Origin of the sequence: Agromyces sp. NPDC052230 (genome assembly GCF_040679595.1) — a bacterium.
Taxonomy (GTDB): Bacteria; Actinomycetota; Actinomycetes; order Actinomycetales; family Microbacteriaceae; genus Agromyces.
On the sequence record NZ_JBFAVC010000001.1, the window covers coordinates 614,772 to 726,443 of the forward strand.

The following is a 111,672-nucleotide window of genomic DNA, read 5'->3' on the forward strand; positions in this document are numbered from 1 at the left end:
CCAGTTGCGCCGACGCATCTCCACCGGGAGCGAGGCATGAGCGCACCTGCGAATGACCTGCTGCTCGAGGTCGCCGGGGCGCGATGCGAGATCCCCACCACGCACGGCGACGTGATCGCGCTCGGCGGGGTCGACCTCGCCCTGCGACGGGGCGAGATCCTCGGCCTGGTCGGCGAGTCCGGTTCCGGCAAGTCGACGCTCGCCAAGCTCATCGTGGGCGCGAAGGCGCCGGGTGCCCGGGTGTCGGGGCGGGTTGTGCTCGACGGCGAGGACCTCGAATCGATGCGCCCCGAGGCGGCTCGACGCATCCGGGGCCGACGTCTGGGGATCGTGTTCCAGGACCCGATGATGGCGCTCAACCCGGTGGTGCCCATCGGCCGGCAGATCACCGAGGCGGCGATCCACAATCGCGGCATCTCCCGCGAGGAGGCGGCGGCCGAGGCGATCGCACTGCTCGGGCAGGTCGGGATTCCGGATGCCGCGACGAGGCTCCGCCACTACCCGCACCAGTTCTCGGGCGGTCTGCGGCAGCGCATCACCATCGCGATGGCGCTCGCCTGCGAGCCCGACCTGCTCATCGCCGACGAGGCGACGACCGCGCTCGACGTCACCGTGCAGCGGCAGATCCTCGACCTGCTGAGTCGGCTCGCACGCGAGCGCTCGCTCGCCATGATCATGGTGAGCCACGATCTCTCGGTCATCGCCGGACGCACCCACACCACGGCCGTGATGTACGGCGGGCTCATCGTCGAGTCGGGACCGACGGCGCAGGTGTTCGACGCGCCGCGGCATCCGTATACGAAGGCGCTCCTCGAGGCGATCCCGCGCATCGATGCACCGACGCACCACCGCCTCGTCGCGATTCCGGGCCATCCGCCCGACCTGTCACGGCTCGGTGACGGATGCCCCTTCGCGCCGCGGTGTGCGTACGCGCGCACCGACTGCCGGTCGGCGACCCCGCCGGTCGAGATCGACGCGTCCGGCCGGACCTTGCGTTGCCACCATCCGGTGAGAGAGGCGGTGTGACATGGCGTTGCTCGAGGTGACCGACCTGGTGAAGCGGTTCAAGGTGGCCGGGGGGACGATCGAGGCGTCGTCGGGCGTGAGCTTCACGCTCGAACGGGGTGAGACGCTCGCGCTGGTAGGCGAGTCGGGCTGCGGCAAGTCGACGACGGGCCGTGCGCTGCTGCAGGTGCCCGCGCCCGATTCCGGCTCGATCCGCCTCCGCGGCGAGGAGCTCGCGGGCCGCCCCCTTCGCGAGACGCGAGCCCAGCGGCGGGCGATGCAGATGATCTTCCAGGACGCGCGCTCGTCGCTCAACCCGCGACGACGCGTGCGAGACCTCGTCGCCGAGGGGCTCCGCATCGCGGGCGTCTCGCCGACCGACGCCGCGACGCGCGTCGACGAGATGCTGTCGAGCGTCGGCCTCGATCCCGATCGGGTCGGAGGTCGCCGCGCCTCGGAGTTCTCGGGCGGGCAGTGCCAGCGCATCGCGATCGCGCGCGCCATGGTGCTTCGGCCCGAGATCCTCGTGTGCGACGAGCCCGTCGCATCGCTCGACGTCTCGGTGCAGGCGCAGGTCATCAACCTGCTCGAGGACATGAAGGCGCAGCACGGCCTGTCGATGCTCTTCATCTCGCACGACCTGTCGGTGGTGCGGAACATCGCCGATCGCGTCGCCGTGATGTACCTCGGCCGCATCGTCGAGATCGGCGGCGTCGACGAGCTCTACGCGCGGCCGCGGCATCCGTACACCCGCGCGTTGCTCGACTCGGTGCCCGTCGCCGACCCGCACCAGCCGTCGCGGGGCGCGGCACTCGCCGGCGACCTGCCCTCGCCGATGAATCCCCCGAGCGGATGCCGCTTCCGCACGCGCTGCCCGATGGCGCGAGACGTCTGCGCGACGACCGTGCCGACCCTTCGCCTCATGCCCGAAGGGCAGCTCGCCGCGTGCCACTTCGCGGAGGAGGTGCCCGCATGACCGGCGCGACCGCCGCGCTCTCGGGCTGGGCGGTCGGGCTGCGCTTCGACGACCTGCCCGACGACGTGGTCGACCGGATGCTGCGCCACACCCTCGACGCGATCGGGGCGATCGCCGTGGGCGCCGAACGTTCGTGGACCGCGGGCGTACGCGCATACGCCGCCGACGAGTCGCCCGACGGTCGGTCGAGCGTGCCGCGGCTCGCGCGGCGCCTGCGACCCGAGTGGGCGGCACTCGCGAACGGCACCGCCGCGCACGGCTTCGAGATCGACGACTACGCGCTCCCCGGCCTCTCGCATCCCGGCAGCGTCGTCGTGCCCGTGGCCCTCGCGCTCGGCGAACACGTCGACAGCGACGGCCGGGAGCTCATCGCTGCGCTGGCGGCGGGCTTCGAAACGACCGTGCGGTTCGGGGAGGCGTGCACGCCGTCGCTCACGAGCGACCGGGGATTCCACGTCACGAGCGCCCTCGGCGTCTTCGGCGCGGTCGCGGCGGCGGTACGGCTCATGGGGCTCGACGCCCGGCAGGCGGCGGCCGCCTACGGCATCGCCGCGTCGCACGCCGGCGGTACCGCTGAGTTCACGCGCACCGGTGGGGATGTCAAACGCCTGCACGCGGGGATGGCGGCGGCCGGCGGCATCCGTTCCGCCGCGATCGCCGCACGGGGTGTCACCGCACCGACGGCGGCCATCGAGGGTGCGCGGGGATTCCTGCACACCTTCGTCGAGCGGGCCAGGCCCGAAGCCCTGACCCACGGGTTGGGCCGAGAGTGGGCGCTGCGCGGCCTGGCGATGAAGCGCTGGTGCGTCTGCGCCGGGCTGCAGGCGCCGTTGGCGGCACTCGACGCCGCGCTGGCCGCGGGTGTGCCGGACGCATCGCGCATCGACGACCTCATCGAGATCACGGTGCGCTGCGACCGGGCGACGCTCGCGCACGTCGGCCACATCGGCGGGCGCCCACGGGACCTCACCGAGGCGCAGATGAGCGTGCACCATGCCATCGCGATGCGGCTGGCGGCCGGCGGCAACGACCCCGCGCACTATCGCCGCTTCGAGGATGGCCTCGCTGTGGCGCACCTCGCCGACCTCGTACGACTCGAGGTCGACGAGGAGGCCGAGCGCGTCTTCCCCCGCCGGCTGCTCGCCGAGGTCTCGCTCGTCACGGCGCACGGCACCGTGACGCGTCGGGCCGAGGCGCCCGGTTCGCCCGGGAATCCGATGTCGCGCGAGCAGACGACGGAGAAGTTCCGGGCGCTGTGCGATCCGATCATCGGCGAGCGCGCCGCCCGTGCCGTCATCGATGCGGTGGAGGCGATGCGGTCGGGCGGCGGCGCCCGGGCCGTCTTCGCCGCGATGCAGGAGGATGCATGACCGACACGATCCGATTCACGGCGGTGGGCGACGTCGGACCCGAACGCGCCGACGTCGACTCGCTCTTCGAGTACGTCGCCGACCACCTCCGCTCGGCCGACCTCGCGTTCATGCAACTCGAGATGACCCTCACCGACCGCGGGCAGCGCGTGCCGCAGACCAAGCACACGTCGCGAACGGATGCCGCCGCAGCCCACGCCTTCCGGCGCGCGGGGTTCCACGTGGCGTCGTGGGCGAGCAACCACGCGCTCGACTGGGGATACGAGGGGTTCATCGACACCATCGACGCGCTCGAGGCGGCCGGCATCGTGCCGCTCGGCGTCGGACGCGACCTCGATGAGGCACGCCGCATCCGCGTCATCGAGGCCCGGGGCATCCGCGTCGCCGTCCTGGCGTACTGCAGCATCCTGCCGGCGGAGTACCACGCGACGCCGAATCGCGCGGGGGTCGCCCCGCTTCGCGCGTTCACGGTGCACGAGCCTGCCGAGCCCGACCAGCCGGGCACGCCCGCCCGACTGTTCACGTTCCCGCATCCCGACGACCAGCGCGGCATGATCGACGACATCGCGCGCGCCAGGGAACTCGCCGACGCCGTGATCGTCTCGGCGCACTGGGGCATCCACTTCACGCACGCGGACCTCGCCGACTACCAGCGCACGCTCGGCCGCGCGGCGATCGACGCGGGCGCCGACCTCGTGATCGGGCACCACGCGCACATCCTCAAGGGCGTGGAGATGTACCGCGGCAGGGCGATCTTCCACAGCCTCGGCAACTTCGCGATCGAACTGCCGATGGACGAGGAGCACGCGAACCGCCCCTCGTTCCGGCACCTGCTGAGCCTGCACCCGGGTTGGGAGCCCGACATCGGCGGCATGTTCAACTTCCCACCCGACGCTCGGAAGTCGATGGTCGTGAGCTGCGATATCGGTCGCGAGGGCGTTGGCCGGGTGCGGTTCCGCCCCGTGATGATCGACCGGATGGCGGTGCCCGAACTGCTCTCGGCCGGGGACTCGCGGTTCGACGAGGTGGTCGACTACGTACGCCGCATCACTGCCGACGCCGGCCTCGACACGACGTTCACCGTCGACGGCGACGACGTCGTCGTGGGCTGAGCGGAATCGCGAGCCGCCGATCAGGATCGCCACCGGGCGAGCAACTCCTGCAGGCCGCGAGTGAGCTCGAGCGTCGACAGCTCATCAGGAGTGGCCCAGCGCACCCCTCCGGCATCGTCGGCCGCGACCGGCTCGCCGCCGAGGTACTGGGCGGCGAAGCTGTGGATCTCGAAGACGCCGCCGTCGGGCGTGGACCGCTCGATCATGCCGGCCTCCGAGACGATCCGCACCCGCAGGCCGGTCTCCTCGAGCACCTCCCGGGCGGCGGCATCCTCCAGGCGCTCGCCGGGCTCGACGCGGCCGCCGGGCAGAGACCAGCGGCCCGCCTCGGGCGGCTTGGAGCGCTGCACCAGCAGGAGGCGGCCCGCGGCATCCGCCACCATCGTGCTCACCGCCATGACCCGGCTCGTCGGCCGAGGCTGACCGGCACCCTCCGGTGCGGAACCCGTCATCGCACGACCCGTTCCCGGCATCGGGCGTTCGCCGCGAGCGTGCCGTCTCCGAAGGCGGCGAGGACGCCGACCGGATGCTCGTCGGTCACCGCGTCGAGGGTCGCTCGTCCGCCGGCCACGATGGCCGTCGCCAGCACGTCGGCCGTGACGATGTCCCCGGCGAGCACGGTCGCCTGTGCGATCGTGTCGCGGAGGCTGGCTTCGGCGTGCACCGGAGTGCTCCAGATGTGCTCGCCCCGCTCGCTCGTTCCCGAGGTGGCCACCGCCGGCAGGTCGTCATCCGAGCGCACGGTCGTGAGCAGCTGTGATCGGTCGGCCGGGTCGACGACGCCGGTCGTCCAGAAGCCCCGCTCCGGCGCACCCGCCGTGAGCACGTCCCCACCCGCATTCACGGTGAACGCGTCGAACCCGGCCTGGCGCAGCACGTCGCCGGCGGCCGCGATCGCCTCGGCCTTCACCAAGCCCGAGAGGTCCACGATGCCGTCGGGCCGGTGCGGCGTGAAGGCGCCCCCGGTGCGGGCACGCCAGCCCACCGCCGCCGCATACATGTCACGCACCTCGGGACTCGCGTCGGCGAGTCGCACCTCGCCCCGCGCGATGCGCGTGAGCTCCGAGTCGTGCCGATAGAGGCTGAAGGTGCGCTCGAACGCGACGAAGGCGTGGCGAACGCCGGCGAGTGCGTCCTCGAGGCGTGCACTGGAGACATCCGCCCCTTCCACGACCCGGACGCTCACGGTCGTCCCCATGGCGTCGAAGATGTGCACGCCCATCGCCGGCTACCCCGTGAATCCCGCCGCGTCGAGGGCGGACTGCACCGACGTACGGTAGGCCTCGGATGTGAACGTGGCGCCCGAGACGTTGTCGACCGCCGTCGACTGCGCGGCGAGGATCTCCTCTCGCAGGATCGGCGCGGCACGCGCGCTCACCTCGATCGACGTCTCGCCCGAGTCGGTGAGCTTCAGGGCGATGACGTCGGTGATGACGTCGCCTTCGATGACGACCTGCACCTGGACCGTGCCGTACTTCGTGTCGATGATCGCGCCGTCGACCGTCACGGGGACCGGAGCCGCCGGCGCTTGGGTCGCGGCACCCGTCCCTTCCGGGGCATCCGTCACCGCGTTCGAGTCAGGCACGGTCGGCGGGGCCGCAGTCGGTGCAACCTCTGCAGGAGCCAGGTACCCCGAGCCGACCAGCCACCCGGCACCCAGGGTCACCGTCGACGCGGAGACCAGGATCACGGCACTCGATCGTCGCATCACCAGTTGAACCTCTCGGTGTGGATCTGTCGCCGGCGCAGGCCGGCCGATCTCGCGTCGGCGATGACGAGATCCGCCCACACCGCCGGACCGCAGACGTACACGTCGGCATCGGAGAGGTCGGGCACGAGGGTCGCCAGCGACTCGTCGGCCATCGACTCGGGAAGCCACGTGCGCACGCGCCTCGTCGGTGGACCCACGATCTCGAGCAGCCGCACCGACGCGTGTTCGCGCAGCGCCTCGAACTCGCGCCGGAGGTAGAGCTGGCTGTCGTCATTCGCGCGGAGGATGATCGTCACGGTGCGCGCCCTCTTCACCATGCCGTCGGCGATCGCCCGGATGGGGGTGATGCCGATGCCGGCCCCCAGGAGCACGGCGTCGGGGCTCGTGCGGGCCGCGGTGGTGAAGAGCCCGTACGGCCCCTCGAAGTAGACCGGGGTTCCCGGCTTCACGCCGAGCACGCGACGACTGTCGTCCCCGAGATCGCGCACGGTGATCCTGAGACCGCGCCCGTCGGGAGCGGCGGACAGCGAGTACGGATGACCCTCCCATCGGAGGCCTGACGACCAGAACCGCCAGATGAAGTACTGGCCGCCGAGCCCATGCAGGTGGTCGAGGTCGCGACCGGTCATGACGACCGATGCCACGCCCGGCGCCTCCTCCACCACCTCCGCCACCCGCAATCGATACCGCGCATTGCGGGCCAGCGGGATCATCACGCGGAAGACGAGGATCGCGCCGAGCACGCCGAACGTCAGCGCCAGCCAGTACCACCGGGCCCACGTTCCCTCGGCGAAGAGCCCGCCCTGAGAGAACTGGTGCGGCAGGGCGAGGAGCACCGCCGCATACGTCACCAGGTGCACCAGGTACCAGAACTCATGGGACACCACTTGGCGCACGATCGCGAGCGAGGTGACCACGACGAGGATGAACCCGGCGAGCGCCGCGAACGCCTGCGGCATGTCCCTCATGGTCGTCAGCATGGACACGCCCTGCGCGATCGGGTCGCGGCCCAAAGCGAGTCCGTAGCCCCACATCAGCAGCAGCGCGTGCGCGATGAGGAGGTACAGGGCGGGCTTGCCCAGCCAGCGGTGCGCCGCCAGTGTGCGATCGGTGCCGAAGGCCCGGTCGATCAGCGGGATCCGCGCGACGAGGAGCAGCATGAGGAACACGACGTTGCTGCCGACGAGGCCGGCGACGATCCCGAGGCCGGTCGGAACATCGCGCAGGTTGGTGAAGTACGACGCCCCGCCGTCGGCGAGGAAGAGCGCCAGCACGACGACGGTCGAGAACCAGGCGAGGCCTTCGAGGAGGTCGGCGAGGCGCAGGCGATTCCGGTGACGGCGCTGCAGCAGCACGAGCGGGGGCACGGTCGGTTCGCGTGACTCGGAGGCCAAGCCGGACATCTCGCCTCCCCCAAGTGGTCGAGCGGACTTGGCGCTCATCCTACGACGAACACCGACAGAAATACCCCTGGGGTATTTCTGTTATCGTGGATGGGTCGTCTCGACCAACGCACGCAAGGAATCTCCTCACATGAAGCTCTTGTCCCGTCTGCTCGCCCCGCTCGCCGTCATCTTCGCCGTGGTTCTCGGCGTCACGGCCTGCGCCCCGACCACCGAGGGGATCGACGTGGCATCCGACACCGTCATCATCGACGTGCGCACGCCCGCCGAGTACGCCGAGGGCCACCTCGATGGCGCCGTGAACATCGACGTGCAGTCGCCCGAGTTCGACGCGCTCGTCTCCGAGCTGCCCAGCGACGGCGAGTACGTCGTCTACTGCCGGACGGGCAACCGATCCGCCGCCGCGATCGACCGCATGGAGACCCTCGGGTTCACGTCGCTCGTGAACGCCGGCGGGGTCGACGCCGCCTCGAGCGCGACCGGCATCCCGATCGTCAAGTGATCCGCGTGCCGCTCGCCGAACTGCGCTCCTGGCCCGCTTCGCGCGGGTGGATCGCGCTCGCCGCGGGCATCGGGTCGGGTGCGCTGCTCGTCGTGACCGGCAACCTCGCGACCACCACGGCAATGGCGCCGTGGTGGTCGTGGGCCGCAGTCGCCGCCGGCGCGGTGGCGTTCGGACTCGTCGTCGCCACCTTCCGGAGCGCGCCGGTCGGCGCCGAACCCGTCGTCTGCGACCTGCGCTGGCCCGTGCTCGGCTTCGTGGGGCTCTCCCTCGCGACCGAACAGGCCGCCGCCGTGCCGATGATCGAACCGTTCGTGCGGCCGGTCGTCGCACTCGCCGCCCTCGCCGTACTGGTCTACGGCCTCGTCGACCGGATTTCCCGCGAGCGTCGCATGATCGCCGAGCGCCGTCGACTCGAAGCCGGTGGCGAGTCGGTCGAGGGCCTCACCTGCACCACGTGCCGCACCCTGTTTCCGGCGCGCCCGAGCACCACCCCTGCCGCCGACGACCTCAGGCGTCGCTGACCGCGAACTCCCCGAGCGCCTGCACGCCACCGGCACGGTAGCTCTGCCACTCGCGGCTCTCACCCGCGCCCGGCATGGGCCGTTGCTCCCAGTCCACACGCAGTCCGGCTGCGGCATCCGCGATCTGCACCGCGCTCGAGTCGGCGTCGATCCGGCGCAGCAGCTCGCCGAGGGCGGCGACCCGCCCCTCGTGGAACTTGCCGGCCGGGTACGAGCGGCCGTCCTTGGCGATCGCGCATGCAGTGGTGTCGCCGAGGAGCACCGACCACTCCTCGGCGGCCGCGAGGCGCCGCCGCTTCACCTCCGCGCGATCGACCACGTCGCCAACCCTACGGCGTGATGATGTCGAACGATGGGTCTCGCAAGGGCGTCGTCAGGCCTCGTGCGCGCGCGGGTGGCGCTCGACCTTCTGCCAGACCGGCGAATGCGGGAGGCGGTTCTCCCGGTAGAGCTTCTCGGCGAACAGGGCCGCCCACACGATCAGCGCGGCGCCCGCCCCGACGAGCATGCCGCCGACGACGTCGGAGACCCAGTGCGCGCCGAGGTACATCCGGCTCCCCATCATCAGCAGCGCGTACACCGCGCCGGTGACCCACACCCAGGTGCGGAGGAAGATCAGGCCGAGCGCCGTCGCGATCACCGCCGCGTTCGACGCGTGGCCCGACGGGAACGAGCCGAAGTCGGGGTGGACGAGGATGTCCTCGGGACGCACCCGGCCGACGAGCACCTTGAAGACCTGCGTGAGCAACCCGCTCGCCGCGACTGCGGCGACGAAGAAGCCCGCGGCCCACGGCCGACGCCAGAGCAGCAGTCCGATCACGATGATCGCCGGCACGACGAAGCTCGAGATGAGGCCGCTGCCGAGCCAGTCGAACGCCAGCGCCACCGAGGTGACGGCGGGGGTGCGGGCGGCCGCGACCGCGCTCATCAGCGCCGATTCGAACTCGAAGGGCTCGCGCGCCAGGTTGATGACGATCACGACGCCGACCGCGACGACCGCGGTGAGTGCGATGACGCCCGTCCACAGCCAGGGGTGACGGCTGACCCGCACGGGCGCAGGCGCATGATGCGTGGGCGTCACTGGCGTCTCCTGGCGCGACTCCGACTGCTCTGCGCTCATCGCGCCCGCTCCTCAGCGCTCATCGCGCCCGCTCCTCTGTGCTCATCGCGCCCGCTCCTCTGATCCGATGGTCTCGTCGCCCGACTCGGCCGCTGCCGCCTCTTCGGGCGTGCCGACCCTGACCGTGCGCCACGTGTCGACCGCGATCACGATGCCGAGCACGACGAGCGACAGGAAGATCGACCCGACCGCGTCGGTCGCGAAGTGGTAGCCGAGATAGATGCGGCAGGCGGCGGTGAGGAGCACGATCGCGGACGCGGCGGCGAAGGCGAACACCGTGATCAGGGGCCGTCGGTGCCGCGAGAACACGAGGTACGTGCCGATGAAGAGGAAGTCGGCGACGCCCATCACGTGCCCCGACGGGAAGGATGACGTCGGGTCGTAGCCGATCATCATCTCCTCGGCGGGCGGCCGATCGCGGGCGATGATCGGGGCGAGCGCCTGCACGATGATGACGCCGAGGATCATGCCGCCCGCCAGAAGCAGCGGACGCCACGCGTGCTTCGCGAAGACGCCCCAGGCCACCGTGGTGACGAGGATGATAATGGGCATCGCGATGGGGCCGAACACGATCGCCAGCACGATCATGAACGTCGTCAGCCATTCGTCACGACCCGACTCGAGCCACGCCTCGACGGGAGCGTCGATGAACGACAGGTCATCGGCTTCGAGGATCGAGTCGAGCGTGATGAAGAAGCCCGTGAGGCCGAGGACGAACAGGACGCCGGCCACGATGTAGAGGTTCCGCTTGCCGGACCCGACGACCACGCGCTCCTCGACCATGAACTTCTCATGGAACCGGCGCATGCGGCCTTCCCGTTTCGCCGTCTCGGTCACGTCAGCCTCCTCGTCCGGCCCGAGGCAGGACGCTCGGCCGGGGATAGCCATGATGCCATGTGGGACCACCCGCCTGGAGGGGGTTGCGGCGGGGGCCGCCGTCGTTGCAGCGCCCTGTCTGCGCCCCCCGGTACCCTGACGGCATGACGAGGCAAGCGGATGCCCCGCACCTCCACCTCGAAACGGTCGAAGCGTGGCGCGCGTGGCTGGCCGAGCACCACGACACGTCGTCGGGAGCCTGGCTGGTCAGCTGGCGGACGCACACCGGCAAGGCCCGGATCGCCTACGACGACGCGGTGCTCGAGGCGCTCGCGGTCGGCTGGATCGACGGGCAGGCGAAGACCATCGACGAGGAGCGCGGCGCCCAGTGGTACGCGCCACGCCGTCCGTCGAGCGGGTGGGCGGCGAGCAACAAGGCTCGCGTCGAGCGCCTCGAGGCCGAGGGCCGGATGCAGCCGGCCGGCCGAGCCGCGGTCGAGGCGGCGAAGGCCAACGGCATGTGGAGTCGCTACGACGACGCCGAGCAGTTGGTCGAACCGCCCGAGCTGACGGCCCTCCTCGACGCGGATCCGGTCGCGCGCGCCAACTGGGAGGCCTTCCCGCCGTCGGCGCGCCGCATGGCACTCGGCTGGATCGCGATCGCGAAACGCCCCGAGACACGGCAGCGACGCATCGACGAGACGGCACGCCGGGCCGCGGCGAACGTGCGCCCCGACGCGTGACGACGGTCAGTCCACCAGGAACGGCTGGTGGCGGAACCCGTCGGGCTCGAGGATCGCCGCCGTCGACTCCGGCACCTCGAGGAACACCCCCGGCACGTCGGTGAGCGGCTCCGACACGATGAGGCGTGCGCGATCGCCGAACTCGTGGAGGCGTTCCGCCTCGGGGTACATCTGCTTGAGCGTGGCCATGTCGGCCGAGTGGAACAGCGAACGCGTGCTCCCCTCCGACGAGTAGCGGAACGCCCACACCCGCACGCCGTCCGTCACCGCGACGGTGCCCTGCCAGGGATACCGCACGCCATGCTCGTGTCCGACCGACTCGACCAGTCGGATGGCCCGGCCCACCGCGCCGACCGGGTCATCCGAAAGGCCGAGCGTCATCGCGAGGTGGAAGAACACCTCTGAGTCGGTCGTGCCCAGCACGTTCGGGTAGAGGGAGGGGTCGATCGCCATGGTCAGATCGCGCTTGACCTTGCGCCAGGCCGCGATCGAGCCGTTGTGCATGAACATCCAGTTCTCGTAGCGGAACGGATGGCAGTTCGTCTGCTGGATCGGCGGCAGTGTCGCTGCGCGCACGTGCGTGAAGAACAGGGGCGACTCGATCGCCCGCGTGAGCTCGCGCAGGTTCTGGTCGTTCCAGGCGGGCTCGGTGCTGTGGAAGAGCGCGGGCGGCATGCCGGCCGTGGCGTCGGTCGGATACCAGCCGAAGCCGAACCCGTCGCCGTTCACCGCCTCCGCGCCGAGCGAGGAGCCGAGCGACTGCGCAACGATCGAGTTCGTCGAGTCGAGCACGATCGTGGACGGACGCATCGGCTCCCCGAGGTATGCCAGCCACCTGCACATCGATCCTCCCCCTCCCCCGCGTCACGTCACCCGGTACCGCAGAAATACCACGCCGCTGTCGAACCGTCGCTCCTCGAGGAGCTCGAGCGACATCCGCACGTCGTCGGGCAGGAACCGCGTGCCCCCGCCCACCACCACGGGATACAGGAACAGTCGCACCTCGTCGACCAGACCCGCGCGGAACGCGTGGGCCGCGAGGCCGGGCCCCGAGATCGAGACATCCCGCGTCGAACTCTGCACCAGGTCACGCACCGCCTCGGCATCGAAGCTCCGCTCGAGGCGGGTGCGCTTCGTGCCGATCCCGTCGAGCGTGGTGGAGAACACGACCTTGTCGGCCGACTGCCATACCGAGGTGTACTCCCGCTCCACAGGCAGTCGGTCAGGCTCCTCGTGGGCGCCCTCCCAGAAGCGCATCACCTCGAACATGCGGCGCCCGTAGAGATAGGTGCCGATGGAGCGTTCCAGCTCGTTGACGAACGCGTGCACCGCAGCATCCGGAGCAGCCCAGGTGAAATCGCCGCGCGAGTCGGCGATGTACCCGTCGAGCGACATCAGGCCGCTCGTGATCAACCTGCCCACGCGAACCTCCTCAGACCTCGCGCGCCGGGCCGCTCAGCCGGAGGGAACCGGCTCGGGCGCGGCCTCGGGCGTGCTCGGACACTTCGCCAGTTCCTGCATCCTCGTAGAGGCCTGCTCGACCGACCACGGCAGTTCGACCAGGGGACGCTCCCGCTCGGGTGCGGGCGCGGCCTTCGAGCCGATCGAGGCGAGGGCGAACGCGACCTCGCGCACGAACTCGGCGCCGGAAGTGGAGTTGTTGAGGGCGACCACCACCGTGAGGCCGCTCTCGGGGTCGGTGAACGCCGCCGTGAGCGCCCCGGTGCTCTCGCCGGCCACCCCTCGCATGGGACCGTACTGGAAGCCGCCGATGCCCGCGCCCTGCCAGGCCGGCGCGGCACCACCGAGTGGGAGCGTGGTCCACTGCGCGCGGGCCGTCTTCTCGGTGTGCAGCGCACCCGTGGCGAACGCCTGCGCGAATCGGCGTGTGTCGTCGAGGTTCGACAGCGCGCCCGCGGCGGCGCCGCCCATGGAGCTCGACTGCGCCGAGTCGTCGACCAGCACGGCGCAGTCGATGGAGCCGTCCTGCCCGAGTCGGGCCGAGTACGCGCCGAGCGCTCCCTCGAACTCGGTCGCCTTCGCCTCGGGCAGCGAGGTGGCCGTCATGCCGAGCCGATCGAAGACGTACTCAGAAGCGAGCTCCGACCAGGTGCGGCCCGTGCGCCGCTCGAGTGCCATCGCCAGCAGCAGGATTCCGGTGCGCGACTCCCGCACCTGCTCCCCGGGCGGGCTGGTGCGCGAGATCGCGAGCCCGTTGGAGAGCAGCTCGGCGGGTGGCCACGGGCGTTCGGGATTCGCGACGAAATGGCTCCGGAGCCCCGGGTAGAAGTCGGCGATGCCGGAGGTGTGACGGCAGAGCTGCTCGAGCGTGATGCCGTCGAGGCGCGGGATCCAGTCGACGTACTGTTCCACGTCGTCGTCGAGCGAGACCTCGCCCTCGTCGACGAGGGACAGCAGCACCGAGCAGGTGATCTCGGTCGTGACGGTCGCGAGGTGGAACGCGTCGTCGGGCTGCACCTCGGGTGCGCCCTCGTCGTGTGCTGCGGTTCCGGATGTCCCGATCCACTCGCCCGCCCACGGAGCCCACACGCCGGCGAGGCCGCCGCTCGATCCGCTGAGTTGAACGGCCTGGTCGAGCACCGTCTGCAGGCCGGTCGTCGTGTCGTCGGCGAACGCCGTGTCGGCCTGCTCGAAATCGGCGGCCGGATCGACGACGCCCATCGTGCACCCCGAAACGGTCAGGGACGCGGCCATCACGGCGACGAGCCCTGCCCGCCTCCGTGGCCTCCCCTGACGATCAGCCACCGTGCCCCCCTAGCCGTGTGTCCGCTGAGATTCTAACCTGCACAGGGGGTGACGCCGTACGCGACGGTCAGGCGGTCGCGCCGGGCTGCACGGTGTCGGCGCCGATCTCGCGCACGGCTCCGGCCATGAACCTCTCGACGTCGCGGTCGACCATGATGTCGCTCGGGCGCAATGGCCGGGCGAGGTACAGGCCCTCGAGCGACGTGAGCCGGCTGAGCGCAACGTAGGTCTGGCCGGGGCTGAACACGCGTGAGCCGAGGTCGACGATCGCGGCGTCGTAGCTCCCCCCCTGCGACTTGTGGATGGTGACCGCCCACGCCAGCCGCAACGGGAACTGCGTGAACTCGGCCACGATCTGCCGCTCGAGCTTCTTGCGGGCAGGATCCCAGGTGTACTTGTACTTCTCCCAGGTGACGGGTTCGACCTCGTGCTCCTCGCCGTCGATCTCGACGCGAACCTCCCGGTTGAGCGAGGTGACGGTGCCGATCGTGCCGTTCACCCACCTCGGGCCGTCGCCGCGCACCGCCGTGTCGTTGCGGAGGAACATCACCTGCGCCCCGAGCTTCAGTTCGAGGCGCTCATCGGCCGGGAACGCCCGCCCGCCGAAATCGCCGTTGACCTCGGCCTCGTTCGCGAGCGATTGGCCGGGCAGCCGATGCAGCTGGGTGCGGTTGATGCGGTTCACGGTCTCGTTGGTCGTGGCGAGCGTGATCGCGCCCTGCTCGGGCAGCGGGCGACGTGCTCCCGCATCGTTGAGCATCCCGGCGATCTCGGCGGTCACCCACCCGTGGCGTACGGCGTTGAGCATGTGCTTGAACGTGTCATCGTGCTGGCGGTGCACCTCGCCGAGCTCGTAGATGCGCAGGTCGGCCTCCCGCCAGACCTCGGCGTCGAAGAACCACATCGATCGGTACGTGTCGGCGAAGAAGCGACGCTCGTCGCCCGACCCGGGCACGGGCGCCAGCTGGTAGGGGTCGCCGAAGAGCACGACCTGCACGCCGCCGAACGGCTCGTGCGGCCGCTGCCGGGCCTGCCGCAGCGATCGGTCCATCGCGTCCATGAGGTCGGCGTTCACCATCGAAACCTCGTCGATGACGAGCGTGTCCATCGCGTTCAGGAGCTTGCGCACCGCGTCGTTCTGCTCGATCGCCTGGTCGGCGATGACGCCGATCGGCAGGCGGAACAGGGAGTGGATGGTCTGCCCGCCGACATTGAGGGCGGCCACGCCCGTGGGCGCGCAGATGACGATCTGCTTCTGCGTGTGCCAGTTCAGGTGGTTCAGGAGCGTCGATTTGCCCGTACCCGCACGGCCGGTGACGAAGACGTGCTCGCGCGTGCCTTCGATGGCCTGGAACACCGCGGACTGTTCGCGGGTGAGGGTCACGTTCTGCACGAGAGGCTTTCGAGCGGCGGGCGGATGCCGCGACCTGGCGTCGCGGCCACGACGCCCATGCGGGCGTGCTCCCACTGTAACCTCGCAGGCTGTGACATCCGCCGAGCTTCGCAGTGCCTGTGGGCTGGGCTCAGGCGGGCTGTGGAGGCCACGCGGGAGGCCGGTCGGCCCCGCTTAGACTGTCGGGGTGGGGAGCCCAGGCGTGCGCGACGGTCGGCTGTCGCTCATGTCGGTCGCCGGCTGGGCGCTGCTCGCACTGCTCCTCGTCGCCGCGTTCCTCGCGGCTCTCGGCGGGCTGAACCAGACCATCTACGGGTCATCGAGCTTCGTCGAGCGCTACCTCACCGCGATCGCCGACGACGACATCGCGACCGCCTCCACCACCCCCGGCGTCGCGCTCGACATCGAGGAGCTCGCGGCGCTCGGACTGCCTGCGGATGTCTCGACGGCGATGTTCCGCTCCGACGTCATCGAGTCGGGCCCCGAGGACGTCCGCATCCTGCGTGACGTCGCGAATCCCGACGGCGGCCATTCCGTCACCGCCAGCTATCGTCTCGACGCCACCATCGTCGAGACCACGTTCGACGTGCGCCCCCTTGCTCCGCTCTACGGGCTGCTCAGCCGGTGGGAGTTCGCGGTCAGCCCCATCGCGGTCGTCGACGTCACCGCGGCGCACCACCCCCTCTTCACCGTCGGCTCCCTCGAACTCGACACCCGAGCGAAGAAGACGGGCGACGAGCTCACGGCCTTCACCCAGGTCACGCCGTACCTCGCGATCGCCCCGGCGGTCTACGAGTTCGGCTACCGGTCGACGCTCCTCGAGGCCGTGCCGACCGCACTGCCGGTCGAGCCGTCGGCGCGCACGGCGGTCACCGTCGATTCCATGCCGACCGCGACCTTCATCGAACGCGTCCAGGCCAAGGTCGACGACTACCTGCTGCAGTGCACCAACCAGCCGGTGCTGCAGCCCGCCGGATGCCCCTTCGGCATCGAGATCGACGATCGCGTCGTGAGCGAGCCCGCCTGGAATCTGGTGTCGACCCCGGCCGTCACGCTCGTCCCCGGAGAGACCGCCTTCGAGATGCCGCAGACCGAGGGCGTCGCGCACATCTCGGTCGAGGTGCAGTCGCTCTTCGATGGCGAGTTCTCGACCCTCGAGATCGACGAGCCGTTCCTGCTCTCCCTCTCGGCGAGCATTCGGCCCGATGGCAGCATCGCCATCCAGCTGAAGTGACCCCGGTGGTCGAGTAGCGCCGCGCGGATCGCGACGCGTATCGAGACCTACGACCCCTGGCGGTCGTGATCGGCGATCGCGGCGAGCCTCGCGTTGTACTCCTCGAGTTCCGCATCGTTCGTGCGGTCGGCGTGGCGGTCGAGACGCTTCGAATCCTTCTCGTCGCTGCGGGCCCACTGCATCGCGACGGTGATCGCCAACGCGACCGTCGGGATCTCGCCGACCGACCACGCGATGCCGCCCCCGACCTGCTGGTCGGCGAGCGCGTCGGTGCCCCAGCCCATGGCGCCGTACCAGTCGGCGAGCAGGAGGCCCGTGCCCGACATGATCGCAAGCCCGAAGAAGGCGTGCAGCGCCATGGTGCCGAGCAGCACCACCAGCCGGAATGGATACGGCAGCCGGTACGGCACCGGGTCGATGCCGACGAGCGACTGGACGAAGAGGTACCCCGTGATGAGGAAGTGCACGATCATCCACTCGTGTCCGATGTGATCGAACATCGTCCAGCGGAAGAGCGGGGAGTAGTAGAAGATCCAGAGCGAACTGGCGAACAGCACTGCCGCGAAGATCGGGTTCGCGATGAACGCGCCGTACTTGGAGTGCACGGCGAGCAGGATCCACTCCCGACCGCCCCGGGAGCCGTCCTTCCGGGGGTGGATGGCCCGCGCCGCGAGCGTCACCGGCGCGCCCGGCACGAGCAGCACGGGCACCGCCATCGTGAGCGCCATGTGCGCGCCCATGTGCGCCGAGAACAGGTAGCCCTCGTAGACGTTGACGCCGCCATTGGTGATGTACGCGAGCACCAGGAGGCCCGCGATCCACAGCACCGTGCGGTAGATCGGCCACGCGTCGCCCCGCCGACGCAGCCGCAGCACACCCGCGACGTAGAAGAAGATGCCGAAGCCGCAGAGCAGCAGCCAGATGAGGTCGGGCTTCCACTCGGTGAAGTAGCGCCACCAGTCGGGCCACGGCGGCAGGGGCTCGCCCGTGAGGAACTCGGCGGGCGTGCGGGCGAGTGAGCCTGGATCCTCGGGCACCGGCGTCGCCGTGCGGGCGAGGGCCGTGGCGACCCCCGAGGCGATGCCCATGAAGGCGAGCTCCGCCACGACGAGGATCCAGAACGTGGCCTGACCCGCGCCCCGGAGCATCCGCCCGATCAGGAACCGACGCTGCACCGCACCGAACAGGCCGAGCGCGATCAGTGCCGCCACCTTCACGACCACGAGCCCGCCGTACGGGGTGCCGAGCTCCTCCCACGTGCCGATGCGAAGCGCAGCACTCGTGTACCCCGAGAGCGCCACGACGATGAACGAGATGAGCGCGACGGTCGAGTATCGGGCGAGCACGACCGGCAGGCGATCGCCCTCGAGTTCGCGTCGAAGGAGCACGATGGTCACGAGCCCACCGAGCCAGGCGGAGACGAACACGAGGTGCAGGCCGAGGGCCGTGATCGCGGCGTCGTGCCCGGCGGCGCCGGCCGAGTGACCCTGCTGCGCCAAGGGTACGAGCGCGACGACGGCGAGCACCGTGACGAACACGAGTGCGCTGTGGTTGCGCACCGCGAAGCACAGCACCGTGACGGCAGCGGCCACGAGCGTCGTGATGAGCCACGCCCGCCCGAGCTCGATCTCGGTGACGAACTGGCCGAGGCCCTGTCCGAAGGCATCGCTCAGCTCGAGGGGGGCACCCGTGACGACGAGGAACGTGAAGATCGCGGTGGCCGCGCTGGCGACCGTGAGCACGGCAGCGGATGCCGCAGCCACGTCGAGGGCGAGGTCGAACTCGCGCCGCTTCGGGCTGAGCGCCCAGACCGCGAGCACGAGCGCGCCGATCATGCCGGCCGCGCCGAGGTTCACGAAGAGCTTCGCGACGGGGAGTCCCCAGCGGGCGACCGGACCGGGGTCCTGGAAGGGGAACGGCGCGGCGCCACCGCCGATCGCGAGACCTGTGAGCGTGGCGACGAGCGCGACGACGAGGAGCACGGCGGGGCCGAGCACGCGAACGGAGCGGGGCACCGAACCAGCCTAGACGGCTCGCCCGTACGCTCGCGTGCTCCCGAGCGTACGGGCGACAAGCAGCGAGCGGCGACGACGGAGGGGCGCACGACGTGGGTCGTGCGCCCCTCCGAGCGTCGGTTGCTACTTGGCGGCGGCCTTGAGCTTCGAACCCGCCGAGACCTTCACCGAGTGGCCGGCCGGGATGTCGATCGTCGCGCCGGTCTGCGGGTTGCGGCCCGTACGCGCGGCACGCGAGGTGCGCTCGACAGCGAGCCAGCCCGGAATGGAGACCTTGGTGCCCGACTTTACGGACTCGGCGAGCGCGTCGAAGAGACCGCCGAGCACGGCGTCGACGGTGGCCTGGCTCTGGCCGGTCGACGCAGCGATCTTCGCGACGAGCTCGGTCTTGTTCAGCGACTTGTCAGCCATTGAATGTCCTCCTCGGACTTCCGCTGTTCGGTACAGCTATCTATGAGTTCTCGGGAACGATCGTTCAACCGCCCCCGTGGCCGATCGGGCCGCCTCGAATGTAGCAGAGAACCGCGGAAACACGCGGATTTCCGACCTATTCGGGCATTCTCGACTCGGCGTGTCGTTCAAGGGGCGGCCCAGCTCCGCCCAGGGAACGCCATGCGGACGACGAGAGGGGCGCCCCATACGGGACGCCCCTCTCGGGAAGGCGGTACTGGCTTACCAGCTCGACTTGGTGATGCCGGGCAACTCGCCACGGTGCGCCATGTCACGGAAGCGGACGCGCGAGACGCCGAACTTCGTGAGCACGCCGCGGGGGCGGCCGTCGATGGCGTCACGCGAGCGCACGCGCACCGGCGAGGCGTTGCGCGGCAGCTTCTGCAGGCCGACGCGGGCGGCCTCACGGGTCTCGTCGGTGCCGTTCGGGTCGACGAGGGCCTTCTTCAGCTCGGCGCGCTTCGCGGCGTAGCGGTCGACGATCACCTTGCGCTGGTCGTTGCGCGCGATCTTGCTCTTCTTCGCCATGTCTTAGCGCTCCTCTCGGAAGTCGACGTGCTTGCGCACTACGGGGTCGTACTTCTTGAGCACGAGACGGTCGGGGTTGTTGCGACGGTTCTTGCGGGTCACGTAGGTGTACCCGGTGCCGGCCGTCGACCGGAGCTTGATGATGGGACGGATGTCCTGCTGCTTCGCCACTAGAGCTTCACCCCACGAGCCTGGATGTCCTTGATGACGGCCTCGATGCCACGAGCGTCGATCACCTTGATGCCCTTGGCGGACACGTTCAGGGTGACGTTACGACGAAGCGACGGCACGTAATACGTCTTCTTCTGCACGTTCGGGTCGAAGCGGCGCTTCGTCCGGCGGTGCGAGTGCGAGATGTTGTGTCCGAAGCCGGGAACGGCTCCGGTCACCTGGCACACTGCTGCCATTGGTCTTTCCTCCAATACCGAGGGGCGGATGCCCCTCCCAAGGTCTCTTGTCTGCTGACGTTCGCCACGCCGAATCCCGCGATTTCTCGCGGTCTCGAGGAGGGATTGTCGCGGTCTGGGCAGTGGAAGTACCCAGCCAAAGATTCAGAATACCAGACCGGGTGCCCGCAGGCCGAACCGAGCGGATGCCGCGGGCCAGCGCCCAGTGGAAGGTGAACGGCAAGGGCTTCGTCTGGGAACGCCCGCTCCGTCGCACCGACCTCGAGTTCCTCGGCATCGAGATGCAGGCGGGGCCGGTACTCGGCGCCGCCTGCGAAGACGAGGCGGTGAAGCGCGCTCTCGTCGCCGAGGACCCGGCGGTGTTCTTCACGACGCCGCACTTCGACGGGTACGCGGCCGTGCTCGTGCACCTCGACGCGATCTCGCGTCGCCGCCTCGGCGAACTCGTGGCCGAGGCGTGGGTGGCGAAGGCGCCCGCGGCGCTCGTGCGCGAGCACCTCCGGCACGAACCCGACTGAGCGGCGACGAAGCGCGGCGCCTCAGGCACGCTCGGCGGCGGTCACCTCGTCTCGGGCCAGTCGCGTGCAGTTCGCGCACAGCCCGAACACGTCGACGACGTGCGCGGCGCCCGTGAAGCCGTGCTCGGCGGCCACCCTCTTCGCCCACGACTCCACCTCGCGCGCCTCGATCTCGACCGTGAGCCCGCAATTGCGGCAGATCAGGTGGTGGTGGTGACCGGTCGTGGTGCAGGCGCGGTACAGCGCCTCTCCGTCGGGCGACTGCAACGAGTCGGCCTCGCCGGTGGCCGCGAGGTCGCCGAGGGCGCGATACACGGTCGCGAGCCCGATGGGCGAGCCCGACGCGTGCAGCGTCGAGTGCAGCGCCTGCGCGCTGATGAAGCCCTCGGTGTCGTCGAGTGCCTCGCGTACGGCTTCGCGTTGCCAGGTGTTGCGTTTCATGCGGTGCGTGCGTCCTCTGCGGTCTCCACGGGTATGGCGACTCGGTTCCACGGTAGTCCGCGCAGCTTGGAGATCCCCAAGGCGACCACGAAGAAGCCGGTCGCGGCGAGCGCGATGCTGGGACCCGCGGCGACCGCGAGCCCGCGCGAGGCCAGCAGTCCGATGACGCCGGATGCCGCACCGATGACGGGTGCGGCGAGGAGGATGCCGCGGTAGGTCGGCACGACCAGCCGTGCGGCGGCGGCCGGTGCCGCGACGAGGGCGATCGCGAGGATCGCGCCGACGGCGGGCAGCGCGCTGACCACGGTGGCGGCGGTGAGTCCGAGCACGAGGAGCTCGACGGGCCACTCCCGGTGCCCCGCCGCCCGGAAGCCCGCCGTGTCGAACGTCGAGAACATGATCTGCCGGCCGAAGGCCACGACGACGAGCACGGAGACGACGGCGACGGATGCCGCGAGCACGATGTCCCCATCGGTCACGGTGAGGATCGACCCCACGAGCAGCGACTCCGCCCGCACCGGGAGGCCCGGGAGCAGCGCCTGCAGGATGGCACCCGCCGCGAACCCGCCGGTGAGCACGATGCCCGCGGCAACCTGCGCGCCCTGGTGGCGCAGTCGCGCGATGCCGGCCATGACCCCGACGAGCACGACGGAGGCCACGGCCGCACCGATCGGAACGCTCACGCCGAGGGCGGCGGCCGCGACCGCGCCCGGGTACGTGCCATGCGTGAGCGCCTGAGCGAAGAACGTGCGTCGCCGCAGCACGACCAGCGCGCCGACGAACCCGGTGCCGGCCCCGATCAGGATGGCCGCGACGAGCGCGCGTTCGAAGAACCCCATCAGCGCACCGCTCCGGATGCCGCGGTCACGCGGTCTCGGATCCACCGCGCGAGCAGGGCCACGGCGTACCCGACGATGAACACCGCCACGATCGTGCTGCCCGCCGGCAGGTCGACACCGGCGCCGACGGATGCCGCGAACCCGGCGGCGAGCCCGAGCCAGGCCGCGACGGCGGCGAACAATGCGGCGGCGGGGAAGAGCCACCACATGCGCTGGGTCATGAGGCGGGCGGCGGCGCCCGGCACGATGAGGAGGGCGAGCACGAGGAGCGTTCCGATGGTGCTCGCCGCAGCGACCACCACGAGTGCGACCGCGGCGTTGAGCACGAGGTCGAGCACGAGTCCGGATTCCCCGGCGGCTCGACTGCCCGCGCGGTCGAAGGCGCGGAACAGCTGCTGCTTGACCGTCACGAGCACGGCGGCGGCCGCGACGAGCGTGACGACGACGAGCGGCAGCACCTCGCCCGGCGGGATCGTGAGGACCCGTCCGAACAGGAGCGCCTCGAGTTCGCCCGCGTAGTCGTCGCGCCTCGACACCACGATCACGCCCACGCTGAACGTCGCGGTGAGCACGATGGCGATGGCGGCGTCGGAGGTCACGCCCGCGCGATCGAGCCAGGTCAGGATGACGGCGGCGGCCAACGCCGCGACGGCGGCGCCGGGCAGGAGCCCGGGCGTGCCGCCCACGGCGAGGCCGATCGCCAGGCCGGGGAACACCGCGTGCGTCAGCCCGTCGCTGATGAACTCGAGCCCTCGGAGATTGACGAGCACGCCCACGATGCCGGCGACGATGGCCAGCAGCAGCATGACGAGGAGCGCCCGCGCCATGAACGGGATGGCGAACGCGCCGAAGAGCGCGTCGATGAGACTCATCCGACGCCACTCCCCCAGCGGCCGGCAGCACATGCCGCTCGGGGCATCAGTGTTCCTCGTGTCCGGGCACGACCAGGGTGTGCTCGTCGATCTCGACTCCGACGCCCTCGAAGCACTCCTGCACGTTGTCGAGCGTGAGCACGGAATCGACGGGCCCGAACGCGAGCTGGCTGCCGTTGACGAGCACCACGTGGTCGCACACGAGCCGTGCGAGATCGAGGTCGTGCGTCGACACGAGGACGGCCACGCCCTGTCGCTTCAGGGAGTGGAGGGTGTCGATCAGCGCGTCGCGATTCGTCTGGTCGAGCCCATTGAACGGCTCGTCGAGCAACAGTAACCGCGGCTCCCCCGCCAGTGCTCGCGCGAGCAGGCCCCGCTGACGCTGCCCGCCCGACAGCTCACCGAAGCGCCGCTTCGCGTGGTCGGAGAGCCCGACGGTCTGGAGGGCGTGACGCACCGCGGCACGATCCTCTCGCCCGGGCCACCGGAGCAGGCCGAGCCGGCGGTACCTGCCCTGCATGACGACCTGCTCGAGGCTGATCGGGAACTCGGGGTCGACGTGGATCGACTGCGGGAGGAATCCGATCATGCGGTCTCGGGCATGTGCTTCGCGCGATGGGTCGGCTGCGGCATCCGTCACGGCGTCCGGCGCGGCCGCCCTGGCCCCGCCGACCTCGATGACGCCGGCGGTCAGGGGCACCAGTCCCAGCACGCCGTGGAGCAGCGTGGACTTGCCCGCGCCGTTGGGTCCGATGAGCGCGACCGCCTCGCCCGGCGCGATGCTGAGCTCGAGTCCGGTGACGCCGCCACCGCCCCGGTGGGTGAAGGCCGCACCCTCGAGTCGCAGCACCGGGGAGTCGCTCATGCCGTCATCCTTGCAGCACGGCCGGGAGCGGGGAAGGCTCGACACCCCACGACTCCAGGATCAGTCGTGCGTTGTGGAGCTGGCTGCCGAGGTACGTCTCGCCCTCCGAGCCCGGCGCGCCCAGTGCATCGCCGTACAGCGCATCGTCGCCCGAGTAGACCGTGACGCCCGCTTCGCGGGCGATCGTCTCCGCAGCCTTGGATGAGATGGATGCCTCGGAGAAGACGGCGAGCACGCCCGTCGAGCGGATGTCGGCGACGAGCCGGTCGATCTCGGCGGCGCTCGGCTCGGCGTTGTCGTCGAAGCTCGGGATGATGCTCCCCACGAACGTGATGTCGTAGGCGTCGACGAGATACGTGAAGGCGTCGTGGTTCGTCACGAGGAGCCGCTGCTCGACGGGCACCTGCGCGACGTTCTCCTCGATCCAGTCGTCGAGCGCCCCGAGTCGGTCGAGGTACGCCGCCTCGTTGGCGTCGAGCGCGTCGGTGTCGGTGCCGGAGACGTCGGCCAGCCCTGCGGCGATGTTCTCGACCATGTGCTCGGCGAGCTCGGGGTCGGTCCAGATGTGCGGGTTGCCGTCGGCGTGGTCGTGCTCGTCGGCCTCGTCGGCGTGGTCGTCGGCCTCGGCGACGTGTTCGTCATCGGCGTGATCGTCGGTGCCGAACAGCTCGATGCCCGTACTCGCGTCGACGAGCACCCCGTCGAAGCCCGACGCGCTGACGGCGTCGTCAAGCCAGCTCTCGAGGCCCCCGCCGTTGATCACGAGCGCGTCGGCCTCGGCGAGTGCGAGAAGTTGGCCCGCCGACGGGTCGAAGCCGTGCGCGCTCTGCCCCGCCGCGAGGAGCTGGGTGACCTCGGCCGAATCGCCGACGAGTTCTCGGGTGAAGTCCCCGACCTGGGTGGTCGTCGCCACGATGTTCGGACCGCCGGCCGCTCCCCCGCCGGCACCGGGGGTGGCGCAGGCCGAGAGACCGAGTGCCGCGGCCGTGATGACGGCGCCTGCTCCGAGCACGGTACGGGCACGGCGGACGGACGGCGCAGCAGGTCGGGTCATGGAACTACGGTAAACCTTATTGATAATGATTGTCAAAACCATTTGCAGGCGTCATCGTGGTCAAGACCTGTGGAGCATTCTGGCGACTGTCGCACGGACGTGCGAGCATGAGGCACGTGGATACGACGACGACCCCCCTCACGTTGCATCCGTTCACCCTCGCAGATGCCGAGCGCGTGCTCGCCGGAGAGGTCGACCCGCATGACGGCTGGGAGGGCGGCTACGCGTTCACCGACGAACCCGAGCTGCTCCGCGAGTTCGTGCAGGCGGTTCGAGAGACGGGCGACCCCGCGCCATTCGGTCCCTACCTGGTGCGACGTGGCAGCAATGGCGCGGCCATCGGGGGAGTGAACCTCTTCGGCCCGCCCGACGCCGACGGCGCGGTCGAGTTCGCCTTCGGCCTGGTGCCGGCGGTGCGCGGCCAGGGCTTCGCGCTGCCCGCCGTGCTCGAGACGATCGGCCTCGCCCGTTCGACCGGTGCGGCGATCGCCCGAGCCGCATGCGAGATCGCGAACCTGCCAGCCCGACGGGTGCTCGAGAACGCCGGGCTCGTCGAAGTCGGTCGCGCGGCCGACACCGTCACCTACGAGATCCGCCTCTGACCACTGCCCGCCGCGGGCCGGCGGGCCGCCGCACGCCACCGCCTCACTCGAGGAGCAGCGCGGGTTCCTCCATGATCGACGCCACGTCGGCGAGAAAGCGGCTGGCGACGTCGCCGTCGACCACGCGGTGATCGAATGACGCACCGACCGTGGTGACGAACCGCGGACGCACCTCGCCGTCGACGACCCACGGCTTCTGCTTGATCGTGCCGAGCGCGACGATGCCCACCTCACCCGGATTCAGGATGGGCGTGCCCGTGTCCATGCCGAAGACGCCGATATTCGTGATCGTGATCGTGCCGTTCTGCATCTCGGCGGGCTGGGTGCGCCCCTCTCGTGCGGTGAGCGTGAGTTGCTCGATCGCGGTGGCGAGCTCGGCCATGCTCATGGCCTGCGCCTCCTTGATGTTCGGCACGATGAGGCCACGCGGGGTCGCCGCCGCGATGCCGAGGTTCACGTAGTGCTTGACGATGATCTCGTCGTCGGTCCACTGCGCGTTGACCGTGGGGTTGCGCCGCACCGCCCAAACCATCGCCTTCGCCATGATGAGCAGGGGTGAGACCCGGACACCCGCGTAATCGGGCGACGACTTGAGCCGCTTCACGTATTCCATCGTGCGGGTGGCATCGACATCGACGAAGACACTCACATGCGGCGCCGAGTATGCGCTCAGCACCATGGCCTGCGCGATGGCCTTGCGCACGCCCTTGACCGGGATGCGGTCCTCGCGATCGGTGGGCCATTCCGGCGTCTGGATATTGCGGAAGACGCTGACCTGGCTCGCTTCCCGAATCACGTCGTCTCGCGTGATGTCGCCGATCGGGCCGGTCGGGCTCACGCGCGACAGGTCGACCCCGAGATCCTTCGCAAGCTTGCGGATCGGCGGCTTCGCGATGACGGGCATGCCGGATTCCGATCGCGGCATGCTCGGGGTCGATGTCCCGCCGGTGGGCTGAGCAGGGGAGTCGGCCGGCGGAGTCGAGGGCACCACCGGCGCCGGACGCGGAGCCGCCAGGTGCTCGTGGGCACCGCCGGGCGACGGATGCCGCTTCCGACGTGTGGCGGTGTGCCCCGAGGATCCGTGGCCGACGAGCACCGCTCCGCCTCCCTCGCTCGCGACCGGGGCGTGCGAGGCCACGGTGCCAGCCGGGGGAGTCGCCGAGGTCGCGGGGGCGGGCGCAACAGACGGCGCGGCGGCGGCTGGCGGCGCGGCGGCAGAGGAGCCGGCGGGCGCCGAGGGCGCCGAGGCATCCGGTGTCGCATCATCGGTGCGGATGACGAGGATCGGCGTGCCGACATCGACCGTGCGGCCCTCCTCGACGAGCAGTTCGGCGACGATGCCCTCGAACGCGCTGGGCAGCTCGACCAGGGACTTGGCCGTCTCGATCTCGACGAAGACCTGGTCGAGCTCGATGCGGTCGCCGGGGGCGACCCGCCACTGCACGATCTCGGCCTCGGTGAGTCCTTCGCCGACATCGGGCAGCGGGAACCGGATCTCGTTCATGTCTCTACCCTCGCAGTCGATCTATGCCGTCGCCGTCATGCAGGTGCACCGGTTCGTCGCGTGTCAGTACGCCAGTGCCCGGTCGACGGCCTCGAGCACCCGGTCGGGGCTCGGCAGGTATTCGCTCTCGAGTGCGGCCGGAGGGAACGGCGTGTCGAATCCCGACACGCGCAGCACCGGCGCCTCGAGCGAGTAGAAGGCGCGCTCGGCCACGGTCGCGGCGATCTCGGAGCCCACGCTCACGAATCCGTATGCCTCCTGGGCCACGATGAGGCGCCCGGTACGTTGCACCGAGTCGAGCAGGGGGCCGTAGTCGATGGGGGAGAGGGAGCGCAGGTCCACGACCTCGAGGCTCGTGCCCTCCTCGGCGGCGATGTCGGCCGCCTGGAGGAGGGTCGAGATCATCGCGCCATGGCCGACGACCGTGACATCCGTGCCCTGACGGATGACCCGGCTGGCGTGCAGCGGCACACCCGAGTGATCCTGGTCGACGGGGCCCTTCGGCCAGTAGCGGCTCTTCGGCTCGAAGAACAGCACGGGATCGTTCGAGGCGATCGCCTCCTGGATCATCCAGTACGCGTCATGCGGGCTCGACGGGCTCACCACGCGCAGGCCCGGAGTGTGGGCGAAGTAGGCCTCGGGGCTCTCCTGGTGATGCTCGATCGAACCGATGTGCCCGCCGTACGGCACGCGGATCACGATCGGCATCGAGATGGTGCCGTCGTGGCGCACCGTGAGGCGTGAGAGTTGCGTGGTGATCTGGTCGAACGCCGGGAAGATGAAGCCGTCGAACTGGATCTCGATGACAGGGCGATACCCGCGCATGGCGAGTCCGATCGCGGTGCCGACGATGCCCGACTCCGCGAGCGGCGTGTCGAGTACGCGACGATCGCCGAACTCCGCCGAGAGCCCCTCGGTCACCCGGAAGACACCCCCGAGCGGCCCGATGTCCTCGCCCATGAGGAGCACCTTCTCGTCGGCCAGCATCGCCTCGCGGAGCCCTGCGGTGATGGCCTTCGCCATCGACAGGGTCTGCACGCCGCGCATGCCCGGTTCGGCATACTCGGCCTGTCCAGCGGTTTCACCGGCCTCGATCGGATCGACCGCGGATGCCGCGGCGGCCTGCTCGATCGGATCGGCCACGATCTGCTCCTCAGAGCGCGCGGTCATGCCGTTCCTCCCTCGAAGCCCGTCTCGTAGGACTCGAGCCATGCGTGCTCCTCGACCATGAGCGGATGCGGCTCGCTGTACACGTGCTCGAAGATCTGCTCGCGCGTGGGAGCGGTGAGCGTGAGCGCCCGGCGACGGAGGTCGGCCGCGACATCCGCCGCCTCGCGGTCGACCTCGTCGAAGAACGCGGCGGATGCCCCGCGCCCCTCGAGCCAGGTGCGGTAACGCGTGATGGGGTCGCGCTCCGACCAGTAGGCGACCTCGGCGTCGGTGCGGTACTTCGTGGGATCGTCGGCGGTGGTGTGCGCGCCCATGCGGTAGGTGAGCGCCTCGATGAGGCTCGGACCTGCGCCTGAACGGGCCTCCTCGAGCGACTGGCGCGTGACGGCGTAGCTCACGAGCACGTCGTTGCCGTCGATGCGCACCCCGGGCATGCCGAAACCGCCGCCGCGCAGCGACAGCGGACTGCGCGACTGGCGCGACACGGGGACGGAGATGGCCCACTGGTTGTTCTGGATGAAGAAGACCTGCGGCGTCTGGTAGCTCGAGGCGAACACGAGCGCCTCACTCGCGTCGCCCTGCGAGGTCGCGCCGTCGCCGTAGTACACGAGCACCGCGGCATCCGCTTCGGGGTCGCCCGTGCCGACGAGCCCGTCGAACTGGATGCCCATGGCGTAGCCGGTGGCGTGCAGCGTCTGCGACGCGAGCACGAGCGTGTAGAGGTGGAAGTTGCCGGTCTCGGCGGGGTTCCAGCCGCCGAGGGTGGCGCCGCGCAGGAGCGACAGGATGTTCACGGGGTCGAGCCCGCGGATGATACCGACGATGTGCTCGCGGTACGACGGGAAGATGTGGTCCTGCGGGCGGGCAGCGCGCGCGGATCCGACCTGTGCGGCCTCCTGGCCGTGGCTCGGCACCCAGAGGGCGAGCTGCCCCTGCCGCTGCAGGTTCGCGCCCGCGACATCGATGCGGCGGGAGATCGCCATGTCGCGATAGAACTGCTCGAGCATGGAGTCGGGCAGAGCCTCGACGAGGGGGAGGTACGGCTCGGCCTCGGGGGTCGGGCGCAGCTCTCCGGCTGGGTTCAGGAGCTGGACCGTCGGCGCGGTGAAGTCTCTCTCGCGGGCTGCCACCGTTCCACGCTACCCGCTACGCGGGGTGCCCTTCTTGTGAGGCCGGTACAAGCTCGCTCAGGATCCGGAGGAGGGTATCGACAGACTCCGGCTCGCCCACCGAGATGCGGATGCCCTCGGGCGGGAACGCCCGGGTGACGAGCCCGGCATCGAAGAGGCGCTCCGCAACCGCGGTCGTCGCCTCGCCGGCGGGCAGCCAGACGAAGTTGCCCTGCGCCTGCGGAACGGGCCATCCTTGCGCGACCAGCGCGGCCCGGAGTTCATCGCGGCGCCCGGCGATGATGCTCACGCGTTCGAGCAGCTCGGCCTCGGCGGCCGGCTCGAGCGAGGCGAGGGCCGCGGCGCTCGCGGTGCCCGTCACCCCGAGCGGAATGGCCGTCGCGCGCGCAGCGTCGAGGATCGGCACCGGTCCGATCGCATAGCCGACCCGAAGCCCGGCGAGCCCGTACGCCTTCGAGAAGGTGCGCAGGATCACGAGGTTGGGGTACCGGCCGATGAGGGAGCGGCCGTCGACGGATGCCCCGTCGGCGACGAACTCGATGTACGCCTCGTCGAGCAGCACGAGCAGGTCGCTCGGCACCCGGGCCATGAACCCCTCGAACTCGGCGGCCGTCACGATGACGCCCGTCGGGTTGTTGGGGGAGCAGACGATGACCACCCTGGTGCGGTCGGTGATGGCGGCCGCCATGGCGTCGAGGTCGTGCCCATGGTCGGGGCGGTTCGGCACGGTCACGCTCGTGGCGCCCGTGACCGTGACGAGTCCGGGGTAGGCCTCGAACGAGCGCCACGAGTACACCACCTCGTCGCCGGGCTGCGCGGCCGCCGCGATGAACTGCGCGAGGAGCGACACGGAGCCCGCGCCGACGAGCACCTCGTCGGCCGTGACGCCGTACCGAGCGGCGAGACGCTCGCGAAGCGCGAGGGCCGTGGCGTCGGGGTATCGGTTGATCTCGTCGGCGGCCGCGGCCACCGCGGCGACGACGCCGGGAAGCGGCGGGAACGGGTTCTCATTGCTCGAGAGCTTGAACCCGTCGGCGGGGGCCGGCCGGCCCTGACGGTACGGCGGAAGGGCGGCGATCTCGGGGCGAAGGCGGACACTCGCCCCCGTGGGCTCCGGTGCGGTCACGGATTCCACCGTACCCCTTCGATCGCACGCGCCTCTCTGCCAGAGTTGGAGCATGCGGTTCATCGTCAAGGTCATCGTCGTCGCGCTCGCCCTGTGGCTCACGACCTTCATCGTCTCGGGCGTGAAGGTGGTGCCCTACGAGGACACGACCGTCGCGGCGGTGCTCACGTACCTGCTCATCGCCCTCATCTTCGGCCTCGTGAACGCGGTCGTCGGCACGTTCGTGCGCATCGTCGCGTTCCCGTTGTACGTGCTCACGCTGGGACTCATCTCGTTCATCGTGAACGGCCTGCTACTCCTCCTCGTCGCGTGGATCAGCGACCTGATGGGCTTCGGCCTGGTGGTCGACGGGTTCTGGTGGGGTGTGCTCGGCGCTCTCGTGCTGGGCCTCATCAGCTGGCTGATCGGGCTCATCGTTCGTCCGGCGAAGGACTGAGGTCGCGGCTCGCCCGCCAGTCGCTGCGTTCGCCCGGCGCTCCTCCGGTGATGTCGGCGACGAGCTCGCGGAAGCCGGCCAACCGCGCCTCGTCGGAGTCGTCGGCCAGCACGGCCGTCTCGCGATAGCGCGCGAGCTCGTGAGCCGGCAGGAGCGCGTCGTACGATCGGCCCGGCTCGAGCACGCTCCGCGACACGGTGACCCGCTCGTCGGCCGGACGTCCCGATCCTCCGGTTGCGGGAACCAGGTCCTCGTCGTGCTCGAACGAGAGCAGGCCGACGCCCTCGCGTGTGGGAGCTGAGGCGACCGGGCCACCGAGGTTCACGGCACCGACCGCGTTGAGCTCGGGGTCGGCGGCGAGCCCCGCTGCGACGATCCCGCCGCCGGAATAGCCCACCGGAAGGATCGGGTCGTTCGGCCGCACGCCCGCCTCGGCCATGGCCTCGCGCACCGCCCGCTCGGTGGCGCCGGTGTCGGCGCCGAGCGGCCGCAGCGCGTCTGCCCAGCTATCGTCGGCGACACCGTGCGCGTTCGAGGTGTGGTCGAACGGCTCCGCGCCGGCGACGACGGTGGCCTCGACGGTGCCCCCGATGTACACGATGAACCGCGGCTCGTCGGGCTCGCCATAGCGCTCGATGCGGATCTGCGGCTGATTCGAGCCGGGCGCCGGTACCCGGTCGGCGAGGTCGCCGAGGCCCTTGGGCGGCTCGACCCGCGCGGTCGAAGGCCCGGCACCGCCCGGAGCCGAACCGTCAGCGCGGTCGACCCGCTCGACGCGCACCGGACCGTCGACGAGCACGCGGCTGCCGGCCAGACCGGCGAGGCCGGTGAGCCCCAGCAGAACCGTCGCCGATTCGGGCGCGCCAACGCCGTCGCCCAGCGCCCGCACGACCGCGGGCGGCAGGGGCGCGTGGACGGCGCCCGCCGCGAACTCGTCGGCGTGATCGCCGGCGAGTGCCACGAGCCGCACGAACGCAGGATCGGAGAGCAGGCCGCGGTGCTCCTCCAGCCAGGTCGCAAGCGGGGTGGGTCCCCACCCGATACTGCGGAAGGCGGCCGAACCCGCCCATTGCCCGCCCGCGACCAGCAGGGCGCCGGCGATCGCCGCGGGTGACATGAGGAGGGCGCCGATCCACGGGGCGGCGAGGGCGGCGCCGAACGCCCACAGCCCGTCGATCATCCGCTCGGTCGCCCCGTATCGCTCCGCGGACTCGAGCAGCGATCGGTGCAGTACACGCGCCCGCTCGGTGGCGCGGTCGAACCCGAGGCCGGCGGCGTGCAGGAGCGACGTCGGCGAAAACATGGCATTCATGCCGACGGGCGGCTCCTCGAGCCTGAGCTCGCCGAGCCCGCGCTCGATGACGCCCACGCGCGCGATCCAGTCGGCGATGGTCGCATCGGCCGCCGCGAGCCTGGCGGCGTCGACGAACAACCCTTCGACGGCGACGGTCGTCGCACCGCCGCTCGAGATGGTGAGGTCATCGCTCATCGCCAACCCGTCCCCACGACGGGCTGCGCGTCGAGATCGGACTGCAGACGGCGGGTCCGCTCCTCGAGGGCGATCTCGGCCTCCGCGAGGCATGCGAGCGCCCGGATGAGCAGCGAGCGCAGTTCCTCGAGTCGCTCGAGGTACCGGTCGGCCGCCGTCGAGCGCCACGCGCCGGTGCCCGGTGGACAGAGCGTGGGCACGGTGAGCCGCACGTCCTCGTGCAGCGATCGCAGCATCATGAGATGACGGCGCGCGCTGTCGACGAGCTGGGGTGTGACCGGACGGGCGAGAAACGCGAGGGGATCGTCGGAGTCGGGCATGCACCCGAGCGTCGCGGACGGGCACGCGGGGCACTCGTGCGGCCGCGTCATACGTACACGGCCGACATCCGGAAGCGCCTGTGGAGGACGACCCACGACCCACCCAGCCGTCGCTCCGCTCAGTCGGTGAGTACCTGCTCGAGCCCGTGCACGCCCATGCGGCCGAACGGGCTCGACATGCCGGCCTGCCCCACGGTGGCGGAGGCGAGCACGAGCGCCCACCCGCGCGCCCGGTCCCAGGTCGCCTCGTCCACCTCCCGACGCCGCTCGAGGTCCGCGCGGAAGCTCCGCCGCGACGGCGGGTCGAACGTCAGCCACGCGGTCGCGAGATCGGTCGACGGGTCGCCCGCGGTCAGGTCGCCGAAGTCGACGACGGCGGCGAGGGCTCCGGATGCCGCGAGCACCAGGTTCCCGGGATGCAGGTCGCCGTGCAGCCACACGGGCGGCGCCGACCAGACGGGTGCGGCGAGCGCGCGCTCCCACACGTCGGTGAGGCGCCCGTGCTCGGGGAGCCGGCCGCTCGCCAACCGTGCGCGCACGGACTCGTCGCGGTGCGCGAGCGGAACGCCGCGATACGGGTTCGCCGGGGCATCCGGTGGAGCGGGCGTACCGAGTTCGGCGACGAAGGCCGCGAGCCCCGCGACCGCCGCACCACGCGCCGCCGCGTCGAACGCGACCCCGTCGGTGCCCTCGTACCACGGCACGATGCTCCACGGTGCGTCGTAGCCGAGCTCGGGCGCCGGCTCGCCGACGCGCACAGGGGAGGGGACGGACACCGGCAGCCGGGGAGCGAGCGCGGGAAGCCAGCGCTGCTCGTTCCGCATGAGCCCGATGGCAAGGCGACGTCGCGGCATCCGGACGGCGTAGCGGTCGCCGAGGCGGAACATCACGTTGTCCCAGCCGTTCGCCACGAGCTCGACCGGACCAGCGAGGTCGGGGTGCTGGGTCGCCACGAGCCGCGCTGCGAGCGCCGCATCGACGTGCAGCTCGGGCGGAGGGGCATCCGTCATCGTGATCCCTCCTCCGATCGCGGCGACCAGCGTACCCGAGTGCCCGATTTGCCTGCTGTGGGATCGGGCGTCGTCGTCCAGAATGGGAGCATGACGCGAGCGGAACCCGCGGGGGACGCCGCGCAGCTCTTCCGGGTCTCCTTCGTGTGCACCGGCAACATCTGCCGCTCTCCGATGGCCGAGGTGGTGCTGCGCTCCCTCGCCGAGGGTGCCGGACTCGGCGAACGCCTCGCGATCGAGTCGGCCGCAACGGGGGACTGGCACGTGGGAGAGCGGGCAGACCAGCGCACGCTCGACGCCCTCGAACGCGCCGGGTACGACGGGTCCCACCACCGGGCCCGCCAGTTCGACGCCGCGGACTTCCGCTCGCTCGACCTCATCGTCGCCTTCGACCGGGGGCAGGCGCGGGTGCTGCGCAACTGGGCGCCGTCGCAGATCGACCAGGACAAGGTGCGGCTGCTCCTCGAGTTCCACCCCGAGCTCGCCGCGTTGCAGGACGTGCCCGACCCCTACTACTCCGACTCGGCGACCTTCGATCGAGTTCTTGGGATGATAGAGCGGTCGACTCAGGCGCTCTTCCGGCAACTCGCCCCCGCACTCAGACAAGGAATCCGATGACTTCGCTGCCTCCCCAGCCGCTCAGCCCGCTCGACGGACGGTACCGCTCGGCGGTCGGCGAGCTCGGTGAGCACCTCTCGGAGGCCGGACTCAACCGGGCGCGCGTGCAGGTCGAGGTCGAGTGGCTCATCGCGCAGACCGACCGGCGCTTCTTCGGCTCGTCGCCGCTCTCGAGCGAGCAGACGGCGCAGCTGCGCAGTGTCGTGACCGAGTTCGGGCAGGCCGACATCGACGAGCTCGCAACCCTCGAGGCCACGACGCGGCACGACGTGAAGGCCGTCGAGTACTACGTGCGCCGCCGACTGGAGTTGCTCGGGCTCGACGCCATCGGCGAGCTCACGCACTTCGCGTGCACGAGCGAGGACATCAACAACCTCTCCTACGCCATCACCGTGCGCGACGCCGTGCAGCAGGTGTGGCTGCCGAAGTTCCGCGGCGTGATCGACGCCGTTGCCGCCCTCGCCGTCGAACACCGCGATGCCGCCATGCTCTCGCGTACGCACGGCCAGCCCGCCACGCCGACCACCATGGGCAAGGAGCTGGCCGTCTTCGCGCACCGTCTCGCACGCATCGCGAAGCAGATCGAGGGCACCGAGTACCTCGGCAAGTTCTCGGGGGCCACCGGCACGTTCTCGGCGCATGTGGTCGCTGCTCCGGATGTCGCGTGGCCCGAGGTCTCGCGCGAGTTCGTCGAGTCGCTCGGCCTCACCTGGAACCCCCTCACCACCCAGATCGAGTCGCACGACTGGCAGGCCGAGCTCTACGGCAAGGTCTCGCACGCGAACCGCGTGCTGCACAACCTCGCCACCGACATCTGGACGTACATCTCGCTCGGCTACTTCCGGCAGATCCCCGCCGCCGGCGCGACGGGGTCGTCGACCATGCCGCACAAGGTGAACCCGATCCGCTTCGAGAACGCCGAGGCGAACCTCGAACTGTCGAGCGCCGTGCTCGACTCGCTCGCCGCCACCCTCGTGACGAGCCGCCTGCAGCGCGACCTCACCGACTCGAGCGCACAGCGCAACATCGGCGTGGGCTTCGGCCACTCGCTGCTCGCGCTCGACAACATCCAGCGCGGTCTCGGCGAGATCGACCTCGACGCGGGGGCGCTCGCCGCCGACCTCGACGGCAACTGGGAGGTGCTCGGCGAGGCCATCCAGACGGTCATCCGCGCCGAGGTGGTCGCCGGGCGCTCGACGATCACCGACCCGTATGCGCTCCTCAAGGAACTCACCCGGGGCAAGCGCGTCGGCGCGGCCGATCTCGCGACATTCGTCGAGGGCCTCGAGATCGGGGATGCCGCGAAGCAGCGCCTGCTGGCGCTGACCCCGGGCAGCTATACAGGCATCGCGTCGGAGCTCGTCGACCGCCTGCACTGAGCCCGGCGGCGGGCCCCCGGGCCCGCGCGGCGCCACGCGAGAGGTGTCAGCCGTGCGAGGACGGCGGTGGTGGGGGCATGTCGTCGGGGTCGTCGAACCCCGAGTCATCCCGCTTCACGGCCATCGCGAACAGGGCCATCGTCACGAGCACGACGATGAACACGCCGCCCGCCGTGATGAGGGTGAGCGTCCAGTCGCGCGTCACCATGAGCACGATGGCGCTCGTGAAGATCGCGGCGATGGCGGCACCGCCCACATACTCGATCGGACGCAACACCTCGCGTCGGCTGGGCCGGTATTCGCCGGGGGACTGGCTCACGACTGCTGCTCCGTTCCGGCGGCGGCTCGATCTGGTGCCGCAGCCCACTTCGACGACAATCCGCCGATGATGAGGTAGACCCCGAGGATCACGAGGTACGCGCCGAGCAGGCCGACCGCGGTCACGGCGTCGGGCGGCAGCAGCAGGAACACGATCGCCAGCACCGCGGTGAACGCGCCGGTGGCGATCCAGTCGCGGGCGGCCGACGTGCGACCGCGCGAGCGCAGGCCGGCGTAGAGCTCCACGAAACCGGTGACGGCGGCCCAGACGCTCACGAGGTAGAGCAGGAACGCGAGTCCGCCGGGAACCGTGAGCGCGATGATGCCCGCCGCGGCGGTCACGACCGCGTTGACGGCGAACAGCGATCGGGTGCCCGGCACCGTGACCGTGCGCAGGGCGAGCGCGCCGACCACGAGACCCGAGACGAGCGCCCAGATGCCGAACACCAGGAGCCCGAACGCCGGCGAGTGATCCTGCGAGAACGCGATGGCCACGCCGGGGACGACGGCGAGCGCGCCGCGCACGACCGGAACGACCCAGAAGTGGGCTGCGTGCTCCGGGGCGGCATCGCGGGCGGTGGCCACGGCGACCTCTTTCACATCGGAGGGGGGTACCGATCCATCCTACGCGTCGCCTTCCTGCGCGGATGCCGCGAGCCGAGCGGATGCCGCAAGCCCGTCAGCGACGAGACGACGGATGCCGCGGCGCGAGGCCGCGGCATCCGTCGTCATCTCCGGACCGTTCAGAGCGCCTTGAGGATGTCCTCGACCCGGTCCTTGGCGTCGCCGAACAACATCTGGGCGTTGTCGCGGTAGAACAGCGGATTCGCCACGCCCGCGTAGCCCGACGCCATGGAGCGCTTGAACACGATGACGTTCTCGGCCTCCCAGACGCGGAGCACCGGCATGCCCGCGATGGGGCTGCTCGGGTCCTCGGCCGCGGCCGGGTTCACCGTGTCGTTCGCGCCGATGACGAGCACGACCGACGTGGACGCCAGGTCGTCGTTGATCTCGTCCATCTCCTCGACGATGTCGTACGGCACCTTCGCCTCGGCGAGCAGCACGTTCATGTGCCCCGGCAGGCGACCGGCGACCGGGTGGATGCCGAAGCGCACGTCGATGCCGCGCTCGCGCAGCTTGTGCGTCAGGTCGGCGACCGGGTATTGCGCCTGCGCGACCGCCATGCCGTACCCGGGCGTGATGACCACGCTCGACGCGTTCTTCAGCATGTCCGCGGCATCCTCGGCGTTGATCTCGCGGTGCTCGCCGACCTCCTCGTCGCCCTTCTTCGGCGCCTCGATGCCGAACCCTCCCGCGATGACCGAGATGAATGAGCGGTTCATGGCCCGGCACATGATGTACGACAGGTACGCACCCGAGGAGCCCACGAGCGCGCCGGTGACGATGAGCAGGTCGTTGTTCAGCAGGAAGCCCGCGGCGGCCGCCGCCCAGCCCGAATAGCTGTTCAGCATCGACACGACGACGGGCATGTCACCACCGCCGATCGAGGCGACGAGGTGCCAGCCGAGGGCGAGGGCGAGCGCCGTCACGACGACGAGCAGCCACAGCTGCGGGTCGATGACGTACCAGACCGTGAGGGCCACGAACACGACCAGCGCGCCGAGGTTGAGCACGTTCTTGCCCGGCAGCACGAGCGGCGCCGACTTCATGCGCGCCGACAGCTTGAGGAACGCGACGATCGATCCGGTGAAGGTCACGGCGCCGATGAAGACCCCGATGAAGACCTCGGCGTGGTGGATGTCGCGCAGCGCGCCCTCGAGGCCCGGGTCCTCGAGGTGGCCGTTCCAGCCGACGAGCACGGCGGCGAGACCGACGAAGCTGTGCAGCAGGGCGATGAGCTCGGGCATGCCGGTCATCTGCACCACGCGGGCCCGCCAGAGGCCGATGGCGGCGCCGATGATCACGGCTGCGACGAGCAGGCCGAGGCCGACCATGACGGATGGCTCGCCCCAGCCGTCGCTGAACGTCAGCCAGACGGTGGCGATGAGCGCGATGGCCATGCCGATCATGCCGTAGGTCACACCGGCGCGGGAACTCTCGTGGCGGCTCAGGCCGGCGAGGCTCATGATGAAGAGCAGGGCCGCGACGATGTACGCGGCGCCCGCGATGGACTCGGGGGTCAACAGGGTTTCAGGCACAGGGGGCTCCTAGGGGACGTCGTCGTCGTTCGCGCGGTCAGCTGCTTGCCCGGTCGCCCTTGGCGAACATTCCGAGCATGCGCCTGGTCACCGCGAATCCACCGAAGACGTTGATGCTGGCGATGAGGATGGCGATCGTCGAGAGCACCTGCACGACGAGCACGTCGCTCGTGACCTGCACGATCGCGCCGACGATGATGATGCCCGAGATGGCGTTCGTCACGCTCATCAGCGGGGTGTGCAGGGCGTGCGCGACCTTGCCGATGACGTAGAAGCCGACCACGACCGAGAGCACGAGCACCGTGAAGTGCTGCGGCAGCGGGTCGGGCGCGAAGGCGTTCACCAGGAACAGCGCGGCGATGCCCGCCGCGATGAGCGCGAGACGGCCGCCCTTCGAGAGGGTGCGCTTGGGCTTGGGGGCAACGGCGGTCGCCGCATCCGTCGCCGGAGCCTTCGCGGCGGGAGCCGCCGAGACCTGCACGGGAGGGGGCGGCCAGGTGGTCTCGCCCTCCCGCACGACCGTGACCGAACGCTGCACGATGTCGTCGAAGTCGAGGACGAGCTGCCCGTCCTTGCCGGGCGTCAGCAGCTTGATGAGGTTCACGAGGTTCGTGCCGTACAGCTGCGACGCCTGCGTCGGGAGGCGGGAGGCGAGGTCGGTGTAGCCGAGGATGACGACGCCGTTGGGCGTGACGATCCGTTCGCCGGCGACCGAGCCCTCGACGTTGCCGCCCATGCCCGCCGCCATGTCGACGATGACGCTGCCCGACTTCATGCCCGCGACATCCGCCGCCGTGATCAGCTTCGGCGCCGGGCGACCCGGGATGAGGGCCGTGGTGATGACGATGTCGACGTCGCGGGCCTGCTCGGTGTAGATCTCGGCGGCGCGGCGGTCGTAGGCCTCGCTGGTGGCCTTGGCGTATCCGTCGGAGGACTCCATGACCTCGTCGACCTCGACCTTGAGGTACTCGCCGCCGATCGACTTCACCTGGTCGGCGACCTCGGGGCGGGGGTCGGTGGCGCGCACGATCGCGCCGAGGCTCGAGGCCGCGCCGATCGCGGCGAGCCCGGCGACGCCGGCGCCCGCGACGAGCACCTTCGCCGGCGGAACCTTGCCCGCGGCAGTGACCTGGCCGGTGAAGAACCGGCCGAATTCGTGCGCCGCCTCGATGACGGCGCGATACCCGGCGATGTTCGCCATCGAGCTCAGCACGTCCATCGACTGCGCGCGCGAGATGCGCGGCACCGCGTCGAGAGCGAGCGCGGTGACGCCGCGAGCCGACAGCGCCGCGAGGAGCTCGGGCCGCAGCGCCGGGCTCAGCAGGCCGATGAGCGTCGTACCCGGCTGGAGCTGGGCGATCTCGTCGTCGGTCGGAGGGTTCACCTTGAGCACGATGCCGCTCGCGAACGCCTCCGCATGCGAGACGACGGATGCCCCGGCGTCGACGTATGCGGCATCCGGGAACGACGACTCGGAACCCGCGCCCGACTCGACCACGACCTCGTAGCCCAGCCCGATCAACTGCTTCACGGTCGCCGGCGTCGCCGCCACCCGGGTCTCCGAGCCCTGCTCGGTGACCACCCCGATACGCGTCATGTGGTTCTCCTCCTCGTCGAAGCGACCGCCTTCGGCCGCGCGACCTGTCGCTGTGTGCGTGTGTGGGCTTGGCCGGAAACGATACGCCCCTCGAGCGCGCGAATGCGCCCTGGAGCGAGGCATCTTCGAGTGCACCTCTCACACGGAGTGCAGCGGCGCCGCCGGTTCGGGGGTCCCGCGCCGGGGGTGCAGCTGCACGTCGTTCAGAGTATGTCGCAGATTTCGAGGTTCATGCCGAATCGGCCTCTGCAGCTTGGAAAGATATGAAGATCTTTCAGCTGGCAGAAAATTCGCGTTGGTCGCGACCACGGAACGGAACGGATGCCGCGAGCGCGAACGTGAGCACGGAACCGGTGCCGAGCAGGGCCGTCAGCATGCCCGCGGGCCTCGTGAGCGCCAGTCGTTCGCCACCCACCGACGGACCGGTCGCACCGACGCCCGCGGCGACCGCGCCGCTTAGCACGCCCGCGACAACCCGCGTCCACTTCCGCCCCCGACCGGCGAGCGCGTATCCGCCGGCCAGTGCGCCGAGCGCCACTCCGCCAGCCGCGCTGCCCTCACCGGTCGTCCTGAGCGTGGCGATGGCACCGCGCTTCGTGAGCGGGACGACGCCGACGATGATGGGCGCCGCGGCGATCGCCCGGCGCCACGGCAGCTCTCCGCCGCTGCGTCGACGATGTTCGGCCCAGCCGTAGAGTCCACCGACGAGCGTGGCGGGCAACAGCACGCCCACGAATGTGCCGTACCAGCTGACCTCGGTCTTCGGTCCCGCGAGAGCCGTCATGTAGCTGCGGAATCCGGCAGCCCAGGTGAGGCCGGCGAGGGCTCCCGTCGCCACCGCGAGCGACACGCGGCACCGGCCGATCATGGACGCGCTCCCGCGGCGGCAGGCTCGGCGGGCACTGGAATGCGAACGTTCCCGGTGCGCCGGAACGGAATCGATGCGGCGAGGCAGAATACGACCACCGCCACCCCGCCGAGCAGCGCAGCCCACGCCCCCCTCGGCTCGTCGAGGCCAAGGCGCGTGCCGCCGATCGATCCGGTGGTCACCACCATCGCGACGACGATCAGCGCCGCGAGCGCTCCGCAGGGGATCCGCGCCCACACAGGGCCGCGCCCGGATACCGCGAATCCGCCCGCGACGGCGGTGAGGGCGATTGCGATCGCCCCGCCGCCAAGACCTTGGGTGACGAGGCCCTCGATGGCGCCCGGCATCGTGAGCGGCGTGACCGCGAACACGAGGGGCGCGAGCGCGAGCCATCGCCAGTGGGGGCGACCGCCGATGCGCCTCAGATACTCGGCCAGTCCGAGGAGTGCGCCGACGAGCGTGGCGGACCCGAGGATCGCCACGAACGTGCCGTACCAGTCGAACTGTGATTCGGCGCCCGCCATCTCGGCCATCCAAGCTCGGAACGCCGCTCCCCAGAACAGCCCGCCGATCGCGCCGACGGCGAGGAAGCGCCATCGAGACGGGCGTGCCGAGGTGCCGGAGATTTCGAAGCGCGCGTCCATGCGGCAGTCCTTCACGGTTGAACAGGCTCGCCTGTTATTCAGGCTAACCTTAGTACTGCTATGGATGCCGCACAACAGCCCGATTCGGAACGGATCAACACGGTCGCCCTGCTGGGCCGCGCCTACAGCAGGCTCGGATTCCAGATCGTCGACGGGGTGATCGGCTCCGGATTCCCGCAGAAGCCCCGGCACTCGGCGGTCTTCGCGCAGATCAGCCCCGAGGGGTCGCGAATCACCGACCTCGCGCGAAGGGCGAACATGACGCCGCAGTCGATGGGCGAGATCGTCGACGAGCTCGAGGAGCTCGGCTACGTCGAGCGGCGCTCGGATCCGACCGACCGCCGGGCCAAACTCGTCACGCTCACGGCGCTCGGCCGGAGGTGCGTCGCGGCCGGCGAGCAGACCATCCGCGGCCTCGAGTCCGAGATCGACGAGCGCATCGGCACCCGGGCGCACGCCGAGCTGCGGCGCATGCTCGAACGCCTCGTCGCGGAAGAGTGAGGCGAAGCGCGAGTCGGCGGCCCGCAAGTATCTCTGGTCGACCGACCCTCAGGCGAGCCCGCGGTACTTCGAGCGCGCGTAGTCGTGGTACGGCGCCGGAGCGACGGTCGCGCGGATCCGCACCTGGCGGTGATCCTGATCGACCGAGTCCTTGCGGGTGATCGGGTTCTCGCCCCACACGACCTCGACGACCGCACCCTCGGCGACGTCATCGTCGATGGTCGCGAGTGACATGTACAGCTGGTCGTAGGCGACGTAGCCGGCATCCGTCGAGATGCCGACCTGCTTGCCGTCCTGCAGCACCTCGTCCATCTGGAAGAGCCCGTAGCGGGCCTTCGGGAAGTCGAGGTACTTCGCCGGGGTTCCGGGTTCGAGCTGCGACCTGACCACGTCGGCGACGTCCTCGGCGTTCCAGAGCAGGGTCACCTTGCGACGTTTCGGGTCCGCGGCGATCTTCTCGAGCGCTTCGCGGCCATGGAAATCATGGTCGAACTTCACCGAACGACCGAGACCGAGGTCGAAGGGCGTCATGTAGTAGTCGTGGATGTCGTCGGACGTCAGCGATCCGCCGATCGATCCGGCGCGGGCCGCGGGCAGCCACTCGCGGTACTCGGCGAAGTCCTCGTCGAAGATCGCGGGGAACGGCGTCGGCACCCAGCCCGATTCCAGCGGGGTCGACGAGTACGCCTTCGCGCCGACGCGTCGGATGCCGAATTCCTCGCCCGCCTCCATGATCGCGTCGAGCACGACCTGGTTGTCGGCCCACGGACCGTAGAACTCGAAGCCCGGCTGGCCTGCCATGCCGTGCCGCAGCGCCTTCACCGGCTTTCCGGCGATCGTGAAGTCGGCGATGTGGAAGAACTTCACCTCGGGCACCGGGCCGTCGAAGAGCTTCTCCATCACCTTGTTCGCCTCGGGCCCCTGCAACTCATAGCGGTAGAAGGTCGGGTCGACGCCGCCGCGCATGTGCGAGTTCGCCTCGAGGCGGTGGTGCACGTCCTTGCCCGCGGCCTCGGCCTTCTCGACGTTGAAGCGCACCCAGTCGATGAGCAGGTGGTGACCGACGAGCACCCGCCCCTCACGCTCGTCGGAGTTGTAGAACAGGATCCCGTCGCCGATCAGGTAGCCGTCCTTGTTCACCGCGATGAGCTGCTTCGCGACACCGGCGCGGAACGTCGCGAACGTGTTCGGCGAGATCGACGAGAGCAGTTCGATGAGGTCCGAGCCGCCGAGGAAGAGTTGCGTCATGTGGTGCGACTGGTCCATGAGCGCGACGGATGTCGACCACGCGCGCTGCTCGTCGCGCCAGTTCGTGAACTCCGGTGCGACGGGGAAGGTGAAGGCCGGCCAATTCTGGTTGCGCAGCAGTTCGACGGGGTTGCCGACCCGCTCGATGGCCTGCGCGAGGCTTTCCGAAGTCATCATCGTCCTCTTCTGTGGTAGCTGGGCCGGCGCCGTCGATGGCGCCGCACGCTCGGAGTCTACGAGCGTGCCTGCGGTGACGGCTTCCCGGTTTCAATTGAACGGAAACGGAGCCATCGCCGTACTCCGTCCGTCCGATCCATCGATCGGCGGATTCTCCGCCCTCGCGTCGTTTCTAACGTGAGAGGTATGCATGCGACGGGACAGGGGCAGGAGACCGGCTCGGTGGCAGTGGTAGAGCGATCCTTGGCGCCCGACCTCGCCCGTGGTCTGATGCTGTCGCTGATCGCGGTGGCGAACGTGATGATCTATCTCCACGCCCGGCCCTACGGGCTGCGCCAGCACATCGTGGAGGACGGTGCGCTGGACCAGGCGGTCACGGCAGTGCTGGTGGTACTCGTCGACGCTCGGGCCTACCCGCTGTTCGCGGCCCTGTTCGGCTACGGGCTGGCGAGGATCATGGCGAATCAGCGCTCCAGAGGGCTCGACGCTGTACAGGCCCGGGCGGTCGTGCGCCGGCGGGCCCTGGTGCTCGTGGGGTTCGGCCTCGCCCATGCCGTCCTGGCGTTCTCGGGAGACATCCTCGGTTGGTACGGGCTGCTCGGCGCAGTGCTCGCTGCGCGCCTGCACGCCGACGACCGAATACTGCTCCGTGCGGCGGTCGTCTGGCTCGTCTTCGCCTCCGCGGTGCAGGGTCTGGTGTACTCCGACCCGAATGTGTCCGAGCAGCGCAGCTTCCTCTGGTCGTTCGCGATCGACGGCGCGGCGGAGGCGGCCGCATGGCGGTTGCTCGAGTGGGCGATGACCCCGTTCGGCCTGCTGGCGGTCGTGAGCCCGCTGCTCGTCGGTGTGTGGGCTGCACGACGAGGCATCCTCGAGCACCCGGATCGTCATCGGCCGCTGCTTCGATGGACCGCGGCGATCGGCATCGCAGCAGGTGTCATCGGCGGCATCGGCATGGCCTTGGTCACGATCGGGGCCTGGACCGCGCCGTACCCCGTGATCCTGGCTCTCTCGTGGGCCCACATCGCCACCGGCGTGCTCTGCGGGCTCGGTTACGCGGCAGTGATCGCGCTCTGGGCGGCCAGGTTGCGCCGCCGCCACGGCGCGGCGCTCCCGCCGGCCGTCGACGCGTTGCGCGCTGCCGGCGAACGATCGCTGACCTGCTACCTCGCCCAGACGGTGGTCTTCGCCACGCTGCTGCCGGCCTGGGCGCTCGGGTGGGGTGCCACGCTGGGCACGGCGGGCGCCGCCGTGCTGGCGCTGGCCACCTGGGTGGTCACGGTCGCGGGGGCTGACCTCTTGGCGCGCGCAGGCCGCCGTGGTCCCGCAGAAGCGTTGCTGCGCCGCTTGGCGTACCACCGCTCCCGTGGCGCAACGGTACGTGGGACCATCGGGTAGTGGCAGCGGACGGTGGCGTGAGAGCAGCCTCCAGCCGGTACGACCGGATGTGGGTCGCGCTGCCCTACGCCCTGCTCGCACTCTGCGCCGTCCTGACCTGGGCGTCGGGCGACCTCCCGGCCGGAGTGCTGCCGCAACTGGTCCTGGCCGGCGTGGCCGTGGTGGCGTGGCACGGCTGGTGGGTTGTCGCCCATCCGCAGTGGCTGGAGACCAGGCTCATCCCGATGTCGGTGTACTTCGTCGGCCTCGTCGTGCTCACTGACTACCTGACCGCCCTGAGCTTCACCTTCTTCCCCCTCTACCTGGTCTGCTATCCCATGGCTTTCGTCGCGCTGCCTGGCAGATGGGCTTACGTCGGCGTCGGCCTGACCGCGACCGTCGCGCTGCTCGGCCCTCCGCTGGAGGATTGGACGGTGGAGGACATCGTGATCGGACTCGGCGCCGCAGTGCTCGTCTCCGTCGCCGGAGGGTCGATCCGGGCACTCGAGGCGGAGACCACCCGCCGGCGTTCGGCCATGGCCGAGTTGGCGCGCACCCATGCCGACCTGGAACGGGCGCTGGCGGAGAACCTCGCCCTCCAGGACCGACTCGTCGCCGAGGCGCGCGACGCCGGTGTGGTCGCCGAACGCACCCGCTTGGCCGGGGAGATACACGACACCCTGGCTGCCGGTCTCGCCGGAATCATCAGTCAGCTCGAGGCCCTCGACGCCCAGCTCGAACCCCACCATCCGCTCCGGGCGCGGATCAGCGCGAGCACCGAGCTGGCCCGGGAGAGCCTGCAAGAGGCCAGGCGCTCCGTCCGGGCCCTGCGTCCCGGCCCGATGACCGACGCGACGCTGCCCAGCGCGCTGAGCGCGGTGGTCGCGAGGTTCGAACGCACCCACCAGATCCCCGTCCATTTCCGCGTCACCGGGGAGCACGACGCGGTCCCCGCGCCGCTCGAAGACGCCCTGTTGCGAGCGGCTCATGAGGCGCTGACCAACGTGACCCGCCATGCAGAGGCCACCGTCGCGCACGTCACGCTGTCCTATCTCGGGGAGGACGTCGCACTCGACATCTCCGACGACGGCGTCGGGTTCCGGCCGGGCGACACCGATGGTGGGCATGGCCTGACGATCATGCGCGAACGGCTTGCCGCGTTCGGCGGGCACGTCGACGTCGAATCACCTCCAGCCGGCGGCACCACCGTGACCGTCACCGTTCCGCTCACACCCGGGTTCGACGGTGTCCAACGCTGACCCCATCCGGATCCTCGTGGTCGACGACCACCCGGTCGTCCGTGACGGACTGCGCGGGCAACTCTCCACACAGGATGATCTTCTCGTCGTCGGCGAGGCCGCGAGCGCCGAAGAGGCCATCGCTGCGCTGAGAACTCGTGCGGTCGACGTCGTCCTGACGGACCTGCGCATGCCCGGTCTCGGTGGGATCGAGCTCATCCGTGCCGTCCGCGACCTGCACCCCGACACCGAGATCCTCGTTCTCACCACGTACGACTCCGACGACGACCTCCGTCCCGCCCTGGCCGCCGGAGCCCGCGGGTACCTCCTCAAGGACGCCGGCCGCCACACCCTCTTCGCCGCCGTGCGCGCCGCCCACCGCGGCGCTGCCACCTTCTCACCCTCCGTCCAGCAGCGACTGACCGCGGACCCGCCGGCGCCGCTGCTCAGCGACCGTGAGATCGAAGTGCTCCGCCTCGTCGCGGCCGGCAGGACCAACCGACAGATCGGGGCCGCCCTGTTCATCGGCGAGGCCACCGTCAAGACGCACCTCCACCACATCCTCACCAAGCTCGACGCCGCGGACCGGGCCGCCGCCGTCGCTGCCGGCTACCGCCACCGGCTGCTCTGAGATGCCGTGAGGTTGTGGATCAGGACGCTCATGAACACGTACCCGGGTCCGACGACCGCGTAGATCACGAGCCCCCCGAAGGACGTGGCCGACAGCGGGGGCACCAGGAGAAGCGCGACACCGAACGCCGTCGTCGCCCATGCCCACCCCCTGCGGCCGCGTCGCCGATACCACCCGGTCAGCGTGACGAGCAGGGAGAGCCAGGCCAGCACGGATGCCATGAAGGCGACGCCGTGGACCATCGAACTCGTGCTGAGTTCCGCCGGTGCGCCGTGAGGGGCTCCTGGCGGGTACCCGTACGACGGATCGGGGACGAACAGCCCCGAGAGCACCATCCCGCCGCCGATCACCGCCATCAGCACCGCGGTGAATCCACCCAAGCGCCCGCCGACCGCGTTTCCGACCGCGACCGATGAACATGCGTACAGGCATCCGACCACGACGAAGTTGGCCTGCTGCAGCCATCCGATCGGCCCCAGGGTCAGGAAGCTGAACGCGTGCCTGGTCAGGTCGATGCCCTCGTTGAACGGCAACTGCAGCAGGGTTACCACCAGGAACAGTGGGCCCGCCGCGATCCCGGCCAAGGCCGCCAGCCTGTTGAGGGTCGAGGCGTCGGCGACGCGCACGGCCGAGGAACTCATGATGAGCCCTCTCTATCGATGCGTACCGGGCAGTAGTCGAGATGCAGGACCCCGTGCGGCAGCTCCTGACAATGGGTCAATTCCAGTCCGGTCTCCGACGCCGGTCCCTCGAATAGGGGTTGTCCGGTCGCCACGACGGGGAAGACCATCAGCGACACCCGATCGATCAGTCCGGCCGCCAGCAACGAGCGAACCAGGGTGGGGCTGCCGATGATATTCAGTGCACCCGCCGGTTCTGCGCGCAGCGGGCGAAGGCGGTCGGCGACGTTCCCTGCAACGACCTCGGCATTGTTCCACTGCGCGCTTCTCAACGTCGTGGAGACGACGTACTTCCTGAGCCCGTTCATCACCGGACTCATCGGGTTGCCGGCCGCGCCCGGAGTGGGCCAGTAACGAACGAAGTCCTCGTACGTCCTGCGACCCAGGAGCAGGGCGGTCGAGGAGGCCAGTTGCCTCCCCATCAGCCCGTGCATCTCGGGGCTGCTGTACTCGAACTGCCAGCGCTCAGGCTGGCCGGCGACGCCGTTGAGCGTCATCATCACGTTGGCTGTGATGGTTCCCATCGGAATGTCCTTCCGTAACTCATGAACACGTAGACGGCGACGACGGATGCCGCGAGCAGACGGTCTCGCGGATGCGCTCGGTGCGGTCGGCGTCCCATGCGGGACGGACGACCAGTTCCGACTCGGACGACGTCATGGGGCGATGGTAGGCACCGGATCGGGCGTACGGGCCGCCGGGAGATCCACCGATCGGATGATCGTCACCAGCGAGGACGATCGAGTCGCGTGCGGCTCTGCGAGGTCGCGGTCACCGCCGAAGTGCGAAGCGTGATCGGCAAGGAGTCAGGCGACGCGGTACACGTGCACCTTACGACGCGCCGCTGAGCTGCGGCAGAATTGCAGGCATGGTCGAGACCGTGACCCGGAGCTCAGGTGGCGACGGCCTGGCCGCCGCCGCGCAGTTGCTGCACGACTTCAACACGGAGTATGGCGAGCCCACGCCTCCTCCCGATGAGCTGGCGATCCGGCTGGGCGAACTGATCGAGGGCGGCCACTTCACGGTCCTGGTTGCGCGCGTGCCTGAGACGGGCACGGCGGTCGGCGTGGCGGTGATGCGCGTCCAGCCGTCGGTGTGGAGCCCGGCGCAGGAGGCGTACTTGGCCGAGTTGTATGTCGCGCCGAACTGGCGCGGCAAGGGGTTCGGCCGGGAGTTGATCACCGAAGCCATGCGGGTGGCACGCGAGCAGGGCGCCGATTACGCCTTTCTCATCACGAGCGAAGAGGATCGGCTCGCCCAGCGCCTCTACGATGCGGCCGGCTTCCGCCGAACCGAGGGGGAGGGCGGGCCGACCATGATCGCGTACGAGCGCGACCTGTAGCCCAGTCGGACGCGGCAAACGAAGGATGCCGCCCGCCTCCCTTGTCCAGGCTGGCGGCATTCGTCGTGTTCGCGACATCCGGGGCGCCTGGCCCCTCTCTTCAGTCGGACCTTGCGGCTATGCGGCCGTTCGAGCGCCCACAAGACCCTGTCAAACGACGGCGGGTTGACAAACCGCGATACCCCGGGGGTATTATGGAAGATACCCCGGGGGTATTTCGTGATCACCGATCGACGCCGGATCTGAGACAAGGAGCTGACATGCTGTTGGAACGCATCTATGACGAGGACCTCGCCCAGGCCAGCTATTTCATCGGCTGCCAGGCGAAGGGCGAGGCGATCGTGGTCGACCCCCGTCGCGACCTCGACGTCTACCTCGAGATCGCTGGCAAGAACGGGATGACGATCACCGGGGTCACCGAGACCCATATCCACGCCGACTACCTGTCGGGTACGCGGGAGCTGGCCGCGCGGACCGGGGCGACGATGTACGTCTCCGACGAGGGCGGCCCCGACTGGACGTACGGCCCCGCCTTCGACGACGCCGTCCGCATGAAGCACGGACACGCGATCACCCTCGGCAACATCACCGTCCGGGCCGTGCACACCCCCGGTCACACACCCGAGCACATGTCGTTTCTCGTGACCGACGGCGCACAGGCGGACGAGCCGGGATTCATGCTCACCGGCGACTTCGTGTTCGTGGGCGACCTCGGACGTCCCGACCTGCTCGACGAGGCCGCGGGCGGCATTGACACGCGATTCGGCGGCGCGCGCGACCTCTTCGCGAGCCTGCGCGATCGATTCCTCACGCTGCCCGATTACGTGCAGGTGCTCCCCGCCCACGGCTCCGGAAGCGCGTGCGGCAAAGCACTGGGCGCGATCCCCACGTCGACGGTCGGGTACGAGCGGTCGTTCTCGTGGTGGAGCGGGTACCTGCGGAACAACGACGAGCAGGGGTTCGTCGAGGAGCTGCTCAGCGGCCAGCCCGACGCCCACGCCTACTTCGCTCGGATGAAGGTGCAGAACAAGGTCGGACCGGCGGTCATGGGCGAGGCCGACGAGCTCGTCGAGTACTCGCCGCAGCGACTGCGGGCCGAGCTCGACGCCGATGAGGTCATCCTCGTCGACACGCGGCACAACACGGCCGTTCACGAGGGCACCGTGGCCCGCTCGCTGAACATCCCCGGCATCGCGAAGGCGGCGAGCTACGGAGCCTGGGTGTACGACCCGGACGTCGAGCACCGCCCGCTCGTGCTCCTGGCCGCCGACGCGGACGAGGCGACGCAGCTGCGCGACCACCTGGTGCGCGTCGGCATCGACTCGGTCGCCGGGTTCATCACCTCACTCGAGGGCCTCGACCTCGTCGTGCCCAAGCTGCTGCAGCCCGAGGAGCTTCCCGGGTTCGCCTACGACCTGCTGCTCGACGTGCGCAACAAGACCGAGTACGCGGAAGGCCACCTGCCCGGCGCCGCCCAGCTCAGTGGCGGACGCGTGATGTGGCACACCGACGAGTTGCCCGAGCACGGCACCATCGTCACCTACTGCCAGAGCGGCGTGCGCAACAGCGTCGCCGCCAGTGCCCTTCGCCGCGCCGGTTACGACGTCGTCGAGCTCGACGGGTCCTACCTCGGCTGGATCCGGGTTCCCGGCAATGTGCCGGTCACCGAAGACGTCATCGTTTCGAGGGCTGCATAGGAGGCAACCATGGCTGACATCACCATCGCACAGGTCCGGGAGCGCCTCGGCGGCGCCGACCAGCTCATCGACGTGCGCGAGATCCACGAGGTCGCCGAGGGCATGGTCCCGGGCGCACGGAACATCCCGCTCGGCACGCTGCCGTCGCGGTTGGGCGAGATCGACCGCTCGCGGCCGGTCATCGCGATCTGCCGGTCGGGCAACCGATCGCGGCAGGCGACCGAGGTCCTCAAGGCCGCCGGCTTCCGCGTCGACAACATGGAGGGCGGCATGATCGCCTGGTCGCGAGCGGGACTCCCGACCGGCCGATGACACCACTCGCAGCAGCGTGGCCCGCACCTCCTGGTCGCGGGCCACGCTGCTGATCACGCAACGGGAGCCGGAAGCCGGAACATGGAAATCGGACTCGTCATCGCGCTGCTGCTGGCCGTACTCGTCGGTGTGGCGCTGGGGCTCATGGGGGGTGGCGGGTCGATCCTGACCGTGCCGATCCTCACCTACGTGCTCGGGATGGGCCCGAAGGAGGCGATCGCGGCATCCCTGTTCATCGTTGGGGTCACCAGCGCCGTGAGCGTCTTCTCGCACGCTCGAGCCGGACGAGTGCGATGGAAGACCGGGTTGATCTTCGGCGCCGCCGGAATGGCCGGCGCGTTCCTCGGTGGCATCCTCGGGGGATACATCCCCGGGCCCGTCCTCATGGTCCTCTTCGCCATCATGATGATCGCCACTGCGGCCGCGATGATTCGCGGCCGCAGGAAGGCTGACGTGCCGGGGCATCCGCAACGGACGATGCCGATCCTTCGCATCCTCCTCGACGGGTTCTTGGTGGGTATCGCCACCGGACTCGTCGGTGCGGGCGGCGGATTCCTCATCGTCCCGGCGCTGAACCTCCTCGGGGGGCTCCCCATGGCGGCCGCGGTCGGCTCGTCGCTGCTGGTCATCGCGATGAAGTCGTTCGCCGGCCTCAGCGGCTACCTCCTCAGTGTGCAGATCGACTGGCCGGTCGTGCTCGCCTTCACCGCGACGGCGATCGCTGGATCGTTCATCGGCTCGGCCTTGGCCGGGAGGATCCCGGAGACGGCGCTACGCAAGGGCTTCGGCATCTTCGTCCTCGTGGTCGGGGCATTCGTCGTTTACCAGGAGGCCCCCGAGCTGGTCGCGCTCTTCTCGAGCGCGTGACGTGGGCTACGCCCTCACGACGTGGTCGCGCCCGCGCATGCGCACCGCGACGAGGATTCCCGACAGTGCGGTGAGTGCGCCGACGACGGCGACAGCCACCGGGATTCCGTAGAGGTCGGCGAGGATGCCGGCCAGCAGAGCGCCCACAGCGAAGCCGCCGTCGCGCCACAGCCGGTAGACGCCCACCGAGCGCGCACGCCATTCGGGGTGTGCCACGTCGCCGATCGCAGCCAGCAGCGTGGGATACACCATGGCGGTGCCCAGCCCCAGGAGGACGGCAGCGAGCAGCCAGGTCTCGAAACCGGTTCCGAACGCGACCATGCCCAGGCCAACGGCTTGGGTGAGCATTCCGGTGGCGATCAGGGATTTCCGCCCAAAGCGGTCCGAAAGTGCCCCGGTGACGAGCTGCAGGGCGCCCCAGACAGCCGGATAGACGGCGGCGAGGATGCCGATCTGTTCCACCGTGAGCCCGCCGGCGGCGAAGAGCACCGGAAACAACCCCCATGCGAGCCCGTCGTTGAGGTTGTTCACCATGCCGGCCTGGCTGACCGACGAGAGGGACCTGTCCCGGAAGCTGGTGAGGGTGAAGATCTCACGGTTGCTCAACTCCCGGTGGGCGGCGGAATGGGTGGTGGTGTGGTTGGCCGCCTCCACTCTGGCGTGGCCCCGGGTTTCCCTCACCGCGAAGGCCGACAACCCGAGCCCCAACGCGATGTAGGCGGCCCCGAGAAGGAAGGGTCCGGGCCGTAGCCCGGAGTCGGCGGCGATGTAGCCGGTCGCGAGGGCGGTGGCGGCGACCCCCAGGTAGCCGGCCGACTCATTCAGGCCCATGGCGAGGCCGCGCCGGGATGGACCGACGAGGTCCATCTTCATGATCACGGTGGTGGACCAGGTCAGTCCCTGGCTGATGCCGAGGATCACGTTGGCGGCGACGATCCAGCCCCAGGATGGGCCGAAGATCAGGAGCAGCGGCACGGGCAGGGCGATCAGCCATCCCGTGACGAGGACGGGCTTCCGGCCGTACCGGTCTGAGAGCGTGCCGGCGAAGTAGTTGGTGCCGGCCTTGGCCACGCCGAATGCCAGGATGTAGGTCAGCGCGGACGTGTAGAGGTCGAGATGGAACACCTCGACCGCCAGCAGGGGCAGCACCGTGCGTTCTTGGCCGAGGGTGCCGCCGACCAGCGCATTGACGGCGACCAGGAGCATGAACTGGGCGAGATTCTGCCGCAGCCCGAGCGTGATGGGACCCCGGGCGTGCGTGCCGTCATTTGACGTGCTCGAATCCCCAGTCCTCATGTGGCGACCGTAATACATGGATGTCCCGGCAATACATGGATGTCCCGGCGCCACATCCGGACAGGAATTGTCCTGATTACTGGCGACCATGGAGTCACACGTTGCCGGAGACTCCGGCTGAGACCGAAGGAGGAACGAACATGGCCATCCTCGTCACAGGTGCGACTGGTGCGGTCGGCATGCACCTCATCACTGCTCTGCTCGAACGCGGCGCCGAGGTGCGCGCCCTGACTCGGAACCCCGAGACCGCCGGCCTCCCCGAGGGTGTCGACATCGTCGGCGGTGACCTGGCCGACCCGAGCTCGCTCGGGCGGGACGTGTTCGGTGGCGTGGACCGGGCCTTCGTCTTCCCCGCGAGCCCCATCGAGCCATTCATCGCGGCAGCAGTCGCGGCCGGTATCCACCGTTTCACCGTCCTGTCATCGCTGGCCGCGGCGCTGGAGCATCCGCGCGACCGCGGCTCGGCAAGCCAGCTGCACCACAGTGCGGTCGAGACCGCGGTAACCCAGCGCACCGACGAGTGGACGATCCTCCGCCCAGGTACCTTCGCCAACAACCTGCTGTCGTGGGCCTGGCCGATCCGATCCGGCGCGCCGATCCGGGCTCCCTACCTTGCCTCCGCCCAGGCCCCGATCCACGAGAAGGATGTCGCCGAAGCCGCAGCCGAGTCCCTCCTGACCGACGCCCACCTCGGTGCAGCGATCGCGATGACCGGGCCGGAGGCCGTCACCCGCATCGAGCAGGTCGCAACCATCGCCAGGGCGTTGGGTCGCGACATCCCCCTCGTGGAGATCACGCCGGAGGAGTTCCGCGCGGAGGCGGCCGACTTCATCCCTGAGACCGTGGTGAGGATGCTGTTGGACTACTGGAGGGACACGGTCTCTGCGCCAGACCGGCCCCGGCCCGTCACGCCGGTCACCGGCCGACCCGGGCGCACGCTCGCCGAGTGGGCCGCCGACCACCGCGGCGACTTCGCCGGCTGACGAAGAAGTGAACCACGACGAACGACGGATGCCGCCCGCCTCCCAGAGAGGGAAGCAGGCGGCATCCGTCGCAGTCGAGACATCCGGTGACCGCCGTCGATTCAGTTGACCTTGCGCCGGTAGGCGGCGATCGCGAAGCCGTAGGCGACGACGAGGATGCCGACGAGCCAGGCGAGCGCGATCCAGATGTCACTGCCGACCGGCTCCTGAGCGAACAACGCCCGGACGGTGTCCACGATCGAGGTCACCGGCTGGTTCTCGGCGAACCAGGCGACCGGTCCGGGCATGGACTCGGTGGGCACGAACGCCGAGCTGATGAACGGCAGGAAGATCAGCGGGTAGCTGAACGCGCTCGCGCCGTCGACCGTCTTCGCCGAGAGCCCGGCGATCACGGCGAGCCAGGTCAGTGCGAGGGTGAACAGGACCAGGATTCCGGCGACCGCAAGCCAAGCACCCACGGATGCCCCGGTGCGGAACCCCATGATCAGCGCGACGCCGATCACGATCGCCACCGACACCAGGTTCGCGACCAACGAGGTGATCACGTGCCCCCAGAGCACGCTCGACCTCGCGATCGGCATGGACTGGAAGCGGTCGAAGATGCCGCCCTGCATGTCGAGGAACAAGCGGTACGCCGTGTACGCGATCCCAGAGGCGATCGTGATGAGGAGGATGCCCGGGAGCATGTAGTTGACGTACGACTCGCCGGATCCGGTGTTGATCGCACCGCCGAGCACGTAGACGAACAGCAGCATCAGGGCGATCGGGGTCACCGCGGTGGTGATGATCGTGTCGGGGCTGCGAAGGATGTGGCGCAACGAGCGACCCGTGAGGATGCCCGTGTCGCCGAGGACGTGCGTGGTCATCGTGCTTCCTTTCCAGCGTGGCGGCCGACGAGGGCGAGGAAGACGTCCTCGAGCGAGGGCTGCTTCTCGATGTACTCGACCTCGGCGGGCGGGAGGAGTTGCTTGAGTTCGGCGAGGGTTCCGTTCTGGATGATCGTGCCCTCGTGCAGGATCGCGATCCGGTCGGCGAGTTGCTCGGCCTCGTCGAGGTACTGGGTGGTGAGCAGCACGGTGGTTCCGCCCTCGGCGAGTTGCTTGACCGTCTCCCAGACCTCGATTCGGGCCTGCGGATCCAGCCCGGTGGTGGGCTCGTCGAGGAAGATGATCGGTGGATTGCCGATCAGGCTCATCGCGATGTCGAGCCGGCGACGCATGCCGCCCGAGTACGTCGAGGCCTTGCGATCTCCTGCGTCGGTGAGCGAGAAGCGGGCGAGCAGGTCGTCGGCGATCGCACCCGGGTCCTTCAGGTGACGGAGCCTCGCGACGAGCACGAGGTTCTCGCGCCCGGTGAGCACCTCGTCGACCGCGGCGAACTGGCCGGTCAGGCTGATCGACTCGCGCACGTCGCCGGGCTTCGTGGCGATGTCGAAGCCGTGCACCGAGGCGGTGCCGGCGTCGGCCTTCAGGAGCGTCGACAGGATGCGCACGAGCGTGGTCTTGCCCGCGCCGTTCGAGCCGAGGAGTGCGAAGATGCTCCCCGCCTTCACGTCGAGGTCGACGCCCCGCAGGACGTGCAGGTCCTTGAACGACTTCTCGATGCCCTGCACCCGGATCGCCGGCTCGAGGGTCTGTTGCGTGGTCACTTCCGCTGCTCCTTCTCTGCCTCCGCGATCGCCTTCGTGAGGCGAGCACGTTCCTTGTCGATCCACTGCGTTCCGCCGTACGCCTGCGTGAACGTCTCGGCGAACTCGACCGGGTCGTCGCCGACGATGGCGCTCACCGGCGTCCCGTCGACGGCGGCGCGCTCCCAGAGGTCGGCGGAGTCGTCGAGCATCTTGACCAGGGTGTCGCCGTCGGTGATGCCCCCGTAGTACATGAAGTACCGGTCGAATGCCTTCGCAGCGGCGCGGTACGGCTCGGGGAGCGCCTCGACCCGGGCCTTGTACTGCTTGTACTGCTTCTTCTGCTCGAGCGAGCCCGTGATGGTTTCGATCCACTTCGCGGCCATGATCAGTTTTCTCCTTCGTGGAGCTGTTCGATACGTTCTGCGAGGAAGCTCCACGTCCTCCAGAACTCTTCGAGTTCGCTTCGTCCCTGCGCGTTGAGCGAGTACACCTTGCGTGGCGGCCCCTTCTCGGACGGGACCTTCTCGACGTCGACGAGGCCACGCTGCTCCACCCGGACCAGCAAGGCGTAGATGGTGCCTTCGGCGATGTCGGTGAAGCCCTGCTCGCGCAACCGCGCTGTGATGTCGTAGCCGTATGCCGGCTGCACGGCGAGGATTGCGAGGACGATGCCTTCGAGCGTGCCCTTGAGCATCTCGGTCATCTGCTTGCCCATGAGGCTCCTCCCTTCGGCTATTCAGTGTTGCTGACTACCGGTACATAGTAAGCATGAGTACCGGTAGATAGCAACACTGAATACAGCTCAGCGCCTTCGACCTCTGCTGGTGTCCCGTTGATCAGGGAGTATGGACTTGGGTTGCCTGAATCAGTCAGCGCGATCCCGGCGGATCCGCAGCATGCGGATCTCACGCACGCCATCCTCCACCTGCACGGTGCCGTCTGGGGCGAACCCGTGCTTCCGATAGAACGCCTGCGCCCGTGGATTGGGATCGGCGACCCACAGCGCCACCGATTCGTGCGGGCCGACGACAGCATCCAGGAGGGCCGCCCCGGCACCGGATCCGTGATGAGCCGCAAGGACGTACAGCACGTAGAGATGGAGGTTCCATCCGGGCTCGGGGTTCTCCGGCGGCCCCGACATCGCGACCCCGATCACCACCCCGTCGCGTTCAGCCACCGCGATGCGGTTTGCGCGGTAGCGCTCGTCGACGAGGGCCGCGGTCCAGAACCGCTCGCGACGCCGGACGAAGTCCGGATCGTCGAGCACACGGTCGGGCATGAGGCCGCGATACGTCTCCTGCCACGAGCGGACGAGCACCCGCGCCATGGCGGGTGCGTCTTCGATTCGGGCGGAGCGGACCGCCACCGGAGAGTCCATGGGCGAACCTTATCGAGACTGCCGATCCCACTCTCGTACGGGTGGCTGGGCGCGCCGGTCGAGGTGGCACCGAGGCCTACCACGAGAAGAATCGCCTGTTCGTGAAGTTGCTGCGGTCCGGTCGCCGTAGGATTCCGAGATGCACATCCGCAGAGCCCGCGCGGAAGATGCCCGCGCCATCGCGCCGTTGCTCTCCGAGCTCGGATACCCCACGAACGCCGATGCGATCGCGGCCCGGTTCGCTCGCGTCGACCTCAGTTCGGACGACATCGCGTGGCTGGCTTTCGACTCCGCCTACTCCGACGGAACGGCCATCGGGTTCGCGGCGGGGCACCTCATGTGGCCCTACGAGCTCGACCGCCCGGTGGCGGAACTCACGGCCCTCGTCGTCGACCCGTCGAGGCGGGGCGAGGGCGCGGGTCGGGCGCTCGTGGCCGTCTTCGAAGCGTGGGCCACGGCCGCGGGGAGCGCGCGGGCCACGGTCGCCTCTGCGTTTCGTCGCACCGGCGCTCACGCGTTCTACGAGCGGCTCGGCTACGAGCAGTTGGCGAAGAAGTTCGAGAAGTCGTTCTGAGGAGCGCCGCCGGCCGCACACTCCCCTCGACCCCACGTGGAACGCGGGTTCGTTATCGGGCTGGCAGCCCTGGGCCGAACCAGCGGGTGAGTGCGTCCGTCAGCCCTTCATCGGCTCCCTGCCCCACCCAGGCGACATGCCCATCCGGGCGGATCAGCACGGCCGTCGGGGGCGACACCTCGCCGATGATCGGCAGTCGCCACGCGCCGGTGAAGCGGGCGTCCACCAGTTGCACCCGCTCAGCCCACGGGGTGATGTCGATGCCGGTCGGCTCGGCGAGGTTGAGCAGCACTGGCTTGGCGTCGTGGAGGAGCGTGAACACCCGTATCGGACCGGCTGCCGTGTCGAGGTCGAGATCTGGCATGCGACGCCCGAGCAGCGGATGCCCCTCCCCGAGGTCGTAGGCGATGTCGAGGCCGTGGATCAGCGCGGCGATGTGGCTGCGAGGCTGATCCATCAACATCAGTTCGCCGACGGTCTCGGCGAGTGCCGCGGTCCGCGGGTCCAGACGCTGCAGGGCGGTCTGCGCCATCGAGTGCGTGAGCGCGCGGGCCCCGGCTGGATGGCGCTCGGCGTGGTAGGTGTCCAGGAGGGACTCGGGCGAGATGCCATCGACCACCTGTGCGAGCTTCCACCCGAGGTTGACCGCGTCCTGCAGGCCCAGGCCGATGCCCTGGCCGCCGGCTGGATAGTGGATGTGCGCCGCATCGCCGACAAGGAGCACCCGCCCGCGACGGTAGGTCGCGGCCTGCCGGGTGGCGTCGGTGAACCTCGAGATCCAGGTCGGGTCATGCACCCCGAAGTCGGTTCCGTACACCGCCTCGAGGGCCTCGCTCAGGTCGACCAGGCTGGGTTCGACGGCCGCACCGAGCTGCTGCTCCGTCGTGATGACTCGATAGGTGCGCCCGTCGGCCATCAGGGTGAAGCCGTGGACGCCCGATTCGTCGAAACGCGTACCCTGAGGCGGTTCCCGGGCCGCTTCGACCTCGGCGATGAGGTTGCTGCGGGTCGCATCCCAGCCCGGAAACTCGATACCCGCGACCTTCCTGATGACGCTGCGTCCGCCGTCGGCACCGACGAGGTACGTCGCTCGCACCGTCTCGCCATCCGCGAGCTCGACATCGACGCCGCTTTCGTCCTGGACGAAGCCGGTCACCTCGCGGCCGCGATGCACCGGAACGCCGAGCTCTTCGATCCAGCCGGCAAGGATCGGTTCCATACGGTTCTGCCACAGACCCAGCCCATACGGATGCCGCGTCGGGAAGTCGCTGATATCCAGCAGCGACCTGCCGAAACGCGCGGTCTGCGCCGTCTGCCCCTCCGCCAGGAAACGATCAGCGATCCCGCGCTGATCCAGGAGCTCGATCGTGCGGGAGTGGAACCCTCCGGCACGGGATCCCGCCACCTCTCGAGTCGGGCGCCGCTCCATGATCTGGACGTCGACGCCCGCCAGGGCCAACTCACCGGCCAGCATCATTCCGCTCGGGCCGCTTCCGACCACGATCACCTCTGCCACCAGGACCCTCCTCTCGTGCTCCCATTGATGAGCACAGCCGAGCAGCGTACGGCACACGACGGGTCTTGCCGCAAGACCCCACCCCAGCGATATCCTGAAACCGGCAGGGGATGTCGGCGCCCCACAGTGCCACCGAGCTCGTGTACGAGCGCGCTGGCGACCCGGTCACGGGCATCGACATCTCGCAGGGTAGCGCCGATGAGTTCGGTGCGAGGTTGACGGCGTCGGCCTCGGTGGCTCAGGGCGTACCGTCGTGTGACGCGATCCTGAGCGTCAGCTTTCCGACATAGTGTTCGCGGAGGGCCAGATGTGCGTCCCTGACCTGCTCCATGGCGAAGGTCCGGGCGACGTGGGTCTCGAAGGTGCTCGTGGCGATGATCGCGTTCAGGCGCTCGGCAGCAGACCGGCTTCGGTCTCCGTCGTAGTACGAGACCGTCGCGCCCGGGGATGTTGCCGGCACTGGGTATACGCCGTTCGGCCAAGCGATCCGTCCCGTGTGCTTGACCGCCCGAAGCGCCCGTTCCGCCGTCTCGCCGCCCACGGTGACGAGAGCCGCATCAAGTCCGGTCGGTGCGAATTCGGACGCCGCGACCAGCACGTCGTCCTTGCGGCCATCGACGACGGCATCGGCACCCAGACGCTTGGCAAGCGCGACGCCGTCATCACCGGAGGCCACGGCCAGGACCCGTTGCCCCCTGTGCCTCGCCAGCTGCACGGCCATGTGCCCGACACCGCCGCTGGCACCGAACACCATGAGCGTCTCGTCCGATCGCAGGTCGAGGAGTTCGAGACCGCTCAGCGCGGTCAGCGCATCCCATGCCATCGCACCGGCCTGTTCGGTCGGCAGCCGGTCGGGCACGTGTGCCACGTACTCCGCCTCGACGACGGCGTACTCGGCGTAGAAGCCACCGCGCACGACCGGCACCGTCGCAGCGTAGACACGGTCGCCGATCTCGAATCGGGTGACGTTGGAGCCCAGGGCGGCCACCGTGCCTGCGGCGTCCCACCCCAGCACGTAGGGAAAGGTCGACGCGGTCCCGAAGACGCCGTCGTAGTCCCCCTCGCGCTCGACCGCGTCCCAAGACGCGACCCCTGCGACCTCCACCCGAATGAGGACATCGTCTTCGCCCACCTCCGGGACCGGTATCAACCGCTGCGCGAGCTCCTCCACTCCGCCGAACCGGTCGAGGACGACCGCGTTCATCTCGGACTGCCTGGTCAGGCTGCCTGGTGCGCTCTCTGGGCTCGTGTGCATCGCGTTCCTCATCTACTTGATTGAATCAAGTTTCAGTGAAGCAGAATTGATTGAGTGAATCAAGCATGTCTGCTTATGCTGGCGTGCGCGAACTGGCGGTGAGCGACCCTCGATTCTCGCCCGGGCGCGAGAACACCGACCGAAACGACCAATACTGATGTGCATGAACGGTTTTTCCGATGCTTGAGTCTCGGCGGTTGTCGCTCCTCGTCGGTGTCGCGGACCACGGGTCGATCGCGGCGGCGGCAGCTGCGGCGGAGTGCACCCCTTCTTCCGCCTCGGAGCAGCTGTCGAAACTGGAAAGAGAACTCGGGGTCGACCTGCTGGAGCGGTCCCCGCGCAGCGTACGGCTGACCTCGGCGGGCGCAGAGCTCGTCGAACACGCGCGGCGGATCCTCGCGCAGATCGACGCCGCCGAGCAAGCAGTGGAGGAAGTTGCGGGACTCTCGACGGGCCGCCTCCGAGTGGCGTCGTACCACACCGGCGCAACCCGATACGTGGTGCCGAGCATCGCAGCGTTCCTTCGCCTCCACCCCCACGTGCGCGTCAACTTCGACGAGATGGAACCCGAAGTCGCTGTCCCAGCTGTCCAATCCGGTGCGATCGATATCGCACTCGTCCACCGCTACATTGGTCTGCAGGCCCCAGACACGGTGGGCCTGGACGTGGTGGACGTCCGTACGGATGCCCTGATCCTCGCCGTCCCGGACCGGCTCGCCGTGACCGCCGGATCGGTGTCGCTGCTCGAGTTCGTCGATGCACCATGGATCAGCACCCGCCTTGGCGAGGGGTTCCAAGCAATCACCGAACTCGCCGCTGCTCGGCTCGGATTCGCCCCCACCATCGTCGCCCGCGCCGATAGCTACGGGCTGGTCCTTGATCTCGTTGCCGCCGGGCTGGGAGTGGCTCTCGTCCCCACCAGTGCCATGGTCCCCCGGCTCGCCCTGGAGGCCTACGCCGTCCACGAGCCGGCCAACCTCGGCCGGCAGGAATCGATCATCACCCGTAGCGCAGACCGCGCCCCGGGCACGCGCGAGATGCGGAACCTGATCACCGAACGATTCCGTCGCGTCGCCTAGCATCGGGATATCCGAGCCATTTCCTCAGTACTCGCGTGTTTCGTGCGTCTCGCTGGGTGGGAAAGATCGAGTGGTGAGCATCGTCCGTAGCGTTATCACCCCCACTCCCGCCGATCTGACCCGGGCGCAGGAGGTGGTTTCCCGATCGCTGGCACCCACCCCGCTGCTGCCCCCCGGCCCGGGCAGCAACCTTCATCTCAAAGCGGAGAGCTTGCAGCCGATCGGGTCGTTCAAGGTCCGCGGCGGCCTCGCGGCCGTCGATGCGGTACCGGCCGACCGGCCGGTCATCACCGCCTCGGCCGGCAACCACGCGCTCGGTGTCGCCTACGCGGCCACTCTCCTCGGACGCCGCGCGATCGTTGTCACCGCGGAGAACGCATCCGTCGCGAAGATGGAAGCCATCCGCCGCTTTCCGGTTGAACACATCCAGGTCGGCACGTCGTTCGACGACGCCGAGGCGTACGCCCTGGATCGGGCGGCGGACGGCGCCACCTACGTCTCGGCGTACAACGACCCGCACGTCATCGCCGGACAAGCCACCATCGGTCGCGAATTGGAACAGCAAATGACCGGCGCCTACACGGTCGTCTGCGGCGTCGGCGGCGGCGGTCTCGCTGCCGGTCTCGGCCTCTGGGCTGCCCAGCGCGACGACGTCCGCATCGTCGGCGTCGAGACCGCAGCGTCAACTGCCGTGTCAGCCGCCGTCGCGGCCGGACACCAGGTAGACGTGCAGATCGGACCGTCCATCGCAGACGGGATGGCCGGGAACATCGAACCCGGCTCTCTCACCATCGAGCTCATCCGCGACTACGTCGATCAGCTGCTCACCGTCACCGAAAACGAGATCCGCGCCGCCATCCGGTATCTCGCGATCGAACGCGGCATCGTCGCCGAAGGCGCCGGCGCCGCCGCCGCCGCAGCTGTCCTCACCGGGAAAGTTCACGGCCCTGCCGTCGCGATTGTGTCCGGTCGCAACATCACCGCTCACCTTCTTGGGGAGATCCTCCGTGGCTGAGCATTCCCCGTCCGTGCGCGGGACGCGAAACTCATCACCGTACTGACAGTGCGGTCGGGCTCTCCTTGCCACGTCAAGCCGTTTCTCGCGTGGGCCGGTATCGCACGGCGACCGCGCCCGACCGGAACTCATGGCGATCCACGAGCTCGAGCTGGATACGCTCGCGCAGGCCGGCGAGCAACGTCGGCCCGTGCCCGGCGAGGACCGGCTGCACAAGGAACTCGTACTCGTCGATGAGTCCCAGATCTGCCAACGCCAAGGGGAGCGTCACGCCACCCACCCACAGGCCCTCGCCTGACTCCTGCTTGAGCCGCTGTACCGCTTGCCCCAGGTCGCCTCGCACCAGCTCGGCATTCCAATCGACCCCGCTCAGCGTGCTCGACACGACGTACTTCTTCGCCCGGTCGATGGTCTCGGCGAAGGGGAGCTCCCACTCATCCATCCAGTCGGGCCACGTGCCCGTTGCCGGCTTCCGCCACGCCGACTCCATCATCTCGTAGGTCACCCGGCCGAAGAGCAGGGCATCGGCTCGTTCCATCTCCGCGGTCCAATAGCGCATCGACTCCTCGTCGGGGGGAAGCCCTGCCTCGTGATGGCAGCAGCCATCGAGCGTGACGTTGATCGAGTATCGAAGGGGTCTCATCTCGTTGCTCTCCCTTGATGCGCCGCGCGGCGCGTTGCAGAGCCGCTACACCTGCACCATGTCGGCGAACCGCGAGAAGTGCCCGTGGAACGCGACCGTGATCGTTCGGGTCGGTCCGTTACGATGCTTCGCCACGATCAGGTCGGCCTCGCCCGCGCGAGGGCTGTCGCGCTCGTACGCCGCCTCGCGGTGCAGCAGGATGACCATGTCGGCGTCCTGCTCGATCGAGCCCGACTCACGCAGGTCGGAGAGCGCCGGCATCTTGTCGGCCCGCTGCTCAGGGCCACGGTTCAGCTGCGACAGCGCGATGACCGGCACCTGCAACTCCTTCGCGAGGAGCTTCAGGGCGCGCGAGAACTCCGAGACCTCCTGCTGGCGGCTCTCGACGCGCTTGCCGCTCGTCATGAGCTGCAGGTAGTCGATGACGACCATCTTCAACCCCACGCGCTGCTTCAGCCGCCGGCACTTCGCCCGGATCTCGACGAGCGTCATGTTGGGGGAGTCGTCGATATAGAGCGGCGCATCGTTGATGCGGCCCCGGGTCGCGGCGATCGTGGTCCAGTCCCGGGAGTCGACGGTGCCCTTCCGCATCATCTGCAGCGGCACGGATGCCTCGGCCGAGAGGAGTCGCATGGCGATCTCGCTCTTGCCCATCTCGAGCGAGAACAGGATCGACGGCAGGTCGTTGCCGATCGACGCCGCCCGTGCGAAGTCGAGCGCGAGCGTCGACTTGCCCATCGCCGGACGGGCGGCGACGATGATCATCTGACCGGGGTGGAAGCCGTTCGTCAGCTCGTCGAGGTCGGCGAATCCGGTCGGCACGCCGGTGAACTTGCCGTCGGTGTGCTTGGCCGCCTCGATCTCGTCGATCGCAGCCGTGACCGCCTCGGTGAGCGGCACATAGTCTTCGCTCTCGGTCGACCCCGTCACCGAGTAGATCTCCGCCTGCGCCTGGTTGACGAGCTCGGTCACCTCGCCCTCGCCCGCGTAGCCCATCTGCACGATGCGGGTGCCAGCCTCGACGAGACGCCGCAGCAGGGCGCGCTCGGCGACGATCGAGGCGTAGAACCCCGCGTTCGCCGCCGTGGGCACGAGGCTGGTGAGCGTGTGCAGGTACTCGACGCCACCGGCGCGCTGCAGCTCACCGGTCTTCGTGAGCTCATCGGTGACCGCGATGACGTCGGTCGGCTCGCCGTGCGAGTAGAGCGTGAGGATCGCGTTGAAGATGACCTCGTGCTTGGGCACGTAGAAGTCGACGCCGCGCACCGTCTCGATCACGTCGGCGACGGCGTCTTTCGAGAGCATCATGCCGCCGAGCGCGCTCTGCTCCGCGAGAAGGTCGTGGGGAGGGGTTCGTTCGCCGCGACGGGACCCACCCTCGTCAGTCGGTTCTGCGAGCCCGATGTGCGCGATCGACAACTCGATGACCTCCCCGTTCGCGGCCGTGCGGCTGCAGGTTTCAGCGCCCAGCAACCAGTGTGGCCGGAGCCCCTGACAGGGCCTCGTCGACCATTGCAGATTTCACTGATCGGAGGGCGCGGCTTCACGATAGAGAAGCCCATCTCACAACACAAGCTCGCCTGTGGATAACTCTGGGGACAAACTGCACGAAACGCCGACGAACGTGTGCACTCCGCCTGTGGAAAACTGTGGAATTCTGGGGAATTACATCGCCTGAATTCAGTAGCGACCGGGCCTTTCCAGTTTCCACACCTGTGGGAACGAGATTCTTCAAAACCAATTCGGCGCCGCCCGCCCACCTGTGCACAACCATGACAGGAAACTCACGATTTCGACTTGCGCAGAGAGCCTCAGAGGTGTAGGCCTGAGACATCCGACTGGCATCCGAAGCCGCGCCGTCGGGTGATGTCGCGTGTCCACTGGAACCCCCGCGCCGCGGGCCCCGATCGCCTCCCGAACACACGAGACGGCGGCCCGGGCCGAAGCCCGAACCGCCGTCTGCGAATGGGTTCGCGAACTACTTCGCGGCGACCACCTGAAGGGTGATCGTGGCCGAGACCTCGTCGCGGAGGCGAACCGTCGCCTCGTGGTCGCCGATCGCCTTGATCGGCGTGGGGATCTCGATCTTGCGCTTGTCGATCTCGCCGAGACCGGCGGCCTGCACCGCAGCCGCGACATCCGCCGTCTTCACCGAACCGAAGAGACGGCCGCCGAGGCCCGCCTTGACGGCCAGCTTGACCTTGCCCGACTCGAGCTTGGCCTTGAGGGCCTGCGCGTCCTCGAGGGAGTGCAGCTCGCGGGCCGCGCGTGCGGCCTTGATCTGCTCGACCTGCTTCTGCCCGCCACGGGTCCACGGCGTCGCGAAGCCCTGGGGAACCAGGTAGTTGCGCGCGTAGCCGTTCTTGACCTCGACGACGTCGCCGGCCGTGCCGAGGCCGGTGACCTCGTGCGTGAGAATAACCTTTGCCATTGTCGTGCTCCTTAACGGCCGGAGCCCGAGTAGGGCAGGAGCGCCATCTCGCGCGCGTTCTTCACGGCGCGGGCGATGAGGCGCTGCTCCTGCACGGAGACACCGGTGATACGACGGGCGCGGATCTTGCCGCGCTCGGAGATGAACTTGCGAAGGGTCGCGACATCCTTGTAGTCGATGATGCCGACCTTGATCGACTTCGCCGGGGCGGCGTTCTTCGCGCCCTTCCCGCGGCTCGGCTTGCGGCGGTCGCCGCTGCTCTTTCCAGCCATTTCTGATCCTGTCTTGATGAGTACTCGCTGGCTGAGGAGCGCCCGGACGTAGCCGGCCGCGTCTCGAAACCAACCGTGAATGTTAGAAGGGGGTCTCGTCGCCGTAGGTGGTGCCCGGCGTGTTCCAGACGTCGCCGCCGGAAGCCTGGCCCGACTGCGGTGCCGCGGGAGCGCTGGGCGCCCACGCGTCGTCGGACTGGCCGCCCCCGAAGGAGCCGCCGCCGCCGCCGACCGCGCCGCGGTTGGACTGGGCGCGCGTCACGGACGCGGTGGCGTAGCGCAGGCTCGGCCCGATCTCGTCGATCTCGAGCTCGATGGTCGTGCGCTTCTCGCCTTCCTTCGTCTCGTAGGAACGCTGCTTGAGACGCCCGGAAGCGATGACCCGGGAACCCTTGGTGAGTGAACCCGCGACGTGCTCGGCGAATTCGCGCCAGACGCTCGCGCGCAGGAACAGCGCTTCACCGTCCTTCCACTCGTTCGCCTGACGGTCGAACGTGCGGGGCGTGGACGCGATGGTGAAGTTGGCAACCGCCAACCCGTTCTGCGTGTAGCGCAGCTCGGGATCTGAGGTGAGGTTGCCCACCACGGTGATGATGGTCTCGCCGGCCATGGGGACTAGGCGTCCTTCGTGGCCGAAGCGGGGGCGGATGCCGCGGCAGCAGCCTTGGCGCCGGCTCTCGCGGAGGCGGCGGCCTTCTTCGCGGCCTTCTCCTCCTGAGCCTTGGCGTGAGCGGCGACCTGTGCGATCGCCTCTTCGGCGCGGAGCACCTTGGTGCGCATGACGGCCTCGCTGAGGTTCAGCTGGCGGTCGAGCTCATCGGTGGTCTTGGACTCGGCGGTGAAGTCGACGACGGCGTAGATGCCCTCGGTCTTCTTGTTGATCTCGTAAGCCAGACGACGACGTCCCCAGATGTCGACCTTGTCGACGGTGCCGCCATCGTTTCGGATGACGTTGAGGAACTTGTCAAGGCTGGGAGCAACGGTGCGCTCGTCGATCTCGGGATCGAGGATGACCATCAGCTCGTACTGGTGCATGACTAACCCACCTCCTTCGGACTCAAACGGTTACAGACGATCTGCAACAGGAGGGTTGTGCATACGTCGCTCCGAGGAGGCCGCGACTGCGGCGCACGGGCAACCTTCTGAGTGTAACGGATGCCGCCACGGCGCGCCATTCGCGCCCGCCGCCGCCCGCCGCCTCACCCGCCCGCCCTCCCGCCCGGGGTCACCTCCGGCCAGCTCCCGCGAGCGGCCGCGACGCGGCTGGCCGAACATGACCCCGACGCGCTGACGCCGCCTCACCAGTCCAACTGCTCGACCCGCACCTGCGGCAGGCCCGCCTCCTCGAGTGCACTGCGAAGACGGGCGGGCGAGATGGCGATACGCCAATCCCAGCGAGCATCACGTCGTCCATGCCGACGCCGGATACCGTCGGCGCGCTTCTTCTCGGCGAGGAGTACCTCCTCGATCGATCGGCCGCGCCGGTACTCGGCGCGCAGGTACTTTCCATCACCGTCGAACTCACCGAACAGCTCGTGGTCGGGCCAGTCGAAGTCCACGCGATCGATGCCCCCGTCGGCCCGGTCGAACTCCACCTGGAGGACCGGCGGCGGGAAGCCGAGGAGGTGCATGTGGGCCCGGCTCACCGATTCGCCCACCGACTCCGAACGGCCGTCGGCGAAGTGGATCGCACGTTCGGCTCGGCGGCCTGCCCGACGGTGGTCGGCGTGGAGGCGGTCGAAGAGTCCGGATGCCTCGACGTTCGCGGGCGGCGTCCGACCTCCTTCGAGCCGTCCGGCGAGGGCCGCATCGATCGCGACGACGGCATTCATGAATCGCCGGGTGCACGCGATGTCGACGATCGTCTGGGTGAGCCCGGTCACGAGGAAGCCATCGAGCTCCACGATCTCGTCGATCTCGAACGGTGTGCGCCGCCACGCCACCCGGTTGCGAGATCGCGGCGACGTTCCGTGTGTGTCCGCGAGCTCGACGGCGTCGGGCCGACGCCCCACATACGGGAGTCCCCACAACAGCGCCGCCGACTCGTGGGAGAGGACGACGCGATCTCGTCGCGTGTGGACGACCGCCTTCAGCCGCGCACGGGCTCGTTCGAGGTCGGACGTCACGGCCCAGTCCGTCGCGGATGCCACGACGCCGGGCCGGACTCCCACCAGGTGACCTCGCGCGACGTCACGGCGCAGGGTGCGGGCAGACGTGAACCCCGGCCGTGCGAGGCGCCCGAACAGCAACTCGACGGGTGGGGCATCCGGATCGAAGTCATTCATCATCCGAACGTGCTTCACGGCGTGGCCGAACACCGGGGTGAAGCTCCGAATGTGCCGGTTCGGCGGACACCACATCCGGTGGAGGACGAGTCGCGGGTTGGCGGGGGTCATATCCGGACAGCACGTGCACGGAAGCCGAGCGGATTGGCCGAACGTGACCCCCGAGGCGGGGGCGGAGGGGAGGGGCGGGGGTGGGCGTCAGGGGGCGTCGGCGCGGCGCGCCCACCAGGCGCGCAGGCGCTCGGCCGCGGCATCCGGCCCGATGGGTCCCTCGTCGAGCCGCACCTCGAGCAGGAAGCGGTACGCCTCGCCCACGATCGGCCCGGGCTTCAGGTCAAGCAGGGCCATGATCTGCTGCCCGTCGAGCTCGGGGCGCACCGCGGCGAGCTCCTCCTCCTCGGCGAGCACGGCGATTCGCTCTTCGAGGTCGTCGTAGGCGAAGGCGAGCCTGTCGGCCTTGCGACGGTTGCGCGTCGTGACATCCGCTCGGGTGAGGATGTGCAGCCGCTCGAGCTGGTCGCCAGCGTCGCGCACGTAGCGGCGCACGGCGGAATCCGACCAGGCGCCGTCGGTGTAGCCGAAGAACCGCAGGTGCAGTTCGATGAGGCGCGAGACGGCCGCGATCGTGTCGTTGTCGAAACGCAGCGCGCGCAGCCGCTTGCGGGCGAGCTTGGCGCCGATCACGTCGTGGTGGTGGAACGACACCGCACTGCCCGGCTCGAGCCGCCGCGTCGCGGGCTTGCCGATGTCGTGCAGCAGCGCCGCGAGCCGCACCACGAGATCCGGCGAGGAAAGCCGGCCCCGCGAGACCTCGTAGTCGATCGCCTGGTCGAGCACGGTGAGCGAGTGCTCGTACACGTCCTTGTGGTGGTGGTGCTCGTCGATCTCGAGGCTCAGCGCGGGGATCTCGGGGATGAACCGCTCGGCGAGCCCCGAATCCACGAGCAGGCGGATGCCGCCACCCGGCGCCGCGGTCAGGAGCAGCTTCGACAGCTCGTCGCGGATGCGCTCCGCCGAGATCCGGTCGATCTGCGGGGCGAGCGCGGTCATCGCGGCGCGCGTATCCTCCTCGACCTGGAAGCCGAGTTGGGCCGAGAACCGGGCGGCCCGGAGCATCCGCAGCGGGTCGTCGCCGAACGACTGCTCGGGGGCGGCGGGCGTGCGCAGGATGCCCGCGATGAGGTCCTCGACGCCGCCCGACGGGTCGACGAGCGTGAGTTCGGGGAGGCGCAGGGCCAGCGCGTTCACCGTGAAGTCGCGGCGCGTCAGGTCGTCGTCGAGGGTCGAGCCGAACACCACCTCGGGCTTCCGCGACGAACCGTCGTACGCGTCGGAGCGGTACGTGGTGATCTCCACCGTCTCGCCGGCGATCTTCGCCCCGATCGTGCCGAAGTCGCGGCCGACGTCCCAGTGTGCGGTGGCGATCGGCCTCACGATCGCGAGGATCTCGTCGGGCGTGGCATCCGTCGTGAAATCCAGGTCGCTGACCGTGCGACCGAGGAAGGCGTCGCGCACGGGCCCGCCGACGAGGGCGATCTCGTGATCTGCGGCTTCGAATGCGTGCGCGAGCCGCGCGACGGTCGGCGAAGCGGCCAGCTCCTCGAGCCGGTCGAGGGCCGTCGCGACACTCTGCATCCCCCTATGTTAAGCGGCGCCCGCATGGCGGTCCGTGCAGTGTGCACCCGGGCGCCCGGACGACGGGACCTGCTCCGGTGGCCTGTGGACGTCGAGCGGATGCCCCGGGCCCACGCCGTAGAATCGCCTGCATGGTGGCCGAGGTGAGACCTGCGCGGCGCCGCGCCGGCTCCCCCGCCCTCCGGACGAGCCGGCGCGGGCGCGCTATCGTCGCCGGATTCGCCTCGGTCGCCCTCGCGGGCATTCTCGCCACCCCGATCGCCGCGACCGCCGGCGTGGACTCGGCCGGACTTCAGGCGATGCTCGGTCTCGGCGCGGCTGGTGGGGCCGGCGCCGCCGATGCCGACGGCGCCGCCGCCCCGGCGAGATCGGGCCAGCTCCAGTCGGCGGCCGAGGAGGACGGTGGCCTGAGCCTGCGCGTCACGCCGACGATCTCGACGAGCCTGTCGCTGGCCGGTCCGGTCACCATCTCCGTCGAGATCGAGAACGCGACGGGAGAATCGCTCCCTCCGAGTAACCTGCGACTCGTGCGGGCCGACGACGTCATCGACGAAGAGGGCGAACTCAGCGACTGGCTCGCCATCGGCGGCGGCGAGGGGGAGGGGCTCGGCGAGGCCGGTGCGACGGTGGCCGAGAGCGAGGCTCGCGGCGTCGCCGCCGGGGGTACCGCACTCGTGTCCCTAACGATCCCGCCCGAGCAGCTCGCCGAGCTCGCCCGCTCGCCCGTCATCGGTTTGGGCGCCGAGCTCGTGGTGGGCGACACGGTGATGGCCACCGGCACCGACGCGTACCCCAACGCCGATGTTCCGGCGAGCGGCTCCGTCGCCGTCGCGCTCGTCGCACCGCTCACGCTACCCGTGGCCGACGGCACGACGGGCATCATCCCGGCCGCCCAGCTCGAGAACTGGACCGGTCCGACGGGCGTGCTCACGCGTCAACTCGATGCCCTCACGGGTCGCCGCGTCGCGATCGGGCTCGATCCGCGCATCCTCGCCTCCATCCGGGTACTGGGCACGAGTGCGCCGGCATCGGCGACCACGTGGCTGCAGCGCCTCGCGATGCTCCCGAACGAGATCTTCCCGCTCGCCTACGCCGACGCCGATGTCGCGCTGCAGTCGCAGATCGGCCTGCCCGCCCTCCTCGCGCCGACCTCGTTCGCCGACGTGATGGATCCCGCGAATTTCACCGCACCGGCGGGTGGCGGCGGCGACGGTACGGGAGACACCGAAGGCGAGACCGAAGGCGGCAGCGGCGATGTCGAGCCGACGGATGCCCCGACCGAACCCGAGACGGCCGATGCAGTGCCGACCACCGACGAGCTCCTCGACTGGCCCTACACCCGCAGCGACCTCGCGTGGCCCGCCGATGACACCGTCGCGCCGGGCGATCTCGCCTACCTCGACGCATCCGGCCTCACCACCGCCGTGCTGGCACCGACCAACGTGGAGCCCGTCGAGGGCCCCTCGTCGGCGGCGGCCCTCATCGACGGTTCGACGGCCCTCGTCGCCGACGCCGGACTCACGGAACCGCTGCGGGCGGCCGCCGACGCGCAGACCGAGGCCGAATGGCGCGCCGCGACGGGCCGGCTGCTCGCCGAGCTCGCGCTCGACGCCGGCGTCGCACGCACCACGATGTTGGCGACCTTCGACCGCGGCGCCCCAACGCTCGCCGATCGCGTGTCGGGGGTGATCGACGAGATCGAGGCCTCCCGCTGGGCGACCCTCGCCGGACTCTCCGAGGCGATCGGCGCGCCGCCCGAACCTCGCACGCTCGTCGACGAGGCCGAGGCCGACGACCGGCGTTCCACGGCGACTCGCATGATGGCGCTCGAGACCGACGTGGCGGCATTCGCGAGCGTTCTCGTCGAGCCCGAGCTCCTCACGGCGCCCACGCGACGTGACCTGCTGTCGATCCTCGACGTCGCCTGGCTCGACGAGGGCGACGGTTGGAACGCCGCCGCCGGCGAATGGATCGGCCAGCAGCGCGACACGCTCGGATCGGTCTCCGTGGTGCCGTCGAGCCCCATCAACGTCGTGTCCACCGAGACCGGCGTGCCCACCACGATCGACAACTCCCTGCCCTACCCGGTCACGGTGCTCGTCGAAGTGGAGCCGTCCAACGGGCGCCTCATCGTGGAGGACCGTGTCGAAGTCACCGTCGGGCCCGAGTCGCGCAGCACCGTGCGCGTCCCGGTCGCGGCGGGCGTCGGCAATGGCGACGTCTCCCTCGTGGTGTCCCTCACCTCGCCGACCGGGGTCACGATCGGCACCCCGGTCACCATTCCCGCGAACGTGCAGGCCGACTGGGAGGGGCTCGGCGCCGCGATCCTCGCGGCCATCCTCGTGCTCGTGTTCAGCATCGGCATCTGGCGCAACATCCGCCGCCGTCGGCGTGCTCGAGCCGAATCGGCAGCGGATGTCGCCGCCGACGGCGTCGGGGCCGACGCATCCCGAAGCCCCGGCGACGCACTGGACGACGCACCGAAGGGCGCAACCCACGCGGAGGCACGCCACGAACCCGACACCGACACCGACACCGACACCGACATCGAACGGCCCGCGCGTGGCTGACGACCGCATCGGGCGCGCCAGCCTGTTCCTCGCATCGGGCACGATCGTCTCGCGCGTGCTCGGGTTCGTGAAGGCGATCGTGCTGGCCGGCACCATCGGTGTCGTCGGATCGGCCAGCGCCGACGCGTTCGCAGTCGCCAACGGCCTACCGAACACCGTCTACGTGATCGTCGCGGGCGGTGTGCTGAGCGCCGTCCTCGTGCCGCAGATCGTGCGCGCCAGCACGCATGCCGACGGCGGCAGCGGCTACATCAACAAGCTCCTCACACTCGCGCTCGTCGTGATCGGTGCCGCAACCGTGCTCGCCACCGCCCTTGCGCCAGTGCTGGCGTGGATCTACGCGGGCTCCAACCCCGACATCCTGCCGCTCGCCATCGCCTTCGCGTGGTGGTGCCTGCCGCAGATCTTCTTCTACGGGCTCTACACGCTGCTCGGCGAAGTCCTGAACGCGCGTCGGAGCTTCGGCCCGTTCACCTGGGTTCCGGTGCTCAACAACATCGTCGCCCTGATCGGACTCGTGGCGTTCGGGCTGCTGTTCGGCTTCGACCCTGAGGGCGACCGCGGCGTCGGCGAGTGGACGCCCGGCATGGTTGCGTTGCTGGCGGGCTCGGCGACCCTCGGCATCGTGGCCCAGGCGGTCGTGCTGTTCTGGTTCTGGCGGCGCATCGGCCTGCGCTACCGCCCCGATTTCCAGTGGCGCGGGGTCGGACTCGGTGCGGCGGGCCGCATGGCCGGATGGACCTTCGGGATGCTCCTGCTCACGACGGTCGCCGGCATCGTGCAGACGCAGGTAGTGCTGATCGCATCGAACCAGGCCGCCTCGCTCGCGGCCATCGACGCCGCCTGGCTCGTGTTCATGCTGCCGCACTCGGTCATCACCGTCTCGATCGCCACGGCCTACTTCACGCGCATGAGCGAGCACGCGGCCGGGGGCGACCTCGGCCGCGTGCGCGACGACCTGTCGAGCGCCGTGCGCGGCGTCTCGCTCATCCTCGTGCTGGCTAGCGCGGTGCTCGTCGTGGTCGCCTATCCGTTCGCGGCGGTGTTCCAGCCCGGCCTCGCCGGCGCGTCGGCGCTCGGCAACGTGATCATGGCGTTCGCCATCGGGCTCGTCGGATTCAGCATTCTGTTCGTGGTGCAGCGCACGTTCTACGCGCTCGGCGACACCCGCACGCCGTTCTTCTTCACGCTCTTCCAGGTCGTGGTGTTCTCGATCGGTGCGGTGGCCTGCATCTTCCTCCCCGTGCAGTGGATCGCGGTCGGCGTGGCACTCGCGACCACGGTCGCGACCACCGCGCAGTTGCTGCTCGCCGTGGGCCTCCTTCGACGGAAGCTCGGCCGCATCGATGGGCGTCGCGTCCTCATCAGTCTCCTGCGGGATGTCGCCGCGGTCGTGCTGCCCGTCGCCGCGGGCCTCGGCCTCCTCCTCGCGCTCGGCGGGTTCACCGACGGCGGCTTCGCCGTCTCGGATCGCGTCGGCGCCATGATCTCGATGGCCGCGATCGGCACCACCATGGCAGTGTTGTACTTCGGTCTCCTGTGGCTGCTCCGTTCCGAGGAGCTCCGGGGCTTCGCCACCCCGCTGCTTCGACGCATCCGTCGCAGCTGAAGGCTCGGTCGGGTCGGGCCAGTCGGCATCGTCGGGCTCCGGATGTCGCGAGCAACCGTTCTTCCGAACGTCGGTCGCCGTTCAGGCCGCCGGAATACCCGCCGCCTAGACTGTGTTCACCATGTCGTGGCATCCGCTCGAACGGATGCGCGACGGAAGGCAGTGAGCAGAGGAGTGGCGTTGCGCGACATCATCATCATCGGATCGGGTCCCGCGGGGTTCACCGCGGCGATCTACGCCGCTCGTGCTGAACTGAAGCCGCTGCTGATCGCCAGCTCGGTCGAGATCGGCGGCGAGCTCATGAACACCACCGAGGTCGAGAACTACCCCGGCTTCCCCGAGGGCATCATGGGCCCCGACCTGATGGCGAAGTTCCAGGCCCAGGCTGAGCGCTTCGGCACCGAGGTCGTCTACGACGACGTGGTCGAACTCGAGCTCGATGGTCCGGTGAAGCGCGTGAAGCTCGGCAACGGCGGCGTCGAAGAAGCCCGATCGATCGTCTACGCGACGGGCTCCGCCTACCGCAAGCTGGGCCTGCCCGAGGAGGAGGTCCTCTCCGGACACGGCCTCTCGTGGTGCGCCACCTGCGACGGCTTCTTCTTCCGCCAGAAGACCATCGCCGTCATCGGCGGCGGCGACTCCGCCATGGAGGAGGCCACGTTCCTCACCCGCTTCGCCGACAAGGTCTACGTGATCCACCGTCGCGACTCGCTCAAGGCATCGAAGATCATGCAGCAGCGGGCATTCGACAACCCGAAGATCGAGTTCATCTGGAATGCCGAGGTCACCGCGATCCACGGCGACACCCAGGTCAACGGCGTCAGCCTCCGTGACACGGTCACGGGCGAGGTTCGCGGCCTCGACCTCGACGGCCTGTTCGTGGCGATCGGCAACGATCCCCGCACCCACCTCGTGCACGGCAAGCTCGACCTCACGCCCGAGGGCACCATCGCGGTCGAGGGTCGGTCGACCCGCACCTCGGTTCCGGGTGTCTTCGCCGCCGGCGACGTCATCGATCCCCACTACCGGCAGGCAGTCACCGCCGCGGGTACGGGTGCGTCGGCTGCCCTCGACGCCGAGCACTACCTCGCGTCGCTCGGCAACGAGAACGCCGCCGAGGCCGTGATCGAGAACCAATTCGCCGTCGTGAAGTGACGCCGGCGCGACATCCGATTTCCACCAAAGGAGAAACCCAATGACGGCACGTGCAGTGACCGAGGCCACCTTCGAGCAGGAGGTCCTCAAGAATGACAAAGCTGTTCTCGTGGACTTCTGGGCCGAGTGGTGCGGCCCGTGTCGCGCGGTGAGCCCGATCCTCGACCAGATCGCCAGCGAGCACTCCGAGAAGCTCGACATCGTGAAGCTGAACGTCGACGAGAACCCGAACCTCGCGATGAAGTACCAGATCACCGCGATCCCCGCGTTCAAAGTGTTCGAGAAGGGCGAGGTCGTGAAGACCGTCATCGGCGCCAAGCCGAAGCCCGCCCTCGAGGCCGACCTCGCCGCCTTCATCTCGTAGCCGGCGATCTCGCGATTCCAAAGACCCGTCCGGTGCGAACCGGGCGGGTCTTTCGTGTGTCGTCAGGGAGCGCGTACCCGAACGTCGTCACGAAATCCGACGACCGGAACCCAGCAACTACCATGAATATCCTGAGCAGAACGGAAGCGATGTGACCTCTGACGGCGTCCCCCAGCGGACCGGCAACAATCTCGACCCCTGGTACGCGAACTACGCCGAGCGAGCCGCCGGGCTCGCCGCCTCAGAAGTCCGAGCCCTCTTCGCCGTCGCCTCCCGCCCCGAGGTGGTGTCTCTCGCGGGCGGCATGCCGTTCGTGTCCGCGCTGCCGCAGGAGCTCATCGTCTCGTCGATGGAGCGCGTCATGCGCGAGCAGGGTTCTGTCGCGCTGCAGTACGGTTCGGGTCAGGGGATCCCGGCGCTGCGGGAGCACATCCTCGACGTGATGGCGCTCGAGGGCATCAGGGGCACGGTCGACAACGTCGTCACGGCGACCGGCTCCCAGCAGGCCCTCGACCTCGTCTCGAAGCTCTTCATCGACCCGGGCGACGTGATCCTCGCCGAGGCGCCGAGTTATGTCGGCGCGATGGGCGTCTTCCGCTCCTATCAGGCCAGCGTGGTGCACGTGGCGATGGACGAGAACGGGCTCATCCCCGAGGCACTGCGGCAGACGATCGCGCACCTGCGAGGCCAGGGCCGGCGCGTCAAGTTCCTGTACACCATCCCGAACTTCCACAACCCGGCCGGCGTCACGCTCTCGGCCGAACGCCGGCCCGAGATCCTCGAGATCTGTCGCACCAACGAGATCCTCGTTCTGGAGGACAACCCGTACGGCCTGCTCCACTTCGACGAGCCGGCGCCGAACGCGCTGCGTTCGCTTGACGAGGACGGCGTGATCTACCTCGGCTCGTTCTCGAAGACGCTCGCGCCGGGCTTCCGTGTCGGATGGGCGCTCGCGCCGCACGCGATCCGGGAGAAGCTCATCCTCGCGACCGAGTCGGCGATCCTGTCACCCAGTTCGTTCAGCCAGCTCGTCGTGTCGGAGTACCTGTCGACCACTGACTGGCGCGGCCAGATCGACACGTTCCGTGGCGTCTATCGGCAACGCAAGGACGCGATGATCGAGGCGCTGGGGGAGTACCTGCCGCAGCTCAGCTGGACGAATCCCAATGGCGGCTTCTACGTGTGGGTCACCATGCCCGACGTGCTCGATTCCAAGCAGATGCTGCCTCGCGCGGTGCGAGAGCTCGTGGCGTACACGCCCGGCACGGCCTTCTTCGCCGACGGACGTGGCCGGCACGCCATGCGCCTGTCGTTCTGCTACCCGACCCCCGACGCCATTCGGGTCGGCATCCGGCGCCTGGCCACCGTCGTCAACGGTGAACTCGACCTCCTCGACACCTTCGCCGGCACGGGCTCGCTGCAGCTGCCCCCGAGCGCCGGTTACGAATCCGCCCCGCCTTCCGACCTCAAGTAGTGGAGAAACCCCAGATCATGAGCGATTCCAGTGGCCTGTACGTCGTCGTGCTGGCGGGCGGTATCTCGCACGAGCGCGACGTCTCCCTGCGCTCGGGGCGCCGGGTGGCCGACGCGCTGAGCGATGCCGGTCATCGGGTGGAGCTTCGCGACCCGGATGCCGGCTTGTTGCCGTTCCTCGCGAGCGAGCGTCCTGACGTGGTTTTTCCGGCCCTGCACGGCTCGAGCGGTGAGGACGGTTCGCTGCTCGACCTGCTCCGTGCGCTCGACGTGCCGACGGTCGGATCCACCGGCGCTGCCGCGCGCCGCGCGTGGTCGAAGCCCGTCGCCAGCTCGCTCGTCGCGGAGGCCGGCATCGCGGTGCCCGAGTCGATCGTGCTCTCGCACGAGTCGTTCCGCGAGCTCGGTGCCGCGAGCGTGCTGCGCGTGGTGCGTGGAGCGCTCGACGGGGACCTCGTCGTGAAGCCTGGCTCGGGTGGCTCCGCACAGGGGGTCACGATCGTCGGCGACCCGAACGACCTGCCCCGCGCCATGGTGGAGGCCTTCACGTACGACGAAGTGGCCGTGGTCGAGCGTCGCGTGGTCGGCACCGAGATCGCCGTTGCCGTGGTCGACCTGGGTGACGGGCCGAATGCACTCGTACCGGTCGAGATCGAGCCGATCGACGGCGTGTACGGGTTTCAGGCCCGGTACAACGCAGGGGAGACCACCTTCTACGCCCCCTCGCGGCTGAGCGATGAGGTCTCGGCCAAGGTGTCGGATACCGCGGTGCTCGCGCATCGGACCCTCGGGCTCCGCGACCTCTCGCGGGTCGACTTCATCGTCGACGACCGGGGTGTGCCATGGTTCCTCGAGGCCAACGTCATCCCCGGGCTCACCGAGACCTCGCTGGTTCCGCTCGCGATCGAAGCGTCGCAGTCGGATGCCTCGGCGATCTACGACGGGCTCGTGCGCGCAGTCGCCTCACGCCACTGACTCCGGGTCGGTCGTCGATCCGTCGGATGCGGAGCGTGCGTGTTCTCGGTGATGCCGAGAATGCGCGCTTCCCGGTTCGTCAGGAGCGATTCTGCGCAGCTCGGCGGTTCACACGCCTTCAAGTTCCTCGCCGAGATCCGCGAGGATGCGGCGGAGGTCTTGAACGGTCGCGAAATCGATGCTGATCTGCCCTTTCCTCGCCCCGAGCGCGATTCGGACGCGAGTGTTGAGGCGGTCACCCATCCGGGCGGCCAGGTCATCGAGGAAGTCCTGTCGCTTTCCGGCGGCGGGCTTCGCTCGCGACGGCTTCGGACTGCTCGTCGCGAGCGCCTCGGCTGCCCGTACGGACAGCTCCTCGTTGACGATCTTGTCGGCGAAGCGCTTCATCTCCTCAGGATCGTCGCCGACCGACAGGATTGCGCGTGCGTGCCCCGCACTCAGCACCCCCGCGGCGACACGCAGTTGCACCGCCTCGGGCAGTTTGAGAAGTCGGAGGGTGTTCGTGACTTGGGGTCGGGAACGTCCGATGCGAGTGGCGAGCTCCTCCTGGGTGATGCCGAAGTCGGAGAGCAGTTGCTGGTACGCCGACGCCTCCTCGAGCGGGTTCAGTTGCGAGCGGTGGAGGTTCTCAAGGAGCGCGTCGCGCAGCATTGCCTCGTCGGCGGTGTCCTTCACCACCGCGGGGATGGTTTCGAGACCGGCCTCCTTGGTTGCTCGCAGGCGGCGCTCGCCCATGACCAGCTCGTACTTGCCGGGGTCTGTGGGGTGCGGCCGCACGACGATCGGCTGCAGGACGCCGAATTCGCGGATGGAGTGCACCAGCTCGGCGAGGTCATCGGGGTCGAATGCCGTGCGCGGCTGATGCGCGTTGGGCACGATGTCGTTGGGGTCCAGACGAGCGAGTCGCGCCCCCGGCACCGTAATGAGGTTCTCTGCCGATGCGGCCTGCTCGACCGCCGCCATCGCCGTCGCCGGCGTCGAGTCGGCGTCGGGGAAGAAGACGTCAACCGGCCGAGCGGCCTGGCGGCTCGCGTCGTCACCGCTCGGGATGAGGGCTCCGATGCCCCGCCCGAGCCCGGTTCGCTTAGTTGCCATTCGAGAGCTCCTTCGGGTTGGAGACGTATCGACGTGCGATCTCCGCGGCCGCCTCGCGGTATGACAGCGACCCGGAGGAGCCGAAGTCGTAGCTGATGACGCTCTGCCCATAACTGGGCGCCTCTGACACCCGCACAGACCGAGGAATGATCGTCCCGAGCGTCTGGGTGGGGAAGTGGTCGCGCACCTCCTGCGCGACCTGCTGAGCCAGGTTGGTGCGCGAGTCGTACATCGTGAGCAGGATCGTTGTGAGGCGCAACTCGGGGTTCAAGTGCTTTTCGATGAGCTCGATATTGCTCAACAGTTGCGAGAGTCCCTCGAGCGCGTAGTACTCGCACTGAATCGGAATCAGCACCTCGCGTGCGGCGACGAATGCGTTGATCGTCAGCAGCCCGAGTGACGGCGGGCAATCGATGAAGACGTAGTCGTACGGACGCTCCATCGAGGCGAGGTGGCTGTCCAGTGCGCGCCGGAGCCGCTGCTCCCGGGCGACGAGCGACACGAGTTCGATCTCTGCGCCGGCGAGGTGGATGGTCGCGGGAACGCAATCGAGTCGTTCGTGCTCGGTGGATGGACGCACCACCTTGGCGAGTGGCAGGTCGGCGACGAGCACGTCGTAGACGCTCTGCTGTTCCGAGCGGTGGTCGACGCCGAGGGCCGTGGATGCATTGCCTTGCGGGTCCAGGTCTACGACCAGAACGTGTGCGCCTGAACGGGCGAGTGCGGCGGCGAGGTTCACCGCACTGGTCGTCTTGCCGACCCCGCCCTTCTGATTCGAAATGGTGAAGATCCGCGTTCCCTGGGGCAGAGGCAGTATGGCCTCATCCAGAGCGACGCGCCGACGAGTCTCGTCGGCCAGTTGATCAGCCAGGGGAGTTCCTCCGTATTCAGTGACCGTTTCACGTGAAACGGTCGCGGCGGGGCGAGTGAGCGTTTCACGTGAAACGTCGACCCCTTCGCCCGTCGTGGTCGCGGCAATCGAGGCTTCCGAGGGCCAAGACGCATTCAGTGGTCGCGCTGAGGGAGCTTCCTCCGTCCCACCGGGATCGGTCGCGTCGGACTCGGGTGGGGTGTTGCCCAGGTTTACCGATTCGTCCGAGCCGGCGCCCTGCCCACCGGGAAGTTGCTGATCCAACGACTCGTCGGCCGCGGTGACCGACTGGCCTCCCACTCCTGCTGCCTGGTCGATCCGTGGTGTCGCCGTCGCTTGAGGCGCTTCATCCGTGTCGCGGAATCGCCCGCTCCATGCACCAAGGTTGTCCTGCTCTTCGGGGCTCGGCGGCTGAATGAGAGGTTCGGTAGCGGAGGCCGCTGCGGCGGTGCCGACGTTCATCGGCGGCCCGGAAGCCCAGTCCATTCGGCTCGAGTCGGCAGCCGAGGAACCGGATGCGCTCGACCCAGTATCGGCCTCGGGCGCCAACGTGGATCCCGCCGGAGTCCCGCTCGTGCTCACCGTGGCAACGCCGGAGGCTGGAGGTGGCACATCATCCGGCGCATCTCCGACCTTGGGGGCGCCAATCTCAGGGACAACGTCGGGTGCCCCCGCCGGGTGGGCCTGCGCGCCGCCGATCGTGAGGTCGCGTTGCTCGGTATTCGCGGCGATTCCTCGAGCCGCCGCCGTTGGTCCGCCGGCGCCGATGCGCGAACCGGACTCGTCAGCACCGCGGACATCCGCCGCGATCGACGCGGCGCGGTCGGGGGAGGGCGACGATTTGGAGTCGGGTGGGGACGCGACCCGATCGTCCGGCTCTGGTTGACCGGGGCCGGCCTCGGGTGCTGAGCGGGGCTGCGGCAGTAGCGCTGAGACGGTGTCAGCCGCAGCGTCACCGACGATCTCGCGAATGATGTCCGCGAGGAGGCGGTCGGCAGTGGTACCGGAAGTCTGCCGCGCGTTCGGCGTGGAACCAGGCTGTTCCGAATCGTCGCTGAGCGCGGCGGCGGTCGCTGCGTCCCAATCGATGCTCGCGCTCGAGGGATGGGTGGGCCACCTGACGTGTGCGGCAACTGCTGGCGGGGTCGGTGCGTTGCGTTGCTGATCTGAGGGAGCCACATCAACGCCAGCAGGTGACGGGTGGTCGACCGGGGGAGCTCCCTGCGGGGTTTCCCCCGTGGCAGCATCTGAACCCGGCACACCAGTGCCGCCGTCTGCCGGTTGGCCCGTGTTCGACTGCGCCGACTCGGCGCTCTCGGCGGGTGCGCCATGCGGGCGGTATCCGCGCGCGACCGGGGCCGCGATCCCTCGTGCCTCTGGACTCCACTGCGACGGGTCGTCTGATGCTGAGGGCATCGGCGTGGGGGGCGTGGGTCCCTCTAGAGCTTCGTTGGGAACTTGGGGTCCGCTTCGGTCGGAATCCACGCGTGTCGTGCCGGTCTCCTCGGGATCAGGCTGATGACGCTTGCGGTGAAACCAGCCGCGCCCTCCGCCTTGTCCCATTTCCCACTGCTCCCGCCCGATGGTCGTGTCATGGATGGTCGCCGACGACGCTCCGCCGGACCCGAGACCCAAGCCTAACCGGCGCCGACCACGTACGTGGGGGTGAAGCGCGGAGAGGCGGGCAGGAGGGCGTGATTGTGGTGTGGAGGAGAAGTCATGGTCGACGATCGGGTGGATACCTTTCCCGGGTCAGGGCTGCAATGTTTCACGTGAAACCCGTGATGGCGTAGGAGCGACTGGGTGGCGCGTGTGAAGCCGGGCGCGTTTCACGTGAAACGCCTCGAGTTCGATCCGGCCGGGCATCGAGAGGGTCGGCCGAAGTTGGTTCTGGTCGGAACGCGCACTGTCGTCAACGACTCGTCGTGCCACGGCGGATCGGCCCCCTCATCCGCGGAGGTGTGTCGGTGGGAGCGCGCACGATCACGTCGGTCCGAGACTCGCAATCGAGCCACCGATCGTGCCACGGTGGCACCCCTGAGAATCTCCGTCATGTGGACGCGTGCAGCGGGGCAGGTCGGCGCGACCATTCGGCGCAACGAGCGGTCCACCACTTGCGAACGCCCTCGACGTGTGTACGTGAGGTCGACGGTGCTTGGGCACTCGTGAGGGCGGACTCCACCACCCATCAGTGACGGGACCCGCGTGACGGGGTGAGGGCCTTCAAGCAACACGCGCATCGCCCGCTACACCGCTGACAGCCCGGTCACGCGAATCGTGGTCATCCCGGCCGTACCCCTTCAACGGCGCGCAGCTGTCGGCGTCCGTTCCGCACGCGACCCCCTCTTCGGCGTGGTTCGACGACCGAGCGAGCCGATGGCCCTTATCGTGGCGATGTCGGGAATCCGCGTGCCGAAGTTCCGGGTCGCTCAAGCAGACCCAGGGTGGTGGTGGTTTTGAGCGCGTGATCGGTCGCCGACACTCATACTCCGGACTCTCCGGTGCATCGCCAGTGCGGACCTTGTGTCGCGAGGGGTTCGCCGGTTCGGGTGGCCACTCGCGCCCCGACTGATGAAGTTCGAGCGCATGATCGTGACCTTTGGGCCCCGGCGGTGCGCGAATGGGGGCTCTCGACGCGCGAGCTGCGGCCGGCCTCCGGGAGCGGACGACCCCGGTCACCTGGAAGGTGGGAACACACCGGCCTCGACCGGAGAAGGTGAATCCGTCGCTCGACCTCGGGGCCGGGCACGGATGATGTATCACGAGAAACGAGCGGGCGTCACGCGGTTTCGACTGAGGGCTCGAAGACGCGGAGGTCCGAGAGGTGACCAAACACTCGAGCGCGCCATATCGACCCATGCGCCCGCGAGCTCCAGAACCCTGAAGCCGCCGATGATGTTTCACGTGAAACGACCGGGTTTCAATACGACCGGGTTTCACCCACTGCTCGATGTCGGGGCGTAGATCGACATCCAAACGACACGATGCACTCACTCCCACGGTCCGGCCGGGGTGATCGGATCTCGCTGGTGCACCTGCGGATGAACCGGGGTCCCGGCGCAGCCCACAAAGAGGAAGGGTCCACCGCCGGCGGCAGTGTGCATCACGCTCCAGTGGTCTGACGGGGACCGTGGTGTTTCACGTGAAACAGCCCAGCACGCGGCGGCCCGGCGCTTGGGTTAGGCAAGAGGCTTGGGCGTGGGCGTGGGCGTGGGCGTGGGCGTGGGCTTGGGCTTGGGGCTTGGGGCTTGGGGCTTGGGCTTGGGGCTTGGGGCTTGGGGCTTGGGCGTGGGGCTTGGGCCTGGGCGTGGGGCTTCCAAGAGTGGGCGTATCTGCGAGGCCCTCAATGACACCGCCTCTCAGAATGGAAGCGAGGAAGTCGTCGGGGTCCGCTGGGGTGCTCGAAGTGAGTCCGTGAACCGACTCCGTGCCGTGAGGCGGTCGACTGGCTCCCTCGCAACGAACCCTGCGGGCCGACCCGGGCGCGGCGAGGCCGGCGGATCCCTCCGGGGCAACACGGATGATACGCACGGTCCGCCACGCACGATGAGGCCTCACACGGGTGACCACGTCGCAGCAAGGTGGCCGACGGCGGCGGATCGCACCTCGCCCCGACCGGGGGGGCGGGACTGCGGCCGTAAACGAGCTCCGAAGAAGCCGACGGTCGCAGCGCCCATGCCCTCGTCTCAACGCGTGCTGGAGACCGCAAGCAAGCCGTCGTTGTCAGTGCGTGGCTGGCGGAATCCACGTACGCAGATCGGCTTGGCCGAAGCTCGCACTGAGTCCCGCGCAGCGTGAACCGGCAAGAGACCACACCCACACCGGCACGTGCGCGATCGTATCGAGGCGCCTCGCCGGAGGCAGAGAGTCAGTCGACCGTCGCGCGGAACACGCGGGTGACGTCGTCGACGATGCCTTCACCGAGCAGCAGCACTTCGACGTTGTGCAGCCGGTACTTGCGGACGGCCTTCTCAGCAGCAGCGACTTCGGCGTCCACACCGGCGCCCTTCATAAGCACGAGCTCGCCGCCGGCACGAACGAGTGGCGCGCTGATGGGAATGAGGGTGCGCAGCGCACTGACCGCGCGGGCGGTCACCTGATCCATCGCGCCCTTCAGCTTGGCGTCCTCCGCACGGGCGCGAACGACGTCGACATTGGCGAGCTCGAGCTCCAAGACTTGACGTTCGAGCCAGGCAACTCGACGCTCCATCGGCTCGATGAGCGTGAACGAGACATCCGGTCGCAAGATCGCGAGCACCAGGCCAGGCAGGCCAGCTCCCGAACCGATGTCGCCCACTCTGCCTGGGCGCAGCAGCGGCGCGACCAGCGCACTGTTGAGGATGTGGCGCGTCCACAATCGAGGCAACTCGAGCGGGCCGATGAGGCCCAGTTCCTCGCCATGGCGTGCCAAGGCCTCCGTGAACTGGCGGCCCCGTTCGAGGTGCTCGCCGAAGATCTGCGCGGCGACGGGCGGCTCGGCCTCGAGTTGATCCGTCATTGTTTCACGTGAAACGTCAGGCACCGCGGGTGATCACCGTGTGGCGCTCGGCGCCTTCGCCTCGGGACTCCGAGTGGAAGCCGTGCTCACTGACCAAGTCGTGCACGAGCTTGCGCTCGTACGATGACATCGGCGGGAGCGCGGCCTCTGCGGCGCCGGTCTCGATGCGTTCGACCGCCCGCGCAACGAGCGAAGCGAGCTCGTCGCGTCGCGCGTCGCGTGAACCGCCGATGTCCAGGATGAGACGCGAGAACGCACCCGTCTTCGTCTGCACTGCGAGCCTGGTGAGCTCCTGAAGGGCGCTCACCGTGTCGGGCTTCGACAGCACGTTGATGTTCGCGCCCTCGCCGGCATTGACCGACAAGTAGGCGCGGCCATTGCGCGCATCGATGTCGATGTCGCCGTCGAGGTCGCAGATGTCGAGGAGTTCCTCGATGTAGTCCGCGGCGATGTCGCCTTCCTCTTCGAGCTGAGCGACCGAGCGGTCCTCGTCGTGGTGCACGTTCGTCATGGGTTACTTCCCGCTCTGCTTCTTCGCACGCGACTTGCCGATGGGCTGCTGGCGCTGGGTCTTCTTGGGTTCTTCGACAGCGACGGCGCTGTCCTGCTTGTCCTCGACGACGAGCTTGCCCTTCTTGGCCAAGCGCGCCTCGCGGGCACGTGCCGCTTCACTGCCGGGCGTCGGCATATTGCGGATCACGATGAACTGCTGGCCCATGGTCCAGAAGTTCGAGACCAGCCAGTAGAACATCACACCGAGCGGGAACGCCACGCCGGAGAAGGCGAACACGAGGGGAAGCAGGTACAGGAGGATGCGCTGCTGACGGAACATGGGGCTCGCCTTGGTCTCGGGCGACATGTTCTTCGACACGATCTGCAGCTGCGTGATGAACTGCGAGGCGGTCATGAGCACGATCATCACGGCCGCGACGACCATGACCTGCCAGGGGCCGCCGGCATTCATCGCGTTGATGAACGTCGAGTTCAGGGGCGCACCGAGGAAGACCGCACTGGCGAACGAGTGAGCCAGGTCCTCGTTGAGGAGGCCGACGCCCGCCTGGTCGCGGACCGACGCGTCGTTGAGCACCGAGAAGAGGCCGAAGAAGATCGGCATCTGCAGCAGCAGGGGAAGGCACGAAGACAGGGGGTTCGTGCCCGTTCGCTTGTACAGCTCCATCGTCTCGCGCGACATGGCCTCGCGAGAGAACTGGTCCTTCTTGCCCTTGTACTTGTCCTGGATCTTCTTCAGCTGCGGCGCGACCTCCAGCATGCGTCGCTGGCTCTTGATCTGGCGCACGAAGATCGGGATCAGCGCGGCACGCACCACGATGACGAGGCCGACGATGGAGAGCACCCAGGTGACGCCCGAGGCGCCGTCGAGTCCGAAGAACGTCCACATGGAGTGGAACGAGACGAGGATCAGCTCGATGACCCATTTGATGGGCCAGAGGATCAGACCGATGAAGTCCATGGGTGCGGGTCAGTCCTTTCGGGACAGGGTGGGGGAGGAGGTCGTCGGAGCGGTGTCGACCAGATCGTGGGCGCGCTCGTGCGCGAGACGTGCGGCCGCAGCATCCGCTTCGGCCTTGGGGAACATGCCCGAAGGCACGACCCAGCCGAACGTGGTGACGGCGTATCGACCGTGTCGCGCCGGGCGCACCTCGTCGATGCCGCCGGCCGCCCACGGGTTGCACCGCAGGATGCGCCAAGCGGTGAACGCCGAGCCCACGACGAGTCCGTGTTGCTGTACCGAACCGAGACCGTAGGCGGAACAAGACGGGTAGTACCGGCAGACATCGCCGTACAGCGGGGAGATGACTGCGCGATACCCACGCAGCAGCAGCACGCCGAAGTTGCGGGGGATGAGCAGCAGGAAGAAGACGAGGTTGCGCATCTCAGGCGCCCCTCGATGCGCCCGACGCGCCCGACGCAGTCGAACTGCCCGACACGCTCGACACGACACGCGCGGCCGCGGCCTTCGGCGCGCGTCGATTCAGCGCGTCGAGCACCTCGGCGCGGAGCACCGGCCACTCGGCCTCGACCGCACCGGGCAGGGCGCGAACGACGACGTCGACGCCACGGATGCCGCCGGCGAGCGCTTCGTGGCAGGCCGCCTTGAGGCGACGACGCACCAGGTTGCGGCGCACGGCGCCGCCGACCTTCTTGGAGACGATGAAGCCGAAGCGTGCGTCGGCGCCCGACTCCCGCGAGCGCACATAGCTCACGGTGTGGGCACCGGCGACCTTCGCACCTCGGCGCACGATGACTCGGTAGTCGTCGGCGCTCGTGATGCGATTGGCTTTGGCGAGCACCGAGCGACTAGGCGGAGAGTTCGGTGCGACCCTTGGACCGGCGTGCCGACAGGATGGCACGGCCGGCGCGGGTGCGCATGCGAAGGCGGAAGCCGTGCTTCTTGGCGCGACGACGGTTGTTCGGCTGGAAGGTACGCTTGCTCATTCTTCTTCTCCGGCTTTCGGATCTCCGCGCCGAGGGTGCGATGGATGCGCCGGCGGGAAAACTGGGTGCCCATAGGGCTGGGGTCAACCTATTAAAACTACGGCCTCGAAGTCCTGCGGTCAAACCAGGCGGACCTCGCGCCGAACGTAGCGCAAACACGACAGTATCTCGCGTGCCTTCGCATCACCTGTGGACCGACACGCCCGTGGCGTCGAATCCCTCCCCGAGCATTTGTCCCGGGGGTCGACATTCGCTACCGTGTGAGTCCAGTTATCCCCAGCCTCGCGCGCGGAATCTCGGGCATCTTCCCGAACTGCCAACAGGCCGTGGATAACGCTGTGAACACTTCGTCTCGCGCCGCTTGCTGCGTCGATCGGGGGATCGATGAGCGGCACACGACACACCTGAGCGATTGCGGGGAACGATGACAGAGCAACCCATCTCGGAGACGTGGGCGACCGTCCTCGGCCGGCTGTCGGATGACGAGGCCATCACGCCGATGCTCCAGGGGTTCCTCAACCTCGTCGAACCGAAGGGAATCGCGGCCGGCACGTTCTACCTGGAAGTGCCCAACGACTTCACGGCGAGCATGCTCAACCAGCGCATGCGAGTCTCCCTGCTCTCGGCGATGAGCGCCATCGAAGCCCCGGCCGCCGTGACCTCCTTCTACGTCGTCGTGAATCCCGACCTCGAGGAGACACGCGCAGCCGAGCCGCAGTCCGCCCAATCCGCCCAATCCGCCCAATCCGGTGGCTATCCGAACGCCGTGGAGTTCCCGGCCTCCCCGCAATCCGTATTCGAGAACACGAGCCCCGATCGTCCGCGCGACGCCCGCCTCAACCCGAAGTACTCGTTCGACAGCTTCGTCATCGGACAGTCGAACCGGTTCGCGCACGCAGCGGCGGTCGCCGTCGCCGAAGCACCCGCGAAGGCGTACAACCCCCTCTTCATCTACGGCGACTCGGGCCTCGGCAAGACGCACCTGCTGCACGCCATCGGCCATTACGCCCTGAGCCTGTACCCCGGTATCCGGGTGCGCTATGTGAGTTCCGAGGAGTTCACGAACGACTTCATCAACTCGATCGCGAACAACCGGGGCTCGCTGTTCCAACAGCGGTATCGCAACATCGACATCCTTCTCATCGACGACATCCAGTTCCTGCAGGGCAAGGCGGAGACGCAGGAAGCGTTCTTCCACACCTTCAACACCCTGCACGACCACAACAAGCAGGTCGTCATCACGAGCGACGTGCCGCCCAAGCACCTGACGGGCTTCGAGGACCGCATGCGCAGCCGATTCGAGTGGGGCCTCATCACCGACGTCCAGGCGCCCGACCTGGAGACGCGCATCGCGATCCTTCGCAAGAAGGCGCAGTCCGAGCGGCTGCAGGTGCCCGACGACATCTTGGAGTACATGGCCTCGAAGGTCTCGAGCAACATCCGCGAGCTCGAGGGCACCCTCATCCGCGTGACGGCCTTCGCCAGCCTGAACCGAACCCCCGTCGACATGCCGCTCGTGCAGACCGTGCTGAAGGACCTCATCACCGACGACTCCGACAACGTCGTCGCGCCGGTCGACATCATCACGGCGACGGCCGAGTACTTCAAGCTCACCGTCGAAGACCTCTACGGCTCGAGCCGCTCGCAGGCGGTCGCCACCGCACGCCAGATCGCCATGTATCTGTGTCGCGAGCTCACGAACCTCTCGCTGCCGAAGATCGGGCAGCTCTTCGGCAACCGCGACCACACCACCGTGATGTACGCGAACAAGAAGATCTCCGAGTTGATGAAGGAACGCCGGTCGATCTACAACCAGGTCACCGAGCTCACCGCGCGGATCAAGCAGACGAGCCGCTACCGCTGAGCGGATGCCGCGACCGCACCTCGCGTCGGCCGGCCACGTCGACACGCAGAAGCGGCTCGAGCGCTGCACGAACACGCCCTCCGGCGCGCCGTGCGGCCCGCTGACGGCGAATCCCACAGCTGTGGACAACTTGTGGATTGTTAACGAGCAACGCCGTCAACACTGTTGAGACAATGCCGCACCCTGTGCACAACTTGCTGCGAGCCTCGGCTTCGGTATGCGGCATCCGCTGCGAAGCCCACACACTGTGCACAGATCGGATGCCCCGTCTCGGGCGTCATTCCGGGGATCCCAGCACACCATCCACAGTTTCCACAGCGGTTAACACCGTTAAGAGACATCTGGTTAACCAAGGGCCCCCGACAACAATCGAGTCGGCGCACCATCAGGAGCGGCCGTCGCTCGGAATCACCCTCCACCGCGTTGAGCCTGCGGATAGCATGGGAACCCACGACTGCGCCATCCACGACGGGAGAACCGTGAAGTTCCAGGTCAATCGCGACGTCTTCAGTGAGGCCGTTTCCTTCGCCGTGAAGCTGTTGCCACAGCGCACGACCCTGCCGATCCTCTCGGGCATCCTGATCCAGGCGAACGCCGACGGCCTGGTCCTGTCCTCCTTCGACTACGAGGTCTCGTCGCAGACCGAGATCCAGGCCGACGTCGAGGAGCCCGGCACGGTCCTCGTCTCGGGCCGCCTCCTCGCAGAGATCGCGGGCCGTCTCCCCAACGCCCCCGTGCGCGTGTCCACCGAGGATGCCCGGATCTCCGTCACCTGCGGTTCGTCGAACTTCACACTCCTCTCGATGCCGGTCGAGGAGTATCCGTCGATTCCCGAGATCTCCGGTGAGTCGGGCCTCGTTCCGGCCGAGGAGTTCGCCGCGGCGGTCGCGCAGGTCGCAGTCGCGGCGTCCCGCGACGACGTCACCCCCGTCATCACCGGCGTCCAGCTCGAGGTGCGCGAGCACCACCTGGGCCTCGTCGCGACCGACCGCTATCGGGTCGCCGTGCGCGAGATCGACTGGGACGGCGGCAACGTGGCCACCGACGAGTCGCTCACCGCCCTCGTGCCGGCCCGCACCCTGCAGGAGGTCGGCAAGACCTTCGGTCACTCGGGCACCATCTCGGTGTCGATCACGAGCCGCGACGACCGCGAGCTCATCGCGTTCAGCGCCGACAAGAAGACGGTCACGTCGCTCCTCATCAAGGGCAACTTCCCGCCCGTGCGCCGCCTCTTCCCCGACAACGTCGAGAACTACGCGGTCATGAACACCGCCGACCTCATCGAGGCGACCCGCCGCGTGTCGCTGGTGCTCGAGCGCGAAGCCGCGCTGCGCTTCACCTTCACGGCCGACGGACTGACGCTCGAGGCCATCGGCAGCGAGCAGGCGCAGGCGTCGGAGTCGATCGACGCGATCCTCACGGGCGACGACACGGTCGTCTCGCTGAAGCCGCAGTTCCTGCTCGACGGACTCGGCGCCGTGCACTCCGAGTTCGTGCGCATCTCGTTCACCAAGACCGAGAACCCCAACAAGCCGGGGCCCGTGCTCATCACGAGCCAGTCGTCGCGTGAACAGGCCGGCGCCGACACGTACCGGTACCTGCTGCAACCGAACCTGCTGCTGCGCTGACTCGCGGTCGGGCCATCGGCGTCGCCGTCGGCGGTGCGCGGTAGCGTGGATGATCCCGGATGCCGCGTGATCGAAGGGAGTCCAGCGTGCACGTCGCCCGCCTCTCCCTCACGGACTACCGCAACTACGAGCGCGCAGAACTCGAGTTGGGCCCGGGCGCGACCGTCCTGGTCGGCCGCAACGGGCAGGGCAAGACCAACCTCGTCGAGGCGATCGGGTACCTGTCCACGCTGGGTTCGCACCGGGTCGCGGGCGATCAGGCATTGATCCGGGCGGGCGCGGATGCCGCGATCATCCGAGCGCTCCTGGCGCACGGCGACCGCGAGCTCCTCGTCGAACTGCAACTGAACCGGCAGGGAGCCAATCGCGCGCAACTGAACCGCTCCCTCGTGAAGACCCGCGAGCTCCCGCGCTACGCGCACAGTGTGCTCTTCGCACCCGAAGACCTGGCCATCGTGCGCGGCGAACCGTCGGTCAGGCGGCGCCTGCTCGATGAGCTGCTCATCCAGCGCACCCCGCGGCTGGCCGGCGTGATGGCCGACTACGAGCGCGTGCTGAAGCAGCGCAACTCGCTCCTGAAGAGCGCCCGCGCCCGAGGTCTGGCCGCCGCCAGGATGCCGACCCTCGAGATCTGGGACGAACGCCTCGTCGAGTTCGGGTCGGAGATCATCGACCAGCGAGTGGCGCTCATCGACGAGCTCGGGGCTCCGCTCGCTGCCTCGTACCGCTCGATCGTGCACGCGGACCATCGGCCCGAGCTCCGGCCCCTGCTGTCGGTCGATGGGGGTGATGTCGATGCGGAGGGTCTCGATGCGCCGCTTCGCGGCTCCTCGACCACCGCGGGCGAACCCTCCGAGACGTCGGATGATCGACCGACGGGGACACGGGCCCGGTTCGCCGAGGCGGTTCGCCGACTGCGTCCGAAGGAGCTCGAACGGGGCGTCACCCTGGTCGGCCCCCACCGCGACGACGTGGTGCTGCTGCTCAACGACCTGCCGGCGAAGGGGTATGCCAGCCACGGCGAGTCGTGGTCGTTCGCCCTCGCGCTGCGGCTCGCCTCCGCCGAGCTCCTCCGGCGCGATTCGTCGACGGGCGATCCGGTTCTCGTGCTCGACGACGTGTTCGCCGAACTCGACCGCCAGCGACGGGAACGCCTCGCCACCGCGATCGGCGACTTCGAGCAGGTGCTCGTCACGGCGGCAGTGCTCGAGGATGTGCCCGAGCCGCTGACCGCCCGCATCGTGCACATCGAGGCCGGGCGCATCGTCGAGAGCGAGACCACCGATGTCTGAGGCGTCTCGCGTGTACCAGCACTTCCGGGAGATCTTCGGCGATACCCGCCCGCGCCCCGGGCGGGCCCGCGGCCGCGTGCGCGAGGCATCCGGAAGCGAGCCGTTCACCCCAGGACGGGACCCGAAGCCGCTCGGCGACGCGATCGACGGACTCACGACCCAACTCGGCTGGACGGCACCGCTCTCGCAGCACGAGCTGCTCGCGTCGTGGGCCGACGTCGCGGGGGAGGAGATCGCGAAGCACTCGGAGGCGATCGCGATCGAGAACGGCGTGCTGCAGGTGCGCTGCGAGTCCACGGCGTGGGCGACCCAGTTGCGACTGATGCGCACGGAACTCGTCACGCGCATCCTCGATCGGAGCCCCGACGCGGGCATCGAGACCATCCGCTTCCAGGGGCCGGATGCCCCCACCTGGAAAAGGGGCCCCAGATCGGTTCCAGGGCGGGGTCCGCGCGATACTTACGGCTGAGACGGCAAATTCGGTCACTCCCCCTGTGTCATCGCCTCAGATCGGCGCTTCCGGCCGGAGGCGGAGCCTCCGTTTGATAGGATCAAGGGTCGACAGAATGACGGTCAGGAGCCCGATTCACACATGACAGCCGAACCCACGAAGGCCCAGCAGAAGCCGGCATACGGCGCTGATGACATCCAGGTACTCGAGGGCCTCGAAGCGGTACGCAAGCGGCCCGGCATGTACATCGGTTCCACCGGCCCCCGCGGCCTGCACCACCTCGTGTACGAGATCGTGGACAACTCGGTCGACGAGGCGCTCGCAGGCTACGCGACCACCATCGACGTGACGATCCTTCCCGACGGCGGCGTCCGTGTGGTCGACGACGGCCGCGGCATCCCGGTCGACATCCACAAGACCGAGGGCCGATCCACGGTGGAGGTCGTGCTCACGGTGCTGCACGCGGGCGGCAAGTTCGGCGGCGGAGGCTACGCGGTGTCGGGCGGATTGCACGGCGTCGGGTCATCCGTCGTCAACGCGTTGTCCTCGCGCCTCGACGTCGAGGTGCGTCGCCAGGGCTCCGTGTGGACGCAGTCGTTCACGGTGGGCGTGCCCGACGCGCCGCTCGCGAAGGGCGGAGCCTCCGATGAGACCGGCACGACGATCACCTTCTGGCCGAGCCCTGACATCTTCGAGTCCGTGGAGTTCGACTACGAGACGCTCCGCACCCGGTTCCAGCAGTACGCGTTCCTCAACAAGGGCCTGCGCATCACGCTCACCGACCAGCGCGCCGGGAAGGAGGAGATCGACCCCGAAGATACGCCGACCACCGGCGCGATCACCATCCACCCGCGTTCCGACACCTTCCTCTACGAGCGCGGCCTCGTCGACTACGTCGAATACCTCAACCGCTCGAAGAAGACCGACTTCGTGAACGAGGAGGTCATCTCGTTCGAGTCCGAGGACACCGAGCGCAAGATCGCGCTCGAGGTCGCGATGCAGTGGACGACCGGGTACACCGAGTCGGTGCACACCTACGCGAACACCATCAACACGCACGAGGGCGGCACGCACGAGGAGGGCTTCCGGGCGGCGCTGACGACACTCATCAACCGCTACGCGCGGGAGAAGGGCATCCTCAAGGAGAAGGATGACAACCTCTCCGGCGAGGACGTGCGCGAGGGTCTCACCGCGGTCATCTCGGTGAAGCTCGGCGAGCCGCAGTTCGAGGGCCAGACCAAGACGAAGCTCGGCAACACCGAGGCGAAGTCGTTCGTGCAGAAGGTCACCGGCGACCAGCTCGGCGACTGGTTCGAGCGCAACCCCGGCCCGGCCCGCGACATCATCCGCAAGGCGATCCAGGCGGCGACGGCCCGACTGGCCGCCCGCAAGGCGCGCGAGGCCACCCGCCGCAAGGGACTGCTCGAATCGGGCGGCATGCCCGGCAAGCTGAAGGACTGCTCGTCGAAGGACCCGTCGGTCTCCGAGATCTTCATCGTCGAGGGCGACTCGGCCGGCGGCTCGGCCGTGCAGGGCCGGAATCCTGAGACGCAGGCGATCCTGCCGCTGCGCGGCAAGATCCTGAACGTCGAGAAGGCTCGTCTCGACCGCGCGCTCGCCAACAACGAGGTGCAGGCGATGATCACGGCGTTCGGCGCCGGCATCGGTGAGGACTTCAACGCCGAGAAGGCCAGGTACCACAAGATCGTGCTCATGGCCGACGCCGATGTCGACGGCCAGCACATCACGACCCTGCTGCTGACGCTCCTGTTCCGCTACATGCGGCCCCTCATCGAGATGGGCTATGTGTACCTCGCGCAGCCGCCGCTCTACCGCATCAAGTGGTCGAACGCCGAGCACCAGTTCGTGTACTCCGACAAGGAGCGCGACCTGCTCGTGGGCGACGGCACGGCGAAGGGATGGCGCATCCCGAAGGACAACGGCATCCAGCGCTACAAGGGCCTCGGTGAGATGAACCACCAGGAGCTCTGGGAGACCACGATGAATCCCGAGACCCGAACACTCCTGCAGGTCACCATGGAGGACGCGGCCGCGGCCGACGAGATCTTCTCGACCCTGATGGGCGAAGACGTCGAGAGCCGCCGCAACTTCATCCAGAAGAACGCGAAGGACGTGCGTTTCCTTGACATCTGATGTGATCAACCCCGGAGCCGACGACAGCGGCGAGGGCTACGGCATCCACGGCCGCATCGACCAGGTCGACCTGCAGCTCGAGATGCAGCGCTCGTACCTCGACTACGCGATGAGCGTCATCGTCGGCCGAGCGCTTCCCGACGTGCGCGACGGCCTCAAGCCGGTGCACCGCCGCGTCATCTACGCCATGTACGACGGCGGCTACCGTCCCGACAAGGCGTTCTCGAAGTGCGCCCGCGTGGTCGGCGACGTGATGGGCCAGTACCACCCGCATGGCGACACCGCGATCTACGACGCGCTCGTGCGCCTGGTGCAGCCGTGGAGCCTCCGCTACCCGCTGGCCCTCGGCCAGGGCAACTTCGGCTCGCCCGGCAACGACGGCGCCGCGGCCCCTCGGTACACCGAGACCAAGATGGCGCCACTCGCCCTCGAGATGGTGCGCGACATCGACAAGGAGACCGTCGACTTCCAGGACAACTACGACGGCCACACCCAGGAGCCGTCGATCCTGCCGTCGCGGTTCCCGAACCTGCTCGTCAATGGCTCCGTCGGCATCGCCGTGGGCATGGCGACGAACATCCCGCCGCACAACCTCCGTGAAGTGGCATCCGGTGCGCAGTGGTACCTCGAGCACCCCGAGGCCTCGCGCGAGGAGCTCCAGGAGGCGCTGATCCAGCGCATCAAGGGCCCCGACTTCCCGACCGGCGCCCAGATCCTCGGCGTGAAGGGCATCAACGACGCGTACCGCACCGGACGCGGTTCCATCACGATGCGCGCCGTGGTCTCGGTCGAGGAGCTGCAGGGTCGCACCTGCCTTGTAGTCACCGAGCTGCCGTATCAGGTGAACCCCGACAACCTCGCGATCAAGATCGCCGACCTCGTGAAGGACGGCAAGATCGGCGGCATCGCCGACATCCGCGACGAGACCTCGGGTCGCACCGGCCAGCGCCTCGTGATCGTGCTCAAGCGTGACGCGGTCGCCAAGGTCGTGCTGAACAACCTGTACAAGCACACGCAGTTGCAGGAGAACTTCGGCGCCAACATGCTCGCCATCGTCGACGGCGTGCCGCGCACGCTCTCGATCGACGGCTTCATCGCGCACTGGGTCGACCACCAGGTCGAGGTGATCGTTCGGCGTACCGAGTTCCTCCTCCGCGAGGCCGAGGCGCGCATGCACATCCTGCGCGGCTACCTGAAGGCACTCGACGCACTCGACGACGTCATCGCCCTCATCCGTCGCTCGCCGACCGTCGAAGAGGCGCGCGACGGCCTCATCGACCTCCTCGACATCGATGAGCTGCAGGCGCGCGCGATCCTCGAGCTGCAGCTTCGCCGTCTTGCCGCGCTCGAGCGCCAGAAGATCATCGACGAGGCCGACAGGCTGGCCGCCGAGATCGCCGAATACCGCGAGATCATCGCCTCGCCGACCCGGCAGCGCTCGATCATCTCCGATGAGCTCGCCGAGATCGTCGCGAAGTACGGCGACGAGCGCCGCACGCACATCATGCCCGGCTACGACGGCGACATGTCGGTCGAGGACCTCATTCCCGAAGAGGAGATGGTCGTCACCGTCACGCGCGGCGGCTACGTGAAGCGCACCCGCAGCAACAACTACCGCTCGCAGCACCGCGGCGGCAAGGGCGTGCGCGGAGCCCAGTTGCGCGCCGACGACGTCGTCGAGCACTTCTTCGTGACGACGACGCACCACTGGCTGCTCTTCTTCACGAACATGGGCCGCGTCTACCGCGCCAAGGCATACGAGATCCAGGAGGGCGGCCGCGACGCCAAGGGGCAGCACGTCGCCAACCTCCTCGAGATGCAGCCCGACGAGCAGATCGCCGAGATCCTCGACATCCGGGATTACGAGGTCGCGCAGTACCTGGTGCTCGCGACCCGTCACGGCCTCATCAAGAAGACCGAGCTCACGGCGTACGACACGAACCGATCACGCGGGGTCATCGCGATCAACCTCCGCGACGGCGACGAGCTCGTCTCCGCGATGCTGGCCGATGACGACGACGAGATCCTCCTCGTCTCCCGCAAGGGCATGTCGCTCCGGTTCGAGGCGACGGATGACGCGCTGCGCCCGATGGGGCGTTCGACGTCGGGTGTGAAGGGCATGAGCTTCCGCGGCGGAGACAGCCTGCTCGAGGCATCCGTCGTCGCCCGCTCGGATGCCCCCGGCGAGGCCGGCGAACTCGCCGACGCAGCCGACGAGAACAACGGCCAGAAGCTCAGCGCGGCCGACACGTACGTGTTCGTCGTGACCGAGGGGGGCTACGCCAAGCGCACCCGCGTCGAGGAGTACCGCAAGCAGCAGCGCGGCGGACTCGGCATCAAGGTGGCCAAGCTGAGCGAGGATCGCGGCGACCTCGCGGGCTCGCTCATCGTCTCGAGCGGCGACGAGGTGCTTGTGGTTCTTGCCAGCGGCAAGGTGGTACGCTCTGACGTCGCCGAGGTTCCGGCCAAGGGCAGGGACACGATGGGCGTCGTGTTCGCGAAGTTCGCGGACGACGACCGGATCATCGCCATCGCGAAGAATTCCGAACGGAATCTCGTGGAGGAGGCCGCAGATAACGAAGCGGCCGAGCCCGCGGGAGAGGAGTAACCGTCTATGAGTAGCGTCGCCGAGAAACTGGCCCGCAAGACCAACCGCCGACCTCCGGCGAAGCAGGTGCGCCTGCGCCTGGTCTACATCGACTTCTGGTCGGCGGTGAAGCTGTCGTTCCTCGTCGCGGTCGCCCTGGCGGTGATCAGCATCGTCGTCACGTTCCTCGTGCACACGGTGCTGAGCTCGACCGGCATCTTCGAGCAGGTCAACTCGCTCGTGCAAGACGTCGCGGGCTCGAGCGGCGACCTCACGTCGGTGCTCTCGCTCGGCAACGTGATGGGCTTCGCGGTCGTCGCGGCGCTCCTCAACCTGGTCGTGACGACCGCGCTCGGCGCGATCGTGGCGGTGCTCTACAACCTCAGCGTGAAGATCACGGGCGGCCTGCTCGTCGGCTTCACGAACAACTGACAAGCGCCTCGCGACGGCGTTCGGCCCGATTCGGAGATTGCCCCACGGTCGGGTAGTCTGTCCTTCGGCCGAATTCGGGGATATAGCTCAGGCGGTTAGAGCGCTTCGCTGATAACGAAGAGGTCCGAGGTTCAAGTCCTCGTATCCCCACTCCGAAAATTCCACACCGACGGATGCCGCGGCCTCCGTCTGCGGGGCCTTAGCTCAGTTGGTAGAGCGCCTGCTTTGCAAGCAGGATGTCAGGAGTTCGATTCTCCTAGGCTCCACTCCGATGAGTCGCGACATATGTGACGCGATCACAACACCCCCGGCAGTGGCCGGGAGTTCTACGTGGCGGCCAGTACCCGCGGGCGCCGTCAACCGGCCCGCCGAGAAGCGGTCGCTGGGGCTCTCCGTCGTCTTCCGTGCCGCAGAACGCGGGCTGGTCTGATACCTGGAACGCCGGGATCATTCACTGAGGCAATGGAGGAGCAGAGGTCGTAGGTGGGCCCGAGCCGACCTCTCGGCTCAACGCCGATCAAAGGAGACGACGACATGACGCACATGGTGCGCGCTGCCGTGCAGACCGGACCGCGAACGATCGAGATGCGCGAATTCCGTCGGCCCGAGATCGGACCGGATGCCGCGTTGCTGCGCGTGGAGGCGAACGGCATCTGCGGCAGCGACGTCGAGATCTACCGCGGACACCTCGGCGGAGAGCGCGACCCGTTCATCCCCGGGCACGAGCCGCTCGGCATCATCGAGGAGTTGGGAGAGCGGGCGGCAGAGCGATGGGGCGTGCAGGTCGGCGACCGTGTCGCCGTCGAGGTCATCGTCCCGTGCCGTGCGTGCGTGGACTGCCTCACCGGGCGGTACCAGGCCTGCCGGTTCCGCACCTATGGGCACGGAGTGACCGGCATCGACGTGGCACCGTCGCTGTGGGGTGGCTTCGCCGAGTACATGTACCTGTCGCCCACGACGGTGCTGCACAAGATCGACAAGACCCTGCCGGTCGAGATCGCGGCGATGTACAACCCGATCGGGGCGGGCGTGCGCTGGGCGGTCGACCTCGGCGGCGTCGGCCTGGGCGACACGCTCGTCGTGCTCGGTGCCGGGCAGCGCGGCATCGGCGCGGTGATCGCCGCCAAGGCTGCAGGCGCGAAGACCGTGATCATCACCGGCCTCGAGCGCGACCGCCACAAGTTGGCGGTGGCGCGCGAACTCGGCGCTGACCACACCGTCGTCGTCGACGGGGATGAGGCGCGCGACGTCGTCGAGGCGGTCACCGAGATCACCGACGGGAGGATGGCCGACGTGGCCCTCGAGGTCACGCCGATGGCGGCGCAGCCGATCACGGACGCATTCAAGTCGGTGCGTCACGGCGGTGTCGTCGTGCTGGCCGGGCTCAAGGGGCGCCGGGAGATCCCGCTCGTGACCGACCTGCTGATCAACCGCGGGCTCACGGTGAAGGGCGCGTTCGGCGTCGACGCCGCCGCGAACGAGAAGGCGATCGCCCTGATCGAGGCCGGGCGCTTCCCGTTGGAGAAGCTGCACACGCACACGTTCGGCCTCGACGAGGTCGGGCTCGCGATCGACACCCTCGCCGGCGACGCCGGCGACGGGTCGGCGATCCACGTCTCCGTCCATCCCGAGCACGCCTGAGGTCGAACCCCACGCGAGCCCGGTCGGCGCCGCGCGTCAGGCCGGAACGGGCTCCGGGGTACAGTGACGTGATGGACATCCGCATCGCCGCGTACGGGGTGATCATCCGGAACGGCGAGATCCTGTTGTCGCACTGGAACGAGCATGGCCGCATGGGGTGGACGCTTCCGGGCGGTGGGATAGACGGAGCGGAGCATCCGGTGCAGGCGGCGAAGCGGGAGATCCTCGAGGAGACCGGCTACGACGCGTCCATCGATCGTCTCCTCGGCATCGACACCTTGATCGTGCCGGCGGCACGGCGGCACCGGGGCGACTCGCCGCTCTACGCGATGCGCATCGTGTATCGCGCGACGGTCACGGGCGGCGAACTCCGCAACGAGATCGGCGGGTCGAGCGACGAGGCCCGTTGGTACCCACTCGCACAGGTGCCGGAGCTGCAGCGCGTGAGCCTGCTCGACATCGCGCTCCGGCTCAACGCCGAGGAGCCGGCCGACGGCGTGCCGCCCCCGACGCACTGAGGGGCATCGCACGGGACGAGACGGCGCACGGCGACAGCGACAACGCAGCGGCGCTCAGGCCGGTGCGCTCTCGCCATCGCCGTGCACGGCCGAAGCCCCCGCGGCAGTGATCTCCATCACGAGACGGAGTCGCGAGCCGCGGGGGCTCGGTGAGGTTGGTGCCCATGGTCGTCAGACCATCGGCGAGGCGAGCACGGCCAGCCTCTGGAACTGGTCGTCTCGCGCCCGGGTCCCGGCCTGCTCGGCCTGCCGACTGAGCTGCACCGCGCTGTGACTGCGGCGCTCGTCCTGACGGTTGCTCCAGGCGAGCAGGGCCAGGCCGGCGCGGCGTGCCATGCGTTGGCGCAGTTGGCGTGCCTGGGTGCTGAGTTCGACGGTCTGACCCTGGCGGGTCGCACCGGCGGTGAGGGGGTTCGCGTTCACGTTGATTCCTTCTGTGGGTGTTGCGGGGTGATGCCCGACGACGGTTGCCGACGGGCGGGCGATCCGTGATGGTGCGGTGGTGCCGGAAGCGTGCGCTCGGACGAATCAGCGCGAGCGTGCGCGGGGGAGGCTGCGAGGCGCGCAAAGGCGCCGCTGGGGCGAGGCCGGGTGCGTGGCGGTGGGTCCGGTGCCGGCGAGGCATCCGCGGGTCGACTCAGTCGAAGTGACGAGATCGGCGGATGTCGCGGCGGGAGCCGCTGGTGTCACGCCCCGAGCGGGCGGAGTGACGTCAGGCGCGAAGGCGCGAGAGGTCGAGGCCCGCTAGCAGGCGGCCGCGTACGCGAGGAGGACTCCCTGGTGCGGCTCAGTAAAGATTCGGCGCGTCATCATGGGTATCAACTCCTCTCGTGTCTCGGCCCCGACAGGGACGAGACAAGACATTAGCGGGAATCTCGCTGCCAACGCAAGGTGATTTCTCAGATTTCTTCGGATCGGCGGGATCGGGCGCACCTACGACGATGGCCCCGCCCAGTAGGGCGGAGCCATCGCGAGAACTGCGGGAGCGCCGGCGTCAGGCCGGAGGTGCGGCCGACGGTGCGGCGGTCGGCGTGGGCTCGTCGTCGGCGACCCAGAGCTCGTCGTCGGCCCGGAACGTCTGCCACACGGCATACGCGACGCCTGCCGCCACGACGACGGCCGTGCCGATCGCGAGGTAGGTGCCCACACCGGGACCCCGCTTCTGCTCCACGATCGCAGCCGCCCGCGGCGACACGCGCGCCAGCGCCCTGCGGACTCGTGCGTCATTCGCGATGTCGCCGATCGAGAGCACCGACCCGAGCGCGCCCCCAACCGTGCGTTCGATCGCACCCCGCGCCTGATCGACGCCGGGACGCAGGTAGCTGTCGTAGCTGTTGCGCACGCGCGGAACGAACTCCTCACGAGTGAGGTTGCCGAGTGCTCGGCTCGCCTCCCGCGCGACCGCGTTCGCCTCGGCGAGCACGTGCTGCTGATCCCCCCAGAGTTCCTCCGCACTACTGCGCAGCCGCTTGAGTTCCTTCCGGCGCTTGCGTGACAGACTCATCTCGACCTCCATCGTTGTGCAGCGAACCCCTCCATCTTGCCACCGAAACGGCTGGAAGCGGGGCGGGAGTCCCAAACCTGCATGCCGGTTGACGAATCCGTGCGTGACAGAATAAGGGCATGCCGATCCACACCGCAGTCGCGACCCTCAACACCAACCACGGACCGATCAAGGTCGACCTCTACGGGCACCACGCACCGAAGACCGTCAAGAACTTCGTCGGCCTCGCGACGGGTGAGATCGAGTGGACGCACCCCGGCACGGGTGAGAAGTCGACGAAGCCGCTCTACGACGGCGTGGTCTTCCACCGCATCATCCCCGGCTTCATGATCCAGGGCGGCGACCCGCTCGGTCAGGGCGTCGGCGGCCCGGGCTACCAGTTCGACGACGAGATCAACCCCGAGCTCGACTTCACCGAGCCCTACGTGCTCGCGATGGCGAACGCCGGCATCCAGGGTGGCCGCGGCACCAACGGCTCGCAGTTCTTCATCACCGTCGGTCCGACCACGTGGCTGCAGGGCAAGCACAGCATCTTCGGCAAGGTGACGGATGCCGCGAGCCAGGCGGTCGTCGACAAGATCGCCGCCGTGCCGACCGACGGCCGCGACCGCCCCCTCGAGGACGTCGTGATCGAGAGCGTCACCGTCGAGCAGGCCTGACACCCCGTTGAGCGACGCCGACGCCGACGCCGATCGCCCTGGCTCCTGCTACCGCCACCCCGATCGGCCGAGCTACATCCTCTGCCAGAGGTGCGGCCGCACGATCTGCCCCGAGTGCCAGACGCCGGCCCCGGTCGGAGTGATCTGCCCCGAGTGCATGCGCGAGCAGAGGGCGTCGGCGCCGCGCACGAAGCCCGCGATCGTCACCCGCATGCGCTCGGCGGCCGGACGCGGGGCGCCGGTGGTGACGTATGCGCTCATCGGCATCACGCTCGCCGTGTTCCTGCTGCAGTTGGTTCCCGGGCTCGCGCTCACCGACCGACTGCTCTACGCGGGCGTCTACTCGCTGCCGTTCAATTACGAGCCGTGGCGCATGTTGACGTCGGTGTTCGTGCACTCGACGCAGCTGCTCTTCCACGTGCTGCTGAACATGTACATCCTGTGGATCTTCGGCCAGCTGCTCGAGGGCCTACTCGGCCGGTGGCGCTTCCTCGCGCTCTATCTCATCGCCGGGTTCGCCGGATCGGTCGGCGTGCTCTGGCTCGGCGACCCGCGCACGGCCGTGGTCGGAGCATCCGGTGCCGTCTTCGGCCTCATGGGTGCGTTCCTCGTGATCCAACGGCGCCTCGGGGGGCAGAGCACGCAGCTGTTCATCCTGCTCGGCATCAACCTCGTGATCGGGTTCATCCCCGGCCTCAACATCGCCTGGCAGGCCCACCTCGGGGGCTTGGTGGCCGGAGCACTCATCGGGCTGATCTCCGTTGAGACCCGCAAGCGCTCGCAGCAGGCGCTGCAGGTGTGGCTCCTTGTCGCCCTCGTTGCCGTGCTCGTCGTGCTGAGCCTGCGCTACTTCGTCTTCCCGATCGTCTGAGCCGCTGCCGCTGCGCTCTTCGTTCTGCGCGCCTGCCGCTGCGCTCGCTCCCGCTCCTCGGCGGAAACGGAGTTATCCACAACTCCGTCCACAGTTGGGGAGAGTTACACGCCTGTAATTGACGCCAACTCGGGGGACAGCGGGGGGCAGCCGTGTGTATGACCTGTGGAGAACATGACGGTGGGCGGATGCCGCAGCACCCGCCCAGCGTTCGGAATACGTCGGGTCAGCGCCAGCGTGTCGTCATGAGGAAGCCGACGAACGCGATGCCGAAGCCGATGAGGATGTTCCACGAGCCGAGGTCGGCGACGGGCAGCCGACCCTGGCTCACGTAGAAGACGATGATCCAGGCCAGGCCGACGAGCATGAACCCGAACATCACCGGCTTGAACCAGACGGGGTTCGGGGCGTCTTCGCCGCTCACCTGTTCTGCGCGCGCGGGCTTCGTGGATTTCGTACGTGCCATGCGGGCGATTCTAGCCGAGTGGGCCGGGGACTCCCAGCCGGCTTCGGATCGGGCGGGAATAGAATCGCTGCTATGGCCGACGAGCAGCTCGAGCAGCCTCGCGCGCGCCGCGGGGGCGGACGCCGGCGCCTCAGCGTCGTCGGCGTGCTCGGTGAGCTGCTGGTCACGGCGGGCGTGCTCATCCTGCTGTTCCTCGGCTGGCAGCTGTGGTGGAACGACGCGATCCTGGCTGGACAGCAGTCGAGCGCGGCATCCGACCTCAGCGCGGAGTGGCTCGAAGAGGCACGCGCCGACCGCACCGACGGCGGCGTCGCCGACGGCACCGACGAGCAGGCGCCCGTCGTCCAGGACTACGGCGACCCCGTCGTGGCCGCCGCATTCCCCGACGGTGATCCGTTCGCCATCATGTACGTGCCGCGCTTCGGGGATGATTCCCAACGGCGCATCGCCGAGGGCATCGGGCTCGGCGTGCTCAACAGCAACGCGCTCGGGGTGGGGCATTACCCCGAGACGCAGATGCCCGGCGAGGTGGGCAACTTCGCGATCGCGTCGCATCGCAGCGCCTACGGCGGCGGCATGCACGAGATCGAGCAGCTGCGACTCGGTGACGCCATCTACATCCAGACGCGCGATGGCTGGTACACGTACCGGTTCCGCGACCTCGAGTACGTGACGCCCGAGACCGTCGACGTGCTCGCGCCGGTGCCGCACCATCCCGACCTGCAGCCCACCGATCGCCTCATCACGCTCACGAGCTGCAACCCGCTGTACTCGACGGCCGAACGCATCATCGCGTACGGCGTGCTCGAATCGTGGCAACCGAGCACCGCCGGCCCGCCGGCCGAGATCGCCGACGTCGTCGCAACCTGGGAGTCCTGACATGTACGCTGCACTCTGGCGGGTGCTCCCCGGGCCCGTATGGCTGCGGATCCTCCTGCTCCTGCTGCTCGCCGCGGCCGTGGTGTTCGCCCTGTTCACGTGGGTGTTCCCCTGGGTGGACGGCATCGTCAATCCGATCGAAGTCACGGTGGAGTGAATGACCAGAGTCCTCGTCATCGACAATTACGACAGCTTCGTCTACACGCTGAACGGATACCTGCAGGAGCTCGGCGCCGAAACCGAGGTCGTGCGCAACGACGCGATCGCGCCCGACGACGTGCCGGCGCGCATCGCCGAGTACGACGCCGTACTCATCTCACCCGGTCCAGGCAAGCCGTCGGATGCCGGTGTGTCGATCCCGGTGGTCGAGGCCGCGCTTGCGACGGGCCAGCCGGTGCTCGGGGTCTGCCTCGGACACCAGGCGATCGCGGAGGCGTTCGGCGCGGTGGTGACGAATGCCGATGAGCTCATGCACGGCAAGACGTCGCGCATCACGCACGATGACAGCGACTTCTACGGGGGCGTGCCCCAGCCGTTCACGGCCACCCGCTACCACTCGCTCGCCGTCGTCGACGACACCGTGCCACCCGAGCTCATCGTGACGAGCCGCACGCAGGGCGGGGTCATCATGGGCCTCCGGCACGAGTCGGCCCCCATCTTCGGCGTGCAGTTCCACCCCGAGTCGGTGCTCACCGAGGGCGGCTACCGGATGCTCGGCAACTGGCTCGCCGTGGCCGGGCTCCCCGAGGCGCGGGAGCGCGCCCTGCACCTCAACCCGCTGGTGCGCCCGAGCTGACGGAGCGTCGGCCGGGGGCAGCCGACGCGTCAGCCGGCGCAGTAGGTGAGTTCGATCGTGGACCGCTGCGGTACATCGCCGGGCGGCAGCGACTGCTGCGTCACGGGTGAGCCCGACTGCGACTTGCACGAGGGGTCGGGCTTCGGAACCGGGTTCAACTGCAGGTTCTCGGCCGAGAGGTAGGAACTCGCCGCAGACAGCGTCTGCCCGGTGAGGTCGGTGAGCGTCACCATCCCACTCGAGATCCGGAAGTCGACGGTCGAGCCGGCCTCGACGGAGCTTCCGCCCTCTGGCGTCGTTCCGAGCACGGTGTCCGCGGGCACCGAGGGGGAGTTCTCCCGGGTCTCGGTTCCAGGCGCCAGCCCGACCGCCTGCAGGTCGGCTTTCGCCTGCTCGAGCGGTTTGTTGCGCACGTCGGGTACCGTCACCGCCTGTCGCCCGGATGAGACCCAGATGGTCACGGCCGTGCCCGAGTCGACGATCTCCGTCGCGGGTGGGTCGGTGCGGATCACCTGGCCGGCCGGCACGGTGTCGCTCGATTCATCGATGCGGCTCGCGGGCAGGCCCAGCTCCTGGAGCTGCTGCACGGCCTCCTCGTAGGTCGCGCCCGTCAGTGCGGGGATCTCGCGCGCGTTCGAGGGCAGGTCGTCGGTGGGCTGCAGGTTGAAGGCCCAGTACATGACCGCGACGACGATGACGATGACGCCGATGATGCCCGACCAGATCCAGACTGCGGGCGGCCGACGCTGGGTGCGCGTCACCGTTTCGTCTTCGGTGAGCTGTCGGAGCGCGAGTTCCGAGGTCGAGAGCGCCCCCGTCGGAGCCCCGAAGAGGAGGGTCGCCTCGTCGGGCTGATGATGCGCCGGCACCCGACCGGTGGCTGCGACATCGACGTCGGCGCGGAACTCGGCAGCCGTCTGGTAGCGCTCGTCGCGGTTCTTCGTGAGGGCGTGCATCACGACCGCGTCGAGGGCCGGGGAGACCTTCGGGTTGATGACGCTCGGCTTGACGGGCCGCTCGCTCACGTGCTGGTAGGCGACGGCCACTGGGGTGTCGCCGCGGAACGGCGGCCGGCCGGTGAGCATCTCGAAGAGCACCACGCCGGTCGAGTAGAGGTCGGTGCGCGCGTCGACGATCTCACCCTTCGCCTGTTCGGGCGAGAAATACGACGCGGTTCCGAGGATCGCCGTGGTCTGCGCGACGGTGGTCGCCGAGTCGGACACTGCGCGGGCGATGCCGAAGTCCATGACCTTCACCTGGCCGGTGGTGGTGATCATGATGTTGCCGGGCTTGATGTCGCGATGCACGACACCCGCACGATGGGAGTACTCGAGCGCCGTGAGCACCCCGTCGATGACGCGGACGGCGGCGATCGGCTCGATCGGACCCTCGTGGATGATGTCCTTGAGGAGCCGGCCCTCGACGTACTCCATGACGATGAAGGGCAACTGCACCTCGTGACCCGACGAGTCGACCACGGTCTCCTCGCCGGCGTCGAAGACGCGGACGATCGTCGGGTGCGCCATGCGAGCGGCTGACTGCGCCTCCTGGCGGAAGCGCATCCGGAACGCGGGGTCGGTCGCGAGCTGCGGCTTCAGGAGCTTGATCGCCACCTGGCGGCCGAGGCGGCTGTCGGTGCCCACGTGGACGTCGGACATGCCGCCACGACCGATGAGCGCACCCACTCGGTATCGCCCCGCGAGCACGCGTCCCTCATCGCTCACCGTTCACCTCCGTCCTCGTGTCGCCGTGCCTGCTCGTCAGTTCCCGCCAGCCGTCACGGCTTGATGTCGACCGTGAGCGGCGGCGAGTACGGCGAGTCGAGCTGGCCGCAGAAGTAGCGGTAGGTGACGTCGAACGATCCGTCGGGAGTGTCGGCGACGTCGATCTGCGCGCTCGTGGTGCCGGGTCCGAAGACCGGGCTGTTCGGAACGGATGCGTCACCCGTGACAGCCACCTCGTAGCCGCTCAGTGTCTGCCCCGCGGGGCAGGTCTGCGCGGACCACTTCACCGTGACCTGCGAGCCGGCATCGGCCGGATTCGTGTCGGTCGTCGGTGCCGAGGACGGTGCGCTGGGGGCGACGGGGTCGGTGAGGTACGTCAGCGTGATCGTCGTGCCGGGTTGCACGGGACCGCTCGGGTTCACCTCGGACACGGTGTTCGCGAGACCGGGCTCCGTCGCCGCGGCGCCGGCCTGCCGGGTGACGGGCAGACCGAGCGCCTCGATCTCGGCGGCCGCCTCGTCGATGTTCATGCCGATGTAGGCGTTGCGGTCGATCTGGATCGTCTGCGGCGCCTGTGTCGTCGGTGCGGCGGTGGTGGGTGCCGCCGTGGTCGGCGTCGTGGAGGTCGGCCGCGCCGTGGTCGACGTCGGGTCGTCGCCGCCGTTGCCCTGGTTCATCGCGATCGCGATGATGGTGCCGATGAGCACGATCGCGAGGAGCGCGATGAGCACGATGAGCGGCCAGGTCCACGGGCTGCGCTTGCGCTCAGCGGTCTCCTCGTCGACCGTCTCCGTGGTCGTCATGCGTCCGGCGCCGACCCCCGCGGCCGACCCGGCCGCGTATCCGCCTGCCGCCGAGGGCAGCACCGTGGTCGCGGCCGTGGCGCCCTGCTGGGGCATGAGCATGGTCGCGGCGGTGAGGCCGACCGCGCCGAGCACGGCGGGAACCGCAGCGGCCGCGGCCTGCACGTCGCCGCGGCGCAGTGCCGTTGCGGCGCGCGCGAGGTGGGCCGCCGACTGCGGCCGGTCGGCCGGGTTCTTGGCGATGGACGCGTAGACGAGGTTGCGCACCGGCTCGGAGACGGTGACCGGCAGATCGGGCGGCGTCTCGTTGATCTGGGCCATGGCGATGGCGACCTGCGACTCGCCGGTGAACGGCCGACGACCCGCGAGCGCCTCGTAGGCGACGATGCCGAGCGAGTAGATGTCGGTGGTGGGCGACGCCGGGTGCCCGGAGGCCTGCTCGGGTGAGAGGTACTGCACCGTGCCCATGACCTGGCCGGTGGCGGTGAGCGGCACCTGATCGGCGATGCGCGCGATGCCGAAGTCGGTGATCTTCACGCGCCCGTCGGGCGTGATGAGCAGGTTGCCGGGCTTGATGTCGCGATGCACGAGGCCCGCGGCGTGGGCGGCCTGCAGGGCGCCGGCGGTCTGCGCCACGATGTCGAGCACCTTGTCGGTCGAGAGCACGTGCTCCCGCTCGAGGATGGTCGAGAGCGCCTCGCCGGGCACGAGCTCCATGACGAGGTAGGCGCTGCCCTCCTCCTCGCCGTAGTCGAAGACGTTCGCGATGCCCTCGTGGTTCACGAGCGCGGCGTGCCGGGCCTCGGCGCGGAACCGCTCGAGAAAGCCGGGGTCGCCGAGGTACTCGTCCTTCAGGATCTTGATCGCCACCTGACGGCCGATGACGAGATCGGTCGCCTGCCACACCTCGCCCATGCCGCCGATGGCGATCCGCGACTGCAGCTCGTAGCGCCCTCCGAAGGTGAGCCCTGCGCTCGGTCTCATTTGTTCAGCACCGCCTCTAGTACCTGCTTTGCGACGGGTGCGGCGATGAGATTGCCGAACCCCTCCTGACCAAGTCCCCCGCCATCCTCCACGAGTACCGTGATCGCATACTGAGGGCTGTCGGCGGGGGCAAAACCCGTGAACCAGAGAGTGTAGGGGTCACTCTCTCCGTTCTCTGCTGTACCCGTCTTACCGGCCACGCTGACGCCGTCTATTCTTGCATTACTCGCGGCACCGCTTTCGACGCCGTTCACCATCATCTCCACCATGGTGTTGGCCGTGTCCTCGCTGATCGCGCGGCCGAATTCGGCGGCCTCGAATTCCTGCAGCGGCGTGAAGTCGGGGGCCGTGATCGCGTCCACCAGATTGGGGTTCATGACGATGCCTCCGTTGGCGATCGCGGCCGAGACCATGGCCATCTGCAGGGGGGTCGCCCGCACGTCGCTCTGGCCGAAGGCGCTGAGTCCGGTCTGCGGCTGGTCGAGCACCCGCGGGTAGACGCTGGTCTCGGTGGGGGTCGGGGTCTCGAACGCCGAGTTGAAGCCGAACTTCTCGGCCTGTTCCCGGATGGCGGCATCGCCGAGCTCCATGCCGAGCTCTGCGAAGGGGATGTTGCACGACAACCGCAGTGCGTCGGCGAGCGTGACCTCGGCTCCGCCGCCGCATGAGCCGCCGCTGGAGTTGCGCACGACCGAGCTGGTGCCCGGCAGCGTCAGCGACGCCGGGTTCGGGAACGTCGACTGCGGGGTGTAGCGACCTGACTCGAGCGCCGCCGCGGTGACGACGAGCTTGAACACCGAGCCCGGAGGGTTCATGTCGCCGCCGATCGCCCGGTTGAACAGGGGGTCGGCAGGGTCCGCGAGGAGTCCCTCGTAGGTCGCCTGCACCTGGGAGCCGTCGTGGACGGCGAGCCCGTTGGGATCGAAGGTCGGCTTCGACACCATGGCGAGGATGCGCCCGGTGGCGGGCTCGGTCATGATCACCGCGCCGCTGTAATCGCCCAAAGCATCCCACGCGGCCCGCTGCGCCACCGGATCGATGGCGACCTCGACGGATGCCCCCATCGGGTCCTGCCCGGAGATGAGTCGGTTGAGCTGGTCGAAGAACTGACTCGACGACTGGCCGCTGAGGTACGAGTTCAGCGCGTGCTCGAGCCCGGTGGACTCGCCGTTCACGGGGATGTACCCGGTGATGGGCGCGTAGAGCGGTCCGTTCGCGTACACGCGCTGGAACTTGTAGTCGTCGTCGGATGGCTCGGAGAACGCGATCGGCGTGCCGTCGACGAGGATCGGCCCGCGCTCGACGGAGTAGCTCTCGTAGAGCGTGCGGGAGTTGCGCGGGTCGGCGGACAGGGCTTCGGCCTGCACGTACTGGATGATCGTCGTCGAGACGAACAGGGTGAGGAACATGAGGAGCGCGACGATCGTCACGCGCTTGAGCTCTCGGTTCATCCGTCGATCACCAGCCTCGGATGGTTGCGCACGGTATCGGACAGTCGGAGCAGCAGCGCCACGATGATCCAGTTCGCGACGAGCGACGAGCCGCCGGCCGCGAGGAACGGCGTCGTGAGGCCCGTGAGGGGGATCACGCGTGTGACGCCGCCGACGACGATGAAGACCTGCAGGGCGATCACGAAGGCGAGACCCACTCCGAGGAGCTTGCCGAAGTCGTCCTGCCCGGCGAACCCGATGCGGAACCCACGGGCGACGAACAGCACGTACAGGGCGAGGATCGCGAAGACACCGGCCAGCCCCAGCTCCTCGCCGAGGCTGGCGATGATGTAGTCGCTCTGCGGGACGGGCGTGATGTCGGGCCGCCCTTGCCCCCAGCCCGTGCCGATCAACCCGCCGTTCGCGAGCCCGAACAGGCCCTGCACGAGCTGGTAGCTTCCGCCGAAGTCCTGGTCGAACCGCTCGGGGTTGAACGGGTCGAGCCAGTTCGCGAAGCGGTTGCCCACGTAGTCGAGCGTCTGGCTCGCGACGATGGCGCCGCCGATGAAGAGGCTGAGACCGAGCACGACCCACGACAGCCGGCTGGTCGCCACGTAGAGCATGACGAGGAACAGGCCGAAGTAGAGCAGGGCTGTGCCGAGGTCGCGCTGGAACACGATGACGGCCATCGACAGTGCCCACACGACGAGCAGCGGACCGAGGTCGCGTGCGCGCGGGAACCGCATGCCGAGGACGGTCCGACCGACCATCGACAGCGAGTCCCGGTTTCGCACGAGGTAACCCGCGAAGAACACCGCGAGGGCGATCTTCGCGATCTCACCGGGCTGGAACGTCGCCACGTCGCCGATGCCGATCCACACCCTCGCGCCGCTCACCTCCCGACCGATGCCGGGCATGAGGGGGAGGAGCAGGAGGACGATGGCCACGAGGCCCGAGAGATAGGTGTAGCGGAACAGCACGCGGTGGTTGCGCAGCGTCAGGATGGTCGCGATGGCGGCCACGATCGCGATCGCGCTCCACACGATCTGACGCACCGACGCGCTCTCCCAGCCGGCTTCGCCGTCGGCGATATCGATGCGGTAGATCATCGCGATGCCGAGGCCGTTGAGCACGGTCGCGACGGGAAGCAGGAACGGGTCGGCGTCGCGAGCCACGAAGCGCATCGCGATGTGCAGGCCGAACACGAGCACCGAGAGGCCGACGCCGAGCAGGATCAGCTGCGTGTCGATGCGCCCCATGGCGCCGAGCTGCACGAGGAGGAGGGCGCCGATGTTGATGAGGCAGGCGAGGGCGAGGAGCCACAGCTCGTTGTTGCGGAGTCGCTGCGGGAGGCGGATCCGCCGGACGCCGCCGGGCGGCGTACCGGTCGAGACTCCGCCCGCGGTTCGCTGGTCAGTCAACGGATTCCTCCAGTCGCTGCACGATGCGGTAGGCCTCGGAGAACGAACCTGCACTGATGGTCTGCTCGACCCGCTGTTGATCGTAGGTGCGGAGGTCGGCCACGTCGATGGTGGTCTCGGTGTGCAGCTCGTGCAGTGAGACGGGCCCGAGATCCTGTTGGATGCCCTGGTAGATCGCGACCCGACCGTTCGACTCGCCGACGTAGTAGCGCGTCTGCGTCCACTGGTAGCCGAGGACGAAGGTCGTCACGATGGCGCCGATGAGGAGCACGATCCAGAAGGTCCACATGACGCGGCGCCTCCGCCGGCGACGCTCGTCCTCCTCGATGAGCTCGTCGAAGTAGTCGGCCGAGTCGGGCTCGAAGTGCGTCTCCTGCACCGGGTGGGGCCGGAACGGAGCCAGGCGGATGCCTCGGACTCGCGGTGCCTCCGCCGCAGCGCCGAACGCCAGCGGGGCCGCCGCCGAGCCCACGACGAGCGGAGGCGTGGCGGGTGCGGCCGGTTCGCCGATGTCGACGACCACGACCGTGACGTTGTCGGGGGCGCCGCCGTCGAGGGAGGCCTTCACGAGGCGGTCCGCGACCTGTTTCGCACCGGCATCCGCCGACAGGTACTCGTGCAGCTCGTCGAACGACACGACGCCCGAGAGGCCGTCGGAGCAGAGCATCCACCGGTCGCCGGGGCGCGCGTCGAGCACCATCGAGTCGATCTCGGGGGAGCTCTCCACGTCGCCCAGCACGCGCATGAGCACCGAGCGGCGCGGATGCACCATCGCCTCCTCGGCGGTGATGCGCCCGGCGTCGACGAGTCGCTGCACGAAGGTGTGGTCGGTGGAGATCTGGCTGAGCTCGCCGGAGCGCAGCAGGTAGATGCGGGAGTCGCCGATGTGCGCGATCACGACGCGGTCGCCCTGCACGAGCAGGGCGCTCACCGTGGTACCCATGCCGGTGAGCTCGGAGTGCCCGGCAACGGTCTCGGCGAGCTGGCGGTTGGCGGCGATCAGGGCGCCCTCGAGGGCGGCCGCGGCATCCGGTGCCGAGGAGTAATCGGCGTCGGCTTCAGCGATGCGGGTCGTCGCGATGGCGCTCGCCACATCGCCGCCCGCGTGACCGCCCATGCCGTCGGCGACGAGGAAGAGCCGTCGACCCGCGTAGCCGGAATCCTGGTTGTTCGAGCGGATTCGCCCGACATGCGAGACCGCCGCGCTCGCCTTGACCGTCGCCATGGGCTACCGCCGCAGCTCGAACGTGGTCGCCCCGACCTTCACCGTGGCTCCGAGCGGAATCGGGGTCGGCACGGTCACTCGGGAGCCGTTGAGGAACGTGCCGTTCGTGGAGTCGAGGTCCTGGATCATCCACCGGCCGTTCCACAGCATGAGCCGGGCGTGGTGGGTCGAGGTGTAGTC

Annotated in this window: 116 protein-coding genes, 2 tRNA genes and 1 pseudogene (2 of these 119 running past the window's edge); 48 read left to right on the forward strand and 71 right to left on the reverse strand. The window is 69.0% G+C overall.

The window, feature by feature from the left end; all coding sequences use genetic code 11:
* The 5 genes in view from AB0K73_RS03020 to AB0K73_RS03040 are tightly spaced (at most 1 nt apart) and all read left to right on the forward strand, a layout consistent with a single transcriptional unit that may run on beyond the window.
* Positions 1–40, forward strand: the 3' end of a protein-coding gene (locus AB0K73_RS03020) for an ABC transporter permease (RefSeq protein ID WP_360510669.1). The gene continues 848 nt to the left of window position 1, outside the view; only the last 40 of its 888 coding nucleotides appear in the window; its start codon lies off the left edge, out of view; the stop codon is at positions 38–40.
* The gene (locus tag AB0K73_RS03025; protein WP_360510668.1) at positions 37–1,026 is read left to right on the forward strand and encodes an ABC transporter ATP-binding protein; all 990 of its coding nucleotides are present in this window, start codon (positions 37–39) and stop codon (positions 1,024–1,026) included. The genes AB0K73_RS03020 and AB0K73_RS03025 overlap by 4 nt, the downstream gene beginning before the upstream one ends.
* Position 1,027: 1 nt before the next feature.
* Complete coding sequence (locus AB0K73_RS03030) at positions 1,028–1,981, forward strand: oligopeptide/dipeptide ABC transporter ATP-binding protein (protein ID WP_360510667.1); 954 nt, start codon at positions 1,028–1,030, stop codon at positions 1,979–1,981.
* The gene (locus AB0K73_RS03035) at positions 1,978–3,351 is read left to right on the forward strand and encodes an MmgE/PrpD family protein (protein WP_360510666.1); all 1,374 of its coding nucleotides are present in this window, start codon (positions 1,978–1,980) and stop codon (positions 3,349–3,351) included. Before AB0K73_RS03030 ends, AB0K73_RS03035 begins: the two co-directional genes overlap by 4 nt.
* Positions 3,348–4,463, forward strand: a complete 1,116-nt coding sequence (locus tag AB0K73_RS03040; RefSeq protein ID WP_360510665.1) for a CapA family protein — start codon at positions 3,348–3,350, stop codon at positions 4,461–4,463. Before AB0K73_RS03035 ends, AB0K73_RS03040 begins: the two co-directional genes overlap by 4 nt.
* Positions 4,464–4,483: 20 nt before the next feature.
* On the opposite strand, the gene AB0K73_RS03045 is transcribed toward AB0K73_RS03040, so the two are convergent.
* The 4 genes from AB0K73_RS03045 to AB0K73_RS03060 are packed head-to-tail and all read right to left on the reverse strand — an operon-like array spanning position 4,484 to position 7,577.
* Positions 4,484–4,861: an NUDIX domain-containing protein gene (locus AB0K73_RS03045; protein ID WP_360510664.1), complete on the reverse strand. Its 378-nt coding sequence runs from the start codon at positions 4,859–4,861 to the stop codon at positions 4,484–4,486.
* Between the two features lie 50 nt (positions 4,862–4,911).
* On the reverse strand, positions 4,912–5,685 hold the full coding sequence (locus AB0K73_RS03050) for an FAD:protein FMN transferase (protein WP_360510663.1): 774 nt from the start codon (positions 5,683–5,685) through the stop codon (positions 4,912–4,914).
* Between the two features lie 6 nt (positions 5,686–5,691).
* Positions 5,692–6,171, reverse strand: a complete 480-nt coding sequence (locus tag AB0K73_RS03055; RefSeq protein ID WP_360510662.1) for an FMN-binding protein — start codon at positions 6,169–6,171, stop codon at positions 5,692–5,694.
* Complete coding sequence (locus AB0K73_RS03060) at positions 6,171–7,577, reverse strand: ferredoxin reductase family protein (protein WP_360510661.1); 1,407 nt, start codon at positions 7,575–7,577, stop codon at positions 6,171–6,173. The genes AB0K73_RS03055 and AB0K73_RS03060 overlap by 1 nt, the downstream gene beginning before the upstream one ends.
* A gap of 130 nt (positions 7,578–7,707) precedes the next feature.
* Between AB0K73_RS03060 and AB0K73_RS03065 the strand changes: the two genes are divergently transcribed.
* On the forward strand, positions 7,708–8,079 hold the full coding sequence (locus AB0K73_RS03065) for a rhodanese-like domain-containing protein (protein ID WP_360510660.1): 372 nt from the start codon (positions 7,708–7,710) through the stop codon (positions 8,077–8,079).
* Positions 8,076–8,603, forward strand: coding sequence for a hypothetical protein (locus AB0K73_RS03070; RefSeq protein WP_360510659.1), 528 nt, complete (start codon positions 8,076–8,078; stop codon positions 8,601–8,603). The genes AB0K73_RS03065 and AB0K73_RS03070 overlap by 4 nt, the downstream gene beginning before the upstream one ends.
* Here the strand turns inward: AB0K73_RS03070 and AB0K73_RS03075 are convergent.
* From AB0K73_RS03075 to AB0K73_RS03085, 3 genes are read right to left on the reverse strand one after another with little or no spacing between them, the layout of a single operon-like run.
* On the reverse strand, positions 8,590–8,922 hold the full coding sequence (locus AB0K73_RS03075; protein ID WP_360510658.1) for a hypothetical protein: 333 nt from the start codon (positions 8,920–8,922) through the stop codon (positions 8,590–8,592). The genes AB0K73_RS03070 and AB0K73_RS03075 overlap by 14 nt on opposite strands.
* Positions 8,923–8,976: 54 nt before the next feature.
* The gene (locus tag AB0K73_RS03080; protein WP_360510657.1) at positions 8,977–9,723 is read right to left on the reverse strand and encodes a phosphatase PAP2 family protein; all 747 of its coding nucleotides are present in this window, start codon (positions 9,721–9,723) and stop codon (positions 8,977–8,979) included.
* Positions 9,724–9,765: 42 nt separating this feature from the next.
* Positions 9,766–10,560 (reverse strand): phosphatase PAP2 family protein, encoded by a 795-nt coding sequence (locus AB0K73_RS03085; RefSeq protein WP_360510656.1) that lies wholly within the window; start codon positions 10,558–10,560, stop codon positions 9,766–9,768.
* Positions 10,561–10,703: 143 nt separating this feature from the next.
* Here AB0K73_RS03085 and AB0K73_RS03090 point away from each other — a divergent pair, with 143 nt between their 5' ends.
* Positions 10,704–11,282: a YdeI/OmpD-associated family protein gene (locus AB0K73_RS03090; protein WP_360510655.1), complete on the forward strand. Its 579-nt coding sequence runs from the start codon at positions 10,704–10,706 to the stop codon at positions 11,280–11,282.
* 6 nt (positions 11,283–11,288) lie between these two features.
* On the opposite strand, the gene AB0K73_RS03095 is transcribed toward AB0K73_RS03090, so the two are convergent.
* The 4 genes from AB0K73_RS03095 to AB0K73_RS03110 form a co-directional block, all read right to left on the reverse strand.
* Positions 11,289–12,125 (reverse strand): class II glutamine amidotransferase, encoded by an 837-nt coding sequence (locus AB0K73_RS03095; RefSeq protein WP_360510654.1) that lies wholly within the window; start codon positions 12,123–12,125, stop codon positions 11,289–11,291.
* 21 nt (positions 12,126–12,146) lie between these two features.
* Complete coding sequence (locus tag AB0K73_RS03100; RefSeq protein WP_360510653.1) at positions 12,147–12,704, reverse strand: dihydrofolate reductase family protein; 558 nt, start codon at positions 12,702–12,704, stop codon at positions 12,147–12,149.
* A gap of 33 nt (positions 12,705–12,737) precedes the next feature.
* Positions 12,738–14,048, reverse strand: coding sequence for a serine hydrolase domain-containing protein (locus AB0K73_RS03105; RefSeq protein WP_360510652.1), 1,311 nt, complete (start codon positions 14,046–14,048; stop codon positions 12,738–12,740).
* A gap of 67 nt (positions 14,049–14,115) precedes the next feature.
* The gene (locus AB0K73_RS03110; RefSeq protein WP_360510651.1) at positions 14,116–15,441 is read right to left on the reverse strand and encodes an AAA family ATPase; all 1,326 of its coding nucleotides are present in this window, start codon (positions 15,439–15,441) and stop codon (positions 14,116–14,118) included.
* A 187-nt stretch (positions 15,442–15,628) separates the two neighbouring features.
* On the opposite strand from AB0K73_RS03110, the gene AB0K73_RS03115 reads away from it, so the two are divergent.
* Positions 15,629–16,675, forward strand: coding sequence for a hypothetical protein (locus tag AB0K73_RS03115; protein ID WP_360510650.1), 1,047 nt, complete (start codon positions 15,629–15,631; stop codon positions 16,673–16,675).
* Positions 16,676–16,722: 47 nt separating this feature from the next.
* Here AB0K73_RS03115 and AB0K73_RS03120 read toward each other — a convergent pair whose 3' ends face one another.
* From AB0K73_RS03120 to rpmB, 5 genes are all read right to left on the reverse strand, one after another.
* Entirely contained in the window at positions 16,723–18,690 is a 1,968-nt protein-coding gene (locus tag AB0K73_RS03120; protein ID WP_360510649.1) for a cytochrome c oxidase assembly protein, read from the reverse strand.
* 123 nt (positions 18,691–18,813) lie between these two features.
* The gene (locus tag AB0K73_RS03125) at positions 18,814–19,101 is read right to left on the reverse strand and encodes an HU family DNA-binding protein (protein ID WP_360510648.1); all 288 of its coding nucleotides are present in this window, start codon (positions 19,099–19,101) and stop codon (positions 18,814–18,816) included.
* Positions 19,102–19,362: 261 nt separating this feature from the next.
* Positions 19,363–19,668, reverse strand: a complete 306-nt coding sequence (gene rpsN, locus AB0K73_RS03130) for a 30S ribosomal protein S14 (protein WP_360510647.1) — start codon at positions 19,666–19,668, stop codon at positions 19,363–19,365.
* A 3-nt stretch (positions 19,669–19,671) separates the two neighbouring features.
* Positions 19,672–19,839 carry a 50S ribosomal protein L33 gene (gene rpmG, locus AB0K73_RS03135; protein WP_021760158.1) on the reverse strand — a complete coding sequence of 56 codons (168 nt, stop codon included), beginning with the start codon at positions 19,837–19,839 and terminating at the stop codon, positions 19,672–19,674.
* Positions 19,839–20,075: a 50S ribosomal protein L28 gene (gene rpmB / locus AB0K73_RS03140; RefSeq protein WP_056727420.1), complete on the reverse strand. Its 237-nt coding sequence runs from the start codon at positions 20,073–20,075 to the stop codon at positions 19,839–19,841. Before rpmB ends, rpmG begins: the two co-directional genes overlap by 1 nt.
* Positions 20,076–20,236: 161 nt before the next feature.
* Here rpmB and AB0K73_RS03145 point away from each other — a divergent pair, with 161 nt between their 5' ends.
* Positions 20,237–20,593, forward strand: coding sequence for an MmcQ/YjbR family DNA-binding protein (locus AB0K73_RS03145; RefSeq protein ID WP_360510646.1), 357 nt, complete (start codon positions 20,237–20,239; stop codon positions 20,591–20,593).
* A 21-nt stretch (positions 20,594–20,614) separates the two neighbouring features.
* On the opposite strand, the gene AB0K73_RS03150 is transcribed toward AB0K73_RS03145, so the two are convergent.
* The 5 genes from AB0K73_RS03150 to AB0K73_RS03170 are packed head-to-tail and all read right to left on the reverse strand — an operon-like array spanning position 20,615 to position 24,664.
* Entirely contained in the window at positions 20,615–21,034 is a 420-nt protein-coding gene (locus AB0K73_RS03150) for a transcriptional repressor (protein WP_360510645.1), read from the reverse strand.
* Positions 21,031–21,873, reverse strand: a complete 843-nt coding sequence (locus tag AB0K73_RS03155) for a metal ABC transporter permease (RefSeq protein ID WP_360510644.1) — start codon at positions 21,871–21,873, stop codon at positions 21,031–21,033. Before AB0K73_RS03155 ends, AB0K73_RS03150 begins: the two co-directional genes overlap by 4 nt.
* Positions 21,873–22,745 carry a metal ABC transporter permease gene (locus AB0K73_RS03160; RefSeq protein WP_360510643.1) on the reverse strand — a complete coding sequence of 291 codons (873 nt, stop codon included), beginning with the start codon at positions 22,743–22,745 and terminating at the stop codon, positions 21,873–21,875. Before AB0K73_RS03160 ends, AB0K73_RS03155 begins: the two co-directional genes overlap by 1 nt.
* A gap of 46 nt (positions 22,746–22,791) precedes the next feature.
* Positions 22,792–23,610 (reverse strand): metal ABC transporter ATP-binding protein, encoded by an 819-nt coding sequence (locus tag AB0K73_RS03165; RefSeq protein ID WP_360510642.1) that lies wholly within the window; start codon positions 23,608–23,610, stop codon positions 22,792–22,794.
* A gap of 4 nt (positions 23,611–23,614) precedes the next feature.
* Complete coding sequence (locus AB0K73_RS03170; protein ID WP_360510641.1) at positions 23,615–24,664, reverse strand: metal ABC transporter substrate-binding protein; 1,050 nt, start codon at positions 24,662–24,664, stop codon at positions 23,615–23,617.
* A 116-nt stretch (positions 24,665–24,780) separates the two neighbouring features.
* Here AB0K73_RS03170 and AB0K73_RS03175 point away from each other — a divergent pair, with 116 nt between their 5' ends.
* Complete coding sequence (locus AB0K73_RS03175; RefSeq protein WP_360510640.1) at positions 24,781–25,266, forward strand: GNAT family N-acetyltransferase; 486 nt, start codon at positions 24,781–24,783, stop codon at positions 25,264–25,266.
* 43 nt (positions 25,267–25,309) lie between these two features.
* Here AB0K73_RS03175 and AB0K73_RS03180 read toward each other — a convergent pair whose 3' ends face one another.
* The 4 genes from AB0K73_RS03180 to AB0K73_RS03195 all read right to left on the reverse strand — a co-directional run bounded on the left by AB0K73_RS03180 (position 25,310) and on the right by AB0K73_RS03195 (position 30,196).
* On the reverse strand, positions 25,310–26,770 hold the full coding sequence (locus AB0K73_RS03180; RefSeq protein ID WP_360510639.1) for a dihydrolipoamide acetyltransferase family protein: 1,461 nt from the start codon (positions 26,768–26,770) through the stop codon (positions 25,310–25,312).
* Between the two features lie 63 nt (positions 26,771–26,833).
* Entirely contained in the window at positions 26,834–27,817 is a 984-nt protein-coding gene (locus tag AB0K73_RS03185) for an alpha-ketoacid dehydrogenase subunit beta (RefSeq protein WP_360511273.1), read from the reverse strand.
* Between the two features lie 119 nt (positions 27,818–27,936).
* Entirely contained in the window at positions 27,937–29,070 is a 1,134-nt protein-coding gene (locus AB0K73_RS03190; RefSeq protein WP_360510638.1) for a thiamine pyrophosphate-dependent dehydrogenase E1 component subunit alpha, read from the reverse strand.
* 16 nt (positions 29,071–29,086) lie between these two features.
* Positions 29,087–30,196, reverse strand: coding sequence for a histidinol-phosphate transaminase (locus tag AB0K73_RS03195; RefSeq protein WP_360510637.1), 1,110 nt, complete (start codon positions 30,194–30,196; stop codon positions 29,087–29,089).
* 52 nt (positions 30,197–30,248) lie between these two features.
* Between AB0K73_RS03195 and AB0K73_RS03200 the strand changes: the two genes are divergently transcribed.
* Positions 30,249–30,632 carry a phage holin family protein gene (locus AB0K73_RS03200; RefSeq protein ID WP_360510636.1) on the forward strand — a complete coding sequence of 128 codons (384 nt, stop codon included), beginning with the start codon at positions 30,249–30,251 and terminating at the stop codon, positions 30,630–30,632.
* Here AB0K73_RS03200 and AB0K73_RS03205 read toward each other — a convergent pair.
* The 3 genes from AB0K73_RS03205 to AB0K73_RS03215 all read right to left on the reverse strand — a co-directional run bounded on the left by AB0K73_RS03205 (position 30,607) and on the right by AB0K73_RS03215 (position 33,451).
* Positions 30,607–32,121, reverse strand: a complete 1,515-nt coding sequence (locus tag AB0K73_RS03205) for a hypothetical protein (RefSeq protein ID WP_360510635.1) — start codon at positions 32,119–32,121, stop codon at positions 30,607–30,609. The genes AB0K73_RS03200 and AB0K73_RS03205 overlap by 26 nt on opposite strands.
* Positions 32,118–32,441, reverse strand: coding sequence for a hypothetical protein (locus AB0K73_RS03210; RefSeq protein WP_360510634.1), 324 nt, complete (start codon positions 32,439–32,441; stop codon positions 32,118–32,120). Before AB0K73_RS03210 ends, AB0K73_RS03205 begins: the two co-directional genes overlap by 4 nt.
* A gap of 119 nt (positions 32,442–32,560) precedes the next feature.
* Complete coding sequence (locus AB0K73_RS03215; protein ID WP_360510633.1) at positions 32,561–33,451, reverse strand: aminoglycoside phosphotransferase family protein; 891 nt, start codon at positions 33,449–33,451, stop codon at positions 32,561–32,563.
* 90 nt (positions 33,452–33,541) lie between these two features.
* Here AB0K73_RS03215 and AB0K73_RS03220 point away from each other — a divergent pair, with 90 nt between their 5' ends.
* Positions 33,542–34,069: a low molecular weight protein-tyrosine-phosphatase gene (locus AB0K73_RS03220; RefSeq protein ID WP_360510632.1), complete on the forward strand. Its 528-nt coding sequence runs from the start codon at positions 33,542–33,544 to the stop codon at positions 34,067–34,069.
* The gene (gene purB, locus AB0K73_RS03225) at positions 34,066–35,448 is read left to right on the forward strand and encodes an adenylosuccinate lyase (RefSeq protein WP_360510631.1); all 1,383 of its coding nucleotides are present in this window, start codon (positions 34,066–34,068) and stop codon (positions 35,446–35,448) included. Before AB0K73_RS03220 ends, purB begins: the two co-directional genes overlap by 4 nt.
* Positions 35,449–35,494: 46 nt before the next feature.
* Here purB and AB0K73_RS03230 read toward each other — a convergent pair whose 3' ends face one another.
* The 6 genes from AB0K73_RS03230 to AB0K73_RS03255 form a co-directional block, all read right to left on the reverse strand.
* Positions 35,495–35,767 (reverse strand): ABC transporter ATP-binding protein, encoded by a 273-nt coding sequence (locus tag AB0K73_RS03230; RefSeq protein ID WP_360510630.1) that lies wholly within the window; start codon positions 35,765–35,767, stop codon positions 35,495–35,497.
* Entirely contained in the window at positions 35,764–36,351 is a 588-nt protein-coding gene (locus tag AB0K73_RS03235; protein ID WP_360510629.1) for a DUF308 domain-containing protein, read from the reverse strand. The genes AB0K73_RS03230 and AB0K73_RS03235 overlap by 4 nt, the downstream gene beginning before the upstream one ends.
* A gap of 158 nt (positions 36,352–36,509) precedes the next feature.
* Positions 36,510–37,925, reverse strand: coding sequence for a Re/Si-specific NAD(P)(+) transhydrogenase subunit beta (pntB, locus tag AB0K73_RS03240; RefSeq protein ID WP_360510628.1), 1,416 nt, complete (start codon positions 37,923–37,925; stop codon positions 36,510–36,512).
* A gap of 37 nt (positions 37,926–37,962) precedes the next feature.
* Positions 37,963–39,522, reverse strand: coding sequence for a Re/Si-specific NAD(P)(+) transhydrogenase subunit alpha (locus tag AB0K73_RS03245; RefSeq protein ID WP_360510627.1), 1,560 nt, complete (start codon positions 39,520–39,522; stop codon positions 37,963–37,965).
* Between the two features lie 274 nt (positions 39,523–39,796).
* Complete coding sequence (locus tag AB0K73_RS03250; protein WP_360510626.1) at positions 39,797–40,390, reverse strand: hypothetical protein; 594 nt, start codon at positions 40,388–40,390, stop codon at positions 39,797–39,799.
* Entirely contained in the window at positions 40,387–41,034 is a 648-nt protein-coding gene (locus AB0K73_RS03255; RefSeq protein ID WP_360510625.1) for a hypothetical protein, read from the reverse strand. The genes AB0K73_RS03250 and AB0K73_RS03255 overlap by 4 nt, the downstream gene beginning before the upstream one ends.
* A 60-nt stretch (positions 41,035–41,094) precedes the next feature.
* Here AB0K73_RS03255 and AB0K73_RS03260 point away from each other — a divergent pair, with 60 nt between their 5' ends.
* Positions 41,095–41,535, forward strand: coding sequence for a MarR family winged helix-turn-helix transcriptional regulator (locus AB0K73_RS03260; protein ID WP_360510624.1), 441 nt, complete (start codon positions 41,095–41,097; stop codon positions 41,533–41,535).
* A gap of 48 nt (positions 41,536–41,583) precedes the next feature.
* Here AB0K73_RS03260 and AB0K73_RS03265 read toward each other — a convergent pair whose 3' ends face one another.
* A complete protein-coding gene (locus AB0K73_RS03265) occupies positions 41,584–42,960 on the reverse strand; it encodes an aminomethyl transferase family protein (RefSeq protein WP_360510623.1) in 1,377 nt (458 codons plus the stop codon).
* A 222-nt stretch (positions 42,961–43,182) separates the two neighbouring features.
* On the opposite strand from AB0K73_RS03265, the gene AB0K73_RS03270 reads away from it, so the two are divergent.
* Genes AB0K73_RS03270 through AB0K73_RS03280 form a run of 3 tightly spaced genes read left to right on the forward strand, consistent with a single transcriptional unit; the run spans position 43,183 to position 46,206 of the window.
* On the forward strand, positions 43,183–44,358 hold the full coding sequence (locus tag AB0K73_RS03270) for a DUF418 domain-containing protein (RefSeq protein ID WP_360510622.1): 1,176 nt from the start codon (positions 43,183–43,185) through the stop codon (positions 44,356–44,358).
* A 17-nt stretch (positions 44,359–44,375) separates the two neighbouring features.
* Positions 44,376–45,596 (forward strand): sensor histidine kinase, encoded by a 1,221-nt coding sequence (locus tag AB0K73_RS03275; protein ID WP_360510621.1) that lies wholly within the window; start codon positions 44,376–44,378, stop codon positions 45,594–45,596.
* Positions 45,583–46,206, forward strand: a complete 624-nt coding sequence (locus tag AB0K73_RS03280) for a response regulator transcription factor (protein ID WP_360510620.1) — start codon at positions 45,583–45,585, stop codon at positions 46,204–46,206. Before AB0K73_RS03275 ends, AB0K73_RS03280 begins: the two co-directional genes overlap by 14 nt.
* On the opposite strand, the gene AB0K73_RS03285 is transcribed toward AB0K73_RS03280, so the two are convergent.
* Entirely contained in the window at positions 46,185–46,847 is a 663-nt protein-coding gene (locus tag AB0K73_RS03285; protein WP_360510619.1) for a DUF998 domain-containing protein, read from the reverse strand. The genes AB0K73_RS03280 and AB0K73_RS03285 overlap by 22 nt on opposite strands.
* Entirely contained in the window at positions 46,844–47,410 is a 567-nt protein-coding gene (locus AB0K73_RS03290) for a dihydrofolate reductase family protein (RefSeq protein ID WP_360510618.1), read from the reverse strand. The genes AB0K73_RS03285 and AB0K73_RS03290 overlap by 4 nt, the downstream gene beginning before the upstream one ends.
* A 344-nt stretch (positions 47,411–47,754) precedes the next feature.
* Between AB0K73_RS03290 and AB0K73_RS03295 the strand changes: the two genes are divergently transcribed.
* From AB0K73_RS03295 to AB0K73_RS03310, 4 genes are all read left to right on the forward strand, one after another.
* Complete coding sequence (locus AB0K73_RS03295; protein WP_360510617.1) at positions 47,755–48,228, forward strand: GNAT family N-acetyltransferase; 474 nt, start codon at positions 47,755–47,757, stop codon at positions 48,226–48,228.
* A 260-nt stretch (positions 48,229–48,488) separates the two neighbouring features.
* Complete coding sequence (locus tag AB0K73_RS03300) at positions 48,489–49,925, forward strand: MBL fold metallo-hydrolase (protein WP_360510616.1); 1,437 nt, start codon at positions 48,489–48,491, stop codon at positions 49,923–49,925.
* Positions 49,926–49,934: 9 nt separating this feature from the next.
* Positions 49,935–50,237, forward strand: a complete 303-nt coding sequence (locus tag AB0K73_RS03305; protein WP_360510615.1) for a rhodanese-like domain-containing protein — start codon at positions 49,935–49,937, stop codon at positions 50,235–50,237.
* Positions 50,238–50,318: 81 nt separating this feature from the next.
* Complete coding sequence (locus AB0K73_RS03310; protein WP_360510614.1) at positions 50,319–51,104, forward strand: sulfite exporter TauE/SafE family protein; 786 nt, start codon at positions 50,319–50,321, stop codon at positions 51,102–51,104.
* Positions 51,105–51,110: 6 nt separating this feature from the next.
* Here the strand turns inward: AB0K73_RS03310 and AB0K73_RS03315 are convergent, their stop codons facing one another.
* Complete coding sequence (locus AB0K73_RS03315) at positions 51,111–52,400, reverse strand: MFS transporter (protein ID WP_360510613.1); 1,290 nt, start codon at positions 52,398–52,400, stop codon at positions 51,111–51,113.
* 140 nt (positions 52,401–52,540) lie between these two features.
* On the opposite strand from AB0K73_RS03315, the gene AB0K73_RS03320 reads away from it, so the two are divergent.
* Complete coding sequence (locus tag AB0K73_RS03320; RefSeq protein WP_360510612.1) at positions 52,541–53,383, forward strand: NAD(P)H-binding protein; 843 nt, start codon at positions 52,541–52,543, stop codon at positions 53,381–53,383.
* A 101-nt stretch (positions 53,384–53,484) separates the two neighbouring features.
* On the opposite strand, the gene AB0K73_RS03325 is transcribed toward AB0K73_RS03320, so the two are convergent.
* The 5 genes from AB0K73_RS03325 to AB0K73_RS03345 all read right to left on the reverse strand — a co-directional run bounded on the left by AB0K73_RS03325 (position 53,485) and on the right by AB0K73_RS03345 (position 56,391).
* Positions 53,485–54,249 carry an ABC transporter permease gene (locus AB0K73_RS03325; RefSeq protein ID WP_360510611.1) on the reverse strand — a complete coding sequence of 255 codons (765 nt, stop codon included), beginning with the start codon at positions 54,247–54,249 and terminating at the stop codon, positions 53,485–53,487.
* Complete coding sequence (locus AB0K73_RS03330; protein WP_360510610.1) at positions 54,246–55,031, reverse strand: ATP-binding cassette domain-containing protein; 786 nt, start codon at positions 55,029–55,031, stop codon at positions 54,246–54,248. Before AB0K73_RS03330 ends, AB0K73_RS03325 begins: the two co-directional genes overlap by 4 nt.
* Positions 55,028–55,396, reverse strand: a complete 369-nt coding sequence (locus AB0K73_RS03335) for a DUF1048 domain-containing protein (protein ID WP_360510609.1) — start codon at positions 55,394–55,396, stop codon at positions 55,028–55,030. The genes AB0K73_RS03330 and AB0K73_RS03335 overlap by 4 nt, the downstream gene beginning before the upstream one ends.
* A gap of 2 nt (positions 55,397–55,398) precedes the next feature.
* Positions 55,399–55,728 (reverse strand): PadR family transcriptional regulator, encoded by a 330-nt coding sequence (locus tag AB0K73_RS03340; RefSeq protein WP_360510608.1) that lies wholly within the window; start codon positions 55,726–55,728, stop codon positions 55,399–55,401.
* Between the two features lie 150 nt (positions 55,729–55,878).
* Entirely contained in the window at positions 55,879–56,391 is a 513-nt protein-coding gene (locus AB0K73_RS03345; protein WP_360510607.1) for a GNAT family N-acetyltransferase, read from the reverse strand.
* Positions 56,392–56,530: 139 nt separating this feature from the next.
* On the opposite strand from AB0K73_RS03345, the gene AB0K73_RS03350 reads away from it, so the two are divergent.
* Positions 56,531–56,965, forward strand: coding sequence for a GNAT family N-acetyltransferase (locus tag AB0K73_RS03350; RefSeq protein ID WP_360510606.1), 435 nt, complete (start codon positions 56,531–56,533; stop codon positions 56,963–56,965).
* Positions 56,966–57,017: 52 nt separating this feature from the next.
* Here AB0K73_RS03350 and AB0K73_RS03355 read toward each other — a convergent pair whose 3' ends face one another.
* On the reverse strand, positions 57,018–58,481 hold the full coding sequence (locus AB0K73_RS03355) for an FAD-dependent monooxygenase (protein ID WP_360510605.1): 1,464 nt from the start codon (positions 58,479–58,481) through the stop codon (positions 57,018–57,020).
* 238 nt (positions 58,482–58,719) lie between these two features.
* Positions 58,720–59,685, reverse strand: a complete 966-nt coding sequence (locus tag AB0K73_RS03360) for an NADP-dependent oxidoreductase (RefSeq protein WP_364774827.1) — start codon at positions 59,683–59,685, stop codon at positions 58,720–58,722.
* 248 nt (positions 59,686–59,933) lie between these two features.
* Here AB0K73_RS03360 and AB0K73_RS03365 point away from each other — a divergent pair, with 248 nt between their 5' ends.
* Positions 59,934–60,815: a LysR family transcriptional regulator gene (locus AB0K73_RS03365; protein ID WP_360510603.1), complete on the forward strand. Its 882-nt coding sequence runs from the start codon at positions 59,934–59,936 to the stop codon at positions 60,813–60,815.
* 73 nt (positions 60,816–60,888) lie between these two features.
* Positions 60,889–61,830, forward strand: coding sequence for a pyridoxal-phosphate dependent enzyme (locus AB0K73_RS03370; protein ID WP_360510602.1), 942 nt, complete (start codon positions 60,889–60,891; stop codon positions 61,828–61,830).
* A 73-nt stretch (positions 61,831–61,903) separates the two neighbouring features.
* On the opposite strand, the gene AB0K73_RS03375 is transcribed toward AB0K73_RS03370, so the two are convergent.
* From AB0K73_RS03375 to AB0K73_RS03410, 8 genes are all read right to left on the reverse strand, one after another.
* Positions 61,904–62,473, reverse strand: coding sequence for a dihydrofolate reductase family protein (locus AB0K73_RS03375; protein ID WP_360510601.1), 570 nt, complete (start codon positions 62,471–62,473; stop codon positions 61,904–61,906).
* A gap of 45 nt (positions 62,474–62,518) precedes the next feature.
* Positions 62,519–63,892, reverse strand: a complete 1,374-nt coding sequence (gene dnaB / locus AB0K73_RS03380) for a replicative DNA helicase (protein ID WP_360510600.1) — start codon at positions 63,890–63,892, stop codon at positions 62,519–62,521.
* A 559-nt stretch (positions 63,893–64,451) separates the two neighbouring features.
* The gene (gene rplI / locus AB0K73_RS03385) at positions 64,452–64,904 is read right to left on the reverse strand and encodes a 50S ribosomal protein L9 (RefSeq protein ID WP_360510599.1); all 453 of its coding nucleotides are present in this window, start codon (positions 64,902–64,904) and stop codon (positions 64,452–64,454) included.
* Positions 64,905–64,915: 11 nt separating this feature from the next.
* A complete protein-coding gene (rpsR, locus tag AB0K73_RS03390; RefSeq protein WP_022889097.1) occupies positions 64,916–65,176 on the reverse strand; it encodes a 30S ribosomal protein S18 in 261 nt (86 codons plus the stop codon).
* An 82-nt stretch (positions 65,177–65,258) separates the two neighbouring features.
* Positions 65,259–65,786: a single-stranded DNA-binding protein gene (locus AB0K73_RS03395; RefSeq protein ID WP_360510598.1), complete on the reverse strand. Its 528-nt coding sequence runs from the start codon at positions 65,784–65,786 to the stop codon at positions 65,259–65,261.
* Between the two features lie 5 nt (positions 65,787–65,791).
* Positions 65,792–66,211 carry a 30S ribosomal protein S6 gene (rpsF, locus tag AB0K73_RS03400; RefSeq protein ID WP_360510597.1) on the reverse strand — a complete coding sequence of 140 codons (420 nt, stop codon included), beginning with the start codon at positions 66,209–66,211 and terminating at the stop codon, positions 65,792–65,794.
* 263 nt (positions 66,212–66,474) lie between these two features.
* A complete protein-coding gene (locus AB0K73_RS03405; protein ID WP_360510596.1) occupies positions 66,475–67,464 on the reverse strand; it encodes a hypothetical protein in 990 nt (329 codons plus the stop codon).
* A 195-nt stretch (positions 67,465–67,659) separates the two neighbouring features.
* On the reverse strand, positions 67,660–69,096 hold the full coding sequence (locus AB0K73_RS03410; RefSeq protein ID WP_360510595.1) for a CCA tRNA nucleotidyltransferase: 1,437 nt from the start codon (positions 69,094–69,096) through the stop codon (positions 67,660–67,662).
* Positions 69,097–69,227: 131 nt separating this feature from the next.
* Here AB0K73_RS03410 and AB0K73_RS03415 point away from each other — a divergent pair, with 131 nt between their 5' ends.
* The 6 genes from AB0K73_RS03415 (at position 69,228) to AB0K73_RS03440 (ending at position 77,242) form a co-directional block, all read left to right on the forward strand.
* Complete coding sequence (locus tag AB0K73_RS03415) at positions 69,228–71,666, forward strand: DUF6049 family protein (RefSeq protein WP_360510594.1); 2,439 nt, start codon at positions 69,228–69,230, stop codon at positions 71,664–71,666.
* Positions 71,659–73,275, forward strand: coding sequence for a lipid II flippase MurJ (locus tag AB0K73_RS03420; RefSeq protein ID WP_360510593.1), 1,617 nt, complete (start codon positions 71,659–71,661; stop codon positions 73,273–73,275). The genes AB0K73_RS03415 and AB0K73_RS03420 overlap by 8 nt, the downstream gene beginning before the upstream one ends.
* Before the next feature lie 180 nt (positions 73,276–73,455).
* Positions 73,456–74,430 (forward strand): thioredoxin-disulfide reductase, encoded by a 975-nt coding sequence (trxB, locus tag AB0K73_RS03425; RefSeq protein ID WP_360510592.1) that lies wholly within the window; start codon positions 73,456–73,458, stop codon positions 74,428–74,430.
* 40 nt (positions 74,431–74,470) lie between these two features.
* Positions 74,471–74,794, forward strand: coding sequence for a thioredoxin (gene trxA, locus AB0K73_RS03430; protein WP_360510591.1), 324 nt, complete (start codon positions 74,471–74,473; stop codon positions 74,792–74,794).
* Between the two features lie 151 nt (positions 74,795–74,945).
* Positions 74,946–76,268 carry a PLP-dependent aminotransferase family protein gene (locus AB0K73_RS03435; RefSeq protein ID WP_360510590.1) on the forward strand — a complete coding sequence of 441 codons (1,323 nt, stop codon included), beginning with the start codon at positions 74,946–74,948 and terminating at the stop codon, positions 76,266–76,268.
* A gap of 17 nt (positions 76,269–76,285) precedes the next feature.
* Positions 76,286–77,242: a D-alanine--D-alanine ligase gene (locus AB0K73_RS03440; RefSeq protein ID WP_360510589.1), complete on the forward strand. Its 957-nt coding sequence runs from the start codon at positions 76,286–76,288 to the stop codon at positions 77,240–77,242.
* A 108-nt stretch (positions 77,243–77,350) separates the two neighbouring features.
* Here the strand turns inward: AB0K73_RS03440 and AB0K73_RS03445 are convergent, their stop codons facing one another.
* The 8 genes and pseudogenes from AB0K73_RS03445 to rpmH all read right to left on the reverse strand — a co-directional run bounded on the left by AB0K73_RS03445 (position 77,351) and on the right by rpmH (position 86,163).
* Positions 77,351–78,337 carry a ParB/RepB/Spo0J family partition protein gene (locus tag AB0K73_RS03445; protein WP_360510588.1) on the reverse strand — a complete coding sequence of 329 codons (987 nt, stop codon included), beginning with the start codon at positions 78,335–78,337 and terminating at the stop codon, positions 77,351–77,353.
* The gene (locus AB0K73_RS03450) at positions 78,327–79,208 is read right to left on the reverse strand and encodes a ParA family protein (protein ID WP_360511271.1); all 882 of its coding nucleotides are present in this window, start codon (positions 79,206–79,208) and stop codon (positions 78,327–78,329) included. Before AB0K73_RS03450 ends, AB0K73_RS03445 begins: the two co-directional genes overlap by 11 nt.
* A gap of 3,868 nt (positions 79,209–83,076) precedes the next feature.
* Positions 83,077–83,706: a 16S rRNA (guanine(527)-N(7))-methyltransferase RsmG gene (gene rsmG, locus AB0K73_RS03455; protein ID WP_360510587.1), complete on the reverse strand. Its 630-nt coding sequence runs from the start codon at positions 83,704–83,706 to the stop codon at positions 83,077–83,079.
* 16 nt (positions 83,707–83,722) lie between these two features.
* Entirely contained in the window at positions 83,723–84,217 is a 495-nt protein-coding gene (locus AB0K73_RS03460) for a R3H domain-containing nucleic acid-binding protein (RefSeq protein WP_360510586.1), read from the reverse strand.
* Positions 84,218–84,220: 3 nt separating this feature from the next.
* Positions 84,221–85,177, reverse strand: coding sequence for a membrane protein insertase YidC (gene yidC, locus AB0K73_RS03465; RefSeq protein WP_360510585.1), 957 nt, complete (start codon positions 85,175–85,177; stop codon positions 84,221–84,223).
* Positions 85,178–85,306: 129 nt separating this feature from the next.
* Positions 85,307–85,600: pseudogene (gene yidD, locus AB0K73_RS03470) on the reverse strand (membrane protein insertion efficiency factor YidD); the annotation flags it as partial.
* Between the two features lies 1 nt (position 85,601).
* Positions 85,602–86,018, reverse strand: a complete 417-nt coding sequence (gene rnpA, locus AB0K73_RS03475; protein ID WP_360510584.1) for a ribonuclease P protein component — start codon at positions 86,016–86,018, stop codon at positions 85,602–85,604.
* Positions 86,019–86,025: 7 nt separating this feature from the next.
* Positions 86,026–86,163 carry a 50S ribosomal protein L34 gene (rpmH, locus tag AB0K73_RS03480; protein ID WP_055854070.1) on the reverse strand — a complete coding sequence of 46 codons (138 nt, stop codon included), beginning with the start codon at positions 86,161–86,163 and terminating at the stop codon, positions 86,026–86,028.
* Positions 86,164–86,587: 424 nt separating this feature from the next.
* On the opposite strand from rpmH, the gene dnaA reads away from it, so the two are divergent.
* From dnaA to AB0K73_RS03535, 11 genes are all read left to right on the forward strand, one after another.
* Entirely contained in the window at positions 86,588–88,027 is a 1,440-nt protein-coding gene (gene dnaA, locus AB0K73_RS03485) for a chromosomal replication initiator protein DnaA (RefSeq protein WP_360510583.1), read from the forward strand.
* Between the two features lie 479 nt (positions 88,028–88,506).
* Complete coding sequence (gene dnaN, locus AB0K73_RS03490; RefSeq protein WP_360511269.1) at positions 88,507–89,655, forward strand: DNA polymerase III subunit beta; 1,149 nt, start codon at positions 88,507–88,509, stop codon at positions 89,653–89,655.
* 86 nt (positions 89,656–89,741) lie between these two features.
* The gene (gene recF, locus AB0K73_RS03495; protein ID WP_360511267.1) at positions 89,742–90,947 is read left to right on the forward strand and encodes a DNA replication/repair protein RecF; all 1,206 of its coding nucleotides are present in this window, start codon (positions 89,742–89,744) and stop codon (positions 90,945–90,947) included.
* Positions 90,940–91,416: a DciA family protein gene (locus tag AB0K73_RS03500; RefSeq protein ID WP_360510582.1), complete on the forward strand. Its 477-nt coding sequence runs from the start codon at positions 90,940–90,942 to the stop codon at positions 91,414–91,416. The genes recF and AB0K73_RS03500 overlap by 8 nt, the downstream gene beginning before the upstream one ends.
* Before the next feature lie 123 nt (positions 91,417–91,539).
* Complete coding sequence (gyrB, locus tag AB0K73_RS03505) at positions 91,540–93,552, forward strand: DNA topoisomerase (ATP-hydrolyzing) subunit B (protein WP_360510581.1); 2,013 nt, start codon at positions 91,540–91,542, stop codon at positions 93,550–93,552.
* Between the two features lies 1 nt (position 93,553).
* Positions 93,554–96,160, forward strand: coding sequence for a DNA gyrase subunit A (gyrA, locus tag AB0K73_RS03510; RefSeq protein ID WP_360511265.1), 2,607 nt, complete (start codon positions 93,554–93,556; stop codon positions 96,158–96,160).
* A 6-nt stretch (positions 96,161–96,166) separates the two neighbouring features.
* The gene (locus tag AB0K73_RS03515) at positions 96,167–96,571 is read left to right on the forward strand and encodes a DUF3566 domain-containing protein (RefSeq protein ID WP_360510580.1); all 405 of its coding nucleotides are present in this window, start codon (positions 96,167–96,169) and stop codon (positions 96,569–96,571) included.
* A 76-nt stretch (positions 96,572–96,647) separates the two neighbouring features.
* Positions 96,648–96,721, forward strand: a tRNA-Ile gene (locus tag AB0K73_RS03520).
* Between the two features lie 43 nt (positions 96,722–96,764).
* Positions 96,765–96,837: transfer RNA gene (locus AB0K73_RS03525), tRNA-Ala, on the forward strand.
* Between the two features lie 268 nt (positions 96,838–97,105).
* Positions 97,106–98,212, forward strand: a complete 1,107-nt coding sequence (locus AB0K73_RS03530; RefSeq protein WP_360510579.1) for an alcohol dehydrogenase catalytic domain-containing protein — start codon at positions 97,106–97,108, stop codon at positions 98,210–98,212.
* A gap of 71 nt (positions 98,213–98,283) precedes the next feature.
* Complete coding sequence (locus AB0K73_RS03535) at positions 98,284–98,730, forward strand: NUDIX hydrolase (RefSeq protein WP_360510578.1); 447 nt, start codon at positions 98,284–98,286, stop codon at positions 98,728–98,730.
* 171 nt (positions 98,731–98,901) lie between these two features.
* Here the strand turns inward: AB0K73_RS03535 and AB0K73_RS03540 are convergent, their stop codons facing one another.
* Complete coding sequence (locus AB0K73_RS03540) at positions 98,902–99,153, reverse strand: hypothetical protein (RefSeq protein ID WP_360510577.1); 252 nt, start codon at positions 99,151–99,153, stop codon at positions 98,902–98,904.
* Between the two features lie 571 nt (positions 99,154–99,724).
* On the reverse strand, positions 99,725–100,234 hold the full coding sequence (locus AB0K73_RS03545; protein ID WP_360510576.1) for a DNA helicase: 510 nt from the start codon (positions 100,232–100,234) through the stop codon (positions 99,725–99,727).
* A gap of 119 nt (positions 100,235–100,353) precedes the next feature.
* Here AB0K73_RS03545 and AB0K73_RS03550 point away from each other — a divergent pair, with 119 nt between their 5' ends.
* Positions 100,354–100,893: a peptidylprolyl isomerase gene (locus AB0K73_RS03550; RefSeq protein ID WP_360510575.1), complete on the forward strand. Its 540-nt coding sequence runs from the start codon at positions 100,354–100,356 to the stop codon at positions 100,891–100,893.
* A gap of 72 nt (positions 100,894–100,965) precedes the next feature.
* On the opposite strand, the gene AB0K73_RS03555 is transcribed toward AB0K73_RS03550, so the two are convergent.
* On the reverse strand, positions 100,966–101,154 hold the full coding sequence (locus AB0K73_RS03555) for a hypothetical protein (protein WP_360510574.1): 189 nt from the start codon (positions 101,152–101,154) through the stop codon (positions 100,966–100,968).
* Between AB0K73_RS03555 and AB0K73_RS03560 the strand changes: the two genes are divergently transcribed.
* Positions 101,138–101,764 carry a rhomboid family intramembrane serine protease gene (locus AB0K73_RS03560; RefSeq protein ID WP_360510573.1) on the forward strand — a complete coding sequence of 209 codons (627 nt, stop codon included), beginning with the start codon at positions 101,138–101,140 and terminating at the stop codon, positions 101,762–101,764. The two genes, AB0K73_RS03555 and AB0K73_RS03560, sit on opposite strands and share 17 nt — an antisense overlap.
* A gap of 226 nt (positions 101,765–101,990) precedes the next feature.
* Here the strand turns inward: AB0K73_RS03560 and AB0K73_RS03565 are convergent, their stop codons facing one another.
* Positions 101,991–102,230, reverse strand: a complete 240-nt coding sequence (locus tag AB0K73_RS03565) for a cell division protein CrgA (protein ID WP_188743132.1) — start codon at positions 102,228–102,230, stop codon at positions 101,991–101,993.
* Between the two features lie 72 nt (positions 102,231–102,302).
* Here AB0K73_RS03565 and AB0K73_RS03570 point away from each other — a divergent pair, with 72 nt between their 5' ends.
* Genes AB0K73_RS03570 through AB0K73_RS03580 form a run of 3 tightly spaced genes read left to right on the forward strand, consistent with a single transcriptional unit; the run spans position 102,303 to position 103,905 of the window.
* Positions 102,303–103,109 (forward strand): class E sortase, encoded by an 807-nt coding sequence (locus tag AB0K73_RS03570; protein ID WP_360510572.1) that lies wholly within the window; start codon positions 102,303–102,305, stop codon positions 103,107–103,109.
* Between the two features lies 1 nt (position 103,110).
* Positions 103,111–103,266 (forward strand): hypothetical protein, encoded by a 156-nt coding sequence (locus AB0K73_RS03575; RefSeq protein ID WP_360510571.1) that lies wholly within the window; start codon positions 103,111–103,113, stop codon positions 103,264–103,266.
* Positions 103,267–103,905, forward strand: coding sequence for a gamma-glutamyl-gamma-aminobutyrate hydrolase family protein (locus tag AB0K73_RS03580; protein ID WP_360510570.1), 639 nt, complete (start codon positions 103,267–103,269; stop codon positions 103,903–103,905).
* A gap of 29 nt (positions 103,906–103,934) precedes the next feature.
* Here the strand turns inward: AB0K73_RS03580 and pknB are convergent, their stop codons facing one another.
* The 6 genes in view from pknB to AB0K73_RS03610 are tightly spaced (at most 53 nt apart) and all read right to left on the reverse strand, a layout consistent with a single transcriptional unit that may run on beyond the window.
* Entirely contained in the window at positions 103,935–105,629 is a 1,695-nt protein-coding gene (gene pknB, locus AB0K73_RS03585; RefSeq protein ID WP_360510569.1) for a Stk1 family PASTA domain-containing Ser/Thr kinase, read from the reverse strand.
* A 53-nt stretch (positions 105,630–105,682) separates the two neighbouring features.
* Positions 105,683–107,416 (reverse strand): protein kinase, encoded by a 1,734-nt coding sequence (locus tag AB0K73_RS03590; protein WP_360510568.1) that lies wholly within the window; start codon positions 107,414–107,416, stop codon positions 105,683–105,685.
* Positions 107,413–108,867 carry a penicillin-binding protein 2 gene (locus AB0K73_RS03595; RefSeq protein ID WP_360510567.1) on the reverse strand — a complete coding sequence of 485 codons (1,455 nt, stop codon included), beginning with the start codon at positions 108,865–108,867 and terminating at the stop codon, positions 107,413–107,415. Before AB0K73_RS03595 ends, AB0K73_RS03590 begins: the two co-directional genes overlap by 4 nt.
* Complete coding sequence (locus AB0K73_RS03600; protein WP_360510566.1) at positions 108,864–110,267, reverse strand: FtsW/RodA/SpoVE family cell cycle protein; 1,404 nt, start codon at positions 110,265–110,267, stop codon at positions 108,864–108,866. The genes AB0K73_RS03595 and AB0K73_RS03600 overlap by 4 nt, the downstream gene beginning before the upstream one ends.
* A complete protein-coding gene (locus AB0K73_RS03605; protein WP_360510565.1) occupies positions 110,260–111,492 on the reverse strand; it encodes a PP2C family serine/threonine-protein phosphatase in 1,233 nt (410 codons plus the stop codon). Before AB0K73_RS03605 ends, AB0K73_RS03600 begins: the two co-directional genes overlap by 8 nt.
* A gap of 3 nt (positions 111,493–111,495) precedes the next feature.
* Positions 111,496–111,672: the final stretch of an FHA domain-containing protein gene (locus AB0K73_RS03610; RefSeq protein WP_360510564.1), read on the reverse strand. It continues 366 nt past the right edge of the window; the window shows 177 of its 543 coding nt (coding positions 367–543); the start codon falls outside the window, past its right edge — the gene reads right to left on this strand; the stop codon is at positions 111,496–111,498.

Coding starts and splice junctions, on each gene's coding strand:
- AB0K73_RS03550 (WP_360510575.1), top strand. CDS start 100,354: ATGCCGATCCACACCGCAGTCGCGACCCTCAACACCAACCACGGACCG.
- AB0K73_RS03410 (WP_360510595.1), bottom strand. CDS start 69,096: ATGCAGAGTGTCGCGACGGCCCTCGACCGGCTCGAGGAGCTGGCCGCT.
- AB0K73_RS03205 (WP_360510635.1), bottom strand. CDS start 32,121: ATGAGCGATGACCTCACCATCTCGAGCGGCGGTGCGACGACCGTCGCC.
- rpsR (WP_022889097.1), bottom strand. CDS start 65,176: ATGGCTGGAAAGAGCAGCGGCGACCGCCGCAAGCCGAGCCGCGGGAAG.
- gyrB (WP_360510581.1), top strand. CDS start 91,540: ATGACAGCCGAACCCACGAAGGCCCAGCAGAAGCCGGCATACGGCGCT.
- AB0K73_RS03590 (WP_360510568.1), bottom strand. CDS start 107,416: ATGAGACCGAGCGCAGGGCTCACCTTCGGAGGGCGCTACGAGCTGCAG.
- AB0K73_RS03265 (WP_360510623.1), bottom strand. CDS start 42,960: ATGATGACTTCGGAAAGCCTCGCGCAGGCCATCGAGCGGGTCGGCAAC.
- AB0K73_RS03095 (WP_360510654.1), bottom strand. CDS start 12,125: ATGTGCAGGTGGCTGGCATACCTCGGGGAGCCGATGCGTCCGTCCACG.
- AB0K73_RS03165 (WP_360510642.1), bottom strand. CDS start 23,610: ATGAGCGACTCCCCGGTGCTGCGACTCGAGGGTGCGGCCTTCACCCAC.
- AB0K73_RS03210 (WP_360510634.1), bottom strand. CDS start 32,441: ATGCCCGACTCCGACGATCCCCTCGCGTTTCTCGCCCGTCCGGTCACA.
- AB0K73_RS03060 (WP_360510661.1), bottom strand. CDS start 7,577: ATGTCCGGCTTGGCCTCCGAGTCACGCGAACCGACCGTGCCCCCGCTC.
- AB0K73_RS03055 (WP_360510662.1), bottom strand. CDS start 6,171: ATGCGACGATCGAGTGCCGTGATCCTGGTCTCCGCGTCGACGGTGACC.
- AB0K73_RS03285 (WP_360510619.1), bottom strand. CDS start 46,847: ATGAGTTCCTCGGCCGTGCGCGTCGCCGACGCCTCGACCCTCAACAGG.
- AB0K73_RS03260 (WP_360510624.1), top strand. CDS start 41,095: ATGGATGCCGCACAACAGCCCGATTCGGAACGGATCAACACGGTCGCC.
- AB0K73_RS03325 (WP_360510611.1), bottom strand. CDS start 54,249: ATGACCACGCACGTCCTCGGCGACACGGGCATCCTCACGGGTCGCTCG.
- AB0K73_RS03340 (WP_360510608.1), bottom strand. CDS start 55,728: ATGGGCAAGCAGATGACCGAGATGCTCAAGGGCACGCTCGAAGGCATC.
- dnaA (WP_360510583.1), top strand. CDS start 86,588: ATGACAGAGCAACCCATCTCGGAGACGTGGGCGACCGTCCTCGGCCGG.
- AB0K73_RS03555 (WP_360510574.1), bottom strand. CDS start 101,154: ATGAGCGCATACGTCACCACCGGCGCCCCGCGTCCGGCCGCCGAGCGC.
- AB0K73_RS03160 (WP_360510643.1), bottom strand. CDS start 22,745: ATGAGTCTCATCGACGCGCTCTTCGGCGCGTTCGCCATCCCGTTCATG.
- rpmB (WP_056727420.1), bottom strand. CDS start 20,075: ATGGCAGCAGTGTGCCAGGTGACCGGAGCCGTTCCCGGCTTCGGACAC.
- AB0K73_RS03180 (WP_360510639.1), bottom strand. CDS start 26,770: ATGAACGAGATCCGGTTCCCGCTGCCCGATGTCGGCGAAGGACTCACC.
- AB0K73_RS03335 (WP_360510609.1), bottom strand. CDS start 55,396: ATGGCCGCGAAGTGGATCGAAACCATCACGGGCTCGCTCGAGCAGAAG.
- AB0K73_RS03575 (WP_360510571.1), top strand. CDS start 103,111: ATGTACGCTGCACTCTGGCGGGTGCTCCCCGGGCCCGTATGGCTGCGG.
- AB0K73_RS03405 (WP_360510596.1), bottom strand. CDS start 67,464: ATGATGAATGACTTCGATCCGGATGCCCCACCCGTCGAGTTGCTGTTC.
- AB0K73_RS03300 (WP_360510616.1), top strand. CDS start 48,489: ATGCTGTTGGAACGCATCTATGACGAGGACCTCGCCCAGGCCAGCTAT.
- AB0K73_RS03500 (WP_360510582.1), top strand. CDS start 90,940: ATGTCTGAGGCGTCTCGCGTGTACCAGCACTTCCGGGAGATCTTCGGC.
- AB0K73_RS03345 (WP_360510607.1), bottom strand. CDS start 56,391: ATGGACTCTCCGGTGGCGGTCCGCTCCGCCCGAATCGAAGACGCACCC.
- AB0K73_RS03415 (WP_360510594.1), top strand. CDS start 69,228: ATGGTGGCCGAGGTGAGACCTGCGCGGCGCCGCGCCGGCTCCCCCGCC.
- rsmG (WP_360510587.1), bottom strand. CDS start 83,706: ATGACGGATCAACTCGAGGCCGAGCCGCCCGTCGCCGCGCAGATCTTC.
- AB0K73_RS03530 (WP_360510579.1), top strand. CDS start 97,106: ATGACGCACATGGTGCGCGCTGCCGTGCAGACCGGACCGCGAACGATC.
- AB0K73_RS03570 (WP_360510572.1), top strand. CDS start 102,303: ATGGCCGACGAGCAGCTCGAGCAGCCTCGCGCGCGCCGCGGGGGCGGA.
- AB0K73_RS03515 (WP_360510580.1), top strand. CDS start 96,167: ATGAGTAGCGTCGCCGAGAAACTGGCCCGCAAGACCAACCGCCGACCT.
- AB0K73_RS03045 (WP_360510664.1), bottom strand. CDS start 4,861: ATGGCGGTGAGCACGATGGTGGCGGATGCCGCGGGCCGCCTCCTGCTG.
- AB0K73_RS03595 (WP_360510567.1), bottom strand. CDS start 108,867: ATGAACCGAGAGCTCAAGCGCGTGACGATCGTCGCGCTCCTCATGTTC.
- AB0K73_RS03305 (WP_360510615.1), top strand. CDS start 49,935: ATGGCTGACATCACCATCGCACAGGTCCGGGAGCGCCTCGGCGGCGCC.
- yidC (WP_360510585.1), bottom strand. CDS start 85,177: ATGGACTTCATCGGTCTGATCCTCTGGCCCATCAAATGGGTCATCGAG.
- AB0K73_RS03030 (WP_360510667.1), top strand. CDS start 1,028: ATGGCGTTGCTCGAGGTGACCGACCTGGTGAAGCGGTTCAAGGTGGCC.
- rpmH (WP_055854070.1), bottom strand. CDS start 86,163: ATGAGCAAGCGTACCTTCCAGCCGAACAACCGTCGTCGCGCCAAGAAG.
- AB0K73_RS03200 (WP_360510636.1), top strand. CDS start 30,249: ATGCGGTTCATCGTCAAGGTCATCGTCGTCGCGCTCGCCCTGTGGCTC.
- AB0K73_RS03220 (WP_360510632.1), top strand. CDS start 33,542: ATGACGCGAGCGGAACCCGCGGGGGACGCCGCGCAGCTCTTCCGGGTC.
- AB0K73_RS03250 (WP_360510626.1), bottom strand. CDS start 40,390: ATGATCGGCCGGTGCCGCGTGTCGCTCGCGGTGGCGACGGGAGCCCTC.
- AB0K73_RS03040 (WP_360510665.1), top strand. CDS start 3,348: ATGACCGACACGATCCGATTCACGGCGGTGGGCGACGTCGGACCCGAA.
- AB0K73_RS03310 (WP_360510614.1), top strand. CDS start 50,319: ATGGAAATCGGACTCGTCATCGCGCTGCTGCTGGCCGTACTCGTCGGT.
- AB0K73_RS03050 (WP_360510663.1), bottom strand. CDS start 5,685: ATGGGCGTGCACATCTTCGACGCCATGGGGACGACCGTGAGCGTCCGG.
- rplI (WP_360510599.1), bottom strand. CDS start 64,904: ATGGCAAAGGTTATTCTCACGCACGAGGTCACCGGCCTCGGCACGGCC.
- AB0K73_RS03035 (WP_360510666.1), top strand. CDS start 1,978: ATGACCGGCGCGACCGCCGCGCTCTCGGGCTGGGCGGTCGGGCTGCGC.
- AB0K73_RS03580 (WP_360510570.1), top strand. CDS start 103,267: ATGACCAGAGTCCTCGTCATCGACAATTACGACAGCTTCGTCTACACG.
- AB0K73_RS03090 (WP_360510655.1), top strand. CDS start 10,704: ATGACGAGGCAAGCGGATGCCCCGCACCTCCACCTCGAAACGGTCGAA.
- AB0K73_RS03360 (WP_364774827.1), bottom strand. CDS start 59,685: ATGAACGCGGTCGTCCTCGACCGGTTCGGCGGAGTGGAGGAGCTCGCG.
- AB0K73_RS03080 (WP_360510657.1), bottom strand. CDS start 9,723: ATGAGCGCAGAGCAGTCGGAGTCGCGCCAGGAGACGCCAGTGACGCCC.
- AB0K73_RS03185 (WP_360511273.1), bottom strand. CDS start 27,817: ATGCGCGGCGTGCAGACCCTGTCGATGGCGAAGGCCATCACCGCAGGG.
- AB0K73_RS03545 (WP_360510576.1), bottom strand. CDS start 100,234: ATGAGTCTGTCACGCAAGCGCCGGAAGGAACTCAAGCGGCTGCGCAGT.
- AB0K73_RS03025 (WP_360510668.1), top strand. CDS start 37: ATGAGCGCACCTGCGAATGACCTGCTGCTCGAGGTCGCCGGGGCGCGA.
- AB0K73_RS03460 (WP_360510586.1), bottom strand. CDS start 84,217: ATGACGAACGTGCACCACGACGAGGACCGCTCGGTCGCTCAGCTCGAA.
- AB0K73_RS03445 (WP_360510588.1), bottom strand. CDS start 78,337: ATGGCAACTAAGCGAACCGGGCTCGGGCGGGGCATCGGAGCCCTCATC.
- rpsF (WP_360510597.1), bottom strand. CDS start 66,211: ATGCACCAGTACGAGCTGATGGTCATCCTCGATCCCGAGATCGACGAG.
- AB0K73_RS03565 (WP_188743132.1), bottom strand. CDS start 102,230: ATGGCACGTACGAAATCCACGAAGCCCGCGCGCGCAGAACAGGTGAGC.
- AB0K73_RS03605 (WP_360510565.1), bottom strand. CDS start 111,492: ATGGCGACGGTCAAGGCGAGCGCGGCGGTCTCGCATGTCGGGCGAATC.
- AB0K73_RS03290 (WP_360510618.1), bottom strand. CDS start 47,410: ATGGGAACCATCACAGCCAACGTGATGATGACGCTCAACGGCGTCGCC.
- AB0K73_RS03350 (WP_360510606.1), top strand. CDS start 56,531: ATGCACATCCGCAGAGCCCGCGCGGAAGATGCCCGCGCCATCGCGCCG.
- AB0K73_RS03440 (WP_360510589.1), top strand. CDS start 76,286: ATGAGCGATTCCAGTGGCCTGTACGTCGTCGTGCTGGCGGGCGGTATC.
- AB0K73_RS03320 (WP_360510612.1), top strand. CDS start 52,541: ATGGCCATCCTCGTCACAGGTGCGACTGGTGCGGTCGGCATGCACCTC.
- AB0K73_RS03315 (WP_360510613.1), bottom strand. CDS start 52,400: ATGAGGACTGGGGATTCGAGCACGTCAAATGACGGCACGCACGCCCGG.
- AB0K73_RS03065 (WP_360510660.1), top strand. CDS start 7,708: ATGAAGCTCTTGTCCCGTCTGCTCGCCCCGCTCGCCGTCATCTTCGCC.
- purB (WP_360510631.1), top strand. CDS start 34,066: ATGACTTCGCTGCCTCCCCAGCCGCTCAGCCCGCTCGACGGACGGTAC.
- AB0K73_RS03215 (WP_360510633.1), bottom strand. CDS start 33,451: ATGACGGATGCCCCTCCGCCCGAGCTGCACGTCGATGCGGCGCTCGCA.
- AB0K73_RS03535 (WP_360510578.1), top strand. CDS start 98,284: ATGGACATCCGCATCGCCGCGTACGGGGTGATCATCCGGAACGGCGAG.
- AB0K73_RS03245 (WP_360510627.1), bottom strand. CDS start 39,522: ATGACGCGTATCGGGGTGGTCACCGAGCAGGGCTCGGAGACCCGGGTG.
- AB0K73_RS03375 (WP_360510601.1), bottom strand. CDS start 62,473: ATGAGACCCCTTCGATACTCGATCAACGTCACGCTCGATGGCTGCTGC.
- AB0K73_RS03125 (WP_360510648.1), bottom strand. CDS start 19,101: ATGGCTGACAAGTCGCTGAACAAGACCGAGCTCGTCGCGAAGATCGCT.
- AB0K73_RS03295 (WP_360510617.1), top strand. CDS start 47,755: ATGGTCGAGACCGTGACCCGGAGCTCAGGTGGCGACGGCCTGGCCGCC.
- AB0K73_RS03395 (WP_360510598.1), bottom strand. CDS start 65,786: ATGGCCGGCGAGACCATCATCACCGTGGTGGGCAACCTCACCTCAGAT.
- rpsN (WP_360510647.1), bottom strand. CDS start 19,668: ATGGCGAAGAAGAGCAAGATCGCGCGCAACGACCAGCGCAAGGTGATC.
- trxA (WP_360510591.1), top strand. CDS start 74,471: ATGACGGCACGTGCAGTGACCGAGGCCACCTTCGAGCAGGAGGTCCTC.
- AB0K73_RS03150 (WP_360510645.1), bottom strand. CDS start 21,034: ATGAAACGCAACACCTGGCAACGCGAAGCCGTACGCGAGGCACTCGAC.
- AB0K73_RS03255 (WP_360510625.1), bottom strand. CDS start 41,034: ATGGACGCGCGCTTCGAAATCTCCGGCACCTCGGCACGCCCGTCTCGA.
- AB0K73_RS03155 (WP_360510644.1), bottom strand. CDS start 21,873: ATGGGGTTCTTCGAACGCGCGCTCGTCGCGGCCATCCTGATCGGGGCC.
- AB0K73_RS03170 (WP_360510641.1), bottom strand. CDS start 24,664: ATGACCCGACCTGCTGCGCCGTCCGTCCGCCGTGCCCGTACCGTGCTC.